Annotated in this window: 94 protein-coding genes and 1 pseudogene; 55 read left to right on the top strand and 40 right to left on the bottom strand. The window is 67.9% G+C overall.

Annotated elements, in window-relative coordinates:
• Positions 1-210 precede the first annotated feature (210 nt).
• Both AC5Y5V_RS18185 and AC5Y5V_RS18180 read left to right on the top strand, forming a co-directional pair.
• Positions 211-2499: a serine/threonine-protein kinase gene (locus AC5Y5V_RS18185; protein WP_499938062.1), complete on the top strand. Its 2289-nt coding sequence runs from the start codon at positions 211-213 to the stop codon at positions 2497-2499.
• Positions 2500-2557: 58 nt separating this feature from the next.
• Positions 2558-3370, top strand: coding sequence for a TIGR04255 family protein (locus AC5Y5V_RS18180; protein ID WP_499938058.1), 813 nt, complete (start codon positions 2558-2560; stop codon positions 3368-3370).
• Here AC5Y5V_RS18180 and AC5Y5V_RS18175 read toward each other — a convergent pair.
• On the bottom strand, positions 3364-4266 hold the full coding sequence (locus AC5Y5V_RS18175) for an SAM-dependent methyltransferase (protein ID WP_499938053.1): 903 nt from the start codon (positions 4264-4266) through the stop codon (positions 3364-3366). The two genes, AC5Y5V_RS18180 and AC5Y5V_RS18175, sit on opposite strands and share 7 nt — an antisense overlap.
• 94 nt (positions 4267-4360) lie before the next feature.
• Between AC5Y5V_RS18175 and AC5Y5V_RS18170 the strand changes: the two genes are divergently transcribed.
• From AC5Y5V_RS18170 to AC5Y5V_RS18160, 3 genes are read left to right on the top strand one after another with little or no spacing between them, the layout of a single operon-like run.
• A complete protein-coding gene (locus AC5Y5V_RS18170; protein WP_499938051.1) occupies positions 4361-4861 on the top strand; it encodes a nucleoside deaminase in 501 nt (166 codons plus the stop codon).
• 37 nt (positions 4862-4898) lie between these two features.
• Positions 4899-5285 (top strand): ArsR/SmtB family transcription factor, encoded by a 387-nt coding sequence (locus AC5Y5V_RS18165; RefSeq protein ID WP_499938048.1) that lies wholly within the window; start codon positions 4899-4901, stop codon positions 5283-5285.
• A gap of 32 nt (positions 5286-5317) precedes the next feature.
• Positions 5318-5530, top strand: a complete 213-nt coding sequence (locus tag AC5Y5V_RS18160) for a zinc transporter Slc39a7 (RefSeq protein WP_499938046.1) — start codon at positions 5318-5320, stop codon at positions 5528-5530.
• Between the two features lie 19 nt (positions 5531-5549).
• Here AC5Y5V_RS18160 and AC5Y5V_RS18155 read toward each other — a convergent pair whose 3' ends face one another.
• Positions 5550-6560 (bottom strand): oxygenase MpaB family protein, encoded by a 1011-nt coding sequence (locus AC5Y5V_RS18155; protein WP_499938043.1) that lies wholly within the window; start codon positions 6558-6560, stop codon positions 5550-5552.
• 70 nt (positions 6561-6630) lie between these two features.
• On the opposite strand from AC5Y5V_RS18155, the gene AC5Y5V_RS18150 reads away from it, so the two are divergent.
• The 5 genes from AC5Y5V_RS18150 (at position 6631) to phoU (ending at position 12660) form a co-directional block, all read left to right on the top strand.
• Positions 6631-7242, top strand: coding sequence for a TetR/AcrR family transcriptional regulator (locus tag AC5Y5V_RS18150; protein WP_499938041.1), 612 nt, complete (start codon positions 6631-6633; stop codon positions 7240-7242).
• Positions 7243-7406: 164 nt separating this feature from the next.
• Positions 7407-8429, top strand: a complete 1023-nt coding sequence (locus tag AC5Y5V_RS18145) for an acyl-ACP desaturase (protein ID WP_499938038.1) — start codon at positions 7407-7409, stop codon at positions 8427-8429.
• A 7-nt stretch (positions 8430-8436) separates the two neighbouring features.
• Positions 8437-9570 (top strand): tRNA dihydrouridine synthase DusB, encoded by a 1134-nt coding sequence (gene dusB, locus AC5Y5V_RS18140; RefSeq protein ID WP_499938036.1) that lies wholly within the window; start codon positions 8437-8439, stop codon positions 9568-9570.
• Positions 9571-9728: 158 nt separating this feature from the next.
• Positions 9729-11936 carry an LCP family protein gene (locus AC5Y5V_RS18135; protein WP_499938034.1) on the top strand — a complete coding sequence of 736 codons (2208 nt, stop codon included), beginning with the start codon at positions 9729-9731 and terminating at the stop codon, positions 11934-11936.
• A gap of 55 nt (positions 11937-11991) precedes the next feature.
• Positions 11992-12660: a phosphate signaling complex protein PhoU gene (phoU, locus tag AC5Y5V_RS18130; protein ID WP_499938032.1), complete on the top strand. Its 669-nt coding sequence runs from the start codon at positions 11992-11994 to the stop codon at positions 12658-12660.
• A 4-nt stretch (positions 12661-12664) separates the two neighbouring features.
• Here phoU and pstB read toward each other — a convergent pair whose 3' ends face one another.
• The 4 genes from pstB to AC5Y5V_RS18110 all read right to left on the bottom strand — a co-directional run bounded on the left by pstB (position 12665) and on the right by AC5Y5V_RS18110 (position 16393).
• Positions 12665-13441 carry a phosphate ABC transporter ATP-binding protein PstB gene (gene pstB, locus AC5Y5V_RS18125; protein WP_499938029.1) on the bottom strand — a complete coding sequence of 259 codons (777 nt, stop codon included), beginning with the start codon at positions 13439-13441 and terminating at the stop codon, positions 12665-12667.
• 9 nt (positions 13442-13450) lie between these two features.
• On the bottom strand, positions 13451-14548 hold the full coding sequence (gene pstS, locus AC5Y5V_RS18120; protein WP_499938083.1) for a phosphate ABC transporter substrate-binding protein PstS: 1098 nt from the start codon (positions 14546-14548) through the stop codon (positions 13451-13453).
• Positions 14549-14693: 145 nt separating this feature from the next.
• The gene (mshD, locus tag AC5Y5V_RS18115; RefSeq protein ID WP_499938027.1) at positions 14694-15626 is read right to left on the bottom strand and encodes a mycothiol synthase; all 933 of its coding nucleotides are present in this window, start codon (positions 15624-15626) and stop codon (positions 14694-14696) included.
• Positions 15623-16393, bottom strand: a complete 771-nt coding sequence (locus AC5Y5V_RS18110; RefSeq protein WP_499938081.1) for a winged helix-turn-helix transcriptional regulator — start codon at positions 16391-16393, stop codon at positions 15623-15625. The genes mshD and AC5Y5V_RS18110 overlap by 4 nt, the downstream gene beginning before the upstream one ends.
• 161 nt (positions 16394-16554) lie before the next feature.
• On the opposite strand from AC5Y5V_RS18110, the gene lmeA reads away from it, so the two are divergent.
• The 7 genes from lmeA to AC5Y5V_RS18075 all read left to right on the top strand — a co-directional run bounded on the left by lmeA (position 16555) and on the right by AC5Y5V_RS18075 (position 23747).
• The gene (gene lmeA / locus AC5Y5V_RS18105) at positions 16555-17361 is read left to right on the top strand and encodes a mannan chain length control protein LmeA (protein ID WP_499938025.1); all 807 of its coding nucleotides are present in this window, start codon (positions 16555-16557) and stop codon (positions 17359-17361) included.
• Positions 17362-17412: 51 nt separating this feature from the next.
• Positions 17413-17526 (top strand): Ms5788A family Cys-rich leader peptide, encoded by a 114-nt coding sequence (locus tag AC5Y5V_RS18100; RefSeq protein WP_499938023.1) that lies wholly within the window; start codon positions 17413-17415, stop codon positions 17524-17526.
• A gap of 219 nt (positions 17527-17745) precedes the next feature.
• Positions 17746-18579 carry a sulfurtransferase gene (locus AC5Y5V_RS18095; RefSeq protein WP_499938021.1) on the top strand — a complete coding sequence of 278 codons (834 nt, stop codon included), beginning with the start codon at positions 17746-17748 and terminating at the stop codon, positions 18577-18579.
• Position 18580: 1 nt separating this feature from the next.
• Positions 18581-18883 carry a DUF1416 domain-containing protein gene (locus AC5Y5V_RS18090; RefSeq protein ID WP_499938018.1) on the top strand — a complete coding sequence of 101 codons (303 nt, stop codon included), beginning with the start codon at positions 18581-18583 and terminating at the stop codon, positions 18881-18883.
• Between the two features lie 139 nt (positions 18884-19022).
• Positions 19023-19676 carry a heme-binding beta-barrel domain-containing protein gene (locus AC5Y5V_RS18085; RefSeq protein WP_499938016.1) on the top strand — a complete coding sequence of 218 codons (654 nt, stop codon included), beginning with the start codon at positions 19023-19025 and terminating at the stop codon, positions 19674-19676.
• Positions 19677-19738: 62 nt separating this feature from the next.
• Positions 19739-22108, top strand: a complete 2370-nt coding sequence (locus AC5Y5V_RS18080; RefSeq protein ID WP_499938014.1) for a hypothetical protein — start codon at positions 19739-19741, stop codon at positions 22106-22108.
• Positions 22109-22247: 139 nt separating this feature from the next.
• A complete protein-coding gene (locus AC5Y5V_RS18075) occupies positions 22248-23747 on the top strand; it encodes a sensor domain-containing protein (RefSeq protein WP_499938012.1) in 1500 nt (499 codons plus the stop codon).
• Positions 23748-23985: 238 nt separating this feature from the next.
• On the opposite strand, the gene AC5Y5V_RS18070 is transcribed toward AC5Y5V_RS18075, so the two are convergent.
• Both AC5Y5V_RS18070 and AC5Y5V_RS18065 read right to left on the bottom strand, forming a co-directional pair.
• The gene (locus AC5Y5V_RS18070; RefSeq protein WP_499938010.1) at positions 23986-24372 is read right to left on the bottom strand and encodes a nitroreductase family deazaflavin-dependent oxidoreductase; all 387 of its coding nucleotides are present in this window, start codon (positions 24370-24372) and stop codon (positions 23986-23988) included.
• The gene (locus tag AC5Y5V_RS18065; RefSeq protein WP_499938008.1) at positions 24372-25250 is read right to left on the bottom strand and encodes an aminodeoxychorismate lyase; all 879 of its coding nucleotides are present in this window, start codon (positions 25248-25250) and stop codon (positions 24372-24374) included. The genes AC5Y5V_RS18070 and AC5Y5V_RS18065 overlap by 1 nt, the downstream gene beginning before the upstream one ends.
• 67 nt (positions 25251-25317) lie before the next feature.
• Between AC5Y5V_RS18065 and ygfZ the strand changes: the two genes are divergently transcribed.
• On the top strand, positions 25318-26397 hold the full coding sequence (gene ygfZ / locus AC5Y5V_RS18060; RefSeq protein WP_499938006.1) for a CAF17-like 4Fe-4S cluster assembly/insertion protein YgfZ: 1080 nt from the start codon (positions 25318-25320) through the stop codon (positions 26395-26397).
• 151 nt (positions 26398-26548) lie between these two features.
• Positions 26549-26734, top strand: coding sequence for a DUF3073 domain-containing protein (locus AC5Y5V_RS18055; RefSeq protein WP_499938004.1), 186 nt, complete (start codon positions 26549-26551; stop codon positions 26732-26734).
• A gap of 161 nt (positions 26735-26895) precedes the next feature.
• On the opposite strand, the gene purM is transcribed toward AC5Y5V_RS18055, so the two are convergent.
• The 3 genes from purM to AC5Y5V_RS18040 all read right to left on the bottom strand — a co-directional run bounded on the left by purM (position 26896) and on the right by AC5Y5V_RS18040 (position 30128).
• Positions 26896-27981, bottom strand: a complete 1086-nt coding sequence (gene purM / locus AC5Y5V_RS18050) for a phosphoribosylformylglycinamidine cyclo-ligase (RefSeq protein WP_499938002.1) — start codon at positions 27979-27981, stop codon at positions 26896-26898.
• Positions 27982-28050: 69 nt separating this feature from the next.
• A complete protein-coding gene (gene purF / locus AC5Y5V_RS18045) occupies positions 28051-29601 on the bottom strand; it encodes an amidophosphoribosyltransferase (protein ID WP_499938000.1) in 1551 nt (516 codons plus the stop codon).
• 137 nt (positions 29602-29738) lie between these two features.
• On the bottom strand, positions 29739-30128 hold the full coding sequence (locus AC5Y5V_RS18040; protein ID WP_499937998.1) for a sterol carrier family protein: 390 nt from the start codon (positions 30126-30128) through the stop codon (positions 29739-29741).
• A 19-nt stretch (positions 30129-30147) separates the two neighbouring features.
• On the opposite strand from AC5Y5V_RS18040, the gene AC5Y5V_RS18035 reads away from it, so the two are divergent.
• Positions 30148-31362 carry an MCE family protein gene (locus tag AC5Y5V_RS18035; protein ID WP_499937996.1) on the top strand — a complete coding sequence of 405 codons (1215 nt, stop codon included), beginning with the start codon at positions 30148-30150 and terminating at the stop codon, positions 31360-31362.
• 194 nt (positions 31363-31556) lie between these two features.
• Entirely contained in the window at positions 31557-33152 is a 1596-nt protein-coding gene (locus AC5Y5V_RS18030; RefSeq protein WP_499937994.1) for a stealth family protein, read from the top strand.
• Here the strand turns inward: AC5Y5V_RS18030 and cpdA are convergent.
• From cpdA to purL, 3 genes are all read right to left on the bottom strand, one after another.
• Positions 33040-34020: a 3',5'-cyclic adenosine monophosphate phosphodiesterase CpdA gene (cpdA, locus tag AC5Y5V_RS18025; protein ID WP_499937992.1), complete on the bottom strand. Its 981-nt coding sequence runs from the start codon at positions 34018-34020 to the stop codon at positions 33040-33042. The two genes, AC5Y5V_RS18030 and cpdA, sit on opposite strands and share 113 nt — an antisense overlap.
• A gap of 75 nt (positions 34021-34095) precedes the next feature.
• Positions 34096-34737, bottom strand: a complete 642-nt coding sequence (locus AC5Y5V_RS18020) for an Rv0804 family intramembrane glutamic endopeptidase (protein WP_499938079.1) — start codon at positions 34735-34737, stop codon at positions 34096-34098.
• Positions 34725-37001, bottom strand: coding sequence for a phosphoribosylformylglycinamidine synthase subunit PurL (gene purL / locus AC5Y5V_RS18015; protein ID WP_499937990.1), 2277 nt, complete (start codon positions 36999-37001; stop codon positions 34725-34727). Before purL ends, AC5Y5V_RS18020 begins: the two co-directional genes overlap by 13 nt.
• A 240-nt stretch (positions 37002-37241) precedes the next feature.
• On the opposite strand from purL, the gene AC5Y5V_RS18010 reads away from it, so the two are divergent.
• A complete protein-coding gene (locus AC5Y5V_RS18010) occupies positions 37242-37553 on the top strand; it encodes a DUF732 domain-containing protein (RefSeq protein WP_499937988.1) in 312 nt (103 codons plus the stop codon).
• Between the two features lie 31 nt (positions 37554-37584).
• Here AC5Y5V_RS18010 and AC5Y5V_RS18005 read toward each other — a convergent pair whose 3' ends face one another.
• A complete protein-coding gene (locus tag AC5Y5V_RS18005; protein WP_499937986.1) occupies positions 37585-37932 on the bottom strand; it encodes a VOC family protein in 348 nt (115 codons plus the stop codon).
• Between the two features lie 59 nt (positions 37933-37991).
• Between AC5Y5V_RS18005 and AC5Y5V_RS18000 the strand changes: the two genes are divergently transcribed.
• Together AC5Y5V_RS18000 and AC5Y5V_RS17995 are read left to right on the top strand one after the other, a co-directional pair.
• Positions 37992-38636: an acetyl-/succinyl-CoA transferase gene (locus AC5Y5V_RS18000; protein WP_499937984.1), complete on the top strand. Its 645-nt coding sequence runs from the start codon at positions 37992-37994 to the stop codon at positions 38634-38636.
• A 353-nt stretch (positions 38637-38989) separates the two neighbouring features.
• Positions 38990-39331, top strand: a complete 342-nt coding sequence (locus AC5Y5V_RS17995; protein ID WP_499937982.1) for a hypothetical protein — start codon at positions 38990-38992, stop codon at positions 39329-39331.
• A 625-nt stretch (positions 39332-39956) separates the two neighbouring features.
• Here AC5Y5V_RS17995 and AC5Y5V_RS17990 read toward each other — a convergent pair.
• A complete protein-coding gene (locus AC5Y5V_RS17990) occupies positions 39957-41213 on the bottom strand; it encodes a M18 family aminopeptidase (protein WP_499937980.1) in 1257 nt (418 codons plus the stop codon).
• A gap of 51 nt (positions 41214-41264) precedes the next feature.
• Between AC5Y5V_RS17990 and AC5Y5V_RS17985 the strand changes: the two genes are divergently transcribed.
• Genes AC5Y5V_RS17985 through AC5Y5V_RS17975 form a run of 3 tightly spaced genes read left to right on the top strand, consistent with a single transcriptional unit; the run spans position 41265 to position 43882 of the window.
• Complete coding sequence (locus AC5Y5V_RS17985; protein WP_499937978.1) at positions 41265-42284, top strand: Dyp-type peroxidase; 1020 nt, start codon at positions 41265-41267, stop codon at positions 42282-42284.
• Positions 42281-43078, top strand: coding sequence for a family 1 encapsulin nanocompartment shell protein (locus tag AC5Y5V_RS17980; RefSeq protein ID WP_499937976.1), 798 nt, complete (start codon positions 42281-42283; stop codon positions 43076-43078). Before AC5Y5V_RS17985 ends, AC5Y5V_RS17980 begins: the two co-directional genes overlap by 4 nt.
• 60 nt (positions 43079-43138) lie before the next feature.
• On the top strand, positions 43139-43882 hold the full coding sequence (locus tag AC5Y5V_RS17975; protein WP_499937974.1) for an SDR family NAD(P)-dependent oxidoreductase: 744 nt from the start codon (positions 43139-43141) through the stop codon (positions 43880-43882).
• Between the two features lie 3 nt (positions 43883-43885).
• On the opposite strand, the gene AC5Y5V_RS17970 is transcribed toward AC5Y5V_RS17975, so the two are convergent.
• Positions 43886-45589, bottom strand: a complete 1704-nt coding sequence (locus AC5Y5V_RS17970; protein WP_499937972.1) for an MOSC domain-containing protein — start codon at positions 45587-45589, stop codon at positions 43886-43888.
• 175 nt (positions 45590-45764) lie between these two features.
• Between AC5Y5V_RS17970 and AC5Y5V_RS17965 the strand changes: the two genes are divergently transcribed.
• The 6 genes from AC5Y5V_RS17965 to AC5Y5V_RS17940 all read left to right on the top strand — a co-directional run bounded on the left by AC5Y5V_RS17965 (position 45765) and on the right by AC5Y5V_RS17940 (position 50594).
• Positions 45765-46637 carry an alpha/beta fold hydrolase gene (locus AC5Y5V_RS17965; RefSeq protein ID WP_499937970.1) on the top strand — a complete coding sequence of 291 codons (873 nt, stop codon included), beginning with the start codon at positions 45765-45767 and terminating at the stop codon, positions 46635-46637.
• Positions 46638-46727: 90 nt separating this feature from the next.
• A complete protein-coding gene (locus AC5Y5V_RS17960; protein WP_499937968.1) occupies positions 46728-47411 on the top strand; it encodes a TetR/AcrR family transcriptional regulator in 684 nt (227 codons plus the stop codon).
• On the top strand, positions 47404-48060 hold the full coding sequence (locus AC5Y5V_RS17955; protein ID WP_499937964.1) for a TetR/AcrR family transcriptional regulator: 657 nt from the start codon (positions 47404-47406) through the stop codon (positions 48058-48060). The genes AC5Y5V_RS17960 and AC5Y5V_RS17955 overlap by 8 nt, the downstream gene beginning before the upstream one ends.
• A gap of 121 nt (positions 48061-48181) precedes the next feature.
• A complete protein-coding gene (locus AC5Y5V_RS17950; protein WP_499937960.1) occupies positions 48182-49243 on the top strand; it encodes a zinc-binding alcohol dehydrogenase family protein in 1062 nt (353 codons plus the stop codon).
• Between the two features lie 79 nt (positions 49244-49322).
• The gene (locus AC5Y5V_RS17945) at positions 49323-50006 is read left to right on the top strand and encodes a haloacid dehalogenase type II (RefSeq protein ID WP_499937958.1); all 684 of its coding nucleotides are present in this window, start codon (positions 49323-49325) and stop codon (positions 50004-50006) included.
• 132 nt (positions 50007-50138) lie between these two features.
• A complete protein-coding gene (locus AC5Y5V_RS17940) occupies positions 50139-50594 on the top strand; it encodes a cupin domain-containing protein (protein ID WP_499937956.1) in 456 nt (151 codons plus the stop codon).
• 24 nt (positions 50595-50618) lie between these two features.
• On the opposite strand, the gene AC5Y5V_RS17935 is transcribed toward AC5Y5V_RS17940, so the two are convergent.
• On the bottom strand, positions 50619-51017 hold the full coding sequence (locus tag AC5Y5V_RS17935) for a VOC family protein (protein ID WP_499937954.1): 399 nt from the start codon (positions 51015-51017) through the stop codon (positions 50619-50621).
• A 221-nt stretch (positions 51018-51238) separates the two neighbouring features.
• Here AC5Y5V_RS17935 and AC5Y5V_RS17930 point away from each other — a divergent pair, with 221 nt between their 5' ends.
• A complete protein-coding gene (locus AC5Y5V_RS17930) occupies positions 51239-51718 on the top strand; it encodes a hypothetical protein (protein ID WP_499937951.1) in 480 nt (159 codons plus the stop codon).
• A gap of 13 nt (positions 51719-51731) precedes the next feature.
• Here the strand turns inward: AC5Y5V_RS17930 and AC5Y5V_RS17925 are convergent, their stop codons facing one another.
• Positions 51732-52541 carry a lysophospholipid acyltransferase family protein gene (locus tag AC5Y5V_RS17925; RefSeq protein WP_499937947.1) on the bottom strand — a complete coding sequence of 270 codons (810 nt, stop codon included), beginning with the start codon at positions 52539-52541 and terminating at the stop codon, positions 51732-51734.
• A 148-nt stretch (positions 52542-52689) separates the two neighbouring features.
• On the opposite strand from AC5Y5V_RS17925, the gene AC5Y5V_RS17920 reads away from it, so the two are divergent.
• Positions 52690-53769 carry an NAD-dependent epimerase/dehydratase family protein gene (locus tag AC5Y5V_RS17920; protein ID WP_499937943.1) on the top strand — a complete coding sequence of 360 codons (1080 nt, stop codon included), beginning with the start codon at positions 52690-52692 and terminating at the stop codon, positions 53767-53769.
• The gene (locus AC5Y5V_RS17915; RefSeq protein WP_499937939.1) at positions 53769-55208 is read left to right on the top strand and encodes a WS/DGAT/MGAT family O-acyltransferase; all 1440 of its coding nucleotides are present in this window, start codon (positions 53769-53771) and stop codon (positions 55206-55208) included. Before AC5Y5V_RS17920 ends, AC5Y5V_RS17915 begins: the two co-directional genes overlap by 1 nt.
• Here the strand turns inward: AC5Y5V_RS17915 and purQ are convergent.
• The gene (gene purQ / locus AC5Y5V_RS17910; RefSeq protein WP_499937936.1) at positions 55152-55826 is read right to left on the bottom strand and encodes a phosphoribosylformylglycinamidine synthase subunit PurQ; all 675 of its coding nucleotides are present in this window, start codon (positions 55824-55826) and stop codon (positions 55152-55154) included. The two genes, AC5Y5V_RS17915 and purQ, sit on opposite strands and share 57 nt — an antisense overlap.
• Complete coding sequence (gene purS / locus AC5Y5V_RS17905) at positions 55823-56065, bottom strand: phosphoribosylformylglycinamidine synthase subunit PurS (protein WP_499937934.1); 243 nt, start codon at positions 56063-56065, stop codon at positions 55823-55825. The genes purQ and purS overlap by 4 nt, the downstream gene beginning before the upstream one ends.
• 143 nt (positions 56066-56208) lie before the next feature.
• Between purS and AC5Y5V_RS17900 the strand changes: the two genes are divergently transcribed.
• Positions 56209-56847, top strand: a complete 639-nt coding sequence (locus tag AC5Y5V_RS17900) for an MBL fold metallo-hydrolase (RefSeq protein ID WP_499937931.1) — start codon at positions 56209-56211, stop codon at positions 56845-56847.
• 73 nt (positions 56848-56920) lie between these two features.
• Here AC5Y5V_RS17900 and AC5Y5V_RS17895 read toward each other — a convergent pair whose 3' ends face one another.
• Positions 56921-58588 carry an FAD-binding dehydrogenase gene (locus tag AC5Y5V_RS17895; protein WP_499937926.1) on the bottom strand — a complete coding sequence of 556 codons (1668 nt, stop codon included), beginning with the start codon at positions 58586-58588 and terminating at the stop codon, positions 56921-56923.
• 27 nt (positions 58589-58615) lie between these two features.
• Positions 58616-59320 (bottom strand): DUF2334 domain-containing protein, encoded by a 705-nt coding sequence (locus AC5Y5V_RS17890; protein WP_499937922.1) that lies wholly within the window; start codon positions 59318-59320, stop codon positions 58616-58618.
• Between the two features lie 123 nt (positions 59321-59443).
• Here AC5Y5V_RS17890 and AC5Y5V_RS17885 point away from each other — a divergent pair, with 123 nt between their 5' ends.
• Entirely contained in the window at positions 59444-61051 is a 1608-nt protein-coding gene (locus tag AC5Y5V_RS17885) for a DHA2 family efflux MFS transporter permease subunit (protein WP_499937917.1), read from the top strand.
• Between the two features lie 10 nt (positions 61052-61061).
• On the opposite strand, the gene AC5Y5V_RS17880 is transcribed toward AC5Y5V_RS17885, so the two are convergent.
• Positions 61062-61625: a TetR/AcrR family transcriptional regulator gene (locus tag AC5Y5V_RS17880; RefSeq protein ID WP_499937914.1), complete on the bottom strand. Its 564-nt coding sequence runs from the start codon at positions 61623-61625 to the stop codon at positions 61062-61064.
• Positions 61626-61718: 93 nt separating this feature from the next.
• On the opposite strand from AC5Y5V_RS17880, the pseudogene AC5Y5V_RS17875 reads away from it, so the two are divergent.
• Positions 61719-62159, top strand: a pseudogene (locus tag AC5Y5V_RS17875) (DoxX family protein); the annotation flags it as partial.
• On the opposite strand, the gene AC5Y5V_RS17870 reads toward AC5Y5V_RS17875, so the two are convergent.
• Together AC5Y5V_RS17870 and AC5Y5V_RS17865 are read right to left on the bottom strand one after the other, a co-directional pair.
• Entirely contained in the window at positions 62094-64244 is a 2151-nt protein-coding gene (locus AC5Y5V_RS17870) for a S9 family peptidase (protein WP_499937911.1), read from the bottom strand. The pseudogene AC5Y5V_RS17875 and the gene AC5Y5V_RS17870 overlap by 66 nt on opposite strands.
• A complete protein-coding gene (locus AC5Y5V_RS17865; RefSeq protein WP_499937909.1) occupies positions 64241-65134 on the bottom strand; it encodes a phosphoribosylaminoimidazolesuccinocarboxamide synthase in 894 nt (297 codons plus the stop codon). Before AC5Y5V_RS17865 ends, AC5Y5V_RS17870 begins: the two co-directional genes overlap by 4 nt.
• A 63-nt stretch (positions 65135-65197) precedes the next feature.
• On the opposite strand from AC5Y5V_RS17865, the gene AC5Y5V_RS17860 reads away from it, so the two are divergent.
• Entirely contained in the window at positions 65198-65812 is a 615-nt protein-coding gene (locus tag AC5Y5V_RS17860) for a hypothetical protein (RefSeq protein ID WP_499937907.1), read from the top strand.
• Between the two features lie 66 nt (positions 65813-65878).
• The gene (locus tag AC5Y5V_RS17855) at positions 65879-67831 is read left to right on the top strand and encodes a glycoside hydrolase family 172 protein (protein ID WP_499938077.1); all 1953 of its coding nucleotides are present in this window, start codon (positions 65879-65881) and stop codon (positions 67829-67831) included.
• A 4-nt stretch (positions 67832-67835) separates the two neighbouring features.
• Here the strand turns inward: AC5Y5V_RS17855 and AC5Y5V_RS17850 are convergent, their stop codons facing one another.
• The 5 genes from AC5Y5V_RS17850 to purB all read right to left on the bottom strand — a co-directional run bounded on the left by AC5Y5V_RS17850 (position 67836) and on the right by purB (position 72098).
• Positions 67836-68246, bottom strand: a complete 411-nt coding sequence (locus tag AC5Y5V_RS17850) for a type II toxin-antitoxin system VapC family toxin (protein ID WP_499937905.1) — start codon at positions 68244-68246, stop codon at positions 67836-67838.
• Positions 68243-68521, bottom strand: coding sequence for a type II toxin-antitoxin system Phd/YefM family antitoxin (locus AC5Y5V_RS17845; protein ID WP_499937903.1), 279 nt, complete (start codon positions 68519-68521; stop codon positions 68243-68245). Before AC5Y5V_RS17845 ends, AC5Y5V_RS17850 begins: the two co-directional genes overlap by 4 nt.
• Before the next feature lie 24 nt (positions 68522-68545).
• Entirely contained in the window at positions 68546-69325 is a 780-nt protein-coding gene (locus AC5Y5V_RS17840; RefSeq protein WP_499937901.1) for a class I SAM-dependent methyltransferase, read from the bottom strand.
• A 113-nt stretch (positions 69326-69438) separates the two neighbouring features.
• On the bottom strand, positions 69439-70683 hold the full coding sequence (locus AC5Y5V_RS17835; RefSeq protein ID WP_499937898.1) for a cytochrome P450: 1245 nt from the start codon (positions 70681-70683) through the stop codon (positions 69439-69441).
• A complete protein-coding gene (gene purB / locus AC5Y5V_RS17830) occupies positions 70680-72098 on the bottom strand; it encodes an adenylosuccinate lyase (RefSeq protein WP_499937896.1) in 1419 nt (472 codons plus the stop codon). The genes AC5Y5V_RS17835 and purB overlap by 4 nt, the downstream gene beginning before the upstream one ends.
• Positions 72099-72275: 177 nt before the next feature.
• Here purB and AC5Y5V_RS17825 point away from each other — a divergent pair, with 177 nt between their 5' ends.
• On the top strand, positions 72276-73007 hold the full coding sequence (locus AC5Y5V_RS17825) for a DUF429 domain-containing protein (protein ID WP_499937894.1): 732 nt from the start codon (positions 72276-72278) through the stop codon (positions 73005-73007).
• Positions 73008-73011: 4 nt separating this feature from the next.
• On the opposite strand, the gene AC5Y5V_RS17820 is transcribed toward AC5Y5V_RS17825, so the two are convergent.
• Positions 73012-73629, bottom strand: coding sequence for a TetR/AcrR family transcriptional regulator (locus AC5Y5V_RS17820; protein WP_499937892.1), 618 nt, complete (start codon positions 73627-73629; stop codon positions 73012-73014).
• Positions 73630-73690: 61 nt separating this feature from the next.
• On the opposite strand from AC5Y5V_RS17820, the gene AC5Y5V_RS17815 reads away from it, so the two are divergent.
• Positions 73691-74602 carry an alpha/beta hydrolase gene (locus tag AC5Y5V_RS17815; protein WP_499938075.1) on the top strand — a complete coding sequence of 304 codons (912 nt, stop codon included), beginning with the start codon at positions 73691-73693 and terminating at the stop codon, positions 74600-74602.
• 5 nt (positions 74603-74607) lie between these two features.
• Positions 74608-76191: a gamma-glutamyltransferase family protein gene (locus AC5Y5V_RS17810; protein WP_499937890.1), complete on the top strand. Its 1584-nt coding sequence runs from the start codon at positions 74608-74610 to the stop codon at positions 76189-76191.
• A gap of 45 nt (positions 76192-76236) precedes the next feature.
• Here the strand turns inward: AC5Y5V_RS17810 and AC5Y5V_RS17805 are convergent, their stop codons facing one another.
• Positions 76237-76776 (bottom strand): DUF6199 family natural product biosynthesis protein, encoded by a 540-nt coding sequence (locus AC5Y5V_RS17805; protein ID WP_499937888.1) that lies wholly within the window; start codon positions 76774-76776, stop codon positions 76237-76239.
• 303 nt (positions 76777-77079) lie between these two features.
• On the opposite strand from AC5Y5V_RS17805, the gene AC5Y5V_RS17800 reads away from it, so the two are divergent.
• The gene (locus AC5Y5V_RS17800; RefSeq protein WP_499937885.1) at positions 77080-78543 is read left to right on the top strand and encodes a serine/threonine-protein kinase; all 1464 of its coding nucleotides are present in this window, start codon (positions 77080-77082) and stop codon (positions 78541-78543) included.
• Here the strand turns inward: AC5Y5V_RS17800 and purD are convergent, their stop codons facing one another.
• Both purD and AC5Y5V_RS17790 read right to left on the bottom strand, forming a co-directional pair.
• Positions 78544-79812 carry a phosphoribosylamine--glycine ligase gene (purD, locus tag AC5Y5V_RS17795; protein WP_499937883.1) on the bottom strand — a complete coding sequence of 423 codons (1269 nt, stop codon included), beginning with the start codon at positions 79810-79812 and terminating at the stop codon, positions 78544-78546.
• Positions 79813-79914: 102 nt separating this feature from the next.
• Positions 79915-81084, bottom strand: coding sequence for a serine hydrolase domain-containing protein (locus tag AC5Y5V_RS17790; RefSeq protein WP_499938073.1), 1170 nt, complete (start codon positions 81082-81084; stop codon positions 79915-79917).
• 180 nt (positions 81085-81264) lie between these two features.
• Between AC5Y5V_RS17790 and AC5Y5V_RS17785 the strand changes: the two genes are divergently transcribed.
• The gene (locus AC5Y5V_RS17785; RefSeq protein WP_499938071.1) at positions 81265-84603 is read left to right on the top strand and encodes a helix-turn-helix transcriptional regulator; all 3339 of its coding nucleotides are present in this window, start codon (positions 81265-81267) and stop codon (positions 84601-84603) included.
• Positions 84604-84610: 7 nt separating this feature from the next.
• On the opposite strand, the gene AC5Y5V_RS17780 is transcribed toward AC5Y5V_RS17785, so the two are convergent.
• The 4 genes from AC5Y5V_RS17780 to AC5Y5V_RS17765 all read right to left on the bottom strand — a co-directional run bounded on the left by AC5Y5V_RS17780 (position 84611) and on the right by AC5Y5V_RS17765 (position 88299).
• Positions 84611-85042, bottom strand: a complete 432-nt coding sequence (locus tag AC5Y5V_RS17780) for a carboxymuconolactone decarboxylase family protein (protein ID WP_499937881.1) — start codon at positions 85040-85042, stop codon at positions 84611-84613.
• A gap of 146 nt (positions 85043-85188) precedes the next feature.
• Positions 85189-86046 (bottom strand): NAD(P)-dependent oxidoreductase, encoded by an 858-nt coding sequence (locus AC5Y5V_RS17775; protein WP_499937879.1) that lies wholly within the window; start codon positions 86044-86046, stop codon positions 85189-85191.
• Entirely contained in the window at positions 86043-86792 is a 750-nt protein-coding gene (locus AC5Y5V_RS17770) for an SDR family oxidoreductase (protein WP_499937877.1), read from the bottom strand. Before AC5Y5V_RS17770 ends, AC5Y5V_RS17775 begins: the two co-directional genes overlap by 4 nt.
• A gap of 40 nt (positions 86793-86832) precedes the next feature.
• Entirely contained in the window at positions 86833-88299 is a 1467-nt protein-coding gene (locus AC5Y5V_RS17765) for an aldehyde dehydrogenase (protein WP_499937875.1), read from the bottom strand.
• 170 nt (positions 88300-88469) lie between these two features.
• Between AC5Y5V_RS17765 and AC5Y5V_RS17760 the strand changes: the two genes are divergently transcribed.
• From AC5Y5V_RS17760 to AC5Y5V_RS17720, 9 genes are all read left to right on the top strand, one after another.
• Complete coding sequence (locus tag AC5Y5V_RS17760) at positions 88470-89081, top strand: TetR/AcrR family transcriptional regulator (RefSeq protein WP_499937873.1); 612 nt, start codon at positions 88470-88472, stop codon at positions 89079-89081.
• Positions 89078-90298: a cytochrome P450 gene (locus AC5Y5V_RS17755; RefSeq protein ID WP_499937871.1), complete on the top strand. Its 1221-nt coding sequence runs from the start codon at positions 89078-89080 to the stop codon at positions 90296-90298. The genes AC5Y5V_RS17760 and AC5Y5V_RS17755 overlap by 4 nt, the downstream gene beginning before the upstream one ends.
• Complete coding sequence (locus tag AC5Y5V_RS17750) at positions 90299-91123, top strand: SDR family oxidoreductase (protein WP_499937869.1); 825 nt, start codon at positions 90299-90301, stop codon at positions 91121-91123.
• Positions 91120-92472 (top strand): lanosterol 14-alpha demethylase, encoded by a 1353-nt coding sequence (gene cyp51, locus AC5Y5V_RS17745; protein WP_499937867.1) that lies wholly within the window; start codon positions 91120-91122, stop codon positions 92470-92472. Before AC5Y5V_RS17750 ends, cyp51 begins: the two co-directional genes overlap by 4 nt.
• Positions 92473-92484: 12 nt before the next feature.
• Complete coding sequence (gene fdx, locus AC5Y5V_RS17740) at positions 92485-92691, top strand: ferredoxin Fdx (protein WP_499937865.1); 207 nt, start codon at positions 92485-92487, stop codon at positions 92689-92691.
• Positions 92692-92694: 3 nt separating this feature from the next.
• On the top strand, positions 92695-93240 hold the full coding sequence (locus AC5Y5V_RS17735; protein ID WP_499937863.1) for a nuclear transport factor 2-like protein: 546 nt from the start codon (positions 92695-92697) through the stop codon (positions 93238-93240).
• A 154-nt stretch (positions 93241-93394) separates the two neighbouring features.
• Positions 93395-94522: an NDMA-dependent alcohol dehydrogenase gene (locus AC5Y5V_RS17730; protein ID WP_499937861.1), complete on the top strand. Its 1128-nt coding sequence runs from the start codon at positions 93395-93397 to the stop codon at positions 94520-94522.
• A gap of 91 nt (positions 94523-94613) precedes the next feature.
• Complete coding sequence (locus AC5Y5V_RS17725; protein ID WP_499937859.1) at positions 94614-96557, top strand: FAD-dependent oxidoreductase; 1944 nt, start codon at positions 94614-94616, stop codon at positions 96555-96557.
• A 17-nt stretch (positions 96558-96574) separates the two neighbouring features.
• Positions 96575-96997: a ketosteroid isomerase family protein gene (locus tag AC5Y5V_RS17720; RefSeq protein ID WP_499937857.1), complete on the top strand. Its 423-nt coding sequence runs from the start codon at positions 96575-96577 to the stop codon at positions 96995-96997.
• Here the strand turns inward: AC5Y5V_RS17720 and AC5Y5V_RS17715 are convergent.
• Positions 96994-98463, bottom strand: coding sequence for a hypothetical protein (locus AC5Y5V_RS17715; protein WP_499937854.1), 1470 nt, complete (start codon positions 98461-98463; stop codon positions 96994-96996). The genes AC5Y5V_RS17720 and AC5Y5V_RS17715 overlap by 4 nt on opposite strands.
• Between the last annotated feature and the right edge of the window lie 67 nt (positions 98464-98530).

The raw sequence follows: 98530 nt of genomic DNA, 5'->3' as shown, positions 1-98530 counted from the left end.
GGTCGTAGGTTCGAGTCCTACTGGGGGCACCAAGCGAGTACCGAACCGCACCGATCCCGCCGAAAAACACCGACTTCAACAGCGGTGCAGCAATACCCGGCGGATTACTATGCCCCTACAGCGTCCGGGCGCGTAAACGACCGCATGACGACGTGACAGGTCGCCGGAGCTGTGGCTGATGAGTGAGTGACCGGCTACAGGGGAGCGGCGATGAGTGGTACGGGCCCAGAGATCGGGACGCAGTTCGGTCCCTACCTGCTTAAGCGGTTAATCGGCAGTGGCGGCATGGGCACGGTGTATGAAGCTCAGGACACCGTCATGGACCGGGTGGTCGCGCTGAAGCTGATCTCCGGGCCCTACGCGCAGGACCCCGACTATCAGAAGCGCCTCCAACGCGAGGCCCGCATCGCCGGACGGCTGCACGACCCGCACGTCGTGCCCGTGCACTCCACGGGTGAGATCGACGGCCAGCTCTATGTCGACATGCGGCTGATCAACGGCACCGACCTGGACACCCTGCTCAAGCAGTCCGGGCCGCTGGCGCCGGCGCGGGCGGTGTCGATCGTCCGCCAGATTGCCTCGGCGCTGGACGCCGCGCACGCGGCCGGCGCGCTGCATCGCGACGTGAAGCCGGGCAACATCCTGATCACCGCCGACGACTTCGCCTACCTGGTCGACTTCGGCATCGCCAACGCCGCCACCGAGCAAAAATTGACACAGGTCGGCGACACGCTGGGCACCTGGACCTACATGGCCCCCGAACGGTTCACCGGCGACGAGACCAAGGTCACGCCCAGCGCCGACACCTACGCGCTGGCGTGCGTGCTGTTCGAGGCCCTGACCGGCACACCGCCGTTCACCGGGGACCGCGCGACGCTGGTGGCCTCGCATCTGACGCAGCCGCCCCCGCGAGCCAGCCTGCGGGTGGGACTCCCGCCGGAGCTCGACGACGTGATCGCGCGCGGCATGGCCAAGCGGCCCGAGGAGCGCTACGCATCGGCCGGCGAGTTTGGCCGCGCGGCCGAGGCGGCGGTGGCGGCGCTGGGCTCGGCGACGGCCAGCTTCACGCTGCCGGTCAGCGTTCCGCCCACCCAGGCGCTGTCCACCCAGCCCCCCGCGCAGCACACACCGCCGCCGCCGCCGCAACAGCACACACCCCCGCCGAATTGGTCCCAGCCCCCCGGGCCCCCGCCGCAGTACGGCCCCCCGACCGGACCGGGCGGCGGCCCGCCGCCCTGGCAGCAATGGCCGCAGCCCGGCCCCGCCCCCAAGAAGAAAGGCCGGTGGATCGCGATCGCGGCGGCCCTGGTCGCGGTGATCGCCGTCGTGGCCGGCGTCGGGATCTGGAAGCTGACCGGCGACAAGTCCGAACAAAAGCCGCACATCGACCTGAGCAAACTCGACGTCGGGCACTACGACACCAAACCCCGGCCCGTGACGGGCACCGCGACCAAGGAGGAAGGCCTGTTCCTCGAGGGGTATCGCCTGGCCGAAGGCGTGGTCGATCCCTACGACGTCGACCCCGTCCTGGATCACACCTACGGAAACGCGGTGGTCGACACGAAGACCGCGGCGACGTCCATCGCAGGCACCGGAACCCCGCTCACGCAGCCGGTGCTGGAGAAATACGGCATGATCACCGGCTACCTGGCCATGGGCCTGTCGAAGCGCATCTTTGACTTCTCCCGCGAGTCGAACGGAGACCTGCTGCGGGTCATGTTGACGAGCTTCCCCAACGACGACTCGGCGGCGCGGGCCGCGACCGAGATGGATTCCGTCGACTTCGCGGTCAACCCCGCCAACAAGGCGGTCGAGATCCCGGGGTACCCCCAGGCCAAGGCGCACTTCCGGCCCGATTCCCCCTCGGTCGCGGCGACGATGGCCTCCGGCAGGGTGGTCCTCTCGATCGGCGTTCGCAGCGACGCCCACAACGATCTGGACTATCTGCTGCAGCGCATCAAGCGCACGTTGGATCTGGAGGCTCCGCTGACGGCCAAGCTGATTCCCGGTCTCGAGGTCGGACTCACCACGCTGCCGCGCGATCCGGACAACCTGCTCAGCCGCATGTTCGTCGCGGGTGACCAGCCGAAGATTTCCCTCGCTTTCGGGAGCATGGGACCGCTCGCGGCCGCGCTGTGCGCCGACCCCCAGGCCCATAAGGACGGGCTGTACGCACAGGCCGGGGTCGACCGGTGTGCGTTCGGCAAGGACAGTCAGCTGCTGCGGGCCCGAGACGACAAGGCCGCGCTGACGCTGCTGTCCAAGACGGTCGAGGCGGTCCGGGAGGAATTCATCGACCACGATGTCCCGCCACCCGCGGACGTCCCGAACGCCAGATGCTTCGAAGAGAAGCAGAAAATCTGGGCGGACAACGCCAACGGCCGCTTCGGATGCCTGGTGACATTCGGGCGTTACGTCTCCCAGGTGTGGAGCAACGAGCAGAAGGATGCCGGCCAGCGCGCCGCGGCACAGTACGCAATCCTGGTCAACAGCGCATAGTCCGGAGCCGAGCGCGGCCAATAACCCGGTCCCGTCTTGGCCGCCCAGAGGGGCGGCTATGCTCTGCGAAATGAATCCCGATGAGGCCAACCCAACCGCACCCATCGCCCTGGTCACGATGGAAATCCGTCACCCGGCAACGGATTCGCTCTCGGAGTCGTCGCGCTCGGAGCTCAAGCGCCTGCTGGTCGAGCACCTGCCGATCGAACGTCAAGCCCAGGACGTGAATTGGGGAATGGCCGCCCCCGGCGCCGCCCCACAGCCGACCGCCGAACGCTTCATCCGCTACGTCAACCGCGACAACACCATCGCCGCCTCGATGCGCAACCAGGCGATCGTCGTCGAAACCACCGCCTACACCAGTTTCGAGAGCTTCCTCGAGGTCGTGATGCAGGTCGTGGACGCGCGGGCGCAGGTGTCCTCGATCGTCGGCATGGAGCGCATCGGATTGCGCTACGTGCTCGAGATCCGGGTGCCCGTGGGCGTCGACGGCCGCATCGAGTGGAGCAACTGGATCAACGAATCGCTGCTCGGACCGCAGGCCATCGGCCCGGCCGGCATGCTGCTCACCGAGTGGCAGGGCGCCGCGGTGTTCCGCGACCCGCAGCCCAACCGGGCGGTCATCGTGCGCTACGGCCCCGGTGTTGGTCAGGCGCTCGACCCGAACTACCACCTGCGGCGGGCCAACCAGGTCCAGCCGGGGCCGTACTTCCACATGGACATCGACAGCTTCTGGGCGCCCAACGGCGCCATTCCCGAGTTCAACCGCGACGCGCTGGTCACCACCCTCCAGGACCTGTACGTCCCGGCCCGCAGCGTGTTTCAGGAGATGATCACCAGCCGCCTGAAGGACGACCTGCTGCGTCAGTGAGGCCGCAGCACCGCGGTGCTGTAGGTCTGGTCGGCGAAGGCGGACGCGATGCCGTCGTCGGGATAGGCAAATCCGTTGGCCGCGTGCAACTCTGCCACCGTGCGCGACGACGTCTGCCAGCGGCGCTCGTTCAGGTACTCGATGATGTGGCCGCGGTGGCCGTGGTAGACCAGCTCGTTGAAGTCGACTTCGAAACCGAGTTCGGCCATCCGGTCGTGGTGGTCGCGCCACAGGTCCTGCGTGAAAACCGTGGTGTCGGGCACGAATTCGAATGCGAGCCGACTTTCGGGGGCGCTCAGCTCGGTGATGTTGTCGAACAAGGCGTCCTGCGCATCGTCGGGCAGGTAGACCAGCAACCCCTCGGCGCTCCACGCCGAGGGCGCCTGCGGGTCGAATCCCGCCGACCGCAGCGCCGAGGCCCAGTCGTCGCGCAGGTCGACGGCGACCGTCCGGAGTTCGGCCGTCGGCGCGGCACCCAGATCACCGAGAGTCAGGGACTTGAACTCGATCACCTCCGGCAGGTCCACCTCGTAGACGACGGTGCCCTGTGGCCACGGCAACCGGTAGCCCCGGGCGTCCAGGCCCGACGCGAGGATCACCGCCTGCCCGACGCCGTCGCGAGCCGCGTCCAGGAAATGCTGATCGAAGAACCTTGTCCGGCAAGCCATTCCGCGGGCCATTCGGTCCGGATCGAACTCTAGGTCCTCCGTGCGGGGAATCTCGTCGTTGACCAGGCGGGTATAGACATCGAGCCCGGCCGCGCGCACCAGGCCCGCGGCGTACGGGTCGTCGATGAAACCGCGATCGGTGGCCAGGGCGCGCTGCGCGGCCACCATCGTCGCCGTCGCACCGACACTCGTCGCGAGATCCCAGCGATCACGTTCGGTGCGCGCCATGGCGGCTACCCCATTCCCAAGTCAGCACCAAAATATAGACAGTCTAGTTAATACCACACACGGCAAAGCCCCTTCGCCGACTAATCTCCGAATGGTGACGGACTTTGCCCAGCGCACCATCGACCTCGCCCGCCAGAACGTCGCCGAGGGCGGCCGGCCGTTCGCGTCGGTGATCGTCCGGGACGGTGAAATCCTCGCCGAAAGCGCCAATAAGGTCGCCCAGACGCACGATCCCACCGCCCACGCCGAGATCCTGGCCATCCGGGACGCGTGCACGCGACTGGGCACCGAGCACCTCGTCGGCGCCACCGTCTACGCGATCGCCCACCCGTGCCCGATGTGCCTGGCCTCGCTGTACTACTGCTCGCCCAAAGAGGTCGTCTTCCTGGTCATGCGCGAGCAGTACGAGCAGTACTACCTCGACGACCGTAAGTACTTCGAGGTCGCCACCTTCTACGACGAATTCGCCAAGAGCTGGGACCAGCGACGACTGCCCATGCGCTACGAGCCGACGGACGCCGCGGTGGACGTCTACCGGCTCTGGAACGAGCGCAACAGCGGCGAACGCAAGTCCACGGTGGTCCCGCCTGGCTGACCTGGCGCCGCGACCTCCCTTTGGCTATTATCTGCGTATGCATGCAGGTAGTAGTGCAGATCGCCTGCCTGACGACCAGGCCAGCCTGATCGTCGAGGTGTTCCGCATGCTGGCCGACACCACCCGCGTGCAGGTGCTGTGGTCGCTGACGAGCCGCGAGATGTCGGTCAGCGAGCTCGCCGAGCATGTGGGCAAGCCGGCGCCGTCGGTCTCCCAGCACCTCGCGAAGCTGCGGATGGCGCGGCTGGTGCGCACCCGCCGCGAGGGAACCACCATTTTCTACAGCCTGGAGAACGACCACATCCGCCAGCTCGTCACCGACGCCGTCTTCAACGCCGAGCACGCCGGCCCCGGAGTCCCCCGGCACCACCGCGCCGACGGCGGGCTGCGGGCGGTCGCCGAAAGCCCCGAGACCGCCGGCTAGCGGCCGGCAGCCGAAATCACCGAGGAGAGAACATGACCGAGCACACCCACGACGCGCCGCACGCGCACGAACACCACCACGGCAGTGGCGCGAACAACGAGACGCACACCCACGCGCACACCACGCACGACCACGAGCACGTCGCACACGAGCACTCACACACTCACGACGACGGCACCGAGCACACCCACGAGCACCTGCACCAGGCCGGCCTCGAAGGAGTGCACGCCCACGCGCACAACTGACGCGCGCGGTCCGCGGGGTTTAGGAAACCTTCGGGCAGTAGTGCTTCGGGTCGTCGCGCTCGTCCAGCGGCGGCAGGTTGCGCGCGGGCGTTTCCACAAGCGGCGCGTCGGCCGGGATGCGCCCGGCGGCGCGGTCGAACCCGGCGCGGACGCGCGGATGCTTGCGGTACCGGTGCGGGACGACGGCGAAGATCATCCGGACCAGGTCGCCGAAGCGCCGGTGCAGCCACGCGTCGCGACGTGACCAGGTGTAGCCCATCAGCTCGCGGACCGGCGGGTCGTACAGACCGACGGTCAGCCAGACCATGAAGGGCGCCAAAAGCTTGCGCTGCGCGGCCCACAGCCAGTCCGGCATCCATTGCACGAACGGAGGTTTGGGCAGCGCGGTCAGGTCGAGCACGGCGCGGGCCGCGAAATTGTTCTCCAACACGTTGCGGCACATGTGATCCCAGTAGGCCTGGAAGGCCTCCCACGACTCCGGCACCGGCCGCATGCTCATGCCGTACATGCGGTACCACTGGACGTGCTCGTCGAAGAGCTGGCGCTTCTGCGCCTCGGTCAAACCGCCGCAAAACCGTTCCGCCACGATGATCGTGCCGACGAAGAACGTGGCGTGCGCCCAGTAGAAGACGTCGGGGTTCAGCGCGTGGTAGCGCCGCCCCTGCTCGTCGACGCCCTTGATCTCGGTGTGGTAGTCGCGCACCTCCGCGCCCGTCGTCGGGGCACGGTCGCCGTCGAACACCACCCCGCCGATCGGGTAGAGCGACCGCATCAACCGTGGCCAGCGCTCCCGGAAGAACGTCGAGTGTTCGATGACCGCGGCTCCCAGCTGCGGGTGCATGTTCTGCATGGATCCCGACCAGGGGCCCTGCAGCACGCCGCGCCATTCGCCGAAGTACTTCCACGTCAGGGAGTCCGGTCCCAACGGGAGCGGGGGTGCGTCGTAACCGAGCGGCGCCACCGGGCAGCCGCGCGCGACTTCGGCGTTTTCGTTGGTCAGCGGGCAGCCCGCGGACGTATCTTGAGTCACTGGTCTGAGTTCCCGTAGCTGTTCGGTGATTCTGACTACATGCGTTGTCACTTTGCAGTTTAGGAGCGATGTGCAGTCCGGTCAACGCCGAGGCCGTTGGTCCGGCGTCCCCCTCGAATCTCGCCTCGCGCTGCGCCGCGACGACCTGATCGACGCGGGCGTGCAACTACTGGGCAGCGACGCCGGCCCTGCGCTGACCGTGCGCGCGGCATGCCGCAAGGCCGCGCTGACCGAACGCTACTTCTACGAGAGCTTCTCCGACCGAGAGCAATTCGTGCGCGCGGTGTACGACGACGTGTGCGCGCGGGCGATGGCGACGCTGACGTCGGCTAAGACCCCGCGCGAGGCCGTCGAGCAGTTCGTGGCGCTGATGGTCGACGACCCGGTGCGCGGGCGGGTGCTACTGCTGGCCCCGACGGTGGAACCGATCCTCACCCGGTCCGGCGCGGAATGGATGCCGAACTTCATCGAGCTGCTGCAGCGCAAGCTGTCCCGCATCGGCGATCCCGTGCAGCAAAAGCTGGTCGCGACCAGCCTGGTCGGCGGCCTGACCGGCCTGTTCATCGCTTACCTGAACGGCCAGCTCGGGGTCACCCGCGAACGCTTCATCGATTACTGCGTCGACATGCTGCTCGGCGCGGCCAACGCCCCGGCGCCGGCGGCGACCGCGCCACACGACTGACCCACCGCCCGGCGACCAGCGCTTTCGCCGCAATCCGTCGCGCTGTAACCCCCGGCGCCGAACTCGGGGTTTCGACATGCCGCACGGCGGGGCAAACTTGATGCTACTGGGGTACACAGATATATTGACTGCAACCACGAGACACAGATAACTGGAGGGGCGCCATGTCAGCCGAGCTGACAAACCTACAGCTGCTGCAGGAACTCGAGCCGGTGGTCGAGAAATACCTCAACCGGCACGAAAAGATGCACAAGGACTGGAACCCGCACGACTACATCCCGTGGTCGGACGGGAAGAACTTCTATGCGCTCGGCGGCCAGGATTGGCACCCCGAGGAGAGCAAGCTCTCCGACCTCGCCCAGGTGGCGATGGTGCAGAACCTGATGACTGAGGACAATCTGCCGTCGTATCACCGCGAGATCGCGATGAACTTCGGCCTGGACGGCCCGTGGGGCCAGTGGGTCAACCGCTGGACCGCGGAAGAGAACCGGCACGGGATCGCGCTGCGCGACTACCTGGTGGTGACCCGCGCGGTCGACCCGATCGAACTGGAGAAGCTGCGCGTCGAGGTGGTGAACCGGGGCTTCAGCCCGGGCCAGAACCACCAGGTCCGCGACGACTTGTTCGCCGAAAGCCTGTTCGACTCGGTCATCTATGTCACGTTCCAGGAGCTCGCGACCCGGATTTCGCACCGCAACACCGGCAAGGCCTGCAACGAGACGGTCGCCGACCAGCTACTGGCCAAAATCTCCGCTGACGAGAACCTGCACATGATCTTCTACCGCGATGTCAGCGAGGCGGGTTTCGAGGCTGCTCCCAATCAGGCGATGAGGTCGTTGCACAAGATCCTGCGCAACTTCCAGATGCCCGGCTTCCAGGTGCCCGAATTCCGCCGCAAGGCGGTCCTGATCGCGGTCGGCGGTGTGTACGACCCGCGCATCCATCTGGACGACGTCGTCATGCCGGTGCTGAAGAAATGGCGCATCTTCGAGCGCGAGGACTTCACCGGTGAGGCCGCCGCACTGCGCGACGACCTGGGCGTGCTGATCAAGGAGCTCGAGGCGTCCTGCGACAAGTTCGAGGTGTCCAAGCAGCGCCAACTCGACCGGGAACTCCGGACCGGCAAGCGGACTACCGCGTTCGAGCTGCACCAGACAGCGGGCAAGCTGACGATGAGCCGGCGGTAGCCGGACGGTGCGCATCGGCCCAATCGAGCTGGCCAGCCCGGTTGTGCTGGCACCCATGGCGGGCGTGACCAACGTCGCATTCCGGACCCTGTGCCGCGAACTGGAGCGGTCGAAGGTCGGCACCGTCAGCGGGCTCTACGTCTGCGAGATGGTAACCGCCCGCGCGCTCGTCGAGCGGCATCCGGTCACCATGCACATGACCAGCTTCGCCCCAGACGAGTCGCCACGCTCGCTGCAGCTGTATGCCGTCGACCCCGCCACCACGTACGCGGCCGCCAGGATGGTCGCGCAGGAGGGTCTGGCCGATCACATCGACATGAACTTCGGCTGCCCGGTGCCCAAGGTGACCAAGCGCGGCGGTGGGGCGGCGCTGCCCTACAAGCGGCGGCTGTTCGGTCAGATCGTCGCCGCGGCCGTGCGCGCCACCGAGGGCACCGACGTGCCGGTGACCGTCAAGTTCCGCATCGGCATCGACGACGACCACCACACGCACCTGGACGCGGGCCGGATCGCCGAGGCCGAGGGCGCGGCCGCGGTGGCGCTGCACGCGCGGACCGCCGCTCAGCGCTACTCCGGCACCGCCGACTGGGACCAGATCGCCGCGCTCAAGCAGCAGGTCCGCACGATTCCGGTGCTCGGAAACGGCGACATCTACGACGCCAGCGATGCGCTGACGATGATGGCGGCCACCGGATGCGACGGCGTGGTGATCGGTCGCGGCTGTCTGGGCCGGCCGTGGCTGTTCGCCGAGCTCTCTGCGGCGTTCACCGGCGGCCCGGCGCCGGTCCCGCCCACGCTGGGCGAGGTCGCCACCATCATCCGGCGGCACGGCCGCCTGCTGGCCGAGCATTTCGGCGAGGACAAAGGCATGCGCGACATCCGCAAGCACATCGGCTGGTACCTGCACGGCTTTCCCGCCGGGTCCGACTTGCGGCAGGCACTGGCGCTGGTCAAGACGCTCGACGAGCTCGACGGGCTGTTGGACCGGCTCGACGGCGGCGTCCCGTTCCCGGACGCCGCGCACGGCCCCCGGGGCCGGCAGGGTTCCCCGGCCCGAGTGTCCCTGCCCGAGGGCTGGCTGGACGACCCCGACGACTGCACGGTGCCCGCGGCCGCGGACGTCATGCATTCGGGTGGTTGATTCGAAACACACTCGAAATCGCGTCCGGCCCGATAACTCAGTACGATGTGAGCCTTGCCGCGTTTCAGTTTGATCGCGGTAGTGCGAGTGGCGGCGCCGCCTTCGCGTCACGAGGTGCGATTCAGGGTCCGTTTGGAGAGTTCGGAGGCCGGCTGGACATGGGTGACGGCGAGTACGACGCCACGTCCGGCCGTCGACGCGCATCCAGCGCCGACAGTGCTGACCAACGAATTACCCCAAAGGCCCCCCGAACGCTAGCCGCCGCGCCGTGGGAACGGTTTTCCGTACCGGAACCGGACAATGGCGCGCACCTGTGGCAGGCCGAGCCGCCCGCCGCGCGCGACCCGGAACGGCCCGCCCCCAGCGAGGTGCCACCGGCCGCCGAACCCCCGTCGGGCCCGCACAAGATCGGTTCGCACAGCAGCGGCGCGATCAGCGTCGCGGACCTGCTCGCCAAGGTCGGCGCCAAGGCCCCGGCCCGGCCCCGGCACCACCGGGTGGCCCCGGACGCCGTGGACGACGACGACTACCGCAGCGACCTGCTGGACACGCAGGTCATCGACACCCCGGCCTATTCGCTCGACCTCGCCTCGGAGCTGCCCGATTTGGGCGCTTTCGAGACGGCCAATTACCCGAGCGACGACGACGACTTCGAAGCCGCCTGCGAGCTGAGCGCCGAACCGGAATCCGAATCACCGCAGACATCCGAGGCACCGGACGCGAAGCGCACGCCGCACCGCCGGCGGTTCGGCCGGAGGCCCCCCAAGGCCCGGGCCCCGGAGCGCAAGCGCCGATCGCGCCGCCCGATCCTGATCGCCGCGCGTTCGCTGGCCGCCGTGCTAGCCGCGTTGGCGCTGGCCATGACCGGCGGTGCATGGCACTGGAGCAATTCGAAGAACAGCCGGTTGAACACCGTCAGCGCGCTGGACCCGCACTCCGCCGACATCGTCGACCCCAACGGCCAGTACGGCGACGAGAACTTCCTGATCGTCGGCATGGACTCGCGGTTGGGAGCGAACGCCAACATCGGCGCCGGCGACAGCGAGGACGCCGGGGGCGCGCGCTCGGACACGGTGATGCTGGTCAACATCCCCGCCAACCGGCAGCGGGTGGTGGCCGTCTCGTTCCCTCGCGACCTCGCGATCACCCCGATGCAGTGCGAGGCCTGGAACCCCGAAAACGGCAAGTACGGCCCCATCTACGATCCGAAGACGGGCAAGACGGGCCCGCGGATGGTGTACACCGAGACCAAACTCAACTCGACGTTCTCGTTCGGCGGCCCGAAGTGCCTGGTGAAGGAAATCCAGAAGCTGTCCGGCCTGAGCATCAACCGTTTCATCGCCGTCGACTTCGTCGGGTTCGCGCGGATGGTCGAGGCGCTCGGCGGCGTCGAGGTCTGCAGCGCCACCCCGCTCAAGGACTACGAACTGGGCACCGTGCTGGCGCACTCCGGGCGGCAGAAAATCAATGGCGCAACCGCACTGAACTACGTGCGCGCCCGCCAGGTCACCACGGAATTCAACGGCGACTACGGCCGCATCAAGCGCCAGCAGCTGTTCGTGTCGTCGCTGCTGAGGGCGCTGATCTCCGAAGACACGCTGCTCAACCTGAACAAGCTGAACAACGTCGTCAACATGTTCATCGCGAACAGCTACGTGGACAACGTGCGGACCAAGGACCTCGTCGCGCTGGGTCAATCGCTGCAGCACATGGCCGCCGGGCATGTGACGTTCGTCACTGTCCCGACGGGCATTACGGACCAGAACGGCGATGAGCCGCCCCGCACCGCCGACATGAAGGCGCTCTTCACGGCCATCATCAACGACGATCCGCTGCCGCTGGAGAACGATCACAACGCCCAGAGCCTGGGGACCTCTCCCACCGCGGGCCCGACGACCGCGCCCAACACCAAGAAGCCGGCGCCGCCCAGCGCGACGCCCGAGGGTCACCGCGAGCAGGTCACGACGACCTCGCCGCACGACGTCACTGTGCAGGTCTCCAACTCGACGGCGCAGACCGGCCTCGCCACGATCGCCAGTAACCAGCTGAAACACAACGGCTTCAACGTGATGACGCCCGACGACTACCCGAGCTCGCTGCGGGCGACCACGGTGTTCTTCTCGCCCGGCAATGAGCAGGCGGCCGCCACCGTGGCGTCGTCGTTCACGAATTCGAAGGTCCAGCGAGTCACCGGAATCGGGCAGGTGGTCCAGGTGGTGCTGGGCCCGGACTTCAACTCCGTGTCCGCTCCCGCGCCCAGCGGCTCGTCGGTCAGCGTGCAGATCGAGCGCAACTCCAGCAGCTCGCCGACGAAGCTGCCCGGCGACCTGACCGTCACCAACGCCGCCGATACCACCTGCGAATAGGTGTTTCGTCCCCGCTTGTCAGCTCTTTTGGAGCTCTAGAACGTAGGCTTGACCCATGCGGACCGCCTACCATGAGCAACTCTCGGATTTGTCCGGGCAGCTCGGCGATATGTGCGGCCTTGCCGGGATCGCGATGGAGCGGGCAACCCAGGCCCTGCTGCAGGCCGATCTCGTGCTGGCCGAGCAGGTGATCTCCGACCACGAAAAGATCGCGACGCTGAGCACCCACGCCGAGGAAACCGCGTTCGTGCTGCTGGCGTTGCAGGCGCCGGTCGCCGGCGACCTCCGGGCCATCGTCAGCGCCATCCAGATGGTGGCCGACATCGACCGGATGGGCGCGCTGGCCCTGCACGTCGCCAAGATCGCCCGGCGCCGGCACCCCCAGCACGCACTGCCCGAGGAGGTCAACGGCTACTTCGCCGAAATGGGCAGAGTCGCAGTCGAATTGGGCAACAGCGCGCAAGAGGTGGTGCTGTCGCGCGACCCGGAGAAGGCCGCCCGGATCCGCGAAGAAGACGACGCGATGGACGATCTGCACCGGCACCTGTTTACCGTGCTGATGGACCGCGAGTGGCGCCATGGCGTCGCGGCCGCCGTCGACGTGACACTGCTGGGCCGGTTCTACGAACGCTTCGCCGACCACGCCGTCGAGGTCGCGCGGCGAGTCATCTTCCAGGCCACCGGCAGGTTCCCCGACGACACCGCGACTACCACCTCGAGCTAGGCGGCTAGCCGAAGCGGCCGGAAATATAGTCCTCGGTCGCCTTCTGGCTCGGGTTGGAGAAGATCTTCTCCGTCTCGTCGATCTCCACTAGTCGGCCGGGCCTGCCGACCGCCTCCAGGTTGAAGAAGGCGGTGTGATCGCTGACCCGCGCGGCCTGCTGCATGTTGTGGGTGACGATGACGATGGTGTATTCCTGCTTCAGCTCACCGATCAGATCCTCGATGGCCATGGTCGAGATGGGGTCCAGCGCGGAGCATGGCTCGTCCATCAGCAGCACGTCGGGTCGCACCGCGATCGCCCGGGCGATGCACAACCGCTGCTGCTGCCCTCCGGACAGTCCGCCGCCGGGCTTGTGCAACCGGTCCTTGACCTCATCCCAGAGGTTCGCGCCGCGCAGCGAGTATTCGGCGGTCTCGTCGAGCACCTTGCGGTTGCGCACCCCCTGCAACTTCAGGCCCGCCACCACGTTGTCGCGAATCGACATCGCGGGGAACGGGTTCGGCCGCTGGAACACCATCCCGATCGCCCGGCGCACGCCCACCGGGTCGATGCCGGGGGCATAGATGTCCTCGTCGTCGAGCATCACCGAACCCTCCACCCGGGCACCGGCGATGACCTCGTGCATGCGGTTCAGCGTCCGCAACACCGTCGTCTTGCCGCAGCCCGACGCGCCGATGAACGCCGTCACGCTGCGGGGCAGGATCGACAGCGACACGTCCGAGACCGCGTGAAACGCCCCGTAGTAGATGTTGACCTTCTCCAGGTCCAGCCTCTTGGCCACTTAGTGCTCCTACTGCATCGCGTTGATCGCGGTGGTTAAACGCACCTTGACTTTATCGGGCAGCGACACGTAGCCGCGTTCGGAAAGGCCTGCCTGGCCCTCGTCGGCGGCCACGGTAAGGAAGGACTTGACCGCCGCGGCGGTGTCCCCGTCGTATCCCGCCGAGCACACAATCGAGTAGGTGGCCAACACAAACGGGTAGGCGTTCGGCTCGTGGCTGCCGTAGACCGAGTACAGGTCGAGGACCAGGTCGTTGCCGCCCGCCACGAACCTGGCGGCGGTGACGGCGTTGCGGGCCGTGTCGTTGGTGAGCGGGACCGCGCCGCGCCCGCTGTCGATCTGCGCGTACGGCACCCCGGCCTGGTCTGCGAGCCCCTTTTCGACGTAGCCGATGGCCCCCGGCGTGGTGCGGACCGCTTGGATGACACCCGCCGAGTTGGCGGCGCCCTGGCCGCTACCACCCTGAAACCTGGCGCCGACTCCCTGGGTCCAGCTCTGCGGCGCGGCGATCGTCAGATAGCGCTGGAAGTTGTCGGTGGTCCCGGACGGATCCGCGCGGTATACCGGCGTGATCCTGCTGTCCGGCAGCGCAACACCGCGATTGAGGGCCGCGAGCGTCGGATCATTCCACGTCGTGATCACGCCGCTGAAAATCTTGGCCAGCGCGTCGCCGTTGACGACCAGCGTCGGCACGCCGGGCAGGTTGAACACCAGCGCGACCGGGCCGAACACCAGCGGCAGGTCCCAGGCCGGATGTCCGTTGCAGCGCCGGGCGGCCGGGGCGATCTGCTCCGAGACCAGCGGCGAGTCCGCGCCCGCGACGTCGACGTGACCGGCGATGAACTGCTCGCGGCCCGAACTCGACCCGGTCGCCTTGTAGGACACCTTCTTGCCGGAACACAGCTGACCCCACACCTGGCTGAAGAGTGCGATCGCGCTGCTCTGGGCGCTGGACCCCTCCGCGACCAGTTCGTTCTTGCCGCCGCAGCTCACCGCGGCGGCCCGGCCTCCGGCGTTGGCCGACGACGGGGCCCCGGGCCTGCCGTCGTCGCCGCAGGCGGTCACCAGCGCAGCGGTGACGACGCAGGTGGTGACCACCGGCGCCATCGCCGACACCACCGCCCGCCCCGCCCCGTGGAGCCCCACAGATCTCACTTTCGTCCGTCGCCCGCCGCGGCCGTCTTCGTGACATGAGGTTGCCAAGTCGCACCGGAGGGATGCGTCCGTGTACGCCAGAACGACGTGGAACCACTCATTCAGCCGGGACGTCGTCGGCGCCCGCCGGTGCGTAGGCGGTGTCGACGCTGTAGGTCGTGAAGCCCAGTCGCTGATATGTCCGCACGGCTGCCACGTTGTCCGACTCTACGTAAAGCATCACCGTGGGCTCGGCCGAGCCCGCCAACCGTCGCGCCAGCGACGCCACACCGATCGCCGTCAGGACCTTCCCCAGACCGCGGCCCTGCGCCGACGGGTCGACGCCGACGACGTAGACCTCACCCAGGCCGGGATGGTCGGCGTGGATCTTGGTCCAGTGGAATCCGAGCAGCCCGCCCGCGTCTCCGGTTCCGGAGTCGAACGCCAGGAACAGCCCCTCGGGGTCGAACCACGGCTCGTTGCGCCGTTCCTCGATCTGCTCGGCGGTCCAGCCGCCCTGCTCCGGGTGGTACGCGAACGCGGCGTTGTTGACCCGCAGCAGCTCGGCGTCGTCGGCCGCGCCCGCGTACGTGCGCACGACGACGTCGTCGGGGATCGGCGGGTCGGGCACGTCCCGCAGCGGGCGCCGCATCTGCACCAGCTCGCGGACCGTCACCAGACCCAGCGCCGACGCCGTCGCCCGTGCCGGCTCCAGCGTGCCGTGCGCCCAGAAGTGGTTGCGCCCGCCGGTCCTGGCCATCGTTGCCCGCGCCAGCGCCGAGCCGATGCCGCGGCGGCGCGCCTGCGGGTGCACCACCATCTCGGCCATCGCGGCCTCGCCGTCGCGCGGCGAGCTGAGGTTGAGGTAGCCGCTGATCGTGCCACCCGGTCCGTCGACCAGCAGATGCTCGGTACGCTGCTGGCCGAGTTCGCGCAAGACCTGTTCACCGACCGGCGCGACCGCATCGAATTCGGTTGCCGCGGTGACAATTTCACGCACGCCCTGTTGTTCTTCGGCGGTGAGCGCGGAACGCCAGCGCGGCTGGGTCACTGAGCGCGCAGCGGGTCGACGAGCGGCTCTTCAGCACCGTCGCGCTCCGCCTCGCCGTCGTCTTCGTCGTCGGACTCGGCGATCGGCGCCCGCCCGCGCGCCGGCCGGACGGCCTTGTACCCGACGTTGCGTACCGTGCCGATCAGGGCCTCGTGCTCGGGACCCAGTTTGGCCCGCAGGCGGCGCACGTGCACGTCGACGGTCCGGGTGCCGCCGAAGAAGTCATACCCCCACACCTCGTGCAGCAGTTGCGCGCGGGTGAACACCCGGCCGGCGTGCTGCGCCAGGTACTTCAGCAGCTCGAACTCCTTATAGGTGAGGTCAAGCGGGCGGCCCCGCAGCCGCGCGGTGTAGGTGCCTTCGTCGATCACGAGCTCGCCGAGGGTCACCTTGCCGGCGCTTTCCTGGTCGGCGAGCCCGCCGCGACGGCCGATCACCAGCCGCAGCCGGGCGTCGACCTCGGCGGGCCCGGTGGTGGGCAGCAGGATCTCGTCCAGGCCCCAGTCGGCGCTGACCGCGACCAGTCCACCCTCGCTCACCACCGCCAGCACCGCGACCGAGCGGCCCGCCGTGCTCAGCAGCCTGCACAGGCCGCGTGCGGCCGACAAATCCTGGCGGGCGTCGACGATGACCGCGTCCGCGGTGCCCGCCTCCAGCAACGAAGACGGCTCGGCCGGCGCCGTCCGCACGGCGTGAGGGAGCAGCGACAACGCCGGCAGCACCGGGTCAGGATGCAGCTCTGATGTCAGCAGTAGTAGCTCCAACAAGCCCCTCCAGCGCTTGTGGGAAGGCATCTCCCAAGTTCACAAGCCATGAGTTTGTAGTGGCAAAGGTCAACTAACGATAACTTGCGCCTCGATCTTTAGCCTGATGACGATGCTGTGGCGTTAGCGACCGACAAGGAGCACGGGTGGGCCACAATGTTCGAATGCGCAGGATGACGCTCGCGGTGATCGCGGTGGGCATCGCCGTGGCGGTCATCGCCGGCGGGGCCGTCGCCGTCGACTACGGGGCCAGCATCTACGCCGAATACCGGCTGTCGTCCAACGTCCGCAAGGCCGCCCACCTGGGGTCTGACCCCTTCGTCGCGATTCTGGCGTTCCCGTTCATCCCGCAGGCGATGGGCCGCCACTACAACGAGCTCGAGATCAAGGCCAACGCCGTCGACCATGCGGTGGTGGGCAAGGCGACCCTCGAAGCGACCATGCATTCGATCGACCTCACCGATGCGTCGTGGCTGATCAGGCCCGACGCGAAGCTTCCGGTAGGAAAGCTGGAGAGCCGCATCATCATCGGCTCGACGCATCTGGGCCGCTGGCTGGGCATCACCGACCTGATGGTCGAGGCGCCGCCGGCGGAGACCAACGACGCCACCGGCGGCACCACTGAATCGGGGATTTCCGGCAACCACGGGCTGGTATTCAGCGGCACCCCGAAAGCCGCCAACTTCAACCACCGGGTCAGCGTCTCGGTGGACCTGTCCATCGCCCCCGACGACCCGGCGACGCTGGTGTTCACTCCCACCGGCATCATGACCGGGCCCGACACGGCCGACCAGCCGGTTCCCGACGACAAGAAGGACGCCGTGCTGCGCGCGTTCACAGCCAGGCTGCCCGACCAGCGGTTGCCGTTCGGGGTAGGGCCGACGACGGTGGGAGCGCGCGGCTCGGACGTCATCATCGAAGGCATCACGCGGGGGGTGACCGTGACGCTCGAAGGTTTCAAACAGTCGTGACGCCGGACGATCGCACCGATTCGCGCTGGTAGCGCTGTTGGCTTGATCACTATGTCATTAGGTAAGCTGTGCGTCGTGTCATCCCGCATCGAGCCATTGCTCACCAAGCGTCGCGCAGTCGTTCTGTGCCGCATCGCGGGTTGTTGTTGTTGCTGTAGCTGCTGAGTAGCCGCGCCTTCCCGCGCCGCGCTCGGAGCAGCCCGGAGTCCTTCCGTGGCCCCGTCTCCCCCTGCCTGTCCCCATTTTCCGTGCCACCGGAGTACCTAGGAGTAGCACCCCGTGTCGAGCAGTAACACCCCCCGCGCACGCCTGGCACGCCTGCGACGTGCCCCCAATCCCGCCTAACCAGGCTCTTCAAGTAGGTAATCGAAAGGAATCCCCACCATGGCACGCTCCGACGTCCTGGTCTCTGCCGACTGGGCTGAGAGCAATCTCGACGCCGCCGACATCGTCTTCGTCGAAGTCGACGAGGACACCAGCGCTTACGACGGCGGTCACATCGCCGGCGCGATCAAGTTGGACTGGCGCGACGACTTGCAAGACCCCGTCAAGCGCGACTTCGTCGACGCCGAGCAGTTCTCCAAGCTGTTGTCCGACCGGGGCATCGGCAACGACGACACGGTGATCCTCTACGGCGGCAACAACAACTGGTTCGCGGCCTACGCGTACTGGTACTTCAAGCTGTACGGCCACGACAAGGTCAAGCTGCTCGACGGCGGACGCAAGAAGTGGGAGCTCGACGGCCGCCCGCTGTCCAGCGACCCGGTCAGCCGGCCCGCGACCTCTTACAGCGCCAAGGCGCCGGACAACTCGATCCGCGCGTTCCGCGACGAGGTCATCGCGGCGATCAACGTGAAGAACCTGGTCGACGTGCGCTCCCCCGACGAGTTCTCCGGCAAGATCCTGGCCCCCGCCCACCTGCCGCAGGAACAGAGCCAGCGGCCGGGACACATCCCCGGCGCCATCAACGTGCCGTGGAGCAAGGCAGCCAACGAGGACGGCACCTTCAAGTCGGACGAGGAACTCGCCAAGCTCTACGCCGCCGCCGGCCTGGACGGCAGCAAGGAAACGATTGCCTACTGTCGAATCGGGGAACGTTCGTCACACACCTGGTTCGTTCTGCAGGAATTGCTGGGACATCAGAACGTCAAGAACTACGACGGCAGTTGGACCGAATACGGCTCCCTGGTGGGCGCCCCGATCGAGTTGGGAAGCTGACATGTGCACTGCACCGAAGCAAGGACTGACGTTGCCCGCCAGCGTCGACCTGGAGAAGGAGACGGTGATCACCGGGCGCGTCGTGGACCGCGACGGCCAGGCGGTCGGCGGCGCGTTCGTGCGCCTGCTGGACTCGTCCGACGAGTTCACCGCGGAGGTCGTCGCGTCGGCCACCGGTGACTTCCGGTTCTTCGCCGCGCCCGGATCCTGGACGCTGCGCGCGCTGTCCGCAGTCGGCAACGGTGACGCCATCGTTGCGCCATCGGGCGCCGGCATCCACGAGGTGGACGTCAAGATCGCCTGACGGGGTGTCCCCAGAACAGGGCCGGGCCGAATAGACTCGTCCCCGTGGTGCTCTTCTTCGAGATCATGCTCGTGGCGGCGACCCTCGTCATCACCTGGTTCGCGCTGTACACGCTGTACCGGCTCATCACCGACGAGTCGTGACGTCCGACGAGTCGGCTGGGCCTGCCGGTTCGAACGATGCGGTCGCCCAGGCGGCCGCACGCTCAAAAGCCACCGCGGCCCGCAACATCCCGGCCTTCGACGACCTCCCGCTGCCCGCCGACACCGCCAACCTGCGCAAGGGCGCCAACCTGAACGACGCCCTGCTGGCGCTGTTGCCGCTGGTCGGCGTGTGGCGCGGCGAGGGTGAGGGCCGGGGGCCCGACGGTGACTACCGGTTCGGCCAGCAGATCGTGGTGTCGCACGACGGCGGCGACTATCTGAACTGGGAAGCCCGGTCCTGGCGGCTCGACGAGGCGGGCGAATATCAGGAGCCGGGCCTGCGCGAGGCGGGCTTCTGGCGGTTCGTGAGCGATCCCGATGACCCCAGCGAGTCGCAGGCAATCGAACTGTTGCTGGCGCATTCGGCCGGCTACGTCGAACTGTTCTACGGCCGCCCGCGCAACCAGTCGTCGTGGGAGTTGGTCACAGATGCGTTGGCCCGCAGTCGATCTGGCGTGCTGGTCGGCGGCGCCAAGCGACTCTACGGCATCGTCGAGGGCGGCGACCTGGCCTACGTCGAGGAGCGCGTGGACGCCGACGGCGGCCTGGTGCCGCACCTTTCGGCGCGACTGTCCCGATTCGTCGGTTAGCGCGCTCTTTCTGCGTGTACTGTTCGACCTCCGAGCAAACCAACAGCCCGGGAGGTCGGCGGATGCGCCCCACCAGGACGGCTCCGCCGGCGGTGCGGCGCGTCGTCTCCGCGATCGGCTTGCTGCTCGTCGTCTACCTCGCGGCTGTCGCCGCACAGCCGGGGATCCTCGACGCGTTGCCGGCGGGGCTGCAATGGTTCGGCCAGCCGGGGTCGATGGCGACGACTACGATCGTCGTCGCGGTGTTGGCCGCGGTGTGCCTGCTGATCTTCCGGTCCCAGGGCAGCCACCGGTTGGTGGGCGTGTCGTTCACCGTGATCGCGGTTCTCATCACGATGAGCGCGATCCTGGGCCTCAGCTCGTACTGGCGCTGCCACGACGCCAACCACCCGGCCGTCTTCACGCCGCTGATGTTGACCGCCCAGCTGATCAAGGGGAGCAGCGGCGACTACTCGCTGGGCGGCCAGGTCTGCCCCAGTCCCACCCCGGTCGGCCTCGAATTGGCCCGAATGGCAGCGGTGTCGGCGATCTTCACCGGCCTCGGCGGCGTCGTGGTCGGCGTCTTCCGGTCCCAGGTGGACCGGCTGCGGGCCAACCTCGCCGACTCCGTCACCGCCATCGTGGGGGTCAGCGACGACACCGAATCGATGATCAGCGCGGTCGCGCGGACCCTGGACCGGCGCAGCACACTGGTCGTCATCACGAGCGCGGGCGACGACCGGGTACAGCGGATCCGGCGGCTGGGCGCCCGAGTGGTGCTGGTGGACTTCAACACTCCGTCCACCCTGGTGTCACTACGCCTGTGGCGGCATCTGGGCCGGCTCTACCTGATGGCGCCCGATCCGGCGATCAACCTGTTGTGGCTGGACCTGATCAGTCGCCGGTTGTCCGAGGTCGCTGACAAGCGGCGGCTTCCGCTCGTCGTGCGCATCGACGACCCGTGGCTGGCGGAGGCGTGGCGCGCCCAGCAGTTCGGCGGGGCCGACACCCGCTGGGCGGCGGACGTGACGGGCAAGTACGAGGTGACGGCCAGCCGGCTGCTCGACGGCATCATCGCGACGGGCCGCACCAAGCGCATATTCGTCTGCGGCACTTCGCAGTTGACTTTGGCCCTGTGTGCCGACCTGACCCGCCGCGCCCTGGAACGCGACTTCTATACCCCGCCCGGCGCGGTCCCGCTGCCCGCGCTCACGCTGGTGGAGAGGGACGCCGACGACTATCTCAAGGATCACGAGTTCTACCGCCTCCAAGCGGGATTCGCTTCCACCGGCCCGCAGATCGACGCCGTGGCCGAGGCCCCGTCGATCCCCACCCTGCTCGGCCTGATCGGCGCCGGCGACCCCGGGGCCAGCGCCGTCATCCTGGTGGATACCCACACCGCAAACACCGGCTCCCGGCTGGCCGCACGCTTCCCCGAGCTGCCGGTCTACACGTCGGACCGCAACACCAGCATCGCCGACGACGCGATCCAGATCGTCGGCATGCTGCAGTCCTACTCCCTGGTCCTGGACACCCGCGAGGGCCAGGTCCAGGATGCGTGGGAACGGGCCGCTCGGCTGATTCACGAGCGCTACGTGTCGACGCTCGACCCGAGCTGGCCGCGCGGTCCCGCCGCAGTGCCCTGGGCGGAGCTGAGTGAGTTCTACCGCGGGTCGAACCGGCGTCAGGTGCGCACGGCCCTGTGGATGGTCGAACAGATCGCCGGACACACCTGGAACACCTGGGGCAGCCCGCCGCCGCAGCTGTCTGGGCACGACATGGCCGATTCGCCGCCACTGGAACAGCTGTCCCGCATGGGCTTTGACGAACCCGCGGCGCTGGCCATGGCCCGGGCAGAGCACGAGGACTGGTGCCGCTACTACCGCCGCAACGGCTGGAAGTACGGCACGCCGCGGGATGACGCCCGCAAGATCCACGACAAACTCGTCGACTGGTCCGTCATCGAAAGCGATCCAGACCTGCTCAAGAACGTCGTGCGCAGCGTGGCCGGGACGCTGTGGAGCCTGCGCCAGCTCGGCTACCGGTCCCGTCCGCTCTGGCAGTCCTTCACGCGGGTCGGGACGGTGCGCGCCGAGCAACGCAGCGCGCCGTGGACGTGGACGTCGGATTCCGGGCACACCATGCACGCCGACGCCGGGGACTGGGCGGTGCAGTCGGACGGCAAGACGTGGTCGGTCCGCGACGACATCTTCCACGCCACCTACGCGCCGGCCGGCGAGGGGCTGTGGCGCCGAAAGGGGCGCGTGCAGGCGCGTCCGGCCCAGGCGGGTGAGACCGTCAACACGCTGGAGGGTCCCACCACCGCCGAGGACGGCGACTGGATCGTGCGCGGCAGCGAGGGCGAGCAGTGGCCCGTCCCCGGCCACGAGTTTGCCGAGCGCTACGCCGAATTCCACGCCCAGACGGAAGCCCCCGTCTCCGACAAGGATTGATGACGGCCCCGACAAAACGCATCACCGTTGTGCAACTTCGTGTTTGCCCAAGTCGGTCCCCCGCGTGCTGCCATGCGCTACCGTCGCATGACGGATTCGCCGTGTTAGCTCCCCAGTGCCCCCAGTGGAGGGTTTCCCGATGGCCATATTTATCAGCTACTCGAGCCAGGACAGGACGTCGCTCGAGGCGTTGACGACCGCGCTGAAGCGTGCCCAGCAGAAGGTCTGGTTCGACCAGGAGCTGGGCGGTGGCGACGCATGGTGGAACGCGATCCTCGAGCAGATCCGCTCCTGTGACGTGTTCATCGTCGCGCTGTCGAGCAACTGGTTGCAGTCCAAGCCCAGCCTGGCCGAACTGCGCTACGCGCAGGCCCTGAACCGGCCGATCCTTCCCGTGCAGGTGGGGCCTGTCGACAGCATGCGGGTGAACCCGGTGTCGAGCCTGCAGATCATCGACTACCAGAACCCGTCCGTCGACGCCGGTATCCAGCTGGTCACCGCGATACACGCCCTGCGGGACAAGGCCGAACCGCTGCCCTCTCCCCTGCCCGACGAACCGCCCGTGCCGTTCGGCTACATCACCCGGTTGGGCAACACCCTGTCGGAGAAGGAACTCACACCCCAACAACAGCTGCAGTTGCTGGTCGAGCTGCGGTCCGGATTCGACGAGGACGGCGAGGATCCCAGCGCCCGCAGCGACATCGCCCAGTTGCTGCGGATGCTGCGGATGCGTCACGACGTCACCTACCGCACGCGCACCGAAATCGACAACGTGCTGGCCGAAATCGAGGCCAGGGACGGCACACCGAGGGGCCCGGCGCCGACCGCCACCGAGGCGCCGACCGCGCCGGCCCCCGCCGCGCCGGCGGCCTCCGCCCCCGTCCGCGCGCCAGCGCCTGCGGGGCAACCCATCTCGGCCCCCGCAAGCGGGCCGTCGAGCAAACGGCCGCTGATCATCGGCGGCGCCGCGGTGGCGGCCGTGGTGGCGATCGCGCTGATCGTGGTCTTCGCCACGCAGGGCGGGGGCGGCCGCAAGCCGACGGCCGCGCCGAACGGCGCCGCCGGTGCCGGAGCCACCCCCGCCGCGGCCACCGGCGGCGTCGACACACTGCTGCTGGGCGCCGCGGATGTCGGCAAGGTTCTCGGTGATCCGAACATGGCGTCGGCCGGCCGCGGCCAGCTGCGTCCGCCGCAGGGCAAGCTGGTACCCGAGGAGTGCGTGGCGGCGTACGAACCGTTCCAGGAGTCGGTCTATACGCCGCACAACCCCATCGCAACCCACAGCGAGGTGATGCACTCGCCGAACGACGTGCACCGCGTGGTCGAAGGCGTGGCGAAATTCCCGTCGCCCGAGAAGGCCCGCGCGTTCGTCGAGGCGTCGGCGGCAAAGTGGCGGGCGTGCGACGACAAGACGGTCCAGTTCACCGGTAAGAACACGACCGTCGAGTGGAGGCTCGAGAAGGTCGACGTCGCCGGCCCGAAGATCAGTCAGGTGCGCACCGAGGCCAATGGCCGGCGCTGCCAGCACGTCATCCACGCCGTGTCCGACGTGGTCATCGAGGTCGTCGCCTGCGGGGCTGACGTCACCGACGCGGCCAGCCGGTTGGCCGTACAGATCGGCGACAAGGTCGCCAAGTAACCCGGCCCTAGATATGGAGCGGCCCCCGAGCATTGCTTCTGGCGGACAAGACCGGAAGCTCGGGGGCCGGGTGACTGCGGGGAATTCGCCAGCGCGCGTTGGCGGCTAGTTCCTCCGAGCCAAGCTGCTAGCGCGCAGCCACCTCACATGTCCATGAAGCTAACAATTCGCGGACCACCTCCTTCCTTGTGTACGGCCGAAGCTACCACCGAGTGGGACGGGCCGGTAGCGATTTATCTCATGGCGAAGGCTCGATGCGGGCCGAAATGAACTCGGTGACCCGCAACCGCGCGAGGATGAAGCGGACCGGAGCCGGCATCTGCGACCGCTGCTCGTCGACGAACAACGTCGGCTCGACGAGTCGATAGGTGTGCCGCCGGGTGATGACGTCGAAGTGGCCCGCCGCCAAGACATTCTTGACCCAGTCGGAGCCGCTCCCGTACGTCAGGGCGAACACGAATCCGCCGTCGCGGCGGAACACGTTCACCGGCGTGCGGAACTCCCGTCCGGACTTTCGGCCCTTGTGCACGACGACACCCAAGCCGGGCATCCATGGCGCTACCAGCCCGATCGTCCTATTCGTCACCTGCTTGTTGAAGCGTGCGACTTTTCGTCCGGCCGGCATCAGCGGTCGCTCACGATCGCGGCATCGACCAGCCCGGCGAATTCCGCGGCGATCGGCGAACGGAGCAATCGCCGGCCGTCGAGGGTGTGCACCCGGGCGGCCAGTGTCATGCTCGATATCAGCCAAATCCCTTGGGCGCCAAGGAGGTCAGCGACCTTCAGCGCGCGGTAGTCGCAGTCATAGCCCTTGTTGCGGGCCACCTCGAACAGCGCCTGCTGCGTCGTCCCGCGCAGGATCGGGTACCACGGCGGCGGCGTCAGCAGGCACAGATCGTCGCCGCTGCCGGTGGCGATGACGACCGTCGAGCGCGGGCCTTCCAGGATGTAGCCGTCGGAGCTGACGAAGATCACGTCACCGGCCCCCTGGCGTGCGGCGTGCCGCAGCGCGGCCATGTTGACGGCGTAGGACAGGGTTTTCGCGCCGGCCAGCAGCCACGGCATCGCGTCGGCGCCGACGGCCGGCAGCCCGCGGTCCAGCATCACCGCGGCGAGCCCGTCGCGCCGGACCGTGGCCACCCGGTCGGGCACGGCGTTGACCATCACGTAGGCCGTCGGCGGCGAGCCGCTCTCCCGGCCGCGGGTGTAGATCAGCCGCAGCGCACCCTCGTCGCCGGTGTCCGCGACCCACCGCTGCGTCGCTGTCTGGATGGCGCTGCGCCACCGCGGCAGGTCGGGTTCGGGCAGGTCCATCAACCTGGCGGATTGGGTCAGTCGCTGCAGGTGCGGTTCGACCAGGCAGGCCCGGCCGTCGCGCACCAGCAGGGTCTCGAACACACCGTCGCCGCGCACGGCCGCCAGGTCGTCGGCGTGCAGCAGCGGGGTTCCGGGCGCCACTATTTCGCCCTCCAGCGTGACAACAACCCCCGTCGGCGCGGCCATGGACCAGAAGCCTAACGGCGAGCGCCGCGAGCGCCGTTCGACGGGCGGGGCTCCGTAGAGTTGACCTATGACCGGCGACCCAGTCCCCGCCCCCGATGAAGGCCCCGACGCCGGCGCGATCTGGCACTACGGCAACCCGCTCGGCGAGCAGCGGGCGGCCGAAACCGGCGCCGTGCTGGTGGACCGTTCGCACCGCGCGGTGCTCACGCTGACCGGCGCCGACCGCCAGACCTGGCTGCACAGCATCTCCACCCAACACGTCAGCGAACTCCCCAACGGCGCCAGCACGCAGAACCTCAGCCTGGACGGCCAGGGCCGTGTCGAGGACCACTGGATTCAGACCGAGCTCGACGGCACCACCTACCTGGACACCGAACCGTGGCGCGGCGAGCCGCTGCTCGCGTACCTGCGCAAGATGGTGTTCTGGTCCGACGTCACCGTGGACACCGCGGACCTGGCGGTGCTGTCGTTGCTGGGACCGCGACTCGCCGACGCGGCCGTGCTCGACACGCTGGGCCTCGACGCGCTGCCTTCCGAGGCGGTGGCGCTGCCGGGCGGCGGTTTCGTGCGCCGCGCCCCCGGCGTTCCGGTCGCGCAGCTCGAGCTGGATCTGCTGGTGCCGCGCGAACAGGCCGCCGATTGGAAGCAGCGGCTGGCACAGGCGGGCGTGCAACCGGCCGGGGTCTGGGCCTACGAGGCGCTGCGGGTGGCGGGCCTGCGTCCGCGCCTGGGACTCGACACCGACGAGCGCACCATTCCCCACGAGGTGGGGTGGATCGGCGCGGCCGTGCACCTGGACAAGGGCTGCTACCGGGGACAGGAGACCGTCGCGCGGGTGCATAACCTGGGCAAACCGCCTCGGATGCTGGTGTTACTGCACCTGGACGGCTCGGTGGATCGGCCCTCGACGGCTGACCCGGTGCTGGCCGGCGGTCGCGCCGTCGGGCGCCTGGGCACCGTGGTCGAGCACGTCGACCTGGGGCCGGTGGCGCTGGCGCTCGTCAAGCGCGCCCTGCCCGGCGACACCGAACTGACCACCGGGCCGGACGCCCGCGTCACCGCGTCGATCGACGCCGACTCCCTGCCCCCCGCCGATGAGGTAGGCGCGGGCCGTTTGGCTGTTGAGCGGTTGCGGGGTGGTGGGTGATGATGGAGGGGAATGTTCGCCCCACGGCGAACAGGGGTCACCGACGTCCTACCGCAAGGCACGGTAAACTGTCGGCAGGACAATATGACACCAAGAGATCGGAGCCGCCTACTCGTTAGGCCGCTCCGTTATTGCGCGAGGGGGTTCCCCCATGGGCCGCGGCCGGGCTAAGGCAAAGCAGACCAAGGTTGCTCGAGAACTTAAGTACAGCTCCCCGCAGACCGACTTCCAGCGGCTCCAGCGCGAGCTGTCAGGAACGGGTGCCGACGAGTCCAACGATCTGGACGGGGATGGTCCAGACGACGCGTGGGACGACGAGCCCGACTGGCGTCGTTAGCCCTTCCGACCTCACCAGTGCCGATGCACGCGCATCGGCACTGTGTTAGTTCCGGGTAGGTTCCGGCCGGTTTCGAGCCTGCGCTGACGGCACCGAACCTGCCGCCAGGGCTACAGATTCGCCGGATCGCTCGCCCTCGCGGCAGTTTCGGCGGCCGGACGCTAGAAGCGCGGGTGCAGCCCGACGAGCTTCGCGCGCGGGGCTTCTTTTCCGCCCTTGCCGACGGTTCCCAGCACCCAGCAGTCCAGGTGCCGGGCGGTCAGGATGGCCAGGGCGCGGTCGGTGTCCTCGGGCGCGACGACGGCAATCATCCCGACGCCCATGTTGAAAGTCTTTTCCATCTCCTCGCGGGTGACCCGGCCACGCTGGGCGATCATGACGAACACCGGCGCCGGCGTCCACGTACCCCGGTCAACCTCGGCGACCAGCCCGTGTGGGATGACGCGCTCGAGGTTGCCGGCGAGGCCGCCGCCGGTGACGTGGCAGAAGGTGCGCACATGCGTTTCGGCGGCCAGCGCCAGGCAGTCTTTGGCATAGATGCGGGTGGGCTCCAGCAGTTCTTCACCCAGCGTGCGACCGAATTCCTCCACGTAACCGGCCAGGTTCATGCGGTCGATCTCCAGCAGCACAGCGCGGGCCAGCGAGTAGCCGTTGGAGTGCAGGCCGGACGAGCCCAGCGCGATGATGACGTCACCGGGCCGGACGCGGTCCGGGCCCAGGACGTCGTCGGCCTCCACCACACCCACCCCGGTCGCCGAGATGTCGTAGTGGTCGGGTTCCATCAGCCCGGGGTGTTCGGCCGTCTCACCGCCCAGCAGCGCGCAACCCGCGCGCACGCAGCCCTCGGCGATGCCCCCTACGATCGCGCTCAGCCGTTCCGGCACGGCCCGGCCGACGGCGATGTAGTCCTGCAGGAAAAGCGGTTCGGCACCGCAGACCACCAGGTCGTCGACCACCATCGCGACCAAGTCCAGGCCGACGGTGTCGTGCTTGTCCATCGCCTGCGCGACGGCGAGCTTGGTGCCGACACCGTCGGTCGACGCGGCCAGGATCGGTTCGCGGTAGTCGCCGCGCAGGGCGAACAGCCCCGCGAATCCCCCCAACCCGCCGCGCACCTCGGGTCGGGTGGCCTTTCCGGCCAGCGGCTTGAACAACTCGACGGCGCGATCGCCGGCTTCGATATCCACCCCTGCGGCCGCGTAGGTGATGCTCGGGCCTCGGCCGGAGCTTTTTGCGGTATCCGTCATCGCGATAAAGGCTACCGGGCGGCTGGCACCGCCGGTATCAAACCACTTTCAGCGTCGAGGGCGATTTGGTCAGTGTGTGACCGGGACTTCACCGGGCGCCAGGTCGGGAGCCCGGTCGGGTGCCAGGTTGTCCAGCCCGGCCCCGCGTGCGGCGTTGGAGAGCATGTGCTCGATGACATTCTTACCCAACGCGGTCTCTTTCGGCAGCTCGATCGGGTAGGTGCCATCGAAGCAGGCGCAGCACAGCCGCGAGGCGGGCTGCTCGGTGGCGGCGATCAGGCCCCGGAGCGAGATGTAGCCCAGCGTGTCGGCGTTGATCGCATGCCGTACCGCCTCGAGCATCTCCGCCTCGTCCTCCACGGCGTTGGCGATCAGCTCGGCCGGCGACGGGAAGTCGATGCCGTAGAAGCAGGGCCATTTCACCGGCGGGGACGCAATCCGCACGTGTACCTCGACGGCGCCGGCCTCGCGCAGCATCCGGACCAGCGCACGCTGGGTGTTGCCACGCACGATCGAGTCGTCGACGACGATGAGCCGCTTGCCCCGGATCACCTCGCGCAGCGGGTTGAGCTTCAGCCGGATGCCGAGCTGGCGGATGGTCTGGGACGGCTGGATGAACGTGCGGCCGACGTAGGCGTTCTTCATCAGGCCCTGGCCGTAGGGGATGCCGGACTCCTGCGCGTATCCCACCGCGGCGGGGGTGCCCGATTCCGGGACGCCGATCACCAGGTCGGCGTCGACCGGGCGTTCGCGGGCCAGGCGGCGGCCGATGTCCAGCCGCGCGGCGTGCACCGACCGGCCGGCCAGGGTGCTGTCGGGGCGGGCGAGATAGACGTATTCGAAGATGCAGCCCTTGGGCGTGGGGTTGGCGAAGCGCGTGGACCGCACGCCGTCGGCGTCGATCGCCAGGAGCTCGCCCGGCTCGATGTCGCGGACGAACGAGGCGCCGACGATGTCGAGCGCCGCCGTTTCGGAGGCCACCACCCAGCCGCGATCCAGCCGTCCCAGCGACAGCGGGCGCACCCCGTGCGGGTCCCGGCACGCGTACAGCGTGTTTTCGTCCATGAAGGTCAGGCAGAAGGCGCCGCGCACGGTGGGCAGCAGCTCCAGGGCGGCCTGTTCCAGCGTGGAGTCGGCAGACCCGTGGGCCAGCAGCGCGCCCAGGATGTCCGAGTCGGTGGTGGCCGGCGCAGGGGCACGCCGCGAGATCAGCCCCGCGTCGCGGGCGCGGGCGGCCAGTTCGGCGGTGTTCACCAGGTTCCCGTTGTGCCCCAGCGCGACTCCGGTTCCGGCCGCGGTGTTGCGGAATACGGGCTGGGCGTTCTCCCAGGTCGTGTCGCCCGTGGTGGAGTAGCGGCAGTGACCGATGGCGACATGGCCGTGCATCGCCGCGAGCGTCTGCTCGTCGAACACCTGGCTGACCAGGCCGAGGTCTTTGAAGACCAGCACCTGGGATCCGTCGGCGACGGCGATGCCCGCCGCCTCCTGGCCGCGGTGCTGCAGCGCGTACAGGCCGTAATAGGTGAGTTTGGCGACGTCTTCACCCGGGGCCCAGACCCCGAATACGCCGCACTCTTCACGGGGTGAACTGAAGTCTTGCTCGGATTGCGCGGCGGTCACGATTTGGCGGCTCCCTGGGCGCGGATAGTGACGTCTCGGAGTCTACGGCCCCGAGGCGTCCGCTGCCGAATCAGGCACGCGTGTTGGGCAACGAAAAATCCGCCTGTTAAGGCTAAACCTGCAGTTCAGGGTTATATTCAGCCCACATCGAACAGGGGCAACCAGTGCTCAATTTCACCCGCCCGCAGTCCCGACAGGCGCAGCGCGCCACTGGCCTTCGCCTCGTTGAGTCCCAGCAGTCCCGTGACCACCAATAGCCACGTTCGCGGATCGGTCTCCACGACGTTGGGAGGCGTTCCCCGCGTGTGCCTGGGGCCGGAGACGCACTGCACCGCGACGAACGGCGGGACTCGCACTTCGACGCTGGCTCCCGGGGCCACCGCCGCGAGGGTGCGCGCGGTGAGCCGAACCGCGCTGCCCAGCGCGACACGATCGGGCTCGGGTGCGGTGTCGTCGCGCAGCCAGCCCGCGACGGCCAGCACGGCCTCACGAGTCTTTGCCGGATCGGTGCTCTCTCGGGCAGCCATAGCCTAGGGTCTGTGAATCATGGGGCGCCCACGTTTGGGTACGCGGCCACCGTACAAGACCACCGGCGTGGTGTCGCTGCTGGTCCTGGCCCTCGTCTTTGCGGCGCTGTACGCCCAGTTCCGCGGAGCTTTCACACCCAGGACGAAGTTGACGCTGGTGGCCCCGCGCTCGGGTTTGGTGATGGATCGCGGTTCGAAGGTCACCTACAACGGCGTGGAGATCGGCCGGGTCTCGGACATTTCGGAGATCACGCGCGACGGTAGACCCGCCGCCCGCGTGACGCTGGACGTCAATCCGGCTTATCTCCCGCAGATTCCCGCCAACGTCACGGCCAGCATCAAGGCCACGACGGTGTTCGGCAACAAGTACGTGGCGCTCGCGTCGCCGCCGTCGCCCGCGCCCGCACCCCTCACGCCGTCCACCGAGCTCACCGCGACGTCGGTGACGACCGAGTTCAATACGCTTTTCCAGACGGTGGTTTCGATCAGCGAGAAGATCGACCCGGTCAAGCTGAACCTGACGCTGAGCGCGGCCGCCCAGGCGCTGACCGGGTTGGGCGACAAGTTCGGCGCCTCGCTGGTCGAAGGCAACGCCATCCTCGACGACCTCAACCCGCAGATGCCGCAGGCCCGCCGCGACATTGCGCAGTTGGCGGCGTTGGGGGACGTTTACGCCCAGGCCGTTCCGGACCTGTGGAGTGGGCTCGACCACGGGGTGACGACGGCGCGCACCCTGCACCGGCAGGAGAACGACCTGGACGCGGCGCTGCTGGCCGCCGCCGGCTTCGGCGCCACGGCCGCCGACGTGTTCGGCCGCGCCGGACCCTACTTCGCGCGCGGCTTCACCGACCTGGTTCCGACCGCCACGCTGCTCGACGAGTACAGCCCCGAGATCTATTGCACCATCCGCAATTACCATCACGTCGCACCCAAGATCGCCAAGGATCTCGCGCCCGACGGCTTCTCGCTGGGCGGACTCTCATCGGGCGCGATCGCGGGGGCGCCCGCCCCGTACCTGTGGCCGGAGAACCTACCCCGCATCAACGCACGGGGCGGACCCGGAGGGCGCCCCGGGTGCTGGCAGGAGATCACCCGCGAGCTGTGGCCGGCGCCGATGCTGGTGATGGACGCCGGCTACAGCATTGCCCCGTACAACCATCTGGAGTTGGGATCACCGTTGGTCCTCGACTACGTGTGGGGCAGGCAGTTGGGCGACTACACCATCAACCCGTAAGAGCGAGCTCACGTGTGACGCCGGTGTAACCGCGAGGTTGCCGTCAAATTTCTTATGATGCTCCAAATCGCCTGGCTTGCAACAAGTGTCGGGTGACCGCACCATATATACGACCGGCGTTGGCCGCGGCTTCACCCGCGCGCCATCGGCAGTTCGCGCCACTACCGGCTTCGAAGGAAAGGCGGTGTTCACCAATGGCCACGTTCGACGCGCGCGACAGCGCCCGGTCCCACCGGCGCTGCGTCGACCCCATCGTCGTCACCCGGCGCGGGAAGCTGGCGCGCGTGGAGTCGGGCCTGACCCCGCACGAGGCGCAGATCGAGGACCTGGTCTTTCTACGGAAAGTCCTGAACCGGGCCGGCATTCCCTACCTTTTGATCCGCAGCCATAAGGACCGACCGATCCTCGCCGTCGATCTCGAACTACGGCGCGCGGTCGAGCAGGCGCTCGTGGCCGCATGTGCCACCGAGCCGATATACGCGAAAACCGTTGACGAACACGGCATTTCTTCCGTTCTCGTGGCCGACGGCCATCTTTCCCGGTTGCTCGATCCGCGGATCGTACGTCTCTACCGCAGGCGGATAGCCCCCGGCGGGTTCCGCTACGGTCCGAGGTTCGGCATCGAACTCCAGTTCTGGACGTACGAGGAGAACCTGGTCCATTGTCCGGTGGCCAACTCACTCACCCGCAAGGTGCTGCCCCGCAATGAGATAACGCCCACGGCGGTGAAGCTCTACGGCTACAAGTGGCCGACCATCGAGGGCATGTTCACACCGCACGCCAGCGACGTGACGTTCGACATCGATCTGGTGTTCTCCTGGGTCGACGGCAGCGATCCCGAGTTCCGGGCGCGGCGCGCCGCACAGATGGCGCGGGCCGTGGTTGGCGAGGGCGACGCCGCAGAGGCGCGCATCCGCCAGATCGACGAGCTGAAGTACGCATTGCGGTCGGTGAACATGTTCGCGCCGTGGATCCGTCGCATCTTCATCGCGACCGACTCGGCCCCGCCGCCCTGGCTGGCGGAGCACCCCATGATCACCATTGTCCGTGCAGACGAGCACTTTTCGGACAAGTCCGCCTTGCCTACCTACAACTCGCACGCGGTGGAAAGCCAGCTGCACCACATCCCCGGCCTGAGCGAGCACTTCCTCTACTCCAACGACGACATGTTTTTCGGCCGGCCGCTGCGGCCCGGCATGTTTTTCTCGCCGGGCGGGGTGACCAAGTTCATCGAGGCCGACACCCGGATCGGGCTCGGCGAAAACGACCCCACCCGAAGCGGATTCGAGAATGCGGCTCGCGTGAATCGCCAACTGCTTTTCCAGCGCTTCGGGCAGGTCATCACCCGTCATCTCGAGCACACCGCGGTGCCGTTGCGCAAGAGCGTGCTGTGCGAGATGGAGCGGGAATTCCCTGAGGATTTCGCCCGCACCCAGGCCAGTGCGTTCCGTTCCGGCACGGACGTCTCGGTGACCAACTCGTTCTACCACTACTACGCGCTGATGACCGGGCGGGCGGTGCAGCAGGAAAAGGCCAGAGTCCGCTACGTGAACACCACCACGCACGCGGGCCTGGCCCTGCTCCCCGAGTTGGAAGAACGACGACGATACGACTTCTTCTGCCTGAACGACAGCAGCTTTCCCGAGGTCCCGGCGGCCGAGCGGGCCGAACGGGTGGTCAGTTTCCTGGAGCGCTACTTCCCGATACCCGCGCCGTGGGAAAAGCTGGCGGCGGCGTCAGCACCATCGGCGGATGCGCGAATAGCGAATCCCGCTGAGACGGCTCGATGAACAAGCCGCCGTCGGCGATCCTGCGTCGGGCCTCCGCGGGACACACGAAGGTGCCCACGGTGTTTCCGGTGCCGAGTGGAATCACGGAGTGCACGACGGTGTCCTGGTAGACGTGCACCAGGTTGCAGCCCTGGGCGCCGTCGCGGCCGCGCGTTCCGCCGGCGGCAACCGTCAGGTCCTGGGTGTAGCAGGTTGACGACGCCACCGACACCGGGATACCGACGAACGTGGCGTTCGTCGAGTAGTGCAGGTGGCCGGCCAGAATGGCGCGCACGTCGGTGCCTTTCAGCACCCGGCCCAGCGGCGCCTGATCGCGCAGTTCCACGGTGACGGCCAGGTCCAGCACGCTCGGGATCGGCGGATGGTGCAACGCGAGAATGGTGCCGTCGGGCGCCGGCACCGCCAACGCTTCGGCAAGCCACTCCAATTGGGCGTCGCTGATTGCGCCGTAGTGATGCCCGGGGACCGAGGTGTCCAGGGTGACGATGCGCAGCCCGTCAATCATGCGTACGTGGTCGAGCGGCGCCATCGACGGCGCTTCGTCCAGCAGCAACCGGCGCAGCTCGGCCCGGTTGTCGTGATTCCCCATCACCCAGACGAGTTCGGCCCCCAGTTCGGCGGCGAACGGCTCCACCAGGTCCCGGAGCTTCCGGTATGCCGCGGGCTCGCCGGCGTCGACCAAATCGCCGGTGAAAACGATGGCGTCGGGCCGTACCCGGGAGTGGGTCAGCTGGTCGAAGAGCTCCCCGAGCCTGTCGTCGGCATCCACGGCGCCGTAAAGCGCGCCATCGGAGATCAGATGTGTATCGCTGATATGCAGGAGAACGTAATCCGGCCGCGGATGCTCCGCGGCCCTAAGTCTGTGCACCTGAGGTGCCATCCCCTTCGATCTGAACGGTTTACATAAACGCAACAAGTATAGCGACGCGGCGGTGTGATTCGCTCAGTTGTGAGCGGCCCCACGCTCGCGCACCCGACGCTGCACGGCCACGGCAGCCAACGCCCCCGACTCGTTGATGGCCAAATGCACCAGCGCCGGCGCGGCGAGGCTTCCGGAGCGGTCGGCCAGCCACCCGAACAGCCACCCCGCGATTCCGGTGACCAGGACGGTGGCCGCCGCCGGCTCACCCGTCGCGCGCGCGTCCGCGATGTGGGACAGGCCAAAGGTGATGGCCTGCAACGCCCTTGCGACTTTCGGGCCGAAGGCGTCGGCACCCGCCTTGGCCAGCGCGCCACGGAATGCAGCTTCCTCGGCCCAGACCGTGCCGACGGGAATCCGCAGCGCCAGCCAGCCCGGCGTCGACTCCGGCAGTTCACGCACGGCCATCGACAACCGCACCATCGGAACCGCCGTCGTCGCCGCGATCGTGGTCGCGGCCACCGCACCCGTCGCCGACCCGAGCCGAACGCCCGCCCAGAGCCGCGGCGGGGTCAGGCCCAGCGGCGCGCGGGTCAGCAGCACCAGCAGCCCACCCACGCCGGCCTGCAGCGCCACCCGCCATACGGCCGGAAGCCGCGGGCTGACAAAGCTCCAGCCGACCAGCGCGGTCGCTAACGACAGCGCGCGCAGTCTTAACCGAAAAATTGCGGCAGCACCGCCTCGGACGTCGCGCGCAGTTCCGCCAGGGGCACGGTGAACAGGCCCTGCACTTCCAGTTCGTCGGAGGCGTCGTCGACGACGCCGATGCGGACGACGGGCAGACCGCGCGCCTCACACATCGAGCGGAACCGGCTCTCCTCGGTGCGGGGCACGGCGACCAGTACGCGTCCCGCCGACTCGGAGAAGAGCAGCACGAAGGGATCGGCGTCGTCGGGAAGCACGATGCGGCAACCTGTTTCGCCGGCCAGCGCCGACTCCACGATGGCCTGCGCCAGGCCGCCTTCGGACAGGTCGTGCGCCGCGGACACCAGGCCGTCACGCGACGCCGAACTCAGCACGTCGGCCAGCAACTTCTCGCGGCGCAGGTCGACGGCGGGCGGCACGCCACCCAGATGCCCGCCGCTCACCTCCGCCCAGATGGAGCCGTCGAACTCGTCGCGGGTGTCGCCCAGCAGCAGCAGCGATTCACCCGGCTCGGTGCCGAACGCCGTGGGGATGCGCCGATGCACGTCATCGATAACGCCCAGCACACCGACCACCGGAGTGGGCTGGATGGCCGTCGACCCGGTCTGGTTGTAGAAGCTGACGTTACCGCCGGTCACCGGAATGCCCAGGGCGGCACAGCCATCGGCGAGCCCGCGCACCGCCTCAGCGAACTGCCACATCACGCCCGGGTCCTCCGGGGAACCGAAGTTCAGGCAGTTGGTCACCGCGACCGGCGTGGCGCCGGTGACGGCAACGTTGCGGTACGCCTCGGCCAGGGCGAGCTGCGCGCCGACGTAAGGATCCAGCAGCGTATAGCGCCCCGACGCGTCAGTCGACAACGCGATCCCGCGCCCGGTGGACTCGTCCACACGCAGCACCCCGCCGTCGGCGTGCTCGGCGAGCACGGTGTTGCCGCGGACGTAGCGGTCATACTGCTCGGTGATGAACGCGCGGCTGCACAGGTGCGGACTGCCCAGCAGCGCAAGCAAAGTCGCGCGCAGCTCCGCGCCGGTGGCCGGCCGGGGCAGGGTCTTCGAGGAGTCCGCGTTCAGCGCGTCCTGACTGTCCGGCCGGGCGACCGGGCGCTGGTACACCGGGCCCTCGTGCGCAACGGTGCGCGGCGGGACGTCGACGACGGTCTCGCCGCGCCAGGTGATGCGCAGCCGGTCGCCGTCGGTGACCTCGCCGATCACGGTGGCAAGGACCTCCCACTTGCGGCACACCGCGAGGAACGCCTCCACGTTCTCCGGCGCGACCACCGCGCACATGCGTTCCTGCGACTCGCTGCACAGAATCTCGGCGGGCGTCATCTCCTTGGCCCGCAGCGGAACGGTGTCGAGTTCGACGGCCATTCCGCCATCCCCCGCGGACGCCAGTTCCGATGTGGCGCAGGACAATCCGGCGCCACCCAGATCCTGGATACCGATTACCAGACCACCCGCGTAGAGCTCCAGGCAACACTCGATGAGCACCTTCTCCATGAACGGGTCACCGACCTGCACCGACGGCAGCTTCTTGCGGGAGTTCTCGGCCCCCCCATCAGCGCTGAAGGTATCCGACGCCAGCACCGAGACCCCGCCGATGCCGTCCAGGCCGGTGCGCGCGCCGAACAGGATGATCTTGTTGCCGGCGCCTGAGGCGAACGCCAGATGCAGGTCCTCCTGGCGTAATACGCCGACACACATCGCGTTGACCAAGGGGTTGCCCGCGTAGCAGGCGTCGAAGACGGTCTCACCGCCGATGTTGGGCAGGCCGAGGGAGTTGCCGTAGCCGCCGATGCCGCGGACCACACCGTCGAGGACGCGCCGGGTGTCCGGCGCGTCGGCGGCGCCGAACCTGAGCTGGTCCATCACCGCGACCGGGCGCGCGCCCATCGCCATGATGTCGCGGACGATGCCGCCGACACCGGTGGCCGCGCCCTGGTAGGGCTCGACGTACGACGGGTGGTTGTGCGACTCCACCTTGAACGTCACCGCCCAGCCGTCGCCGATGTCGACGACGCCGGCGTTCTCGCCGATGCCGGCCAGCATGCCGGCGCGCATCTCGTCGCTGGTGGTCTCGCCGAAGTAGCGCAGGTGCACCTTCGAGGACTTGTAGGAGCAGTGTTCGCTCCACATCACCGAATACATCGCCAGCTCGGTGTCGGTGGGACGACGGCCCAGGATCTCGCGGATCCGCTGGTACTCGTCGTCTTTGAGACCGAGCTCGTGAAACGGCTGGGGCTGGTCCGGAGTGGCCGCGGCGTGCTCGACGGTGTCAATCATCTCGGTGCACCTAAGTGCCACGCGCTCGTCACGCCAGACAGTCTAGGTTGCAGGCGTTGATTCGGCTGACCGCGTCTGGCTGGGCCTGAGAAGGCGCCTTCCAAACTTTCGCCTTTCGTAATATCTGCGCAGCTTTGGACGCGCAACATGCTGGCAGTGTCGCTATCGCCGAGTATTTGGAGAAAGGCAGGGAATCGAATGCCCTCAGCCCGCTGGCTGGCCAGACTTAGCATTCCCATCATGGCTGGTGCGGCCCTATTCAGTAGCGCTGCGATCGCGACCGCCAATCCCGACGACGACGCATTCCTCGCACAACTGGGTAGATACGGCATCGGCTGGCCGCCCAACTCGGAAGATGCGCTCATCGGGGAGGCACACCTCGTCTGCTACGACCTCAGGTGGGGTTGGCAGCCACAACAGATTGCCGACGACATTTACTCTCACATGAATGCCAGGGGCATCACTTTGTTAGACGTCGGGGCGCTGGTCAACAGCGCGCACTCGGTCTATTGCCCCGGTAATCAGTGCGACGCCCCGAGCCTTTGCACCTGACGTCGTCTGACTCGACAGCGCCGCTGTGGCGCTACTTGCCGGCAACGCAAAACTGATTGCCCTCGGGGTCGGCGAGCACTACCCAGCGGAAGTTCTCGCCGAAGCTGTGGCGTCCGACCTCGGTCGCCCCGGCCGCCGTCAGGCGTGACACCTCGGCCTCGACGTCGTCGGCGCCGAAGTCGAAGTGCAGCCGGTTCTTTCCGGGCGTCGGGTCGGGCACTTGCTGAAATCCGATGCGGGGTCCTTCCGAGCGGACCACCGCGATGAATTCGCCGGGGATGAGCTCCTGGGTCTTGCCATCGAACTGCTCGGCCCACCAGTCGGCCAACCTCGCGGGGTCAGTGCTGTCGAATGTGATCATCTGCACTTTGAGCGCCATTACCGCATCGTAAGTCAGCGCACCGACACAATCCGAGGGCTGCGCGGGAGGATACAACCATGTCTCGCCACTGGCCGCTGTTCGATCTGCGCATCACGACCCCGCGGCTGCAGTTGCGGCTCCCCACCGAGGAGCTGATCGATCAGCTGATCGACACCGTTCTCGACGGCGTGCACGACCCGGACCAGAAGCCCTTTCCGAGGACATGGACGATGGCGCCGCGCGACGAGTTGCCTTTCAATACGTTGTCTCACCTGTGGCGACAACTGGCCGGCTTCAGCCGGGACGATTGGCGGCTGCCGTTCGCCGTCGTACTCGACGGTGTCGCGGTGGGCGTGCAGGACGTGTTCGCCAAAGCCTTCCCGGTCACCCGCCAGGTAGATTCCGGATCATGGCTCGGGTCGGCATACCAGGGTCGGGGATATGGGCTCGAAATGCGTGCTGCCATACTGCATTTCGCATTTCTCGAACTCGGCGCGGAAGTCGCGACCTCGGCGTCCTTCGTCGACAACATGGCGTCGATCGCCGTGTCGCGCCGCAGCGGGTACCGGGAGAACGGTGTGGACCGACTGGCGCGCGAGGGTGCGGTGGCGGAGGTGCTGCGATTCCGGCTGACGCGCGAGGAGTGGGAACGGCGGCGCGGCGTGGAGGTCCGGGTGGACGGGTTCGAGCGGTGTCGGCCGCTTTTCGGTCTCGACGGCTAAGGCACGTCTGACAAACACTCCTTGCGTGGCTTGGGGGCGGTGAGGCCGCAAATTCGGGGACTGTGGCCGCGCCCATATGCTTGTCGGCCAGCGACCTTCAAGGTCGGTGGAGGCGAGGATTCGTGCCCCTCGATGGATACTTCACGCGCGACCAATTCGACCCGGTATGGCGTCGTTGTGACGCCATAGCCGTCGGAATTACAGCCGACCTAATTATCACCGAAGCAAAATGGGTTCTCTTCGGGGCAATGCCTTGGATAATAAGGGAAAGGATTGATGGGCATTGGGCCTGGCGTAAGGGTTGGATACGGCGGTTTCAGGTCTGGTTGCAGGTCTGGTTTCAGGTGGGGCTCGTGGCCGGCACCGCCAGGAGCCTCGAGGCCACCGTGCTCGCCCGGGACACCGTGCTCGCCCGGGCCGCCGTGCTCGCCGGGGACACCGGGGCCGCCACCGACAGGCCCGCCGTGCTCGCCGGCGACACCGGGGCCGCCACCGATAGGTCCGCCACCACCAGGGCCGCCACCAAAAGGCCCACCGCCGCCCGGCCCGCCACCAAAAGGCCCACCGCCGCCGCCGTGTCCGCCACCGCCACCGCCATGTCCGCCACCGCCGCCGCCACCACCGCCACCGCCGCGCTCGACGTATGTGGTGGCGTGCGCGGTGGCGACGCCGACCGTGAGGGCGACCGCGATTGACGCGCCTGACGCCATTGCACGAACCAAAATTTGGTGCCACCGATTGCGGGTCAGTCCCGTTTCCGAGCCTTGCGCCTTGCGTACAACGGGCGTCGCCGCCACCACTACCACCCTTACCAAGTCAGCCGGGGCGAGCCGAGCAGCTCACCGCGTTAATAGCTTAGACACCAATAAACGTAATCAACGAACATTAATAATCCCTTGCAAATGCAGTCATTTGATTGCAAATAGCTAAATGCGGCGCCGGATTTATCAACTTAGATGTCCGCGGGCAGCAATTTCGGCTACTTGCGGTTGTGGTCCTCAGGTCGGAGATGGCTGCGACGCAGGCCGTTCCGGGCCCCGAGGCTTTTTGGGGCACGCCGTGAACGACACATCCGATACCCCCGGGGCAATCCGCGCGCAGTAAGCAGAACACCCTTCACGAGGCCGACGACACGCTGGCGCCTAGTTGCTGGAGTTTGCCTCGGGGGGCTGCCGCTCCGGGGGATCGTGCGGCGCGCGCGTGAGCGAAAGCGCCGAAGCTCCCAAGCACGCAAGTCGGGTAAGGCCACACATTCGGGGCCGCTCGCGCGCGTGCGATGCGAACGTCTCCGCACCAACCCCGGCGGTCACTTCGCTCCGGTCACTCCGGGCCCAGGAACGCCTGCATCGCGGCCGAATACGCGGCGACGTCGTGCGCGCCCATCACCTCGCGGGCGGAGTGCATGGCCAGTTGCGCGGCGCCGACGTCGACGGTGGGAATGCCCGTCCGGGCCGACGCGAGCGGGCCGATCGTCGACCCGCAGGGCAGGTCGGCGCGGTGCTCGTAACGCTGCAGTGGGACCCCGGCCTGCCGGCAGGCCAGCTCGAACGCGGCGGCCGTCCGGCCGTCGGTGGCATACCGCAGGTTCGGGTGCACCTTGAGCACCGGTCCGGCGTTGACCCCGATCAGATGGCTCGGCTCGTGCCGCTCCGGGTAGTTGGGATGCGTCGCGTGCGCCATGTCGGCCGAGGCCAGCAGCGACACCTGTAGCCGTCGCAGGTAATCCTCCCGGGTGCCGCCAGCGGCCAGCACGATGCGTTCCAGGACCGTGCCCAGGAGGTCCGACTGCGCGCCATGGTCCGACGACGAGCCCACCTCCTCGTGATCGAACAGCGCCACCACCGGCAGCGCGCCGCGTCCGTCGGCCGCGAGTAGCGCCTCAATACCCGCGTAGCAACTCGCCTGGTTGTCCAGCCTTGGCGCGCTGAGCAGGCTCGCGTCGGCCCCGGCCACCCGCGACGGCGTCAGATCGTGCGTCATCAGGTCGAATGCCAGCACGTCGGCCGGCGCCACCCCGGCGCGCTCAGCGACGTAATCGACGAACGAGCCCGGTGCGGCATCCACTCCCCACACCGCGTTGACGTGGCGTTGCGGGTCCAGCGTTACCGACTTGCGGTCGTCGGCCAGATGGATGGCCAGCTGGGGAACCCGCAGGATCGGATCGTCGATCCGCACCAGCCGGTAGCCAACCCCGGCGCCGTCCCGAATGGACAACCGCCCGCTAATGCCCAGGTCACGGTCCAGCCAGGAGTTCAGCCACGCGCCGCCGTAGGGCTGCAGCGCCACCACTCGCCACCCGGCGACCAGCCGGTCCGGGTGCTGCTTGACGCGCAGGTTGGGGCTGTCGGTGTGCGCGCCGACGATGCGAAACGGGGCTTCGGGGTGCGCGCTGTTCCACGCGACCAGGGAGCCGGAGCGCACGGTGAAGTACCGGCCCGGCCGCTCCGGCCACCGGTCCGCCTCGCCGAGTTCGGTGTAGCCGGCCTCGCCGAGCCGCGCGGCCGCCGTCGCGCAGACATGGAACGGCGACGGGGACGCATCGATGAACTCGCAGAGGCCTGCGGCGCTGGCCGACATTCCAACATCATGGCTGTCGGGGACGACGGGGTTCACGATAGGGTCGGCAGAGTGCCTCCGGTTCAGCCGCAACCCATTCTCGCGCCGTTGACACCTGCCGCGATTTTTCTGGTGCTCACGATCGATGACGGCGGCGAAGAGGCAGTGCACGACGCGCTGGCCGACGTCTCCGGACTGGTCCGCGCGATTGGTTTCCGCGACCCGACGAAGCACCTGTCGGCGATCGTTTCGATCGGTTCCGACGCCTGGGACCGCCTGTTCTCGGGCCCGCGCCCGGCGGAGTTGCATCCGTTCGTCGAATTAGTCGGACCGCGACACACCGCGCCGTCGACACCCGGCGACGTGCTGGCGCACATCCGTGCGGAGACCATGGATGTGTGCTTCGAGTTGGCCGGGCGCATCCTCAAGGCGATGGCCGGGGCGGTCACCGTTGTCGACGAGGTGCATGGCTTCCGGTACTTCGACAATCGCGACCTGTTGGGCTTCGTCGACGGCACCGAGAACCCCGACGGCCCAATCGCGGTCAGTGCCACCGCGATCGGCGACGAGGACCCCGACTTTGCCGGATCATGCTACGTCCACGTGCAGAAGTACGTACACGACATGTCGTCCTGGGAGTCGCTGTCGGTCACCGAGCAGGAACGGGTGATCGGCCGCAGCAAGCTGGAAGACATTGAAATGGACGACGACGTGAAGCCGGCCAACTCGCACCTCGCGCTCAACGTGATCGAGGACGACGACGGCACGGAGCTGAAGATCGTGCGGCATAACATGCCGTTCGGCGAACTCGGCGCCGGCGAGTTCGGCACGTACTACATCGGTTATTCGCGCACGCCGCAGGTCACCGAACAGATGCTGCGCAACATGTTCCTGGGCGATCCGCCCGGCAACACCGACCGCATCCTGGACTTCTCCACCGCCCTGACCGGTGGACTGTTCTTCTCCCCCACCGTCGACTTTCTCGACGATCCACCGCCCCTGCCCCAATCACCCAGTCCCCCAACAGCAGTCACTTTCGATTCTGAGGACGGCTCACTCTCGATCGGCAGCCTGAAAGGAACCCGGCAATGAACAACCTGTACCGCGAACTGGCTCCGGTCACCGAAGCGGCTTGGGCGGAAATCGAATTGGAGGCCGCGCGGACGTTCAAACGCCACGTCGCGGGGCGCCGCGTGGTCGACGTCAGCAAGCCGGGCGGGCCCGTCACCGCGGCGGTCAGCACGGGGCGGCTGATCGACCTCGAACCGCCGACCGACGGCGTCGTCGTACAGCTGCGCACAAGCAAACCCCTTGTCCGGCTGCGAGTTCCGTTCACACTGTCACGGGTCGAGATCGACAGCGTCGAGCGCGGTGCACAGGACGCCGACTGGGATCCGGTCAAAGTGGCGGCCAAGAAACTGGCGTTCGTCGAGGACCGGGGCATCTTCGAGGGATTCGCCCCGGCGTCGATCGAAGGTATCCGGCAGGCCAGCTCCAATAAGGCGCTGAAGCTGCCGGAGGACCCGCGCGACATGCCCGACGCCGTCTCGCAGGCCCTGACCGAACTGCGCCTGGCGGGCGTGGACGGGCCCTATTCGGTGCTGCTGGCCGCCGACGTCTACACCAAGGTCAGCGAGACCACCGAACACGGCTATCCGATCCGCGAACACCTGAACCGGCTGGTCGACGGGGAAATCATCTGGGCACCGGCCATCGACGGGGCATTCGTGCTGACCACTCGCGGTGGTGACTTCGACCTGCAATTGGGCACCGATGTGGCGATCGGATACACCAGCCACGACGCCGACACCGTCCAGCTCTACCTACAGGAGACCCTGACGTTCCTGTGCTACACGTCGGAGGCCTCGGTCGCGCTCGCGCCGTAATTTCGGGCGTAGCGGAATCCCCGCAGGAATAAAGGCAGCGGGTCTGCGCTTGACCCGAAGATGAAAGCAACACTGACCGGGTCCACCGCGTTGGTCACCGGCGCGACATCCGGGATCGGCCGCGAGATCGCGACACAGCTGGCAGCAGTCGGCGCCGAGGTCGTGGTACACGGCCGCAGCGCCGAGCGTGGTGCCGAGACGGTGCGAGACATCGAGACCAATGGCGGCAAGGCACGTTTCGTTGCCGCCGATCTCACCAAGGCAGACGATGTGCGGCGGTTGGCGGCCGACGCCGGACCGATAGACGTCCTGATCAACAACGCGGGCATCTTCAGGTTCGGCGACACACCGGATACCTCCGACGCCGACTTCGACGATCAGATCAACACCAACCTGCGCGCGCCCTACATCCTGGTCCAGGAACTCGTGCCGGGGATGGCCGCGCGAGGCCGCGGTGCCGTGGTCAACCTGAGCACATTGGCGGCGTCGACACCGGCACGCCAGGGCGGTATCTACGGCGCCACCAAGGCGGCGCTGGAGTTACTCACCCGCGTGTGGGCCGACGAGTTCGGCGCCTCGGGCGTGCGAGTGAACGCGGTAGCGCCCGGCCCGACGGACACCCCGGGCACCGCCCTGACCCCCGGTCTGGTCGAAGGCCTGGGCGCCACCACCGCTCTGGGGCGTGCGGCGCAGCCGCGCGAAATCGCCAGCGCGGTCGTCTTCCTCAGCTCCCCGGACGCCAGTTACATCAACGGCGCCGTGCTGCCCGCCACCGGCGGCCAGCGCGCGGTCTCGCCGGGTTAGCGGTCAGAGGTCCAGCACCAGGTCGCTCTGCGGCGCGGCCGAACAGATCAGCACCTCACCCGCGCCAGGCGGGTCCAGCGGGGGCTGGACGTAGATCGTGGTTCCGGCCACCACGCCGGTGACGCACAGGTGGCAGACGCCGCTTCGGCACGAGAACCGGGTGGGGACATCGCAGGCGTCGGCCAGATCGAGGATGCTGCCGTACTGCGCCGACCAGTTCACCGTGAGACCGCTGCGGGCGAAGGTGATCGGCGGACCGGTCCCCGGGGTACCCGCCGGCGGGTGTGGGGACGTGCGCGGCGCTCCGTCGACGATGCCCGGGTTGGTCGACGGGAGAGCGCCGAACAATTCGCTGTGAATGTGCGCTACGTCGAGTCCCACCGCGGTGAGTGCCCCGCGTATGTCGGTCATGAATTGTGTTGGGCCGCAGAGATACGCTTCGGCATCGGTGGGCAGCGCCATTTCCTCGATCGCCGTCCGGTCCAGACGAGAGTGGTCCTGCGTGTAGAACACTTGTTGCCGGGCATTCGGCAGTGACTCGATTAGCATCGTGACTTCGCTTGCAAATGCCTGGGTTTCACGATTGCGGGTGGTGTGCAGCCACCGGATTTCCCGACCGCTGTGGGACTCGCGCAGCGCGTGCAGCATCGCCAGCACCGGGGTGGCGCCGATTCCGGCGGAGATCAGGACCACTGGGTTGTCGCCCTCGACAAGACAGAAGTCCCCGCGCGGGGCGGCGGCCTCGATCACCGAGCCGACCTGGACGTGGGCGTGCAGCCACCGGCTCACCAGCCCGTGCTCGTCGCGTTTGACGCTGATGCGATAGCCCGGACCGGCAGCACCGGAGAGCGAGTAGCTGCGCATCGGCACCGGCTCGCCAGCACCGCGAACTCTCAGCGTCAAGTACTGGCCTGGTCGCGGCGACGGCAGCGACCCGCCGTCGTCGGCCTCCAGCCGGAGGGATATCACCTGCGCGCTTTCCGGCGATATGGCGCTGACCCGCAGTGGGCGAAATCCAGTCCAACCCGGTGTTGTTTCGACCGGCGCGGCGGCCGGCGCAGCGTCGTGCGTCGTCAACATCTCGCGGAACGACTGCCGCCAACCCGGGCTGAGCGCGGGCACATCGACAATCCTGCGGAGCCGGTCGAAGTCACGGTTCGGCAGGTACAGCAGCGCATCGACATCGGCAACGCTGAGTTGGTGGCGGCCGCGACGGGTGCACACGATGTCGTCACCGGCACGGACGTATCCCTCCGTGATGACCCGGAAGTAGAATCCTGGACGATGCTGCGCGACAAGCAGATTAGGCATCTCCGGCTCGTTCATTCGTAAACCGACGCGAAAGCACGTGACCCTCGGCTGGGTGACTTCGAATTCGGCGTCGCCGATCCGGTAGCGGTCACCGATGCACACGTCGCCATCGGCCAGCCCGCTGACAGTGAAGTTCTCGCCGAAGCTGCCGGGCACCAGGTCGTCGCGGTTCAGATAGGACTTCCAGAAGTCGTAGGACCCTGTCTGATAGACCATCACCGCACGCTGTTCACCACCATGGCCGCCGAGGTCGCCCTGGCCGTCACCGTCGATGTTGAGGCGGCGCACCATCACCCGGCCCGCAACCGGCGTCTTCCAGATACCCGTGTAGACGACCTTGTCCCGCCACTGCACATTCTTGGGCAAGCCCACATTGACGGACACCAGTCTGGCCATCCACGCCTCCCTGTGGCGCCGACGCGCATCCCGGCCACCCGATTGGGACAATTGACCCAGAATAGGTCCCGGGGCGGGGACGGGTCAACATCGCGCACAGAGACTGTTGCGCGAAACCGGGTTTGGTGCATACTGGGTTGCATAACCCAGAAAATCATCGCGCGAGGAGGACCCCATGCCGGCCGTTCATCATCGCTACGCCACCATCGACGACCACCGGTTGTTCTTCCGTGAAGCCGGGGATCCGGATGCGCCCACGCTGGTCCTGCTGCACGGATTTCCCACCAGCTCGTACATGTTCCGGAATCTGATTCCCGCACTGGCCGACCGCTACCACCTGGTGGCACCCGACCATCTGGGCTTCGGCCTTTCCGATGCGCCGCCCGTCGAGGAATTCGACTACACCTTCGACGCGCTGACCGACCTCACCACGGGCCTGCTGCGAGCCCTGAATATCGGCCGGTACGCGCTCTACGTACAGGACTACGGCGCTCCCATCGGGTGGCGGCTGGCCTTGCGCGACCCGGCCGCGATCACGGCGATCATCTCTCAGAACGGCAACGGCTACGACGCCGGCTTCGTCGAGAGCTTCTGGAAAGCCGTGTGGGCCTTTCAAAATGAGCCGACCACCGACACCGTGGCCGCGGTCCGGCAGTTTCTCACCCTGGACGCCACCCGGTGGCAATACCTCACCGGCGTCACCGACGAGACGCTGGTGAACCCCGAGTCCTGGTATCACGACTATGCGCTGCTGACGCGCCCCGGCAATGACGCCGTGCAGTTGAAGCTGTTCCGCGACTACGCCACGAATTCGCCGCTGTACCCGCGTCTGCACGACTACTTCCGCGCCAGCCGAGTCCCGCTGCTGGCGGTCTGGGGACGCGGTGACGAGATATTCGGGCCGGCCGGAGCGCAGGCGTTCGCCGACGACCTGCCCGACGCCGAGATTCATCTCCTCGACGGCGGACATTTCCTGCTGGAGTCGGCGCTGGACGACGTGACCGCGCTGATCCGCGGCTTCCTCGCCAAAGAACACCTGGCCGCCTGACTGTGCGCCGAGGCGGGCCGCCCGCAAGAGACGTGCTCGAGTGGGCTGGATATCCCATAAATCGGAGTCCCAGCGCGTTAGCCTGACGCGATGGCCCATCCCGACGTCCGCAGCGAAAGGCGGTTGACCGCCAGAGGGCGTGCCACCCGCGATCGAATCGTGCAGGCGACGGCCACACTGATCGTCACCGAGGGTCTCGCCGCCTTCAACATGGACCGCGTGCGCAAGGCGGCCTCGGTGAGCGGCTCGCAGCTCGCGCACTATTTCGCCGACAAGAGCGACCTCGTGCGGGCGGTGGTCACGCACCAGGTCGGCGTGGTGCTGGACTTTCACCGCCAGCCGCGGCTGGGGAACCTGGACTCCTTCGACGACTTCGAGCGATGGCTCGACCTCAACCTGCGCTACCTCAGGCGCATCGGATACACCGGCACACCTACCTACCATGCCCTGACCGCGCAGCTGGTGAAGTCCGACGACGCGACCCGGGCGACGCTGGCGGAGGGCTACCGGCAATGGACCGAGCTACTGGCACAGTCGATCCAGCGAATGAAGGACAACGGGATCCTGGTGCCCGGGGCTGACCCCCACAAACTGGCGCTGGTGATCATCTGCGCCCACCAAGGCGGCGGCACGCTGGCTTACACCTACCGGGCCGAATGGCCGCACGCCGACGCGATTCGCTTCGCGGTGAACTACCTGCGCATGTTCGCCACCGATCCCGACCAGCGGGCCGCGCGCCGACCCCGTCGACCCCGGCGACGACAGCGTGTCTGACGACGGGGCATCGCGATTCACCCGCAAGGGGCTGGCGACCAGGGCGCGCATCGTTGCCGTCGCGGCCAGGCTGATCTTCGAGCGTGGCATCGCCAACACCAGCATCGACGACGTGCGTAAGGCCGCCGGAGTCGGCGGATCCCAGATGTCGCATTACTTCCGAGACAAGCGCGATCTGATCCGCCAGGTGATCGCCGACCGGCGGGGCGACGTCGTGACCTTTCACACGCAACCCCGACTCGGCGCGCTTGACACCTTCGAGGCGTTGCGGGCCTGGGCCGACGCCTGCGTCGCCGACATCGACACCGTGTACCGCCAGGGCGGATGCGTCTACGGCTCTCTGGCCGGCGAGCTGATCGACGCCGACGACGAAGTGCACCAAGACCTTTCCGCCGGATACGACGCGTGGCTCGAACTGTTCCGCGTCGGCCTCGCCGCGATGCGACGCCGCGGTGAGCTGCGGCCCGAAGCCGATCCTCGACATCTGGCCGCGTCACTGGTCGCCGCGCACCAGGGCGGCGCGATGATCACCCACGCCACCGGTGACGCCGAACCGCTGCGGGTCGCGGTCACCGCGGCCGTGGAGTACGTGGAGTCGTTCGCGGCGCTTCCGAAACGCCGCACGAGCCGGCGCCGCGCGAAATCCTGACGCGGCCCGACCAATCCCGCCTCCTCGCTGGACAGAACTGGGTCATCTGGCCCATAATTACTGGGTCAAACGACCCAATAGAGTGATTCACGGCGAACAATGGCATTGGAAGGCAACGACTATGACCGCAGTCAGCAGCAAAGACACGACGACTCCTGCGCTGCCCACCTCGCCGGCGGTGGTGCGTGAGCGGTCCGGCACACAGACCATGCGCGCGATCATCCTGGACGGGTTCGGCGGGCTGGACAAACTGGTCTACGCCGACATCCCGAAGCCGCTGCCCAAGGACGGCGAGGTGGTGATAGCGGTCAAGGCCTTCGGCCTCAACCACGCCGAGGTGCACATGCGCCGCGGGGAATGGGCGGAAGCGGCGGAAGTCAGCGGCATCGAATGCGTCGGCGTCGTCGACTCGTGCCCCGGGGGTGAGTTTCCCGTCGGCGCCAAGGTGGCGGCGTTGATGGGCGGCCTGGGGCGGTCCGTCAACGGCAGCTATGCCGAATACACCCGGGTGCGTGCGCAGAACGTCGCGCGCATCGAATCGGACTTGCCCTGGGCGCAATTGGCGGCTCTGCCGGAAACCTACGCGGTCGCCTGGACCTGCCTGTTCCGTAATCTCGACCTGAAGCCCGGACAGACACTGGTCCTCCGCGGCGCAACCTCGTCGTTCGGCCAGGCCGCGCTGCGGCTGGCGGTCGCCGTCGGTGCGCGCGTCATTGCCACCGCGCGCAGCGAGCAGCGCATCCCCGTGCTCGAGCAGCTTGGCGCGTCGCGCGTCGAGCTGGAACGGCGCGACCTGGCCGCCCACCTCGCGGAAGCCAAGCAGGTTGACGCCGTCCTCGACCTGGTGGGCAACAGCACCATCCTCGACTCGCTGGACATGCTGCGCCGGGATGGGTCCGCGTGCCTGGCGGGCTGGCTCGGCGGACTTGACCCGATCGGCGACTTCAACCCGCTGCTGCGCATGCCCAGCGGCGTGAATCTGAACTTCTTCGGCAGCTTCGTGTTCGGGGCACCGGGCTTCCCGCTTTCCGACGTACCGCTGCAGGACATCGCCCGGCAGGTGGCCGACGGCGAGCTCAACGCGACGCCGTCGCGCGTCTTCGCGTTCGATCAGATTCGGGAGGCGCATCGCGTGATGGAAGCCGGCGAAGCCGGCGGCAAGATGGTCGTCGTCCTGGACTGACATGGCAGCGGAGCGGTGTCCACAGCAACGTCGGCTTTGATGGTGTCTGATCGCGTAACTACGGCCGGGAGGACACACTATGGACGCTCGACCGTCAGTGCTGGTGTTCGACGTGAACGAGACGCTGATCGACATCGACTCGATTGCACCGTTTTTCGGGACGCTGTTCGGCGATGAGCGGGTGCTGCGGGAATGGTTCGGCCAGCTCGTCATGTACTCGATGGCCACCACGCTGGCTGGATACTATGTGGACTTCTTCGCGCTCGGCCAAGGGGTGTTGCACATGCTGGGCACGGCGCACCAGGTGGACGTGACCGACGACGACGTGGCCCGGTTGCGCGAGCGGATGCGCACCATGCCGGCCCACCCCGATGTCGGCGAAGGATTGGCAGTATTGCGCGACAATGGTTTTCGCCTGGTTACCCTGACCAATTCACCGCATCATCCGGACGTGCCGACGCCCCTCGACAATGCCGGGCTGGCCGGCTATTTCGAGCATCAGCTGAGTGTGGATTCCTGCCGGGAATTCAAACCGGCCCCGGCGGTCTATCGGCAGGTGTGCCAGGTACTCGACTTCGCACCCGAGGATTGCATGATGGTGGCCGCGCACGTGTGGGACACCCTCGGCGCGCAGGGCGTGGGCTTCAGCTCGGCGCTCATCACCCGGCCGGGCAATCCACCGCTGCCGGTCGAGGGCCTGCCGCAACCGACCCTGGTGGCGCGCGATCTGCGTGAGCTCGCTGTGCAGCTGACGGGCCAATGACTGCGGGCCGTCGCCGGCGCTCGGCTGCGGCCCGGCGCACCGTGCTTTCCGACCGTCGGCGCACTATGGTTGAGACTGCTTGAGGCCTACCGCGATTCGTATTCCGTAGCGGTGTGGCGGGAAGGAACTTTGATGGCGACCGCGGACGGATTCCATCCCGACTTCGACGAGTCCGCCGCGCAGGTGGCGCGCAACCGGGTGCACCACGTCACGGCGTCGGAGATCAGCTCCGACACCGCGCAGTCGGACGGCATGCGACGCTTCGCCGCGCTCAGCGGCCGGTCCGTCGGCGCCGAGAAGCTCTGGATGGGTGAGACGCACGTCGCCCCGGCGGCAGCGTCGGCCAACCACCATCATGGCGAGTCCGAAACCGCGATCTATGTGCGAAGCGGCAACCCGCAGTTCGTGTTTCACGACGGTACCCAAGAGGTACGGATCTCCGCGCGGCCCGGCGACTACATCTTCGTCCCGCCGTACCTGCCGCATCGGGAGGAGAACCCCGACCCCGACCACCCGGCGGAGGTGGTGATCGCGCGCAGCACGCAGGAAGCGATAGTGGTCAACCTGCCGGGGCTGTATCCGCTTTGACGCCGAGCGCGGAATGGCGGCCGATCAGTACACGGCGATCTCGATCAGGTTCCCGTCGGGGTCGCGGCAATAGTGTGACGTCATGGAGCCTAGGGCGCCGGTCCTGACGACCGGCCCGTCGGTGATGTCGACGCCACACGCGGCCAGGTGCGCCCGCACCTCGCCCGGCGTCGCGCGCGTGACGAAACACAGGTCTTCAGAACCCGCCGCTTCGACGGACCCGGTGACCCAGTCGGGGTCCTGCGCCTCAGCGCCGACAGGGCGCAGGTTGATCTTCTGATTGCCGAACCGAAGCGCGGTCCGCGCGGTCGGGCCGAAGGTCTCCCGCGTCATGCCGAGGACGCGTTCGTACCACGCCGCGGTGGCACCGACATCCCGGCAGTTCACCACAACGTGGTCCAACCGCTCGACCGTGAAGACCATGGGTCAACCTCCCAACCATTCTGTGCGGCCAGCGCGCCGGCGAGGTGGGCGGCGGCACGCTGGGTAAGCGGACCATAGCAACCCGAAAGCCCTGGTCGCTTGGACTCTTCGATCCGGTTGTGTGACAGCGCCTGTCACTCAGCAAATTCTCAAGAGATTCTTCGATTCGCCGTAGCTCGGCTCCAAGGATTCGCAAAGGCGCGGGCGGGAGCATTTCCACCATGACGCTGCAACCGGGTGAGCCCCTGGGTACCGACCTGATCGAACGTTACCTGCGCACCCGTGGGCGCCGGTACTTCCGCGGTCAGCACGACGGCGAGTACTTCTTCGTCGCCAACGCCCACCCGCACCGGCTGCACGTACACCTCGGGATCTCCCGCTGGCACTCCGACGTCTTCACGATCCGCATCACTCCGGCCTGCTTCTTTCCCGTCGCCGAGGATGCCCGGCTGGAGCAAGTCGCCGACGAGTGGAACCAACAGAACCGCCCGGTCATCGCGGTCGTGCACGGATCGTCGGACCCGCAGCGCATCGGCGTCTACGCCAGCGGGCTGCGCCGGATCGTCGACCGCATCCCGTTCGACGATTTCGCGTCGTACGTGGACCACATCCTCGCGGTCGCGACGGAACTGTTCGCCGAGCTGACGCCGGTCGCGGAGCTGCCCGCGCCGCAAGAACCGCTGCTGCGTGACGCCGGCTGAGCCCCTCCGGTCTTCAGCCCAGGAAGGGGAAGCGGCGTTGCCGGGCCAACCGGTCGAGGGCGCGCTGCATCACTGACCGCACGTAGGCGTCGACCTCGTCGACGTCGGGATCGTCGCCGAAGCGCGCGGCGATGTCGATCGGCTCGAGCACCTCGGTGACGATCTTGGCCGGCAGCGGGAAATTCGCCGGCACGATCGGCGTCAGCCCGAACGGGAACCCGAAACTCAACGGCAGCACGTTCAGCCGGAGCTTGGTCAGGCCGAGCCGGCTGGCAAGCTCGCTGCCGCGGGCCAAAAACAGCTGGGTTTCCTGTCCGCCGATCGACACCATCGGCACGATCGGCACACCGGCTTCGATGGCGGTGTTGACGTAACCCGTGTGGCCGTTGAAGTCGACCTTGTTGGCACCCACCGTGGGCCGGAACGAGTCGTATTCGCCGCCCGGGAACACCAGCACCAGCGCGTCCGAATTCAGCGCCGCGGCGGCATTCTCCCGGGTCGCGTCGATGACCCCGAGGCGCAACAGGTATCTGCGCAGTGGACCGGTCAGCTTGAGCAGCCCGTAGTGCGCCAAGACGTAAATCGGGCGCTGATATCCGAACCGGTCATAGAGCGGCGGCACGTAGATGAAGCCGTCGGGGGTGGCCATGCCGCCCGAGTGGTTGGACACCAGCAACGCTCCGCCGAGCGGCGGGACGTTGTCGGTATTGCGGACCTCGGCGCGAAACCAGCGCTTCACCACCGCCCCGCCCGCGGTCGCGACTTGCCTGGTGAACGTCGGATCCCACTTGGCGATTGCGTGGTTGTCAGGCGTATCCCCCATGGCTCACTCCGAGTGTCTGCGTGCCTCGCGGCCGGCGTGATGAAGATTACCTTGTCGGAGTCTCTACATACGTAGAGGATACGGTACTCTCTAATTAAGAGAATGCCATATCCACTTTGAGTGGACAAATCCCACAGCGAGGTAAGCGATGACCGAGAAGGTTCTTGTCACGGGCGGATTTGGGCTGGTCGGGTCGCAGACCGTGCGTCGGCTCGCGGCGGACGGCCACCGGGTGGTCGCCACCGACCTCGGCACCGAGGCGCAGCGCAAGGCAGCGCTGTCGCTGCCCGACGGTGTCGAAGCGCGGTGGGCAGACCTCACCGACGCGGCTCAGGTCCACACCCTGCTGGCCGATACGTCGCCGACCGTGATCGTCCACCTGGCGGCCGTCATACCACCGGTGATCTATCGCCAACACGAACTGGCGCGCCGCGTGAACGTCGACGCCACCGTGACGCTGTTGCGCGCGGCGGAGTCGTGCCAGCCGCCGCCGCGCTTCGTCCAGGCCTCCAGCAACGCCGTGCACGGCGCCCGCAACCCGCATCGGCACCCCGAGTTGCTGCGCGACGACACCCCGCTGCGACCGTCGGATCTCTACGGCGCGCACAAGGCCGAGGCCGAGGAGCACGTCCGGTCCTCCGACCTGCCGTGGGTGGTACTGCGACTCGGCGGGGTGATGAGCGTCGACCCGGGCGCCATGCCCTTCAGCCTCGACGCCCTGTTCTTCGAGAGTGCGCTGCCCACCGACGGGCGCATGCACAGCGTCGACGTCCGCGACGTCGCCGCCGCATTCTCCGCCGCGACGACGGCCGATGTGGTCGGCGAAATCCTACTGATCGGCGGCGACGAGTCGCACTTGCTGCGGCAGGGCGACGTCGGCAAGGCGCTGGCCGCGGCCAGGGGCCTGGTCGACGTGTTGCCCGAGGGCCGGCCCGGGGACCCGGACAGCGACGAGGACTGGTTCGTCACCGACTGGATGGACACCACCCGCGCCCAGGAGGCCCTCTCCTTCCAGCAACACAGCTGGCCGGCGATGCTCGCGGAGATGCGCGCCGCCGCCGGGTGGCGGCGCTACCCGATGCGGTTGGTAGCGCCGCTCGCCCGTTTCGTGCTCGGGCGTCGCGCCGCCTACCGGGATGCGCCGGGGCGCTACGCGGACCCCTGGGGTGCCCTCGGGTCTCGGCTGGGCGACCCGCGTCCCGACGTCACAGAGAGCCTGACAGTCTGATGCAACGACTCAACGGCATGGACGCCATGCTGATCTACAGCGAGACGCCGAACCTGCATACGCACACGCTGAAAGTCGCGGTGATCGATGCCGCCGACGTCCCCGGCTTCGGGTTCGAGGCCTTCCGCGAGCACATCCGCGCCCGGCTGCACGTGCTGGAACCGCTGCGCTACCGACTTGTCCGCGTCCCCTGGCGGCTGCATCATCCGATGTGGCGCCAGGACTGCGACGTGGACCTGGACTACCACGTGCGACGGATCCAGGTAGCCGCCCCCGGCGGTCGGCGCGAGCTGGACGAGGCCATCGGGCGCGTCGCCTCCACGCCGCTGGACCGCGACCGCCCACTGTGGGAGTTCCACTTCGCCGAGGGGTTGGCCGGCAACCGGTTCGCGCTGATCGGCAAGGTGCACCACGCGCTGGCCGACGGCGTCGCCTCGGCGAACCTGCTGGAACGGGCGATGGATCTGACCGACGTGGCCGAGGTTGCCTGCGACCGCGCCGAGGAAGTCCCAACGGCCGTCGAGCTGGTGCGTTCCGCCGGCCGCGACCACGTCCGCCAGATCGCCGGGCTGCCCCGCCTACTCCGCGACGCCGCGCTGGGGATGACGCGGGTACGCCGGCGGGCCAGGCAGCGTGGGCAGCACCCCGACCTGGCGGGCGGGCTGGACGCGCCACCGACGTTCCTCAACCACGTGGTGTCGCCCCAGCGCCGGTTCGCTACCGCGTCGTTGCCGCTGGCCGACGTCAAGGCCACCGCCAGGGCGCTCGGCGTGACGTTCAACGACCTGATCCTGACCATCGCGGCCGGCGGATTGCGCAGGCTGCTGTTGGACTACGACGGCAGCGCCGACCGTCCGCTGATCGCCTCGGTGCCCACGGCCACCGACAAGTCGGACCGGGTGACCGGCAACGAGATCAGCGGCCTGATGGTGTCCCTGCCGGTCCACGTCCCCGACGCCGTCGAACGGGCGCGGCTGGTCGCGCTGGCGAGCCGGATCGCCAAGGAGGACCACGAAATCCTCGGCCCGCGTCTCTACGCCCGCATGATGGCCTATCTGCCGCCGGCGATCGCGCCGGCCGCGTTTCGGTGGCTCGGCCGGCGCGACGCACCGAACAAGCTGATGAACGTCGCCGTGTCCAGCGTCATGGGCCCGCGCGAGCGTGGCCAGTTCGCGGGCGCGTCGGTCAGCGAAATCTACTCGACCGGCGTGCTATCCCCCGGCGCGCCCGTCAACATCACCGTGTGGAGTTACGCCGACCAGCTCGGCATCGCGGTGCTCACCGACGACCAGACGTTCGACGACCCGCACGACGCCACCGACGCACTGAAGTCCGCGTTCGCGGAATTACGCAGCGCCGCAGGCATTTACCGGGTGATCGACTCAGGCCGCCAACACGGCGTCGAGGGCGGAGTAGAACAGGCCGAGTCCGTCGTCTGAGGGGCCGGTTAGCGCTTCGGTGGCGTGCTCGGGGTGCGGCATCAGCCCGACGACGCGACCGTTGGCCGAGCTGATCCCGGCGATATCGCGCAGCGAGCCGTTGACGTTGTCGTGGTAGCGGAACACTACGCGGCCCTCACCCTCGAGCTCGTCGAGCACCTTGGCGGGCGCCACGTAGCGCCCTTCGCCGGACTTCAGCGGCACCAGCAGGTCGGCGTCCGGCTCGAAGCGCGAGGTCCACGCCGTCGACGTCGACGTAACCCGCAACCATACGTCCCGGCAGATGAAGTGCAGGCCGGCGTTGCGGGTCAGCGCACCGGGCAGCAGCCCGGCCTCGCACAACACCTGAAAACCGTTGCAGATGCCTAAGACCGGCAACCCGCGTCCCGCGGCGGCGACCACCTCACCCATCAGCGGCGCGAAGCGGGCGATCGCGCCCGCCCGCAGGTAGTCCCCGTAGGAGAACCCGCCCGGCACCACCACCGCGTCGACGCCCTTCAGGTCGGCGTCAGCGTGCCAGAGGCTGACCGCCTCGGCACCCACCAGTCGGGCCGCGCGCGCGGCATCCACATCGTCGAGGCTGCCGGGGAAGGTGATGACGCCGATCCGGGCGGTCACTGCTGCGCTTCCCGGGTGATCGTCCAGTTCTCGATGACGGTGTTCGCCAACAGCGACTCGGCGATCTCGGCGAGCGTCGAGTCGTCGATGGTGTCGTCGACCTCTAACTCAAATCTCTTGCCCTGACGGACATCTGAGATGCCCGGATGACCGAGCCGGCCCAACGCACCGACAATCGCCTGACCCTGCGGGTCCAAAATCTCCGCCTTGGGCATCACGTGCACGACCACCCGGGCCACCGGCACTCCTCCTCAAGATCCGATTGCTACGCCCGGTGACAACGAGCGCCGAAGCGGCGCGAGTTAAGGAACCGGGCACAGGGTCGGCGCCAACTCTACCGGCGGGCGGTGTCGCGCCGCCCGACGCGTGCACAATCGAACCTATGCAACTGACGCATTTCGGCCATTCCTGCTTGCTCGCGGACTTCGGCAACACCAGGTTGCTCTTCGATCCCGGCACCTTCGCGCACGGCTTCGAGGGACTCACCGGCCTGTCCGCGATCGTGATAACCCATCAGCATCCGGATCACGTGGACGTCAGCCGACTGCCGGCGCTGCTCGAGGGCAATCCGAACGCGGTGCTCTACGCCGACCCGCAGACTACCGAGCAGCTGGGCGCGCCGTGCCAGGCGGTGCGGGTCGGCGACACGCTGCCGGTCGGGGAGCTGACACTGCGGGCCGTCGGGGGCCGGCACGCGGTGATCCATCCGGAAATCCCTGTCATAGACAACATCTCGTATCTGGTCGGCGACGGCGAACATCCGGCGCGGCTGATGCATCCCGGTGACGCGCTGTTCGTTCCCGACGAGCCGGTGGACGTGTTGGCCACGCCCGCGGCGGCGCCCTGGATGAAGATCTCCGAGGCCGTCGACTATCTGCGCGCGGTGGCCCCGGCCCGCGCGGTGCCCATCCATCAGGGCGTCGTCGCCCCCGAGGCCAGGGGTATCTACTACGGCCGGCTCACCGAGATGACCACCACCGACTTCCAGGTCCTTCCCGAGGAGAACGGCGTCACCTTCTAGGCCGAGCAGACGCAAAAGCCCCCATTCGTACCGAAATGAGGGGCTTTTGCGTCTGCTCGTGGAAGGGGTCGCCCTACTTGATGTCGCTCGCCGCACCACGGCCGGCCGCCCGCCCCGAGAAGATGCACCCGCCCAGGAAGGTGCCCTCCAGCGCGCGGTAGCCATGCACCCCGCCGCCGCCGAACCCGGCGACCTCGCCGGCCGCATACAACCCGGCCAACGGCGTGCCGTCGTCCTTGAGCACCCGCGAGTCCAGGTCGGTTTCGATGCCGCCGAGCGTCTTTCGAGTCAGGATGTGCAGCTTGACGGCGATCAACGGCCCCGCCTTCGGGTCGGTCAAGCGGTGCGGCGCCACCACGCGGGTGAACCGGTCGCCCAGATACCCGCGGGCGGCCCGGATCGCGGTGATCTGGCCGTCCTTGCTGAACCTGTTGGCCACCTCGCGGTCCCGCGCGGTGACCTCGGCTTCCACGGTCGCGTAATCCAGCGGCACCACGTCGGGCAACTTGTTCATGCCGGTCACCAACTCGCGCAACGAATGTGCGCTGACGAAGTCCACGCCCCGGTCGACGAAGGCCTGCACCGGCCCCGGCGGGCCGGACCGAACCCGCGACCGCAGCAACTGCACCACGCTCTGCCCGGTCAGGTCGGGGTTCTGCTCCTGCCCGGAAAGCGCGAACTCCTTCTCAATGATCTTGGCGTTCAACACGAACCACGTGTAGTCAGAGCCGGATTTGATGATGTACTCCCACGTGCCGAGGGTGTCGAAGCCGGGATAAAGCGGAACCGGCAGACGCTTGCCGGCCGCATCCAGCCACAGCGACGACGGGCCCGGGATGATCCGGATGCCATGGCTCGGCCAGATCGGGTCGTAGTTGGTGATGCCCTCGGTGTAGTGCCACATCCGGTCGGGGTTGATCACCCGCGCGCCGGCCTCTTGGGAGATGCCGATCATCCGGCCGTCGACGTGGGCCGGCACCCCGCACAGCATCTGCTCGGGGACGCGGCCCATCCGCTTCGGCCAGTTCTTGCGCACCAGCTCGTGGTTGCCCCCGATGCCGCCGCTGGTGACGATCACAGCGGAGGCCCGGAATTCGAATTGGCCCAGCGCCTTTCGTGACGAGGGCACGCCGCGTGGTTCGGTCGACGGCTCAAGCACCGTGCCGCGGACGCCCGTCACGGCGCCGGACTCGACGATCAACTCGTCGACCTGGTGGCGATGGGCGAAGCGCACCGTCGAACGGTCCCGCAGCCGACGCGCGAATACTTCGACCAAGGCGGGCCCGGTACCCCACGTGATGTGGAAGCGCGGAACCGAATTGCCGTGTCCTCGGGCGTCATAGCCGCCGCGCTCGGCCCAGCCCACGAACGGGAAGATCTGCACCCCCCGGGCATGCAGCCACGAGCGCTTCTCGCCGGCCGCGAAATCGACGTACGCGTGCGCCCACTGTCGCGGCCAATGGTCTTCCGGGCGATCGAAGCCCGCCGTTCCGAGCCAGTCCTGCAACGCCAGTTCGTGGCTGTCGCGGATGCCGAGCCTGCGTTGCTCGGGGCTGTCGACGAAGAACAGCCCGCCGAACGACCAGAATGCCTGCCCACCGAGGTTGGCGCTGTTCTCCTGGTCCAGGATCAGCACGCGCAAACCGCGCTCCACCAACTCGCAGGCCGCTACCAGACCCGCGAGGCCCGCTCCGACAACGATGACGTCAGCGTCGAACCCTGCGCCCGAAGAATCGCCCATGTCGGTACAGGGTAATTACCCCCGCGATCAGGCGGCGTCGAGATTGGCCTTATCGGGCTGCCACTGGTACACGGTCGGCGTGCAGCCGTGCATGCATGCCAGGTCGACGGCGTCCAGCATTGCCTGCAGCGGGCCGGGCTTGCGCAGCTGCCGGGCGGCGACCGCCACCCGCACCACGCCGCCACGCCGGGCGATCCGCTCGGCGGACAGCACCACCATTCGGCACCACCACGGCTCCGTCAGGAAGCCTTCGCCGATCCCCAGCACGCGGGTGCGCACCGTGGTGTGGCGCACCAGGTCGGTGACCCCGTGCAGGTCCGCAAGCAACCGAAAGCCATTCCGCGGCAATGCTTTCACTACACCTGGCGACACCACCCAGCCCGGCGCCGCGAAGAGCCGGGTGCGCAACCCGAGGTGCTCGAGCACCCGGTCGGCGGCCGTCAGCCGCAGGTTGGCCTCGTGCGCGCGCAGCATGGCGAACTCGCCGCGCCGCTTCTTGGTGGCCGCGTCGTCGTAGCCGTGCAGAACAATCGCGTCCCCACCGAAGCGGCGGCTCGACAGCCACTCGACGGTGCGCGGGTCGTCGTCCAGGCGGTAGTCACCCGACAGGCGGGGAGCCACCAGCAACGACACCGGCACGGAGCGGGCGTCCATCTGCGCACAAAACGCCTCGACGTCGGACAGAGTGCGTTCCCCTATCCCCGAGACCGAGACGATCAGTTTTCCAGACACACTCGCAGTGTGCCGATTCCAGATGTCGGGACGGTGAAGGACACGCAGACGGCAGGCGTATATACAGCCGCTTCACAGTTGTGGCAAACCGCCGCCAGCGGCGCCGCGCAAAAACGGTTCGATATGCTAAGCAACGCCATGGACGAGGCCCGTTCCGCAGCGGCCGACGCCCCGCCGCTCACCACCCCCACCCTGCAGTCAGGGGCGGGTGCACCGGTCTGTCCGGACAAGCTCGACGCCAGACTGTTGCGGATCTCCGGGGTATGCATCCTGGCCACCGTGATGGCGATCCTGGACGTCACCGTCGTCAGCGTCGCGCAGCGCACCTTCATCGATCAGTTCGGCTCGACGCAGGCCGTCGTGGGCTGGACGATGACGGGCTACACGCTCGCGCTGGCCACCGTGATCCCGGTGACCGGCTGGGCCGCCGACCGGTTCGGCACCAAGCGCCTCTTCATGGGCTCGGTGCTGGCGTTCACGCTCGGCTCGCTGTTGTGCGCGGCGGCGGCGAACATCCTGCAGCTCATCATTTTCCGGGTAATTCAGGGCATCGGCGGCGGCATGCTGCTGCCGCTGAGTTTCATGATCCTGACCCGCGAGGCCGGCCCCCGCCGACTCGGGCGGCTGATGTCGATCCTGAGCATCCCGATGCTGCTCGCCCCCATCGGCGGCCCGATCCTGGGCGGCTGGCTCATCGGCACCTCGAGCTGGCGGTGGATCTTCCTGATCAACCTGCCGTTCGGGCTCGCCACCATCGCCCTCGCGGCCATCGTCTTCGCGAAGGATCACCCGGCGCGGTCGGAGACGTTCGACGTCGTCGGTGGGCTGCTGCTCTCCCCCGGACTCGCGACGTTCCTGTTTGCGGTGTCTTCCATCCCGGGCCGCGGGACGGTGGCCGATCGCCACGTGCTGATCCCGGCGGGGATCGGGCTGGCGCTGATCGCCGCGTTCGTGGTGCATGCATGGCGCCGAGCGGATCACCCACTCATCGATTTGCGGCTGTTCGGCAACCCGGTGCTCACCCAGGCCAACGTGACGATGGTGGTGTTCGCCGTTGCCTTCTTCGGTGCGTGCCTGGTACTGCCGAGCTACCTCCAGCAGGTGCTGCACCACACGCCGATGCAGGCCGGGCTGCACATGATCCCCCAGGGACTCGGCGCGATGCTGACCATGCGACTGACCGGCCCGCTGGTCGACCGGCAGGGTCCGGGCAAGATCGTGCTGGTCGGCATCGCGCTGATCACCGCGGGCCTGGGCACGTTCGCTTTCGGCGTGGCCCGGCAGGCCGCGTACGTGCCCACCCTGTTGATCGGGTTGACGATCATGGGCCTGGGCATGGGGTGCACCATGATGCCGCTGTCCGTGGCGTCGGTGCAGGCATTGGCGCCGCATCAGATTGCGCGTGGTACGACGCTGATCAGTGTCAGCCAGCAGGTGGGCGGCTCGATGGGAACCGCGCTGATGTCGATGATCCTGACCAACCAGTTCAACCGCAGCGAAAACATCAGTGCGGCAAACAAACTTGCCGCCCTGCAACAAAGGGCCGCGGCCAGTGGCGGTTCAGTCGACCCGTCGGCCGTACCCCGGCAGACGCTCGCCCCCGGCTTTGCGGACAATGTGCTGCACGACCTTTCGCACGCCTACACGACGGTGTTCGTGGTGGCGGTCGCCCTGGTGCTGACGACCATCATCCCGGCGGCCTTTCTGCCGAAGACCCCCGCCGCCCAGTAGCGCGAGCAACCTAGGCCTCGAACAGCATCGTCGCAATCCGCATCACCGTGTCCATCGGATCTGCCCGTCGCACTTCGGGATTGACGGCATCGTTGAGCCACAGCGTCGAAAACCCGTGCACCAGCGACCAAGCCGCCAGCTCGGCGCCGGCCGGGTCGGCACGCGCGTTCTGGTCGGCCAGCGTCGACACCCCGCGTGACAGTTCGGCGCCGGCGGCGGCTTCGGCGGCGGCCAGTTCCGCGTCGGACGTGTCGAGCAACGACTTGTTGAACATCACCTGGTAGTGACCCGGATGGGTGATGGCGAACCGGACGTAGGCCACCGCCGCGTCGGCAAATTGCGGTCGCGCTGCGACGAGCGCCTCGGCCAGCAGCCGAAAGCCCTCCGTGGCCAGCGCGGTGAACAAGCCACGCCGATCGCTGAAGTGGTGCGCGGGCGCGGCGTGCGATACGCCGGCGTCCCGGGCCAATTCGCGTAGCGACACACGGTCGGCGCCGCGCTCGGCAACCAGGCGCGCGGCTTCGGTCAGGATGACGGCCCGCAGGTCGCCGTGGTGGTAGGCGGGGCGATTCACGGCGCCAGCATAGCGCCTCGAACTTGACAGTGGCTAGATGGCGAGCCTAACGTGATCCCCGAACTTGTCACTGACTAGATTGGGGAACTGGAAATGGCTCCTGTGATCGCGCTGCTGGTGGGTAGCCTCGCCGCCAGGATCGTCGGATGGTTTGGGGTCGCCTACTGCGACAGCTGGCCCGCGGCGATCGCCGTCGGACTGGCCGCGATGTTCGTCCTGACCGGCACCGCGCATTTCGCACCGCCGTTGCGCCGCGACCTCGTCGCGATCGTTCCGCCGCGCCTCCCCATGCGCGGCCTGCTGGTCACCGCCACCGGCGTGCTGGAGTTGCTGGGCGCGGTAGGCCTGCTGCTGCCCGCCACCCGGGTGGCCGCGGCCTGGTGCCTGCTGGTGCTGATGCTGGCGATGTTCCCGGCCAACGTCTATGCGGCCCGGATGCCCAATCCGCCCAAGTCGATGACGACGCGGCTATCCCTGCGCGCCGCCCTCGAGGTCGCGTTCCTGGCCGCGGCCGTAGCGGTCGCCGTCGGCGGCGGCCAGCAGCCAGGCGTACTGGTACGCGGTTTCCTTCCATGCTTTGTAGCGGCCGCTGACCCCACCATGGCCGGCCGCCATCTGGGTCTTGAGCAGCACCGGGTTGTCGTCGGTCTTGGTGTGCCGCAGGGCGGCAACCCATTTGGCCGGCTCGACGTAGTAGACCCGGGTGTCGTTGAGTGACGTCATCGCCAGGATTGCCGGATACGGCTTGGCTTCGACGTTCTCGTACGGCGAGTATGACTTCATGTAGGCGTAGACACCGCTGTCTTCCAACGGGTTTCCCCATTCGTCCCATTCGGTGACGGTCAGCGGCAGGGAGGGATCCAGGATGGTGGTCAGCGGGTCGACGAAGGGCACCTGCGCGAGTATCCCCGCGAACAGGTCGGGGGCCAGGTTCGCCACCGCGCCCACCAGCAGACCTCCGGCGCTGCCGCCCAGAGCCACCAGCTTCTGCGGCCGGGTGAGTCCGGAGTCCACCAGATGCCTTCCCGCCGCAACGAAGTCGGTGAAGGTGTTCCGCTTCTTCAGCAGCTTGCCGTGCTCGTACCAAAGCCTGCCCATCTCGCCGCCGCCCCGAACGTGGGCGACGACGAACACCATGCCGCGATCCAGCAGCGACAGCCGGGCGATGGAAAAAGCCGGGTCAGTGCAGATCTCATAGGCACCGTAGCCGTACAGCAATGCCGGCGCCGGAAATTCGGTGCCGACGCGATGCACGATCGACAGCGGGATCAGGGTGCCGTCCTCGGCGCGCGCCCAGTCGCGCCGCTCGACGTAGTCCGACGGCCGGTAGTCGCCGAGTACGGGTTGCTCGCGCAGCAGCGTGCGTTCGCCGGTGTTCAGGTCGAGGTCATAGACGCGCGACGGCGTGATAAACGAGCCCGCCCGGATCCGCAGCTTGGGCGAGTCCCAGTTCGGGTTGGCGCTCACGCCGGACGACGTCAGCTCGGAGTCGAACGAGATCTCCTCGGGCTCAGCGTAGTTGCCGTCGTCGCCGACGGGCCACAGCTGGATCCGCGGCAGCGCCTCGCGCCGGTAGCTGACCACCAGGTGGCGCGCGAAGGCGTCCACGTAATCGAGGCGCACGTCGTCGCGGTGCGCGATCAGGGTGCGCTGCCGAGTCGGGTCGCTGACGGGCGCCTCGACGAGGGTGAAGTTCACCGCACCGTCGTTGTGCATGATCAGGAATCGGTCCTCGCCACCAACCACCGCGTGCTCGATCGAGTACTCGACACCGTCCCGTCGCGGCAACACGACGGTGAACTGCGCCTCGGGGTCGGCCGCGTCGGCGTAACGGTATTCCGACGTGATGGCCGATCCCGCGGAGATGAGGACGTAGTCTTCGCTTCGGGTGAGCCCCACCGCGAGCCAAAACCGTTCGTCGGGCTCGTGATACACCTGCTCCGACGATTCACCCGCGCCGAGTCGGTAGCGCCACACCTTGTCGGGACGCCGGGCCTCGTCCAGCGTCGTGTAGTACACGGTCCGGTTGTCGGCGGCCCAGGTCACCCCGGCGCCGATCGGGGTGAGCTCGTCGGGGAACAGCTCACCGGTGCGTAAGTCCTTGAATCGCAGCGTGTATCGCTCGTCGCCGAGAACGTCCACCGAGTACGCGAGCAGGTGGCCATCCAGGCTGACCAGGCAGGCACCGAGGGCGAAGAATTCGTGGCCCTCGGCCTCGACGTTGGAGTCGAGCAGGATCTGCTCGCCGGGGATCTCGGTGTTCTCGTCCAGAATTGGCGGGTCCCAGTCGTCGGGATCGCTGACCGGACAGCGGCACTGGACGCGGTACTGCTTTCCCTCAAAGGTGCGACCGTAGTACCACCAGTCGCCCTGGCGGACCGGCACGGACAGGTCGGTTTCTTTGGTGCGCGCCTTGATCTCGTCGAAGATGCTCTGCCGCAGCGGTTCGAGGTGCGCGGTCGTCTGGTCGGCGTAGTCGTTCTCGGCCTCGAGGTACGCGATCACTTCGGGATTGTCCTTGTCCCGCAGCCATTCGTACGGGTCGATGAAGACGTCGCCGTGGTACTCACGCCTGGTGTCGACGCGTTTGGCGACCGGCGGCACCGGTGTGTCCGTCACGCGCCCGGCCCGATCCAGTCGTCGAAGCTCAGGCCCGAAATGCGTTCGTAGGCGTTGATATACCGGTCCCGGGTGGCGTCGATGATGTCGTCCGGGAGCGGTGGTGGCGGCTTCGTTCCGCCGCGGTCCCAGCCGGAGGCGGGGCTGGTGAGCCAGTTACGGACGAACTGTTTGTCGAAGCTGTTCTGCACCACGCCCGGCCGGTATTCGTCGGCGGGCCAGTACCGCGACGAGTCCGGTGTGAAGATTTCGTCGGCCAGCAGGATGTTGCCGTCGGGATCGACGCCGAACTCGAACTTGGTGTCGGCGATGATGATTCCCTTTCTCAGCGCGTGATCGGCGGCCTGCACGTAGATCTGTAACGTGCGGTCGCGCAGCTGATTGGCGTGCACCGTGCCCACCAGCTCGATCGCGCGGGCAAACGAGATGTTCTCGTCGTGGTCTCCGAGCGCCGCCTTGGTCGCCGGCGTGAACAGCGGGGAGTCGAACTTGCTGGCCTCGACCAGCCCCGGGGGCAGCGCGATTCCGCAGACCTTCCCGGTCGACTGGTAGTCCAGCAGCCCGGAGCCGGTCAAATACCCCCGCGCCACACATTCCACCGGAAACATCTCGAGCTGCCGCACGAGCAGCGCCCGGCCCAGCACCTCGTCGGGAATTCGCGGGTCGTCCGGCGGACCGGCCAGGTGGTTCGGTGCGTCGACGAGGCCGAAGAAGAACACGCTCATCGCGGTCAGGATGCGGCCCTTGTCGGGGATGGTGCTGTCCAGGACGTAGTCGTAGGCCGAGATCCGGTCCGAGGCGACCAGCAACAGGTGGTCCTCATCGACGCGGTAGATCTCGCGGACCTTGCCGCTGGCCAAATGCTGGTAATCGGACAAAGCGGGACGCATCGCGCCAGCCTATCCGGCAGGCTGGCGCCAAAGGGGCCTGGTAGGGGGCTGGTATCAAGTGGTATGAGGTTCTTGCCCTACTCCACCAAGCCACTGCGGCTGTTCGGCCAATTGATGAGCGACGTCACGGTCACGATCTGGACGACGATCTGGGTCTTCGTCGGCCTCGCAGTGCACAGCGCCATCTCAACGATCGCCGACGCCGGCCGCCAGGTCGAAACCGGCTCGAAGGGGGTTGCGGGGAACCTGGCGTCGGCGGGCCAAGACGCACAGCACATTCCGTTACTGGGCGACGCGGTAGGCAAGCCGCTCACCGCGGCGAGCAAGGCCGCCCTCGACATCGCAAGCGCCGGGCACGATCTCGATACGACGGCGACGTGGCTGGCGGTGGTACTGGCGCTGGCGGTCGCCTCGACGCCCATCCTCGCGGTGACCGGACCGTGGTTGTTCCTGCGGCTGCGGTTCTTCCGGCGCAAGCTGGCCGTGACCGCGCTCGCCGCCTCCGCCGCCGGTCAGCAACTGCTGGCGCTACGCGCATTGGCGAACCGGTCGCCGGCGAAGCTGGCGAAGGTGTGCCCGGATCCGGTGGGGGCGTGGCGGCACGAGGACCCCATAGTCATTCGCGGGCTGGCCGCGCTGGAGCTGAAGGCGGCCGGGATCAGGCTGCGAATGCCCTAAGGCATAACTTGGGTCTTGTTCGCTGAACCGTAAGGAGCGGCGGTGAGGGCACGGACGCTGGCCGCGATGTTCGCGGTCCTGCTGGCGATCGGCGGCGTCGCCGTGACTGCGCGGGCCGAACCCCCTTCGGGCGGCCTCGGCGACAGGTTGGTGGGCTGGGATACCTACCGACGACTGGATCGCCTGCCGTATCTGAGCGCCGATACGCAGACGCTGCAGGTGTCGAGCTTCGATCGCAGCGGCGGCGATTTCGACATCTCGACCGGCAACGACAACGGCAGCGGCGGTTGCCTGGCCTCCGGCGGCGCCGGCTGCGTGATAGCCGAGGACCGCGGCGCCGGCGAGGTCGATTCGATCTGGTTCACCCGCGACGGCGGCAACGTCACGCGGATGGGCGCGATCCGCATCGAACTCGACGGGCAGACGGTGATCGACGCGTCGTTGCAGTCACTGGTCGACGGCGAGCGGGGCGCGCCGTTCGTGTGGCCGCTGGTGGCGAATGCCGCGCAATCGGCGGGCGGCGTGTACATCAAGGTGCCGATGCCGTACCGGCGGTCGATGCGGATCAGCGTCGCACGGAATCTGCAGTACTACCACGTCGGTTACCGCAAGTTCGCGACGGCCGAAGGCGTCAGCACATTCTCGCTCGCCGATCCCGCGCTCGACGTGGTCGCCGCCCTGCGCGCGGCGGGCACCGCCGACCCGAAACCCAGCGTGGTCGGACAGACGCATGACCGTCGGGTGGTCGAGGTACCTGCAGATGCCGGTGTGACGATCGCGGAATCGCGAGGGCCGGGCGCGGTTTCGGCGCTGCGCCTGCGGCTGCCGGAAGCCGCGGCGCTGGCCAGGTTGCACCTGGTGATCGAGTTCGACGACCGCACAATGGTCGACTCACCGCTGGCCGAATTCTTCGGCGCCGGACTGGGCGCCAACGACGTGCGCTCGCTGATGTTCGCCACGACCCCGCAGGGCGACGCGCTGTCGTTGTCGGCTTGGTGGCCAATGCCTTTCGCCCGCAACGTCCGCGTCACACTGGTCAATACCACCGGTGATCCCGTCCCGGGCATCGAGACCGACGTGGCGACGACCGCCGATCCGCAGTGGGCGGCGGCGCTGGCCAGCGGCCGGGCCGGCTATTTCACCGCACGCTCGCGCGCCGGAGCCACTGTGCCCGGCCAGGACTGGCTGTTCGCCGAAGAACAGGGCCACGGGAAGTTCGTCGGCGTCAGTCACACCATCCGTGGCTCGCGAACCAAGACGAAGTTCAGCGATGACGCCCCATACTTTCTCGAGGGTGCCGAACGCGTCTACACCGACGGTTCCCCGTCGCCGCAGTGGTACGGAACCGGCACCGAGGACTTCTACGAGGGCGGCTGGTATTTCAACGGCGGCACGCACTTCAGCGATCCGCTCAACGGCCAGCCCGACCAGCGCACGGCGAGCGGTGGGTGCGCGGACTACTGCGTCGCCGTCTACCGGATACTGCTGGCCGACGCCATCGGCTATCACTCCGCGCTGCGATTCGGCATCGAACACGGTAAACGCAACATGGTCCAACCCCACTACAGCTCAACGGCGTTCCTTTACACACAGCCCGACGACACCATCGTCCGCGGCGACGAACTCAGCCCCGGTGAGGCTGGCTCCACCGAGTTGCTCGTCAGCTCCTACGAGGGCAGCGACGACGGCCGCCCCGTCACCGGGTTGGTCCGGGCCACCCACGACCCGATCACCCTCAACGTCCAGATCCCGCCCGAAAACCACGGGGTCCTGCTGGGCCGCACGTCGGACCAGTCGACCGGCTTTCAATCGGCCGACGTCACCGTGGAGGGCGTGCCCGTTGGCACCTGGATACAGCCGCGCAGCAACACCTTTCACCGCTGGCTGGACGACACGTTCGTCGTCCCCGGCGTTCTGACCGCGGGCAAGTCCGTCATCACCGTCACGCTGACACCCGTTGCGACGGCACCACTTTGGACCGCGAGTAGCTACCGCGTCGACGCGCTCACGGGGGCCTAGCGTTTCACACAGCCACGCCGGGAGATGCCGTTGCGAGGCCGATCTGCCGGCAGCCCTCCAACAACCGATGGTCGTATGTGACGAAAGCTCGGAGTTCCCGGTGGATTTGGGTTGCCGCCGCAAGATGGATCGCGTCGAGAGAGCGCAGGCTGGCCGGGCCGATAGTTTCCGCCAGGGCGATCACCGATTCGGCGAGCGGGAGGATGTCCAACCCGTCGAGGAGGTAACGCGCACGGTCGGCTTGGCTCGGTCCTCCATGTCGGGCTACGACGCGCATCAACTCGACACGGCTGAGCGCGCTCGTCACCGCGTACGCACCTCCGTCGATTTGCGCGGCTAGCCATGCCTTCAGTTCGGCCGTCTCGTGCTCGGCAATGAGCAGCTTCGTAAGCGCCGAGGTCTCGACATAGATCACTGTTCGTCGCGCATCTCACGGAGAATGTCGTAGAGGCTTCGCTGGTCGGCGCGGGGCGGCTCGGGTGTCACGTCGAGCAGGTTGCGCGCTCGGCTGGCCGGAATCAAGGCACCTGATTCGATCAGGGCTTCGCGCGAACGCTGCGCGGCGCCGACGGGAACCAAGCGGGCCACCAGCCGCCCTTTGTTGGTGACACCGAGTTCCTCCCCTGCCTCGACCCGGGCGAGGTATCGCGACGCGTGCTGTCGCAGTTCTCGAACGCCGATTACCTCCACCGGCACATGGTAGCACAACATGTGCTACTGATGTGCCGGCACGCGATCAGACGACATTCGATCCGCACGCCAACACCACGACCGCATGGGCACGTCGATCACGTGAGCCCCAGGGAAGCGCGCCTGCAGATCGGCGCGCGCCGCCGCCTGAGCCCGCGCCCGATCTCCGGCCGACGCGACGATGGCCCTGCTGTAGGTGCCGAGCATCGCGACGACGTCGTCGACCGCCATCGTCCGCACGAACCGAAAGATCTCTCGCGCAACGTTTTCGAAGATCCGCGGCTCCGGTAGCTCGAAGTCCAGACGCCTCCGAAATCGGTTGGCAAGTTCCGTCGATACGGCGTCACCCCCCGGCAACCGGTCCAGGTCTCGCACCCAATCCACCTCGCGGTCGCGGCTGGTCCAGATCAGCCCGAGCCGGCCACCGTCGCGCAACACCCGCCCGATCTCCGGTATCGCCCTCTCATGGTCCATCCAGTGCCACGCCGACGACACGAACACCGCGTCCGCGGACGCGTCGGGAAGCGGAATCGCCTCGCCACGACCCTCGAGCGCCCGGACTCCCGGCGTGCGCGCCGCCAGCACCTCGCGCATCCGCGAGTCGGGCTCGACCGCGATCACCTCCGCCACCCGGCCGACGAGCCTGCGGGTGAACAGCCCGGTGCCCGCGCCGACGTCGACGGCCACCTCGCAACCGGGCGGCACCAGCCAGTCCACCGCCTCGTCCGGGGGTGGCGGCCGCAGCCCGTCGTAATCCTCGGCAACAGAGCCGAAGGACATCGCGCGCTCTTGACGATCGGTCACCGTCGCCACGGTAGTCCCGCTCACTGTGCCGCAGCTGTGCCGAGGCCGATGCGACCGGAGGCATGGCACGAGACGGGGCGGCGTCCCCGACGTCACGGCGACGCCCGCCCCCGTTAACTCCGAGCCAACTCCACGATCAGGTGCCGGATTCCGGTATGCCGGTTGCTGCGTGTCCATTCGACGGGCTGCGCGAGTCGCACGGTGTCGAACCGCGACAGCAGCTCCTCATACAGCACCCGCAGCTCCAGCCGGGCCAAGTTGGCGCCCAGGCAGTAGTGCACGCCCTGACCAAATCCCAGGTGTGGATTGGGTTTTCGTGTTACGTCGAACACGTCGGCGCGGTCGAAAACGTCGGTGTCGCGGTTGGCCGAGCCCTCCCAGATCTGCACCTTCTGGCCCGCTTCGATCGAGTGCCCGCCGATCGTGACGTCGCGGGTGGCGGTGCGCCGCTTGGACGGCGACGGCGACGTCCATCGGACGATCTCTTCGATCGCCGCCGGCAGCAACCCGAAATCATCACGCAGGGAAAGCAATTGCTCAGGATGCTCGGCCAGCGCCAATAACCCGCCGGCGACCGCGTTGCGCGTCGTCTCCGCGCCGGCGCTGAACAACAGGCTGAAGAACAGATACAACTCGAGATCCGACAGCTCCGGCGTATCGGCATCGTCGAGCATCGCGTTGGCGACCACCGAGAGCATGTCGTCGGTGGGCTCGGCGCGCTTGGCGGCGATCAACTGCTGGCCGTAGGAGTACATCCGTGAGCCGGCCTCCTCAACCGACAGCTGCGACAGGGACGCCTTGCGCGACCCGCCGAAGTCGAACTGCGGCTCGATCGCCTCGAACAGCCAATGCCGTTCGGACTCCGGCACACCCAACAGGATGCAGATCATCTGCATCGGCAGTTCGGCGGCGACGTCGACCACGAAGTCGAACGGTTCTCCCGGAACCACCGCATCCAGCAGTCGGCGCGCCCGGGCCCGCAGGTCGTCCTCGACGCGACGGATCATCCGGGGCGTCAGCCCGGAGCTAACCAGCCGGCGAACCTGCGCGTGTCGCGGATCGTCCATCATGTTGAGCACCTGGCCCGCGATGGCCAGATCCTGCAGCAGGGTACCGCCGAACGGCCGCTGTCCACCGGTGACCGACGAGTATGTCAGTGGATCCTTCAGCACCGCAAGGGTTTCCGCGTATGTGGCGACCGACCAGAAGCCCTCCGCGTCCGGCGTGTTGTCGGTGGGCTCGTGCCAGTAGACGGGCGCCTCTCGCCGATGGATGGCGAACAGCTCGTGCGGAAATCCGTTCGCGAAGTTGTCCAGGTCGGTGAAGTCGATCCCCGACAAGGCGCCGGCGAGGGTCACAGGATCGCGCCCGGGGTGTATTTGGCCGCTTCGGGATAACGGGCCACCAGGGCGTCCACCGTGGCGACCACCTCGTCGACCTGGTCGGCGGCGGCACCGGTGAACGCTTTCTTGTCGGCGAGCGCGGCATCCAGCGCATCGCGGCCCAGCGGCAGCCGCGGATCGGCGGCCAGTCGGTCGAGCAGGTCGGGCTCGGCGCCGTGTTCCCGCATGGCCAGCGCGGTCGCCACCGCGTGCTCGCGGATCACATGGTGCGCGGCCTCTCGGCCCACGCCCGCGCGCACCGCCGCCATCAGCACCTTGGTGGTAGCCAGGAACGGCAGATACCGGTCCAGCTCACGTTGGATCACCGCCGGGTACGCGCCGAACTCGTCGAGCACCGTCAGGAAGGTCTCGATCTGTCCGTCGATGGCAAAGAAGCTGTCCGGCAACGCAACCCGTCGTACCACCGAACAGAACACATCGCCCTCGTTCCACTGGGCGCCGGCCAGTTCGGCCGTCATCGACGCGTAGCCGCGCAGCACCACCTGCAGGCCGTTGACGCGCTCGCAGCTACGGGTGTTCATCTTGTGGGGCATCGCCGACGATCCCACCTGGCCAGGCGCGAAACCCTCGGTGACCAGCTCGTGCCCGGCCATCAGGCGGATCGTGTGCGCCAGCGAAGACGGGCCCGCGCCGAGCTGCACCAGCGCGGATGTCACGTCGTGGTCGAGCGAGCGCGGGTACACCTGCCCGACACTGCTCAAAACCGTTGCGAAGCCCAGAAAATCGGCAATGCGACGCTCGAGCAGCGTCAGCTTGGCGCTGTCACCGCCCAGCAGGTCGAGCATGTCCTGGGCGGTGCCCATCGGTCCCTTGATGCCGCGCAGCGGGTAGCGGTCGATCAGCTCACGCAGGCGCGTCAGCGCGATCAGAGTCTCCTGCGCCGCGGAGGCGAACCGCTTGCCCAGCGTGGTGGCCTGCGCGGCGACGTTGTGGCTGCGCCCGGTCATCACCAGGTCGCGGTAGGACACCGCCCGCTCGGCCAGCCGCGCCACCACCGCGACCGAGTGCGCGTGCACCAATTCCAACGACCGCCGGATCTGCAGTTGCTCCACGTTCTCGGTGAGGTCGCGGCTGGTCATGCCCTTGTGCACGTGCTCGTGGCCGGCCAGCGCGTTGAACTCCTCGATGCGGGCCTTGACGTCGTGGCGCAGCACGCGCTCGCGGGCCGCGATCGAATCCAGGTCGACGTCCTCGAGCACCCGTTCGTAGTCGGCGAGGGCATCGTCGGACACGGGGACGCCCAACTCCGCCTGTGCGCGCAGCACGGCCAGCCAGAGTCGCCGCTCGGCGGCGACCTTCGCCTCGGGTGACCAGATCGCGACCATCTCTGCGCTGGCGTACCGCGCGGCCAGCACGTTCGGAATACTCACAGCCACACAGCTTACGGCCGGCGCTACCGGCCGCCGCGCGACTGCCGAGGCTGCAACCAGGGCACCGAGCCTGCGGCCACGGTCACTGCCGGTCCCGAACCCTGACCGTGGCCACAGTGTCGATCACGCGGGTGGTAGCGAAACGAATTGTGCAGCAGACGGACCTACGCTTACGCGGTGTACTTCATCGGCGTGGACCTCGCCTGGGGCCTGCGAAATCCGACGGGCGTCGCCGTACTCGACGCGGCCGGCCGCCTGATTCACGTCGGCGCCGCGCGCGATGACGCCGACGTGCTGGGCGCACTGCAACCGTACGTGCGGGACGACTGCGTCGTCGGGTTCGATGCCCCGCTGGTGGTGACCAACCCGACGGGCCAGCGGCCGGCCGAAAGTGCGCTCAACCGGGATTTCCGCCGGTTCGAGGCCGGCACGCACCCCGCCAACACCGGCAAGCCGGAGTTCGCCGACGGCCCCAGAGCCGGGCGGCTGGCGCACGCGCTCGCGCTGAATCTCGATCCCCGCTCGACCGCTTCGAGGCGCGCCATCGAGGTCTACCCGCATGCCGCGACGGTCGCGCTGTTCCGACTGCCCCGCACGCTGAAGTACAAAGCCAAGCCCGGCCGGGGTCTCGAGCAGCTCAAGTCGGAGCTGCTACTGCTCGTCAGCGGTGTCGAAGGCCTCGAGCACGCCGAGGTGCCGTTGCACGCCGGCGCGCACCCGGGCTGGGTCGCGCTGCGCCGGCAAGTCGTTGCCGCACAACGCAAGAGCGAGTTGCGCCGCGCCGAGGACCCGATCGACGCCGTCGTCTGCGCCTACGTGGCGTTGTACGCAGAGCGGCATCCCGCCGGTGTCACGATCTACGGCGACGCCGCGACCGGACACATCGTGACGCCGTCACTGCCCGCCTGAGGCCTCAGATCCGCACTGGGCGCTGGTCCACCGGCGCCAGGACGTCGATCAGGTCGACCACCGTCGACAGCGCCGCCGCGCGCGGGTCGCGCCCTTCGACCAAAGCGGAGACCACCGACCCGTCGACAGCGCAGATCAGCGTGCACACCAATTCGATGCGCACCGAGCGACCGGATCGCTCGATGGCCTCGGCCACCGCCTCGGCGCGCTGCCGCAGGCTGCGTCGCATGCTCTCGCGCAACGCAGGCAGGCGCGTACAGGCGATATGGCGCTCGTAGCGCGATATCAGCTGCTCGGCGAGTCCCGGGCTCGATACGTCCCCCACCAGCAGCTCAACCAGCACATCGGCGGTTGTCTCGGGCCCCCGACGTCGTCGGGAGAGCGCATTGACCCGAGCGCGCAACTGCGCCACTTCAAGCATCCCGACGTGTTCGACCGCACGCGCGATCAAATCGTCCAGAGACGAGAAGTAGTAGGTGGTAGACGCCAACGGCAGGCCAGCCCGCCGGGCAACCGCCCGGTGGCGCACCGCTTCGAACCCGCCCTCGCCGAGCAGCTCGGCGGCCGCGCTCACGAGCGCGTACCGCCTCCGTTCTCCCTTGGGAGTAACTGCTGCTGTCACGCCTAGTCATGGTGCCAGTGAAAGTGGTACCGCATTGCCATTTCGGCCAAACGGCCATGGGATGATGTACGGCATGCCCGACTTGAGCCGCCGCGCGGTGCTCGGTCTCGGTGCCGGCGCCGCCGTCGGCGCGGTGAGCGCATATGCGCTGAACGTGCTGGTAGAGCCCCGCCCATCGCATGCCGACCCGATATCGTGGACTGGACCGCAGGCCCCGTTGGCGCCGCCGGCGCCCCTGGAGCCGGCACCAGCCAGCCAGCCCGCCCCAACCATGGTCACCGGCTCCTTCGTGTCCGCGGCGCGGGGCGGGGTGTCGACCAACTGGGCGATCGCGCGGCCGCCGGGCCAGACGAAACCCCTGCGACCGGTGATCGCGCTGCACGGTAAGGGCAGCGACGCGGCCACCGTGATGGCCGGTGGCGTCGAGCAGGGTCTGGCGCAGGCGGTCAACGCGGGGCTGCCGCCGTTCGCGGTGGTCGCCGTCGACGGCGGCGGCAGCTACTGGCACAAGCGGGCGTCGGGCGAGGACTCCGGGGCGATGGTGCTCGACGAGTTGATTCCCATGCTTGGAGGGCAGGGCCTGGATACCTCGCGCGTGGCCTTTCTGGGCTGGTCGATGGGCGGCTACGGAGCGCTGCTGCTGGGCAGCCGGCTCGGGGCGGGCCGGACCGCTGCGATCTGCGCCGTCAGCCCGGCGCTGTGGCTGTCCTCAGGTGCGAGCGCGCCCGGCGCGTTCGACGGCGCCAACGACTTTGCGGCCAACACGGTGTTCGGGCTGCCCGCGCTGGCGTCCATTCCGATCCGGGTGGACTGCGGCGACAGCGACCCTTTCTACGCTGCGACAAAGCAGTTCGTGGCGCAATTGCCCAATCCGCCGGCGGGTGGCTTCTCGCCCGGCGGACACAACCCGGGGTTCTGGAGCGCGCAGCTGCCGGCCGAGCTGACGTGGATGGCGCCGTTACTGACGGCCTGATCGCCGTGACCGCCCCATTCGGTTGGAACCTGCCTTACGCCTGGCCACGCAAGCCCGTGCTGGCGAACAACGTGGTGTGCACCTCTCAACCCCTCGCCGCCCAGGCCGGGCTGCGGATGCTCGCCGAGGGCGGGTCCGCGGCGGACGCGGCGATCGCCACCGCCATCACGCTGACCCTGGTGGAACCGGTGTCCAACGGCATCGGCTCGGATGCGTTCGCCATTGTCTGGGACGGCCGACAACTGCACGGATTGAACGCGTCCGGCCGAGCCCCCGCGGCGTGGACACCGGAATACTTTGGCGGCGAACCGGTTCCCGCGTTCGGCTGGAACTCGGTCACCGTTCCCGGCGCGGTGTCGGCCTGGGTGGAACTGCACGCCAAGTTCGGCAAACTCCCGTTCGAAAAGCTCTTCGAGCCGGCTATCTCCTACGGCCGCAGCGGCTTTCTCGTGTCGCCGACGGTGGCGGAGCAGTGGGCGGCACAGGTGCCGCTCTTCGAGACGCAGCCGGGGTTCGCCGAGGCGTTTCTGCCGAACGGACGGGCGCCGAAACCCGGTGAGCTGTTCCGCTTTCCCGACCATGCGGCCACGCTCGAGAAGATCGCCGCCACCGCCGGCGAAGCGTTCTACCGCGGCGATCTCGCAGCGAAACTCGAAGCCCACGCCTCCGCCCACGGCGGCGCCATGCGCGCCGACGACCTCGCGGCCCACCAGGCCGACTGGGTCGGCACCATCAGCGGGAGCTACCGCGGGTACACGGTCCACGAGATACCGCCCAACGGCCAGGGCATCGTCGCGCTGATCGCCCTCGGCATCCTCGAACAGTTCGACATGGCTTCGTATCCGGTCGATTCCGCCGACAGCGTGCACCTACAGATCGAGGCGCTGAAGCTCGGATTCGCCGACGCGCAGGCCTACGTCGCCGACCCCGACCACATGGCGCTGCGTCCCGAAACGCTGCTCGACAGGGACTATCTCACCCGACGGGCCGCGCTGATCGACCGCAAACGGGCCCTGCCGGTCTCGGCTGGCACACCAACGGGCGGAACGGTTTATCTGACGGCCGCCGATGCTTCGGGGGTCATGGTGTCGATGATCCAGTCGAATTACATGGGCTTCGGCTCCGGCGTGGTGGTGCCCGGCACCGGCATCGCCCTGCAGAACCGCGGCGCGGATTTCACTGCCGCGCAGGGGCATCCGAACCGGATCGGACCGCGCAAGCGTCCATTCCACACCATCATCCCAGGCTTCGTGACCAAGGACGGCGCTGCCGTGATGAGCTTTGGGGTGATGGGCGGCCCGATGCAGCCGCAGGGTCATGTGCAGGTGTTGGCACGCATCGCCGACCACGGCCAGAACCCGCAAGCTGCCTGCGACGGGCCGCGGTTCCGTTGGGTGCAGGGCATGCAGGTCAGCTGCGAGAAGGGTTTTCCGCCCTCGACTCTGGACGAATTGCGCCGACGCGGGCATGAGCTGCTTGCCGTCGACGACTACAACTCGTTCGGCAGCTGTCAAGCGATCTGGCGCCTGGACGACGGGTACCTCGCGGCCAGCGACCCCCGTCGCGATGGGCAGGCCGCGGCATTCTGAGTTGACCGATCGGGCTCGCGGCGCGCAGGCCATCTGCACCAGCCGCTATCCGCCAGTCGACGGGCATGACCGCAACCCTCGGTTCCATTCGGCGCTCTTGAACATTCCATCGAGGACGAACAGCGACTTGTTGTTGCCCGGCCTGTTCCGGTCGGAAACCAAGACCTGGTCATAGCGCATGCCCCCCATACTGACGTGTGTCACCTCCACATCGACCGAAAGGTCGTCGCCGAGCTTCTTCACCTCATCGACGTTGGCCAGCACCCCACCATCCCACCTGACCGCCTTCTTGAAACGCGGCTCGATCTCGCTCGCACATCGCTTGTCGGACGCTGCGAGCGCCCGGCGCTGATCGGCGGCGGCCTTGTCGTCGTTGTGAATCGAGATCATCCATATGCCAAGACAAACCAGCACCAGGGCCGCGACCAAGCGACTGACCGCATTGACGCTTGCGTATGCTTCGGACGGCTCGGGACGGTCCTTGAACTTCCAGCCCTCGTCCAGATAGAACGCCGCACGCGGATGGAACGCGAAATACACCAGCACGGCCGCGAGGACAAACATCGCGACGGCGATTGCCAGCATGAATGCCCCCTCTCCCCGGCCGTCTCATCGAGAGGCTAATCGCGCCCGGCCACTAACGAGACGGTCATTCGCATCGGGCCGGGCAGCTGCCTGGCGATCTGCCGGCCCGACGACGGATATCTGGTGGTCAGCGACCCCCGCCGCGACGGTCTAGCCGCCGCGATCTGAGCACCGCGCTCCCGCGAAGGTTAAGCATTTTCTATGTTTTGGTGAACAGAAGGTGTCTTGTCCGTGAACGGACGGTTTACCCTGGCCTAACGGGCGCCGACACGGTGTCGCGGATCGCGGTTATGGGACGGTGCGATGAGTGGGTTGGATGAGGGACGCCCCGGCATCGGGTTGACAGCCGGCGAGGTCTTTGCCGGGTACACGATCATCCGATTGCTGGGTGCCGGGGGGATGGGCGAGGTCTACCTTGCCGAGCACCCCCGGCTGCCCCGCCGCGAGGCGCTGAAGATCCTGTGCGACGACATATCTTCCGACGACGACTATCGCCGGCGGTTCATCCGGGAAGCGGACCTGGCGGCCGCGCTGTGGCATCCGAACATCGTGCGCGTCAACGACCGCGGCGAGTTGGACGGGCGGCTGTGGATCTCGATGGACTTCGTCGACGGCACCGACGCTGCGAGCTTGCTGCGCAACAACTATCCGGTCGGCATGCCGCACGACCAGGTGGTCAAGGTGGTCACCGCGATCGCCGGCGCGCTCGACTATGCACACCGACACCATGACGTGCTGCATCGCGACGTCAGCCCCGCGAATATCCTGCTCGCCGGTGCGGCGGATGGCGATCAGCGAATCCTGCTGGGCGACTTTGGAATAGCCCGCAACATCGGTGACGCCCACGGCCTGACCGCGACGAACATGACCATCGGCACGTTCCCCTACGCCGCGCCCGAGCAGCTGATGGACGATCCCATCGACGGACGCGCCGACCAGTACGCGCTGGCGGCCACCGCCTACCATCTGCTGACCGGTTCAACGCTGTTCCCCCACACCAGTCCAGCCGTTGTCATCAGCCGCCACCTGACCACGCCGCCCCCTCCGGTATCGCAGACCCACCCCGCGCTGAAGGCCTTCGACCCGGTGCTCGCCACAGCCCTCGCGAAAGACCCCGCCGATCGATTTGCCGAATGCGCCGATTTCGCACGCGCGTTCGCGCGGGCCGCCCGCTCCGTCGGGCGGCCGACGGCCTCGGCGTCGACCATGCCGAGGCCGGTTCCGGCCCGGCAGCGGGCCCGGCAACCGCGTGGCCGCGGGCGGGTCTTCGCGGCCGCGGCGATGGTTCTCGCGCTTAGTCCCGTCGGCGCCAGCGCCTACGACGCCGAAAACGCCACGACCAGGACGAACGCGCCCGCCGCGGCACCCGCTGTGGCTTCCGCGGCGGCTTCCGTGGTGGCGCAGCCCCAACGCGCGGTGGAGCACGCGCCTCCCCCGCCGCCGTCGGCGCCGCCGCCCGCCGCCGCTTCGGCACCGGCTCCCGCGCCGGTTCGAGGTCCTGCACCGGTGCCGCCTCCGCCCCCGCAGCGGTCGAGCCCCGACCAGACCTTTGTGAACCTGGTGTCGGGGATCCCCGGTGTCACCGTCACGGACCCCGCGACGGCCGCCGCCACCGGCCGCGCCGTGTGCGCCGATCTGCACAACGGCGGCAGCCCCAGTGACGCCACCCAGGCGACCGTGAACAACAACAACGGAATCTCGCAGTCGCAGGCCGCCGCCACCGTCAACGCGGCGATCTCCGTCTACTGCCCGGGGTATCGGCAGTAGCTAGACGCTGATCTCCCCCTCGGCGGCCCGCTGGCCAATATCCGTCCGAAAGTGGCTCCCGGGCAATCTGATTGACTCCAGTATCCGATAGGCCTCGGCGCGCGCCGCGGGCAGATCGGCGCCCGTGCCCACCACCGACAGCACCCGACCGCCCGACGATACGACGGTGCCGTCGTCGCCGGGGGCCGTTCCAGCGTGCAGCACCCCGTCGGCCTCGGAGCCGACGACGACATCCCCGACGCGGGGTCGACCGGGGTAGTTTTCGGCCGCCAGGACGACCGTCACGGCCGCGCCGTCGCTCCAGCGCAGCGGCCCGAACTCTCCCAGCGTGCCGGTAGCCGCCGCGTGCAACAACTGTCCGAGCGGCGACTCCAGCAGGGCCAGTACGGCCTGTGTCTCGGGATCACCGAAGCGGCAGTTGAATTCGACCACCGCCGGTCCTTCGGCGGTTATGGCGAGGCCCACGTAGAGCAGCCCGCTGAACGGGCTGCCCCGTCGAACCATCTCGGCCGCGACGGGTTCGGCGATGCGGGTCACCATCTCGCGGTAGAGGCCCTCGGACAGCCAGGGCAGCGGCGCGTAGGCGCCCATACCGCCCGTGTTGGGTCCCGTGTCGCCTTCACCGACGCGCTTGAAGTCCTGAGCGGGCAGCAGCGGCACCACGGTTTCGCCGTCGACGACGCAGAACAACGACACCTCCGGGCCGTCGAGAAACGACTCCAGCAGCACGGGGTGACCCGATTCGAGCAGGCTGGCAGCGTGCGCGCGGGCGGCCTGGCGATCGGGTGTCACGACAACCCCTTTGCCCGCCGCCAGCGAATCGTCCTTGACGACCCAGGCCGGGTCGCCGGCGGGCGGTCCGAACCTTTCCAGCGCCGCGTCCAAATGCGCCGGATTGTCGACGGTTTCGCTCGCGGCGGTGCGCACACCGGCCGCCGCCATGACCTCCTTGGCGAACGCTTTGGAGCCTTCGATACGGGCCGCGTCCTTGCCTGGCCCGAAACATGCGATGCCGGCGGCACGCACCGCGTCGGCCACACCGAGCACCAGCGGCACCTCTGGACCGATGACCACCAGATCCGCGCCGACCCGTCGCGCGAGCGCGACGACCTCGTCGGCCGAACTCACGTCGACGTCGTGCTGCTCGGCCACCCGCGCGGTGCCCGCGTTGCCCGGGGCGACGATTAGCCCGGCCACCTGCGGGTCCCTGGCGAGCGCCAAGAGCAGGGCATGTTCACGGGCACCGGAGCCGATCACCAGAACGCGCACGACACGTCAGACTAGTCGCAACGGCTCACCGTGCCACGGCGAGCAGACACAAAAGCCCCCTTTCAGGCCCCGGAAGGGGACTTTTGCGTCTGCTCGGCAAAGCTAGGCGAGCCCCCGATAGATCAGTTGGGTGTACTTGCGGGTGCGCTCGGTGCCGGCCGGGGTGACTTGACCCATCCTGTTCATCACGTAGGCAAAGGTGGTGCGGCAGTACGGGTTCATCACGACCATGGACCCGCCCCAGCCGCCCCAGTAGCAGATCTTCTCGTCCGGCACGTCGGGCACCGCCTCGGGATTCGGCAGGGCGAAGCCCATCCCCCAGCGCGTGGGCATAGCCAGCACCAGATCGACGCCGTTGGCCTGCTCCCGAAAGATCAGGTCGATGGTTTCGGGGCTGAGCAACCGCAACCCGTTTACCTTGCCGCCCAACGAGATTGGCGATAGCGCGCGGACGAGCGACCGGGCGTTGCCGTGACCGTTGGCCGAGCCGATCTCCGCCTGGCGCCATGCGGTCGTCTCGGCGGCCAGCGCGGTCTCCGACGTGGGCGGTATCGCGGCGAACGTCCTGCGCATCGGATGGTCCTCGGGCACCAGGTCGAGCGGGACATCCAGCGGTGGCGGCGGAACGAGCTCGGCGATCCGTGCATAGTCCTCGGGTCGCGCGCCGATCTGGAAATCGGCGCCCAGCGGCTCGGCGATCTCCTCGCGCACGAACTGCGTCAGCGACTTGCCGGTGATCCGGCGGACAAGCTCGCCGATCAGGTGGCCACTCGTCAGGGCGTGGTAGCCCGACGCGGTGCCGGGTGGCCACCACGGCGCTTGGCCGGCCAGGCGCGACGTGGATTGCTCACGGTCGTAGACGTCCTCGAGCGCGAAGGGCGTCTCCCAGCCGGACACGCCCGAGGTGTGGCCGAGGATGTGCCGCACGTCGACCCCCTCCTTGCCGTTGGCGGCGAACTCCGGCCAATAGGTCGCGACCGGCATGAACGGATCGAGCAGGCCGCGGTCGATCAGCATCAGCGCCGCCAGCGAGGCCACGTTCTTGGTGCTGGAGAACACGTTGACGATCGTGTTTTCCGACCACTCAACGGTTTTCGCCCGATCGGCATACCCACCCCAGATGTCGACGACGAGCTCGCCGCCGATGTCGATGGCGATTGCGGCGCCGAGTTCGCCGCCGCTGGTGACCTCGTCGGCCAGTGCGGCAACCAGGTCCTCGAAGCGAGGATCGTAGTGTCCGTGCAAAACACCCGTCGTGAAGTGGGCGTCGATCGACACCCCGCTGCCGGCAATACCGGTTTGACTGTTCACCTGTGACCTCCCTAAGTCCGACGAGTCCACTCTCGGCGATCCGGCCGCGAAGAACATCGGTCAAAAGACCTACGCGCGGCGGGGTGCGTCCGGGCGGACCTCTAGGTGTTTCGGCGGATGTTCGCCGCCGGCAACTGCGCGATGGTGGCTAACATGGCTGAGACCGACCCGGAGATCGAGCGGTGGGCGGACGCGCCGCCCTTGACTTGGAGCGACTTGGGCGTGAGCGAGCTCCCGACCGGCACCGTGACGTTGCTACTCGCCGACGTCGAGGGCTCGACGCGGTTGTGGCAGACCCGGGCCGACGAGATGAGCGCCGCGGTCGCGCGGCTGGACCGGACGCTCTCGGACCTGGTTTCCGCGCACAACGGCGTGCGCCCGGTGGAACAAGGCGAAGGCGACAGCTTCGTCGTCGCCTTCAGCCGGGCCAGCGATGCCGCCGCGTTTGCCCTGCGACTACAGCGCACGCCGCTATCGCCGATCAGCCTGCGGATCGGGTTGCATACCGGCGAGGTGCAGCTGCGCGACGAGGCAAACTACGTCGGGCCGACCATCAACCGGGCCGCACGACTGCGCGATCTCGCGCACGGCGGCCAGACGGTGCTCTCGGCCACGACGGCCGATCTGCTCGCCGACGGGCTTCCCGCCGACGCGTGGTTGCTCGAGCTCGGCACCCACCCGTTGCGGGACCTGCCCCGGCCGGAACGGGTGGCCCAGTTGTGTCACGCCGACCTCAGCAACGAGTTCCCGCCGCTTCGTGCACCGAAAGCCTCTGGTAAACAGCATCTTCCGCCGCAGTTCACCAGCTTTGTCGGCCGCGGCGGCGAAATCGCAACCGTGCGACAGCTCATCGCCACCAACCGGATGGTGACGCTGACCGGCGCGGGGGGCGTCGGCAAGACGCGGCTGGCAGTGCAAGTCGCAGACCGGCTCGACGACGATTTCGGCCAAGGGGTGTGGGAAGGGGTGTGGTACGTCGACCTGGCGCCCATCACCGACCCCGACGTCGTGCCGGTCGCCGTGACGCGCGCGCTGGAACACCCCGACCAGGCGGGGCGGTCCCCGATGGACACGCTGACCCGAGTGATCGCAGGTCGGCACCTGCTCATCGTCCTGGACAATTGCGAGCACCTGATCGACGCGTGCGCCGCGCTGACCGTGGCCCTGATAGGCGCTTGCCCGGCATTGACCATCCTGGCCACCAGTCGTGAGCCGCTCCGAACGGCGGGCGAGGTCGCCTGGGCGGTGCCTTCCCTGTCGCTGGCCGACGAGGCGATCGAGCTGTTTGCCGCCCGCGCCCGCCACGCCCGCCCTGAATTCGTTGTGACCGAAGATAACTCGGCCATCGTGACCGAAATCTGCCATCGCCTCGACGGCATACCACTGGCGATCGAGCTGGCGGCCGCGCGCGTTCGCGCACTGTCGTTGCCGCAGATTCTCGACAGCCTGCACGACCGTTTCCGGCTACTGACCGGCGGCGCCCGAACGGCCGTGCGTCGTCAGCAGACGCTGCGGGCGTCGGTCGACTGGTCGCATGCGCTGCTGACCGAACCCGAGCGCGTCCTGTTCCGCCGGCTGGCGGTGTTCATGGGCGGATTCGACCTCGATGCGGCGCAGGCGGTGTGTGGCGACAGCGAGGTCGAGCGCTACCAGACTCTCGACCAGCTCACCCTGCTCATCGAGAAATCGCTGGCCATAGCCGAGGACGGCCCGTTCGGGAGTCGATATCGGATGCTGGAGACGGTCCGCCAGTACGCGCTGGAGAAGCTCGGCGAATCCGGCGAGGCCGACGCGGTTCGCGACCGGCACCGCGACCATTACACAGAGATGGCCGCCCTGCTCGGCGTCCCGGACCGCTCCGGTCATCAGCGCCGCGTCGACGAGGCCGAAATCGAGATCGACAACCTACGGTCGGCGTTCGCGTGGTGCTGCGAAAACGGCGACGGGACAACCGCATTGCGGCTGGCCTCGGCGCTGCAGCCGTTGTGGGTGACCCGGGGGCGCCTGCAAGAAGGAACGGCCTGGTTCGCAAGCGCGCTCGCGCAGCGACATGACGTGCAGGTGCCGGCCGCGGTTCGTGGCCGGGCGCTTGCCGACAAAGCCACGCTCGAAGGCATGCAAAGCATCCACGACAACATCGACGCCGCCGTCGAAGCCCTGGCGATCGCCCGCGAGCTGGACGATCCGGCCTTGCGGGTCCGCGCACTCGTCGGGTGCGCGACCATCACCGCGTTCGACGCCGAAGCGGCGGACGTGTATCTCGACGAGGCGCTCGTCCTCGCCCGCGAATTGGGTGACGACTGGAGCCTGGCCCAGATCCTGGCGTTCCAGGCATACGCCGCGATCACCGGAAAGGGTGACTTCGTTGCGGCGCTTGCCGCGGGTGAGGAAGGACGGGTCGTCGCCGACGCGATCGGCGACGGACCCCACTCGCGCAACTGCCGCTGGTGCGTCGGTTTGGCGCGGTGGTGGCAGGGTGATGTCGTCGGCCCGATCGCGGAGTTTCGCGATCTGGTCGCCGAATCGGAAGCAGCGCACGACGAAGTCTGGCGAGGGGCCAGCCTAATCAGCCTGGGCCACTTGCTCGCCCAGGCGGGCGACACCAACGCGGCTATCACCGCCGCGACGGCGGCCGTGGCAGCCTCCGCAGACTTCGGCGCGTTCACCCAGGGATTTGCCTACGCCGCGCTGGCCGTCGCACATTTGGCAGCGGGCGACGTCGAGGTATCGGCAAGCGCCGTCGAGACGGCCTGCCGACTGATGGACGTGCAGCCCGAGCTGGCCGTCGTCAACGTCATACCGCTTGCCGAAGTCGCGCTCGCGCAGGGCGACTTGGCGGCGGCCCGTCGGCGCGCCGAAAATGCGGTCGCGGTGGCTCCCGGCCTGCATCTGACCCAGGCGCAGGTCACGCGTGCGCGCGTGGCGATCGCGCAGAACGATCTGGATCAGGCGGAACGCGACTGCTACGACGCGCTTTCCCTCGCCACCGAACTCCAGGGTCAACGGATCGTGCCAGACGCGCTCGAGTGCCTGGCCACACTTGCCGTCGGCACGGGCTCCCACCAGGAAGCCGCCCGGCTCTTCGGAGCCGCGCACGCGCTCCGCCGTCACGCCGGTGCGGTGCGCCTCAAGATCTATGACGCCGCCCATGACGCGACGGTGGCAGCACTGCGTGAGGCGCTGGGAGACAGAGAATTCGACGATGCGTGGTCGGAGGGCGAGTCCCTTTCCGCCGACCGGGCCGTCGAGTACGCGCAACGCGGGCGTGGGGAACGTAAACGGCCGGCGACGGGCTGGTCCTCATTGACGCCCGCGGAGCTCAACGTGGTGAAACTTGTCAGCGAGGGGCTGCCGAATAAGGACATCGCTGCACGCCTGTTCGTGTCGACCCGCACCGTGCAGGCCCATCTCGGCCACGTCTACTCGAAGCTCGGGCTCAGCTCGAGAGTGCAACTCGCCCAGGAAGCGGCGCGCCACTGACGGCAAGCTACTTGTCGCCCGAGTGCATCTTCAGCGCGCCCTCGACGTTGGCCTTCTTGTCCTCGCCGGCGCCCTTCGCCGCCGCCTTGCGGCGCTTTGCCACGACGCTGTCGACCGCCCCGTTGAGCGCCGACCCCAGCGGGAAGCCGAGATAGTGCGTCAGGAAGACGGCCATCTCCTTCAGCTCGGTCTCCGTCAGCTCCTCGTTGAGCAGCGCAGCGTTGATCTGGATCTCGGCCAGGTCGCGGTTTCCGATAGCGGTCACCGCCGTCAACGTCATAATCCGCTTGTCGCGCATCGACAGTCCCGGTCGCGTCCAGATACTGCCGAACAGATGGTCGACGGTCAGGTCGAAGTACGCGTCGCCTTCGATGTTGGGCATCTCCCAGCCGTATACCTCGTTCATCTTCTCGAGGCCCGTGCGGCGCAGTTCGTCCATCACATCTCTTTCTCTCTTGTGCCGATCTTGTGCCGATCACCGAGTAGATGGCGTTCCGGCGGGCCGCCCCCTCTCGGCCCGCCGGAACACGACTCACGACGCTTCGTGCGTACTTACGTTTCCGGCTACCCGTTCTGTGGGCTTGCTCAACCCTCGCCGTCTTTGTGCGGCACCCCGAGACTGGAACCCAGCCGTTTGCGGGCCAGCTCGGCGAGCGGCAACTCGACCCCCAGCCCCTCCGCCAGCTCCAACGCCAGCCCCAGGTCCTTCTCTCCGAGACCGCGGGTGTGCAGGAATCCGTCGTACAGAAAGTGGCCCGGCTCAAGGTCTTTCGTGTCGTCGCGGAACATGATCGACCCGGCGCCGCCGGTCAGCTTGTCGGTGTGCCGCACCACATTGCCGAGGTCCTGCAGGTTCAGGCCGGCGGCCTCGGCCAGCCGCCATGCCTCGCCGACGGCCGCGTAGCCGGTGAAGGTCAGCATGTTGCGCGCCAGCTTCATCCGGGTCCCCGCGCCGGGCGGGCCGGCGTGCACCACCAGCTCCGCCCAGTGCTCGAACGGCTCTTTGACGCGGGCGAAGACTTCGTCGCTGGCCCCCACCATGGTCGCCAGCTGACCGAAGCGCGCGGCCCGCCCGCCTCCGCTGATGGGTGCGTCGATGACGTGGATGTCCTGCGGCTCCAGCTGGCGGGCCAGCTCCTCGGCGGTGGTGTCGCTGATCGTGGAGTGAATCGCGATGATGGTGCCGGGCTTTGCGTGCTCGGCGAGCTCGCCGACGACGTCACGCACCTGCTCGTCGTTGAGCACCGTGATGCTGATGATGTCGGCGGCGGCTACGTCGGCGACGCTGTCGGCCAGGCTGGCGCCGCGCTCAGCCAGCGGGGTCATCGCCTCGGTGCGGATGTCGTAAACCGTTACCCCGCCAGGCCATTCGATCATTTTCTTGGCCATCGGCGTGCCCATGTTGCCGAGGCCGATGTAGCCGAGTTTCACCTGATCGGTCATGCGCGGAAGATCTGTCCGCCGTCGACATTGAAGATCTGTCCGGTGATCCACGATGCCTCGTCGCTCAACAGGAAGAGGCACATGCCCACCAGATCCTGCGGGGTGCCCATGCGGGACAGCGGCAGACCCTTGACGATGTCGTCGACGATTTCCTTCGGTGTGGTGGTCCGGTTGGCCTCGGTGTCGATGGGACCCGGTGCTATGGCGTTTATCCGGATCTTCTGTCCGCCCAGTTCCCGCGAAAGTTGTTGAGTCAGGCCGTTGATGCCAACCTTGGCCAGACCGTAGTAGTTCGCGTACAGATACGCGGCCGTCGATGATTGATTGACGATCGCCCCGCCGCCGCGCTTGGCCATCTTCTTGTACACCGCACGGGTGCACCACAGCGCCCCATCGAGGTTCACGCTCATGAACCGCTTGTAGTACTCGGGGTCCACGGTGAGCAGGAAGTCCAGCTTCATGCCGCCGAAGATCGCGGCGTTGTTGACCAGGTAGTCGATGCCGCCGAACTCGGCCAGGGTGCGATCGGCCATGTCCTTCGCCGAGGCGGGGTCGGAGACGTCGACCGGGATGCTGATGGCCGTGCCGCCGTCGGCGACGATCTGCTTGGCCACCCCCTCGGCGGCCTCGGCGTTGATGTCGGCGACCACCACCGCCGCGCCCTCACGAGCCAGCGCTTCGGCATAGGCCTGGCCGATGCCGCCACCAGAGCCCGTGACGATCGCTACCTTGTTCTCGAATCGCATGTTTACCTTTCTGCCGAACGTACGGTTATGGCCCGGCGCGCTATACGGCCGTGGCGATCAACTTGGCCTCCAGGTACTCCTCGAAGCCGAGTAGACCCATCTCTCGGCCGTTGCCGGACTGCTTGTAGCCGCCGAACGGCGCATCGGCCGAATACCAGACGCCGCCGTTGACGTTGACGGTGCCGACCCGCATCCGCGCGGCCACCTTGGCGGCCCGATCCGGATCGGCGCTGAACACGGTGCCCGACAGGCCGTAGGCCGAGTCGTTGGCGATCCGCACCGCGTCGTCGTCGCCGTCGTGCGCGATCACCGTCAGCACCGGGCCGAAGATCTCCTCGCGGGCCACCCGGGCGTCGTTGTCCAGGCCCGCGATAACGGTCGGCTCGATGAAGAAGCCGACGTCGCCGCCGGCCGGGCGGCCGCCGCCGCACGCGAACGTGCCGCCCTCGGCGATAGCCGAGTCGAGATAGCCCTGGACCCGATCCCGCTGCCGCGCCGAAATCAGCGGCCCGCACACGGTTTTCGAGCTGTTCGGGTCGCCGGGCTTGATCGAGCCCATGGTGCCCGCCGCGATCGCCACGGCCTCGTCGTAGCGCGCCCGCGGCACCACCAGTCGGGTGGTGATCGCGCAGCCCTGTCCGGCGTGCATGGACGCGGTGAACGCCGACACCCCGCACGCCCCGGCCAGATCGGCGTCGTCGAGCACGACGAATGCCGACTTGCCGCCCAGCTCCAGGAACACCTTCTTGATGGTGGCGGCGGCGTCAGCCATCACGCTGCGGCCGGTGGCCGTCGAACCGGTAAACGAAACCATGTCCACCCGAGGGTCTTTCGACAACATCGCCCCCACGCTGTGATCGCTGGAGGTGACGATGTTGACCACGCCAGGCGGAAAGTCGGTGTGCTCGGCAATCAGCTCGCCGAGCACCGCGGCACACCAGGGCGTGTCGGGCGCGGGCTTGAGGACGACGGTGTTGCCGGCGGCCAGCGCGGGACCCAGCTTGGCGAGGTTGATCTGGTGCGGGAAGTTCCACGGGGTGATCGCGCCGACGACGCCGACGGCTTCGCGCGCGATGGTGCGCCGGGTGGGAATCCCCATCGGCGACGCGGTACCGAGATCCTGATTCCACGCGTAGGACTCGGCCGTGTCCGCCGAGAACGCGAGATCGTTGACCGGGCCTTCCAGCTGGGCGGCGGCGGTAAGCATGCGGGGCGCGCCGACTTCGGCGATCGTGATCTCCCGCAGTTCCTCGGTGTGCTGTTGCATCGCCTCCCGCAGCTGGCGCACGCACCGCACGCGCAGCTCGGTGTTCCGCGACCAGTCGGTGTCATCGAAGGCGCGCCGCGCGGCGTCGATGGCGCGGCTCATGTCGTCGGCGTCGGCGTCGGCGGCGACACCCAGCACTTCCTCGGTGGCCGGATTGATCGTCTGGAAGGTGCCGGCACTGCCCGCGCACGGCTTTCCGTCGATGAACAGTGCACTCACGCCGTCGGCGATCAACGCCATATCTTGCTCCCATCGAATGGACAACTGTCCGATAATGCCCTCCCGAACCATAGCCTTCGGGCTGTCGGCGGTGCAAGGCCCGATCGCGGAGCGTCCAGGGATATGCGTTTCAACTGCATGTTCACCGGACGAGCTTGCTTCGCCTCGCCCTCATCCGCTAGCTTGGACATGTGTCCAGCGATGCACTGGTTGCGGCTCGATCGTCCGGGCCCCCGCGCAACCGACGCCAGGAGGAGACCTTCCGCAAGGTGCTGGCGGCCGGCATGGAGACGCTGCGTGAGCACTCCTACGCGGACCTGACCGTGCGCATGGTGGCCGCGCGCGCCAAAGTCGCCCCCGCCACCGCCTACACCTACTTCTCCTCGAAGAACCACTTGATCGCCGAGGTCTACCTGGACCTGGTCCGGCAGGTGCCCTACTTCACCGACGTCAACGATCCGATGCCGGTCCGGGTCGACAAGGCGCTGCGCCATCTGGCCCTGGTCGTCGCGGACGAACCCGAGGTCGGCGCCGCGTGCACCGCGGCACTGCTCGGTGGCGGCAGCGATCCCGCGGTGCGCGAGGCGCGCGACCGGATCGGCGCGGAGATCCACCGCCGCGTCGCGTCCGCGATCGGGCCCGGCGCTGACCCTGGCACGGTGTCGGCGCTCGAGATGGCCTTTTTCGGCGCGCTGGTGCAGGCCGGCAGCGGGGAATCCACGTACCACAAGACTGCGGACCGGTTGGCCGACGTGGTGAAGCTCATTTTGGCCGGCGCCGAGAGTAACGGGAGCGAGCAATGACGGTGCATGTCGGCGGACCCGGGCTGGTCCTCGATCCTTACGATTACGACTTCCACGAAGATCCATACCCGTACTACAAACGACTGCGCGACGAGGCGCCGCTCTACCACAACGAGAAGCTCGGATTCTGGGCGTTGTCGCGGCATCGCGATGTGCTGCAAGGCTTTCGGAACAGCACCACGCTGTCCAACCGCGAGGGCGTGTCGCTGGACCCGGTGTCACGCGGGCCGCACGCGTCGAAGACGATGTCGTTCTTGGCGATGGACGACCCGGCCCACCTGCGGCTGCGCACGCTGGTGTCGAAAGGCTTCACCCCGCGGCGGATCCGCGAACTCGAGCCGCGCGTGACCGAACTCGCCACCCAGCACCTGGACACCATGCTGGAAAAGGCGCAGAGCGGCGAAACGGTGGACTATGTCGCCGAATTCGCCGGCAAGCTGCCGATGGACGTGATCTCCGAGCTGATGGGTGTGCCGGTCGCGGACCGCGACCGCATCCGCGGCATGGCCGACGGTGTGATGCACCGCGAGGACGGCGTCAACGACGTGCCGGCATCGGCGATCGAGGCGTCGATCAACCTGATCGTCTACTACCAGGGCATGATCGCCGAGCGCCGCAAGGAGCTGACCGACGATCTCACGTCGGCGCTGCTGGAAGCCGAAATCGACGGCGACCGGCTCACCGACGAAGAAGTCCTCGGCTTCATGTTCCTGATGGTGATCGCCGGAAACGAGACGACGACCAAACTCCTTGCCAATGCCGCGTTCTGGGGCCACAAGAATCCCGACCAGCTGAGCCCGGTCTACGCGGACCTGTCGCGGATACCGCTGTGGGTCGAGGAGACGCTGCGGTATGACACGTCCAGCCAGATCCTGGCGCGCGTCGTGTCGGGCGAACTAACCCTGTACGACACCACGATCCCCGAGGGCGACATCGTGATCCTGTTGCCCGGTTCGGCGCACCGCGACGAGCGGGTGTTCGAGAACCCCGACGACTACCTGATCGGGCGCGACATCGGTTCAAAACTCATGAGTTTCGGTAGTGGCGCGCATTTCTGCCTCGGTGCCCATCTGGCCCGGATGGAGGCCCGGGTCGCGCTCACCGAACTATTCAAGCGAATCCGCGGCTACCAGGTCGACGAGGCCAACGCCGTCCGCGTCCATTCCAGCAGTGTCCGCGGATTCGCCCACCTACCCATCACCGTGGAGGTTTCCTAGATGCCCCGCTTCGATCCTCACCCGGCTCGCAGACCCGCGATCGTCGCCGGAGCTTCGTCGGGAATCGGCGCGGCCACTGCGGTTGAGCTTGCCGCACACGGTTTTCCGGTGGCGCTCGGCGCCCGTCGGGTGGACAAGTGCCAGGAGCTCGTCGAGAAGATCCGCGCCGACGGGGGCGAGGCGATCGCGCTGCCGCTCGACGTCACCGACGCGGACTCGGTCAAGGGATTCGTCCACCAAGCCACCGAGCAGCTCGGCGAAATCGAGGTGCTGGTGACCGGCGCCGGCGACACCTACTTCGGCAAGCTGCACGAAATCGACACCGAGAGTTTCGAATCGCAGATCCAGATCCACCTGATCGGGGCGAACCGCTTGGCCACGGCCGTGCTCCCGGGCATGGTCGAACGTCAGCGCGGCGACGTCATCTTCGTCGGTTCCGACGTCGCGCTGCGCCAGCGCCCGCACATGGGCGCCTACGGCGCCGCCAAGGCCGCGCTGGTCGCGATGGTCACCAACCTGCAGATGGAACTCGAGGGCACCGGCGTCCGCGCGTCGATCGTGCACCCCGGCCCCACGAAGACCGCGATGGGCTGGAGCCTGCCTGCCGAGCTGATCGGTCCGGCCCTCGAGGACTGGGCCAAGTGGGGGCAGGCGCGCCACGACTACTTCCTGCGGGCGGCCGATCTGGCCCGGGCCATCGCATTCGTCGCGGAGACGCCGCGGGGAGGCTTCGTGGTCAACATGGAGATTCAGCCCGAAGCTCCGTTGTCCGCGGTCAAGGAACGTCAGCAGCTGAAAGTCGATGAGGAAGCGTTGAATTCATGACCACAGCAATCGTGCCGCGGGTTTCCGGCGGCGAGGAGGAGCACGGCCACCTCGAGGAGTTCCGCACCGATCCCATCGGCCTGATGCAGCGGACCCGCGACGAGTGCGGGGATGTGGGCTGGTTCCAGCTCGCGGACAAACACGTCATCCTGTTGTCCGGCGCGGGCGCCAACGAGTTCTTCTTCCGCTCCAGCGACGAGGAACTCGACCAAGCCGCGGCCTACCCGTTCATGGCGCCGATCTTCGGCAAGGGCGTAGTGTTCGACGCCAGCCCTGAGCGGCGCAAGGAGATGCTGCACAACTCGGCGCTGCGCGGTGAGCACATGAAGGGCCACGCGACCACGATCGAGGCGCAAGTCAAGCGGATGATCGAAAACTGGGGCGACGAAGGCGAAGTCGACCTGCTCGACTTCTTCGCCGAGTTGACCATCTACACCTCGACGGCGTGCCTGATCGGGGTGAAATTCCGCAACCAGCTGGACCACCGGTTCGCGCACTACTACCACGAACTGGAGCGCGGCACCGACCCGCTGTGCTACGTCGATCCACACCTGCCGATCGAAAGCTTCCAGCGGCGCGACGAGGCGCGGGTGAAACTGGTTGCGCTGGTGCAGGAGATCATGCACCAGCGGGCCGCCAACCCGCCGAAGGACAAGAGTGACCGCGACATGCTCGACGTGTTGGTGTCGATCAAGGACGAGCAGGGCAACCCCCGCTTCTCCGCCGACGAGGTCACCGGGATGTTCATCTCGCTGATGTTCGCCGGGCACCACACCAGTTCCGGCACGTCCGCGTGGACCCTGATCGAGCTGATCCGCCACCCCGACGTGTACGCCGAGGTGGTCAACGAGCTGGACGAGCTCTACTCCGACGGTCAGGAGGTGAGTTTCCACGCGCTGCGCCAGATTCCGAAGCTGGACAACGTGGTCAAGGAGACGCTGCGCCTGCACCCGCCGCTGATCATCCTGATGCGGGTCGCCAGGGGTGAGTTCGAGGTGGAGGGCTTTCCGATCCACGACGGCGACTACGTCGCCGCGTCCCCGGCGATCTCCAACCGGATCCCGGAGGACTTCCCCGACCCGGACGCGTTCAACCCGGACCGCTACAACAAGCCCGAGCAGGCCGACATCGTCAACCGGTGGACCTGGATTCCGTTCGGCGCGGGCCGGCATCGATGCGTCGGCGCCGCCTTCGCCCAGATGCAGATCAAGGCGATCTTCTCGGTGTTGTTGCGCGAGTACGAGTTCGAGATGGCGCAGCCTGCCGACAGCTACCGCAACGACCACTCCAAGATGGTGGTCCAATTGGCCAGGCCGGCCAAGGTCCGCTACCGCAAGCGCGTGGCGTAAGGACTGGCGGACATGGGGTTCCGGATAGAGGTTGATCTGGATCTGTGCCAGGGCCACGCCATGTGCGAGCTGGAGGCACCCGACTACTTCCGCGTGCCCAAGCGAGGCAAGGTCGAGATCGTCGACGCCGAACCCCCCGAAGACGCGCGCGACGAGGTCGAGCGAGCCGTCGAAATGTGCCCCACCCAAGCACTATTCATCAAAGAGAAAGAAGACTAGATCATGGCGTCACATCCCCGCGAGGAACTAGAGGCTTGGGTCGACCGCTGGCTGGAGGCCAACCGCGTCGCCGAGCGCGAAGGCGACTGGAAGCCGCTCGCCGACTTCTACGCCGACGACGCCACCTACGGCTGGAATATCGGGCCGAAGGAGGACGTGATGTGCGTCGGCATCGACGAGATCCGCGACATCGCGCTGGGCCTCGAAATGGAAGGCCTGGACAACTGGCAGTACCCGTACCAGAAGGTCATCATCGACGACAAGCAGGGCGAGATCGTCGGCTTCTGGAAGCAAGTCGCCACCGACGCCGACGGCACGCAGTCCGAGATCTACGGCATCGGGGGCAGCTGGTTCCGCCTGAACGCCGACGGCAAGATCGAATGGCAGCGCGACTTCTTCGACTTCGGTCACGTGCAAGCGCTGTACCTGGACCTGATGAAGGCCGGGAAGCTGTCAGCGGGCATGCAGAAGCGGATCGAGCGCAGCCTGGCCGGCGAGAAGCTGCCCGGCTACTACCCGCTGGGCAAGGCGCCGGTACCCATCTGGTGACCCCGGCATCGACCCGGCCGACCCAACCAAGCATTTGATTGCTTGACAGGCTATGCTGGCCCAAAAGAGTGCCCTGTGGCACTCGTCACCACCGTGCCGGGCATGATTGGGCCAGGCACTCTCAATTCAAAGGCGAAATGGGGACAGGTCCATCGTGAAGACAAAAGGCGCACTGATCTGGGAATTCAACCAGCCGTGGTCCATCGAGGAGATCGAGATCGGCGATCCCGTCAAGGACGAGGTCAAGATCCAGATGGAAGCGGCCGGGATGTGCCACTCCGACCATCACCTGGTCACCGGCGGCATCCCAATGGCGGGCTTCCCGGTACTCGGCGGCCACGAGGGCGCGGGCACCGTCACCGAGGTCGGCCCCGGCGTCGAGGACATCGCTCCCGGTGACCACGTGGTGCTGTCGTTCATCCCCTCCTGCGGCCACTGTCCGACCTGCCAGGCCGGCATGCGCAACCTGTGTGACCTGGGCGCGGGACTGCTGGCCGGCGCGGCGGTGAGTGACGGCACGTACCGGGTCCAGGCCCGCGGCCAGAACGTGTTCCCCATGACGCTGCTGGGGACCTTCTCGCCGTACATGGTGGTGCACCGCAGCTCGGTGGTGAAGATCGACCCGTCCATCCCGTTCGAGGTCGCCGCCCTCGTGGGCTGCGGCGTGACCACCGGCTACGGCTCGGCGGTCCGCACGGCTGACATCCGGCCGGGCCAGGACGTCGCCATCGTCGGCGTCGGCGGGGTGGGCATGGCGGCGCTGCAGGGCGCGGTCGCCGCCGGGGCCCGCTACATCTTCGCGATCGACCCGGTGGAGTGGAAGCGCGACCAGGCGCTGAAGTTCGGCGCCACCCACGTCTACCCCGACATCAACGCCGCGCTGATGGGCATCGCCGAGGTCACCTACGGGTTGATGGCCAACAAGGTGATCGTCACCGTCGGCGAACTGCAGGGCGCCGACATCGACACCTACCTGGCGATCACCCAGAAGGGCGGCACCTGCGTGGTGACCGCGATCGGCAGCCTGCTGGACACCAACGTGAACCTGAACCTGGCGATGCTCACCCTGATGCAGAAGAACCTGCAGGGCACCATCTTCGGCGGCGGCAATCCCCAATTCGACATTCCGCAGCTGCTGTCGATGTACAAGGCCGGCAAGCTGAACCTGGACGACATGGTCACCACCCAGTACCGCCTGGAGCAGATCAACGACGGCTACCAGGACATGCTGGACGGCAAGAACATCCGCGGCGTCATCCGGTTCACCGACGCCGACCGGTAAGTCGCCCGCTCGGGTCACGCGGGTGGCCGGCTTTCCGAACCTGTTGGCGCCGGGGCAAATCGGCGCGATGACAGTGCGTAACCGAGTGGTCATGTCTCCCATGGAGACGATGTACGGCACGCCGGACGGCCTACCCTCGCAGCGCACGCGCGACTACTTCGTCGCCCGCGCGAAGGGCGGCGTCGGCCTGATCACATTGGGCGCCACCGGAGTCGACAATCAGCATCCGGAGACCCCCGGCGGCCTGCATCTGGCCACCGACGACGCGGTCGACGCGCACCGCGCGCTGGTGGATGCCGTGCACGAGCACGGCGCCAAGATCCAGCCGCAGATCGTGCACGCCGGGCCCGACGGCCTGGGGCCGGAGCTCTTCGGCGTCACGTCGCTGGGGCCGTCGGTGATCCCGTCGTATCTCACCGGGCGCCCGTCGGCGGAGATCACCGGCCGGCAGCTGACCGAGGTGTTCGACCTGTTCAAGGCCGCGGTGCGGCGTGCCGCCGAGGCCGGCTACGACGGCATCGAGTTGCACGCCGCGCACGGCTACATGCTGCTCGGGTCCTTCCTGGCCCCACAACGCAATCGACGGACTGACGACTACCGCGGGTCCTCGGCGCGCGGCCGGGTGCGGGTGGTAGTCGAGGCGCTGGCCGCGATCCGGTCCGAGATCGGCGACGCGCTGCCGATCACGCTGCGCATCTCCGGGTACGAGCGCGTCGCCGGCGGCCGCCCGATCTACGAAACCGCGCAAGTCGCGCCGCGACTCGTCGCCGCCGGCGTGGACGCGTTCCATGTCAGCGGCGGCGTGATTGATCGGCTGGTCACCGGGATGGTCAACGGCGCGGACGACGGCGCCGCGCTCAACGTCGGCGCCGCCGCGGCGGTAAAGCAGGTGGTCGACGTCCCGGTGATCGCGGTCGGCCGGATCCACGACCCCGTTGCGGCCGAACGAATCCTGGCCGACCGCCGGGCCGACTTCATCGCCATGGGGCGTCCCCTGCTGGCCGACCCCGACCTGCCCCGCAAACTGCGGTCCGGCCACGCGCACCGGGTGCGTAGGTGCATCTCGTGCGAAAACTGCCTCGACGCAATGGAACAGCGCTTCTCCGTGGACTGTGCGGTCAATCCCCGCACCGGAAAGGAACGCGAACTGGCGGCGCCACGCGCAGGCACGCCTAAGCGGGTGGCGGTGATCGGCGGCGGTCCGGCGGGCCTGGAGGCGGCCAGGGTGGCCGCCGAACGTGGCCACCGCGTCACGCTTTTCGAACGCGCCGGCCAACTTGGCGGCGCGCTGCGGTGGGCGGCGGTCCTGCATCCGGAGAACCAGCCGTTCCTGCGGTACCTGCGCGACGAGATCCGGCACAGCAGCGTCACAGTGCGACTGGGCCAGACCGCCTCGGCCGCCGCCCTGGTCGCCATGAGACCCGACGCGGTCGTGGTGGCCACCGGCGGACACGTCACGGTGCCGTCGATCCCGGGCGGCGACCTACCGCACGTACACACCGGGCCGGGCCTGCGCGAATTGCTCGACGGCAAGCTGTTCGCCGGTTGGCGACAGCGGTTGGTGCGCCCGGCAGCGGTGCGGATGGCCTCGCGCGCGTGGATGCCGCTCGGCCGGCGGGTGACCATCGTCGGCGGCGACCTGGTGGCCCTGGAACTCGCCGAGTTTCTGGCCCGCCGCGGCCAGCTGGTGTCGATCCTCGAGTCCGGCAGGGACATCGCCCCGGAGGTGGGCAACAAGCGTCGAACCGAGCACATGGACCGGCTCGACCGGCTGGGCGTCGCCGTCCACGTCCGCGCTTGCGTGGACCGAATCACCACGTACGCAGTGGAATTCACCCCCGACGGCGGTCGCACCAGGACGCTGGCCGCCGACAGCGTCGTGCTGGCCGGCACGGTCGAGCCCGACACCGGTTTGTTCGACACCCTGGCGACCGCCCTGCCCGACGCCTTCGTCGAGGCGGCCGGCGACTGCAGCGGCCTGGGCCTCATCCGTAAAGCCACCGAGGAAGGCGCGCGCGCCGCGTGCGCGATCTAACCGAAGGAGAGATCAGCATGACCCAAACCGTCCAATCCCCGGCGCTGACCGCGTCGCAGTCGTCGTGGCGGTGCGTGCAGGCCCATGATCGCGAGGGCTGGTTGGCGCTGATGGCCGACGACGTCGTCATCGAGGACCCGATCGGCAAGTCCGTCACCAACCCCGACGGGACCGGCGTCCGCGGCAAGGAGGCCGTCGCCGGCTTCTACGACACCAACATCGCCGCCAACCGGCTGACCATCACCTGCGAGGAGACGTTTCCGTCCAGCTCGCCCGACGAGATAGCTCATATCCTGGTGCTGGACAGCAAGTTCGACGGCGGCATCACCAGCTCGGTGCGCGGGGTGTTCACCTACCGCGTCAACGAGGCCGGGCTGATCACCAACATGCGCGGGTACTGGAACCTCGAGGGCATGAAGTTCGGTAAGGAAGAGTCCTAGCCGAGGTTCAGGCCGATCCGCCCGATACCGGTGATGTTGCCCTGCATGATCTGGTTGTCCATCAAGACCATGCACGAGGTTTGGATCGGGTCGCTGAGGATGGTCGCCGACTTCGGTTGCTGGAAAATGAGTCTGCCGGTGTTCGGGTCGATGACGGCAAAGGCGAAGATGTCGGCCGGGGTGGTGCTTTGCGGCCCGACGCGGGTGATGGTGTAGATCAGGCCATCCGCGATGGACAAGTGTGGCAGCGCCGCGCTGCGAACCTGGCTCTCCCACACGGTATGACAGCCCGGGTTGTCGACGTCCACCCTGGTCATTCCGCCGACGAACGGCGCCGTCGCCGGCACCGCCGGACCCGCGCCCGCCGGCACCGCCGGGTAGGGATAGCCGTAGGTGCTGGCGATGAACATCGAATTGCCCACGCCGATCGGTGAGTTCTCGCTACCGGGCCCACCCTGGGTCAGCACCGTCTGCTGACAGATCAGATTGCCGGTGCCGGCCTCGTAGACCAGCGCGTGCACCTGCGGGTCGGCGTTGTCGACGATGGTCAGGTAGTCCGCCCCGGTCGGCCCGAAATACGTTGGGGTGGAACCGGTCCCCCAGCTCAGCTGGCCCGGCTTGCGGGCCGGCCCACGGTCGTAGGGCTTGCTCCACAGGATCTGTGGGCTACCGCCGCCGCCCAGGACGATTTCGTAGAGCGCGAAGGTGGTGGCCACCGCGATCCGATTGCTCGGCGACGCCGAAATGCTGTTGGCCACTTGTTGACCCGCGGGCAACTGCAGGGTGGCGACGCCGCCGCCCGCCTTGGCCACCCCCACCACGCCGTTGGCGGTGGCGAACCAGTTGTTGCCGTCGTAGTCCGGGACCAGGCCGACCGAGCTGTCGCCGGGCGGTATCGCGCCGGACAGGTCGGTGGATTCGACGAAGTTCAGCGTCCAACGGCCCAGCGGCCCGTTCTTGACATGGTTGATGCGCAGCAGGTGGTTGGTCCCGTCGATCAACACCAATTGGTTGAATTGGTCCAGGTACGCGTAGACGCCACCGAGCAGGCCGCCCTTGGTTATCTCCATCCGCGCCAACGGGACGACGCGCGGCAGCACGCCGCTGGGGTCGATCAGAAAGACGGTCGGCGTCTGGTTGAGAACCGTGGTGCACAGCGCCAACACCAAGCCGTCGGTGCCCTGCGTGATCGTCGGGCAGGCCGCCGCCAGCGGGTAGCCGAAGATCGCGGCCAGCCGAGCGCCGGGCCCGGGAAGCGGTCCCGCGTCGGCGGACCCGGCGTCGTTGTGCATCGACGCAAGTCCGTTCGGTGCCATGAACGGATTGGGCGGCGCGAGCGGACCGAACGCGGCCGCGGCGTGCGCAGTGGCGGCGTGTCCCGTCGGAAACATCACCGGGACAAGGGATGCGGCGCACGCGGCCAGCACTGCGATCACAAAGCGCAGCACTGCCACAGGAAATCGCACGCAGGCCCCTTCCCGGGATTGGAATCAAAGTGATTTTGGCGATCCCACACAACGAAACAGCAACGCT

Source organism: Mycobacterium sp. NGS68, from assembly GCF_059812195.1.
Note: the sequence above shows the minus strand (reverse complement) of the source record. Positions and strands in the feature narration are given on the sequence as shown.

Coding starts and splice junctions, on each gene's coding strand:
- AC5Y5V_RS18185 (WP_499938062.1), top strand. CDS start 211: ATGAGTGGTACGGGCCCAGAGATCGGGACGCAGTTCGGTCCCTACCTG.
- AC5Y5V_RS18180 (WP_499938058.1), top strand. CDS start 2,558: ATGCTCTGCGAAATGAATCCCGATGAGGCCAACCCAACCGCACCCATC.
- AC5Y5V_RS18175 (WP_499938053.1), bottom strand. CDS start 4,266: ATGGCGCGCACCGAACGTGATCGCTGGGATCTCGCGACGAGTGTCGGT.
- AC5Y5V_RS18165 (WP_499938048.1), top strand. CDS start 4,899: ATGCATGCAGGTAGTAGTGCAGATCGCCTGCCTGACGACCAGGCCAGC.
- AC5Y5V_RS18160 (WP_499938046.1), top strand. CDS start 5,318: ATGACCGAGCACACCCACGACGCGCCGCACGCGCACGAACACCACCAC.
- AC5Y5V_RS18145 (WP_499938038.1), top strand. CDS start 7,407: ATGTCAGCCGAGCTGACAAACCTACAGCTGCTGCAGGAACTCGAGCCG.
- AC5Y5V_RS18135 (WP_499938034.1), top strand. CDS start 9,729: ATGGGTGACGGCGAGTACGACGCCACGTCCGGCCGTCGACGCGCATCC.
- phoU (WP_499938032.1), top strand. CDS start 11,992: ATGCGGACCGCCTACCATGAGCAACTCTCGGATTTGTCCGGGCAGCTC.
- pstS (WP_499938083.1), bottom strand. CDS start 14,548: ATGGCGCCGGTGGTCACCACCTGCGTCGTCACCGCTGCGCTGGTGACC.
- lmeA (WP_499938025.1), top strand. CDS start 16,555: ATGCGCAGGATGACGCTCGCGGTGATCGCGGTGGGCATCGCCGTGGCG.
- AC5Y5V_RS18100 (WP_499938023.1), top strand. CDS start 17,413: ATGTCATTAGGTAAGCTGTGCGTCGTGTCATCCCGCATCGAGCCATTG.
- AC5Y5V_RS18095 (WP_499938021.1), top strand. CDS start 17,746: ATGGCACGCTCCGACGTCCTGGTCTCTGCCGACTGGGCTGAGAGCAAT.
- AC5Y5V_RS18090 (WP_499938018.1), top strand. CDS start 18,581: ATGTGCACTGCACCGAAGCAAGGACTGACGTTGCCCGCCAGCGTCGAC.
- AC5Y5V_RS18080 (WP_499938014.1), top strand. CDS start 19,739: ATGCGCCCCACCAGGACGGCTCCGCCGGCGGTGCGGCGCGTCGTCTCC.
- AC5Y5V_RS18075 (WP_499938012.1), top strand. CDS start 22,248: ATGGCCATATTTATCAGCTACTCGAGCCAGGACAGGACGTCGCTCGAG.
- AC5Y5V_RS18070 (WP_499938010.1), bottom strand. CDS start 24,372: ATGCCGGCCGGACGAAAAGTCGCACGCTTCAACAAGCAGGTGACGAAT.
- AC5Y5V_RS18065 (WP_499938008.1), bottom strand. CDS start 25,250: ATGGCCGCGCCGACGGGGGTTGTTGTCACGCTGGAGGGCGAAATAGTG.
- ygfZ (WP_499938006.1), top strand. CDS start 25,318: ATGACCGGCGACCCAGTCCCCGCCCCCGATGAAGGCCCCGACGCCGGC.
- AC5Y5V_RS18055 (WP_499938004.1), top strand. CDS start 26,549: ATGGGCCGCGGCCGGGCTAAGGCAAAGCAGACCAAGGTTGCTCGAGAA.
- purM (WP_499938002.1), bottom strand. CDS start 27,981: ATGACGGATACCGCAAAAAGCTCCGGCCGAGGCCCGAGCATCACCTAC.
- AC5Y5V_RS18040 (WP_499937998.1), bottom strand. CDS start 30,128: ATGGCTGCCCGAGAGAGCACCGATCCGGCAAAGACTCGTGAGGCCGTG.
- AC5Y5V_RS18035 (WP_499937996.1), top strand. CDS start 30,148: ATGGGGCGCCCACGTTTGGGTACGCGGCCACCGTACAAGACCACCGGC.
- AC5Y5V_RS18030 (WP_499937994.1), top strand. CDS start 31,557: ATGGCCACGTTCGACGCGCGCGACAGCGCCCGGTCCCACCGGCGCTGC.
- purL (WP_499937990.1), bottom strand. CDS start 37,001: ATGATTGACACCGTCGAGCACGCCGCGGCCACTCCGGACCAGCCCCAG.
- AC5Y5V_RS18010 (WP_499937988.1), top strand. CDS start 37,242: ATGGCTGGTGCGGCCCTATTCAGTAGCGCTGCGATCGCGACCGCCAAT.
- AC5Y5V_RS18005 (WP_499937986.1), bottom strand. CDS start 37,932: ATGGCGCTCAAAGTGCAGATGATCACATTCGACAGCACTGACCCCGCG.
- AC5Y5V_RS18000 (WP_499937984.1), top strand. CDS start 37,992: ATGTCTCGCCACTGGCCGCTGTTCGATCTGCGCATCACGACCCCGCGG.
- AC5Y5V_RS17990 (WP_499937980.1), bottom strand. CDS start 41,213: ATGTCGGCCAGCGCCGCAGGCCTCTGCGAGTTCATCGATGCGTCCCCG.
- AC5Y5V_RS17980 (WP_499937976.1), top strand. CDS start 42,281: ATGAACAACCTGTACCGCGAACTGGCTCCGGTCACCGAAGCGGCTTGG.
- AC5Y5V_RS17975 (WP_499937974.1), top strand. CDS start 43,139: ATGAAAGCAACACTGACCGGGTCCACCGCGTTGGTCACCGGCGCGACA.
- AC5Y5V_RS17970 (WP_499937972.1), bottom strand. CDS start 45,589: ATGGCCAGACTGGTGTCCGTCAATGTGGGCTTGCCCAAGAATGTGCAG.
- AC5Y5V_RS17965 (WP_499937970.1), top strand. CDS start 45,765: ATGCCGGCCGTTCATCATCGCTACGCCACCATCGACGACCACCGGTTG.
- AC5Y5V_RS17960 (WP_499937968.1), top strand. CDS start 46,728: ATGGCCCATCCCGACGTCCGCAGCGAAAGGCGGTTGACCGCCAGAGGG.
- AC5Y5V_RS17950 (WP_499937960.1), top strand. CDS start 48,182: ATGACCGCAGTCAGCAGCAAAGACACGACGACTCCTGCGCTGCCCACC.
- AC5Y5V_RS17945 (WP_499937958.1), top strand. CDS start 49,323: ATGGACGCTCGACCGTCAGTGCTGGTGTTCGACGTGAACGAGACGCTG.
- AC5Y5V_RS17940 (WP_499937956.1), top strand. CDS start 50,139: ATGGCGACCGCGGACGGATTCCATCCCGACTTCGACGAGTCCGCCGCG.
- AC5Y5V_RS17935 (WP_499937954.1), bottom strand. CDS start 51,017: ATGGTCTTCACGGTCGAGCGGTTGGACCACGTTGTGGTGAACTGCCGG.
- AC5Y5V_RS17930 (WP_499937951.1), top strand. CDS start 51,239: ATGACGCTGCAACCGGGTGAGCCCCTGGGTACCGACCTGATCGAACGT.
- AC5Y5V_RS17925 (WP_499937947.1), bottom strand. CDS start 52,541: ATGGGGGATACGCCTGACAACCACGCAATCGCCAAGTGGGATCCGACG.
- AC5Y5V_RS17920 (WP_499937943.1), top strand. CDS start 52,690: ATGACCGAGAAGGTTCTTGTCACGGGCGGATTTGGGCTGGTCGGGTCG.
- AC5Y5V_RS17915 (WP_499937939.1), top strand. CDS start 53,769: ATGCAACGACTCAACGGCATGGACGCCATGCTGATCTACAGCGAGACG.
- AC5Y5V_RS17900 (WP_499937931.1), top strand. CDS start 56,209: ATGCAACTGACGCATTTCGGCCATTCCTGCTTGCTCGCGGACTTCGGC.
- AC5Y5V_RS17895 (WP_499937926.1), bottom strand. CDS start 58,588: ATGGGCGATTCTTCGGGCGCAGGGTTCGACGCTGACGTCATCGTTGTC.
- AC5Y5V_RS17885 (WP_499937917.1), top strand. CDS start 59,444: ATGCTAAGCAACGCCATGGACGAGGCCCGTTCCGCAGCGGCCGACGCC.
- AC5Y5V_RS17865 (WP_499937909.1), bottom strand. CDS start 65,134: ATGCGTCCCGCTTTGTCCGATTACCAGCATTTGGCCAGCGGCAAGGTC.
- AC5Y5V_RS17860 (WP_499937907.1), top strand. CDS start 65,198: ATGAGGTTCTTGCCCTACTCCACCAAGCCACTGCGGCTGTTCGGCCAA.
- AC5Y5V_RS17855 (WP_499938077.1), top strand. CDS start 65,879: ATGTTCGCGGTCCTGCTGGCGATCGGCGGCGTCGCCGTGACTGCGCGG.
- AC5Y5V_RS17815 (WP_499938075.1), top strand. CDS start 73,691: ATGATGTACGGCATGCCCGACTTGAGCCGCCGCGCGGTGCTCGGTCTC.
- AC5Y5V_RS17805 (WP_499937888.1), bottom strand. CDS start 76,776: ATGCTGGCAATCGCCGTCGCGATGTTTGTCCTCGCGGCCGTGCTGGTG.
- AC5Y5V_RS17800 (WP_499937885.1), top strand. CDS start 77,080: ATGAGTGGGTTGGATGAGGGACGCCCCGGCATCGGGTTGACAGCCGGC.
- AC5Y5V_RS17785 (WP_499938071.1), top strand. CDS start 81,265: ATGGTGGCTAACATGGCTGAGACCGACCCGGAGATCGAGCGGTGGGCG.
- AC5Y5V_RS17780 (WP_499937881.1), bottom strand. CDS start 85,042: ATGGACGAACTGCGCCGCACGGGCCTCGAGAAGATGAACGAGGTATAC.
- AC5Y5V_RS17775 (WP_499937879.1), bottom strand. CDS start 86,046: ATGACCGATCAGGTGAAACTCGGCTACATCGGCCTCGGCAACATGGGC.
- AC5Y5V_RS17770 (WP_499937877.1), bottom strand. CDS start 86,792: ATGCGATTCGAGAACAAGGTAGCGATCGTCACGGGCTCTGGTGGCGGC.
- AC5Y5V_RS17765 (WP_499937875.1), bottom strand. CDS start 88,299: ATGGCGTTGATCGCCGACGGCGTGAGTGCACTGTTCATCGACGGAAAG.
- AC5Y5V_RS17755 (WP_499937871.1), top strand. CDS start 89,078: ATGACGGTGCATGTCGGCGGACCCGGGCTGGTCCTCGATCCTTACGAT.
- AC5Y5V_RS17750 (WP_499937869.1), top strand. CDS start 90,299: ATGCCCCGCTTCGATCCTCACCCGGCTCGCAGACCCGCGATCGTCGCC.
- cyp51 (WP_499937867.1), top strand. CDS start 91,120: ATGACCACAGCAATCGTGCCGCGGGTTTCCGGCGGCGAGGAGGAGCAC.
- fdx (WP_499937865.1), top strand. CDS start 92,485: ATGGGGTTCCGGATAGAGGTTGATCTGGATCTGTGCCAGGGCCACGCC.
- AC5Y5V_RS17735 (WP_499937863.1), top strand. CDS start 92,695: ATGGCGTCACATCCCCGCGAGGAACTAGAGGCTTGGGTCGACCGCTGG.
- AC5Y5V_RS17725 (WP_499937859.1), top strand. CDS start 94,614: ATGTCTCCCATGGAGACGATGTACGGCACGCCGGACGGCCTACCCTCG.
- AC5Y5V_RS17720 (WP_499937857.1), top strand. CDS start 96,575: ATGACCCAAACCGTCCAATCCCCGGCGCTGACCGCGTCGCAGTCGTCG.